We start from the raw sequence: 112656 nt of genomic DNA on the forward strand, positions 1-112656 counted from the left end.
CGGCTGACCGGCCGGTGAAGCCGTCCGTCGGAAAGGTGGCACCCGACCCCGGAAACCCGGATAATGCACAAAAGCCGGACGGGCCTCCCCGTCCGGCTTTTTCCGTGTCTGGGCCTTCCATCGCCGGCCGCTCCCCGTTTGGAGCCGCCCTCCAGGTGCTGGCCAGCCCCGCCACGGTTTACCCGTCCGCGGCCCCGATGGCCGCTACAAATCGAGGAGCCCGTCATGGGTCAGTCTGTCGTAGTGTTGGGTGCCCAGTGGGGCGATGAAGGCAAGGGCAAGATCGTCGATCTGCTCACTGAGGAAATCGGCGCCGTCGTGCGCTTCCAGGGCGGCCACAATGCAGGCCACACCCTGGTCATCAACGGCAAGAAGACCGTCCTGCACCTGATCCCGTCGGGCATCCTGCGTGACGACGCGCTGTGCCTGATCGGCAATGGCGTGGTGATCTCGCCGGCCGCGCTGCAGAAGGAAATCGCCGAGCTGGAAGGCTCCGGCGTGGAAGTGCGTTCGCGCCTGAAGATCTCCCCGGCCGCGCCGCTGATCATGCCGTACCACATCGCCCTGGACCAGGCGCGCGAGCGCGCTGCCGGTGGCAAGGCAATCGGCACCACCGGCCGTGGCATCGGCCCGGCCTACGAAGACAAGGTGGCGCGCCGCGGCATCCGCATCGCCGACCTGCACTACCCGAAGCAGCTGGAAGAACTGCTGCGCACTGCGCTGGACTACCACAACTTCGTGCTGACCAAGTATCTGAACACCGATGCGGTCGACTTCCAGAAGACCTTCGACGAGGCGCTGGCCTTCGGCGAATACGTGCAGCCGATGAAGTCCGACGTGGCCGGCATCCTGCACGACCTGCGCAAGCAGGGTAAGCGCGTGCTGTTCGAAGGCGCGCAGGGTGCGCTGCTGGACATCGATCACGGCACCTACCCGTACGTCACCAGCTCCAACACCACCGTCGGTGGTGCGCTGGCCGGTTCCGGCGTCGGCGCCGATTCGATCGACTACGTGCTGGGCATTGCCAAGGCGTACGCCACCCGCGTCGGCGGCGGCCCGTTCCCGACCGAACTGGACGACGAAGTCGGCCAGGGCATCCGTGACCGCGGCGCCGAGTACGGCGCTTCGACCGGCCGCCCGCGTCGCTGCGGCTGGATGGACATCGTCGCGCTGAAGCGCGCCGTGGCCATCAACGGCATCAGCGGCCTGTGCATCACCAAGCTGGACGTGCTGGACGGCATGGAAAAGCTGAAGGTCTGCATCGCCTACGAATACAACGGCAAGCGCACCGAGTACGCGCCGCTGGACGCGCAGGGCTGGGAAGAATGCACCCCGGTGTACTTGGAGTTCCCGGGCTGGAGCGAGAACACCCACGGCATCACCCAGTGGGACGAGCTGCCGCCGGCGGCACGCGCCTACCTGCGTTCGCTGGAAGAACTGGCCGGCTGCCCGATCAGCATCGTTTCGACCGGCCCGGACCGCGACCACACCATGGTCCTGCAGGATCCGTTTGCCTGAGTGAGAGACCGGTAGCGCTGGGCCCTGCCTGGCGTCGCAGAAGGAAGAAGCCCCGCGAACGCGGGGCTTTTTCGTTACTGTGTCGCCAGTCCAGTGCCGGCAAGGAAGCGAAGCGATGACCAGGATGCCAGCGTGAAAGGCGAGACCGTGGTGCGGATCACCCTGTGGGTGTTGTGGAGCCTGTGGGGCGTCGCCTGCGTGGTGCTGGCGCTGGGCGCCATCGCCAATCATCTGGCCTCGCGCACCCAGACCCTGCCGCTGCTGCTGAGCCCGGGCGCGACGGCTGAGGTGACGGTCTACCGCCTCATCGATGACCCACTGCGGCTGCGCCTGCGCTATGCCGCGGACGGTACTGAGGCTGACCCTGAAGTGCTGCTGCGCATCGATACTCCCACCGATCATGGAGACTTCCGCGCAGAAGAGCGTTCGGGAGTGGCCGGGCAAGGCATCAACCGCAGACTGGCATCGGTTGAATCCAGCGGCCTCATGGCGTCCTACTTTGGTTATGGCCGCGGCGATGCATTGCCACGTGGCCGTTCATGGCTGCGGGTAACCGTGCTGGAGGTGGACCCTGCGCTCGAGGGGCGCGCGGCAGACATCGAGCTGCAGCCACCCTTGGATCTACTGAAGCTGACCGACCTGGACTACGTCTGGCTGTGGCCGTTCTTCTTCTGGAAGGTGGCGGCGCTGTTCCTGCTGATTCCGGGGGCTGCCTTGGCGGTGTTCACGTTCACCTTGCGGCGCTGGCAGCGCCGCACTCCCGCGAGGTAGTCCCAGACCCAGTGTGGTGGCACTCATGGATCACCGGAAACTTGCCCGAGAGGGGTAGGATCATGCCCATACCGGGTAACAACCCGCCGGTCCTTCTGCGCTGACGTCAAAGGGCGGTTCAATTCAGCCGCATCGACCTGCCGTTGGTCTTCATGCGCGGGTGGAGCGTCGCTGCAGTGCGCGCGGCACTGTTGGTTGCGGAGAATCCAGTCTCTACGCGACCACGGCGCTTCATCGGTCTGAACAGGATCTTGTCGCTTTTCACCTTAAATCAACACGGGACGACAGGCGGGAGTCTGCCGGGGATCGCCGCGTGCCAATGGCTGCCGCCACGCATGGCGTCTTGCATGCAGCTTGCGCTAGCGGAGACTCGTCGCCAGCAGCATGATGGATGACTACCGTGCGGGTCCTGCACGGTATCTGCCTGCCAATTAGGAGCAATCACATGGGCGCATGGGGACACGGTTCATTTGATAATGACGATGCCTGCGATCTGGCCTGCGATCTGACGGAATGCACGGATCTCTCGATAGTGGAGGAAGCGCTGCGCGCGGCTATCACCCCCAATGATTACCTAGAGGCACCTGAAGCGGGCAGGGCGGTCGCGGCTGCAGAGGTGGTGCTGGCACTGTTGGGCCAGCCGACGGCTGCCATTGCCGAGGAAGAAGCGTTACTCGCTTGGGTCAAGGCATGCAATCAGGTGCCATCGTCAGCGATGTTGTTGCTTGCACAACTCGCTGTCCAGCGTGTACAGGCCGAGGACTGTGAACTGCGGGAATTGAAAGAGGAATCCGACTCGTTGGACGAATGGATGGCCGAAGTGAACAGGCTGCAGGAAGGCCTGCGCGCCGCATGCAGCGTGATCGGCTGACGCGTCAGCGTCCGGCTGCTCGCAGCAATGGGTAGGGGTTGATCGATTCCCCCTTCCACCACTGCCTCTCCGGCCCCAGCACGTGTACCTCAAAATGCAGATGCGGCGCGTCGGCGCTGGCGTTACCGGTGCTGCCGACGTAGCCGATCACCTCCCCGCGCTTGATCACCTGCTTCTCGGCCAGGCCATCGGCATAGCGCTGCAGGTGCGCGTAGTAGTAGCACCAGCGTCCACTGGGCTCGAACTGATAAATCGTCAGGCCACCGCGCTTGCTGTCGAACAGCTTTTCTACCGTGCCGTCGGCCACCGCGAGTACCGGAGTACCCGCATCGGCCATGATGTCGATGGCATCGTGCACGCGGCCCTCGCTGCGTGCATCGGTGAAGGTATCGCGCAGCTGCGACGCCTGGATGCCCTGCACCGGCAGCAGCAGGCCGGTTGGCGCATTGGTGGCGCTGGACGGCGACACGGCCGTGGGAGCCGGAGCGCCTACGCGCGGCGTTGCAACCGCAGCCACCGCAGGTTGCACTGCGGGCGGGGAAACCGCCGCCGGCTCACCCGCATCGTGGTGCAGCCACCAGCCCCCCCCCACGCCCAGCAGCACGCCCAGCACGATCAGCTGCGAAAGACGCATCGGCTCACTCCTGCATCACCACGGGCACCGAAGTATCCACCGCATCGGCCACGCGCAGCGCATCCCAGTTGGTCATGCGCACGCAGCCATGCGACTCGGTCTTGCCGACATGGCCGGGCTCGGGCGTGCCATGCAGGCCGTAGTGTGGCTTGGACAGGTCGATCCAGACCCGTCCGACCGGATTGTTCGGGCCAGGCGGCAGCGTCGCCTTCTTTTCGCCCTTGCGCGCATCCCAGAACAGCTTCGGGTTGTAGTGGAACGGCGGGTCGCGATACACGCCGAGAATCTTCCATTCGCCGATCGGCAGCGGATCGTGCTGGCTGCCGGATGAGACAGGCACCTGTGCGATCACTTTGCCCTGCGCATCCAGCAATTGAAGTGTGGAGTCGGACTTGTCGACCACGATCTTCGCCGCCTTCGGCAAGGCCCCCGTTCCGATGTTGGGCACCTGGATGCGGCTGCCGGCCTTGGCCAGATCGACGCCGGGATTGAGTGCCTTCAGCAGCTCAGGGGAGGCGTGGAAGCGCTCGCCCAGGCCTTCTTCCACGCTGCTGAAGCCCAGCGACTTCAGCTTGGCCTGTGCGGCGGGCCCTTTCGGTATGGGCTGGAACGGGCCGGCAACATCTTCAGCCGTGAGCGTGTAGCTTGCCAGCGGCGTGATCGTATCGGCCTGCAGGGCCTTCCAGGTAGCGTCATCCAGTTCACCCGTTACGCTCAGCCCATGCGCCGCCTGGAAGCCCGACACCGCGCGCCGCTGGTTGCTGCCCACTTCGCCATCGATCTGGCCGGGGGAAAAATTCGCGCGATCCAGCAGCACCTGGGCGTGCAGGACAGAGCGGGGTGCGGTGTCCGGTCCTGCCTTCTCGGCAATGGGGGCAGGCAGGCCAGGCGGCGGCGCCTGCGCGAAGGCAGGTGATGCCAGCAGCGAGAGAGCGAGCAGGGCGGATCGGGGCATGGGTAACGGCATCGGGGACTCCAGCAGGGAACGCCACCACCTTGCCCGTAGACGGCGCCGAGCCACCGTGAAAGGGATCTGATGCCCGCATGAGCAGGCATGTCATTGCGGCCGGTTTGCACCGGCAGGTGCCACTGGGACGGCGACTCACCAAGGTGAACAGTGGCCGACGCCATTGGTGGATGGCGATCAAGATTGCCTGCCGTGCCGCCGATAAGGGCGCATCCCCCCGTTTTGGATACCCCCATGAACTACTTGAGGAACGTCAGGGTTGCCTGGCGTCTTGGGCTGGGCTTTGGCCTGTTGCTGCTGCTGGTTGCCGCCGTGGTGGCCACCGGCGCCACTGCCAGTGTCGTGCAGAAGCGCGCGATGCAGCAGGTGGTCGACGTCAGCGTGGCCAAGGTGCGCCTGTTGTCGCAGATGCTTGATGCCAACAACCAGATGATGGTGGTGCGCCGCGAGATGCTGATCCGCCAGGGTGATCACCGCACCAGCGACGAGAAGCGCATTGCTGATCTCGTCAAGCGCTACGAGGCCAGCTGGAGCGCCTACCAGGCGCTGCCCAGTGACGCCGAAGGCAAGGCCATCGCTGAAACCATCGCCGCCAAGCGAGCCGTTGCTCGCCCGCTCAACAAGCAGACCAGCGAACTGATGGAGCAGGGCGATTATCCCGGTGCCGTGGCGCTGACCCTGGGCCCGGTGCAGGACGCCGCCAACGGCTGGAACAAGGCGCTGTCCGATGGCGTGGACTTCGAGGAGAAGGAAAGCCGTGAGGCTGCCGCCGAGGCGATCCGCCTGGGCGAGCGCAGCCTGCTGCAGTTGCTGGTGCTGGGCGGCGTTGCGCTGCTTGCTGGCATCGGCGCCTCGGTGATGATCGGCCGCAGCCTGACCGGTCCGCTGGCGCGCGCGGTGAACCTGGCCGAGCGCCTGTCCAAGGGGCAGCTGGACCAGGAGTTCCGCCTCGGTGGCCGCGACGAGCTGACCCAGCTGGGTGAGGCGATGGCCAGCGTGCGCCAGAGTGTGCAGGCGGCGATCGGCGCGCAGTTGCAGATGGCGGAACAGCACGAGGCCGGCGCAATCCGCTATCGCATGGACGCCAGCGCGTTCCCCGGCGATTTCGGCCGCATGGTGCAGGCCACCAACAGCCTGGTCGAATCGCACGTGCAGGTGGAACTGCTGATGGCTGAAGTAATGCAGCGTTACGCCATCGGTGACCTCAGCCGCGACCTGCCGGACTACCCGGGCGAAAAGGGCACGTTGACCCGCACCCTGGCCGCGGTGAAGCAGAGCCTGATGGCGATCAACGCGCAGATCGATGAACTGGCCCGTGCCGCACGCGCCGGCGATTTCAGCATGCGTGGCGATGCCGGGGCCTTCCAGTACCAGTTCAAGACGATGGTCGAGCACCTCAACGGCATGATGGCCAGTTCGCAGGCCAGCATCGCCGATGTTTCCGACGTGCTGCGCGCGATCTCGCATGGCGACCTGACCGCACGCATGGAGGGCGAGTACGAAGGCGTGTTCGCGCGCATGCGCGACGATGCCAACACCACCACCGCGCAGCTGACCGGCATCGTCCGCGGCATCCAGGTGGCTGCCGACAGCATCAACAACGCGGCGCAGGAACTGGCCGCTGGCAACAACGACCTGTCGCGTCGAACCGAGCAGCAGGCGGCCAATCTGGAAGAAGCGGCCGCGTCGATGGAGGAGCTGACCTCCACCGTACGCCAGAACGCCGAACTGGCGCGTCAGGCCGACAGCGAAGCGCACGCTGCCGGCGCCGCCGTGCGCGAGACCGAGCAGGCGATGGCACAGATGGCATCGGTGATGGGCGAGATTGATCAGTCCTCGGCACGCATCTCGGAAATCTCCACGGTGATCGACGGCATCGCGTTCCAGACCAACATCCTGGCGCTGAATGCTGCAGTGGAAGCCGCGCGCGCGGGCGAGCAGGGGCGGGGCTTTGCGGTGGTCGCCAGCGAGGTGCGTACGCTCGCGCAGCGTGCCGGTGTCGCCGCCAAGGAAATCAAGGAGCTGATCGAAGACGCCGCTGCAAAGGTGAAGAGTGGCCTGGCCGTCACTGTTGAATCGGAAGCCGCGATCGCCCGCGTGGCCCAGGCCAGCTCGCGCACCACCCAGCTGATGAGCGACATCGCAGCGGCCAGCAAGGAACAGGCCGCCGGCATCGAGCAGGTCAACCAGGTGGTGGTGCAGATGGACCAGGTGACCCAGCAGAACGCTGCGCTGGTGGAAGAAGCCACTGCCGCCAGCCGCGCGCTGGAGGAACAGGCGCATGCACTGACCACGTCGGTGTCGGTATTCAAGATGGAAGGCGCGGCGGTCTCTGCTGTGCCCCGTCGCGCAGCCTGAGCGGGCTGCCAGTGCAGTGACAGGAATACGGCCGCCTTGAGCGGCCGTATTACGCTGGAAGGGCCCCATCTACCGCTGCAGGCCCGTGCTGACGCAGCCGCAGCCGAAGTTGCCGCATGGATGAGGACGCTCCCCTCCTGACCAACGCTTCAGCCGCGCGCGCGGTTACGCGCAGCTTTCTTCGCCGCCGCCTTGCGCACGGTCTTCTTCGCGGCCCGCGTCTTGGCTGCCTTCTGCGCGGCGGCGCTCCGCGAGGCGGCCGTACCCGCCTTCTTGGCCGCAGCCTTGTTCGCCGTCTTCTTTGCGGCCTTCTTTGGCGCGGTCTTGCGAGCCGGTGCCTTCTTCGCCACCGCCTTCTTCGCAGGTGCCTTCTTCGCAGGCGCCTTCTTCGCAGGCGCCTTCTTCGCCGCCGTCGTCTTGGTTGCGGCCTTCTTTGTGGCCGACGTCCTGGCAGGCGCCTTCTTGGCAGCCTTCTTGCTGGTCGCTTTCTTCGCGCCCTTGCGTGCACTGCCGCTACGCTTGCCGCCGCCGTCCTGCTTGTTCACGGTGGCCCAGGCAATGCGCTCGGCGGTGCCTTCACTCGCGCCGCGATCACGTTCGCTTTCCTCGATGTGCTCGGCCTGGCGCTTCTGCTTTTCGGTATATGCGGATTTGTCACCACGGGGCATGACGATTCTCCTGTCGTTGTGGTCAGGCCAGCAGGCGCAGCTTGGGCTCACGCGCCCACTGGCGGGTGGCGGCCGCCGCCAGGAATGCCTTGGCGTCTTCCGCTTCGACGATGCCGGCATCGTTGCCGACCCGCGCCGCCTTCAGCAGCGCTTGGCCTCCCGCGTCGCTGGCGATGGCCTTCAGGTGTGCCCACGCCTGGCTGACGAACTCCAGCGCGGCGCTCTCTTTCGACAACGCCTTTGATGCGTCTACGCTCAGCACCACGGCCACCGCATCGAACACAGCCGATGGCGTGCCTGCCAGTTGCCCATCCGCCGCCTGCATCGCGCCATCGCTCAGCGTGGCGCCACCGACTTTGGGCGCGACCAGCTTCACGTCTGCACCTGCTTTCCTGGCTGCCTTGCTCAGGCTGGCAATGATGCGGGCGTCGGAGCCTTCGTCGAACAGAATGCCGATACAGCGACCCTGCAGGGTAGGCTTGTTGCGTCCGATCACACGCACCTCGGGAGCGGGAGGCATGTCCCGCGCCGGGGTGGCGGTGGGTGCCGGGTCGGGCAGGGCGGGCAAGGCCAGACCATCGGCCACGCGCCGCGCCAGTGAGTCATCGATGTTGCGCAGGTGGCTGACGGTACGTACCCGCACCTTCAGCGTTTCCACCTTGGACAACTCGAACACCAGCGCCGATGCCAGGTGCGCCTGCTCCGGCGTTTCAAGGCTGCGGAAGAACATGCGGGCCTGGCTGTAGTGGTCGGCGAAACTCTCCGCGCGGGTACGGCCCTTGCGGCCATCGTCGGCGCTGGCGTGGCTGCGGAAACCCGCAGGCGTCTCACGCGGTGAGTCCTCCTGCAGCGAGCTGGGATCATAGGCGACGCGGCCCTTGGGCACCTGCATCTGCATGTGGCCGTCGCGCTGATGATTGGCGAATGGGCACTTCGGGGCATTCACCGGGATCTGGTGGAAATTCGGGCCGCCAAGGCGCAGCAGTTGGGTGTCCAGGTAGGAGAACAGGCGGCCCTGCAGCAGTGGGTCGTTGCTGAAGTCGATGCCCGGCGGCACGTTGGCCGGGCAGAACGCCACCTGTTCGGTCTCGGCGAAGAAGTTGTCGGGCCAACGGTCCAGCACCATGCGCCCGATCACCTGCAACGGCACCAGCGATTCGGGAATGATCTTGGTCGGGTCCAGGTGATCGAACGGGAATGCGTCGGCTTCTTCTTCGGTGAACAACTGCACCGCCAGCTCCCATTCGGGAAAGTCGCCGCGCTGGATGGCCTCGAACAGGTCGCGGCGATGGAAGTCATTGTCGGCTGACTGCAGCTTCAGCGCTTCGTCCCAGACCGTTGACTGGATGCCCAGCTTTGGCCGCCAATGGAATTTGACGAAGGTCGACTCGCCTGCCTCGTTCAGCAGGCGGAAACTGTGCACGCCGAAGCCTTCGATCATGCGCAGCGAGCGCGGAATGGCACGGTCGCTCATTGCCCACATGATCATGTGCATCGACTCGGGCATCAGCGAAATGAAGTCCCAGAAGGTGTCGTGGGCCGAGGCGGCCTGCGGGAAGGCACGGTCCGGTTCCATCTTCACTGCGTGCACCAGGTCCGGGAATTTCATGGCGTCCTGGATGAAGAACACCGGAATGTTGTTGCCGACCAGGTCCCAGTTGCCCTCCCTGGTATAGAACTTGACCGCGAAGCCGCGCACGTCGCGCGGGGTATCCACCGAGCCTGCGCCACCGGCCACGGTCGAGAAACGGGTGAATACGGGTGTCTTCACCCCTACCTCGGTCAGGATGCGCGCGCGGGTATGGGCGGCCAGTGACCGGGTCAACTCGAAGTAGCCATGTGCTGCGCTGCCACGTGCATGCACGATGCGCTCGGGAATGCGTTCGTGATCGAAGTGGGTGATCTTCTCGCGGAGGATGAAGTCTTCCAGCAGCGTGGGCCCCCGAGGCCCCTGTCGCAGGGAGTTCTGGTTGTCTGCCACCGGGATGCCCTGATCGGTGGTCATCACCGGATGGCTGCCCCCGGCCTGCTGGTGGAGCTCATCGCCATTGCCCCGTGGGTGGCTTTCGGGCGGGGTGGTTGCGCGCTTGCCGGTCTGCTTGCTGGCGGCCATGGAGGGTGGCTCCGGATCGTCAAAGGGAACCACGACACTGGAACCGAGCCCGTTAAACCCCGGTCCGGCAAAGGTGAACGTACGGGCAAAAGCGGGCTCGGGTATGCTTGCCGCATGCGAGTCGAGCCCGCCGACATCGAAGCCTTGTTCGACGCCATCCCGGACGTGCTGTTCTTCATCAAGGACCGCCAGGGGCGGTACACCCACGTCAACCAGACCATGCTGCGACGGCTGGGCCTGCGCGCGCGCAAGGACGTGATCGGGCGGACCGCGGCCGAGATCTACCCGACCGGCCTCAGCGCGGACTATGTCGACCAGGATGCCCGCGTGCTGTCCGGCGAGGTGATCGAGAACCTGATGGAGCTGCACCTGTTCGCCAACCGCGAACCGGGCTGGTGCCTGACCTGCAAGCGCCCGCTGCTGGTCGATGGCGCCATCGAGGGCCTGATCGGCATTTCCCGCGACCTGGGCCAGAAGGACAGCCTCGGCACCCAGTACGAGCAGCTGCGGCTGGCGCTGGCCCACCTCAACGCGCACTACGCCGAGAACGTGCGCATGCAGACCCTGCTGGACATCACCGGCTTCTCGCTGTCCAAGCTGGAGCGCAGCTTCCGCAAGGTGTTCCAGATGACCCCGCAGCAGGTGCTGACCCGGCTGCGGATCCAGATGGCCATGCACCTGCTGCACGGTGACGAGAGCATCGCCAGCATCGGCCAGGCCTGCGGTTTCAGCGACCAGAGCGCCTTTACCCGCAAGTTCAAGGCTGAAACCGGTTTCTCGCCGCGTGCCTACCGCGCCCGTATTGGTGGCAGTGTCGGAGAGCCGGCACTGGCCTGAGCCGCCTGCTGCGCTGTGCCTATCCCCGCAGGCATGGGACAGGGTAAGGTGTCGCCCCTGTAGCCCGCCGCCAGCCCTGCCGATGCCCAACTCGATTCCGACCGCTTCGCCGTCCCGCCTCGGACATTCGCTCAAGCCCCGCCAGCTGATCATGATGGGCCTGGGCAGCGCCATCGGCGCCGGCCTGTTCCTCGGCTCGGGCGTAGGTGTGCAGGCGGCCGGTCCGGCGGTCCTGGTGTCGTATCTGGTCGCCGGCGCGCTGGTGATCATCGTGATGAACGCTCTGGGCGAAATGGCGGCGGCCAAACCGACCAGCGGCGCGTTCTCGGTCTATGCCGCCGATGCCATGGGCGCCACCGCCGGTGCCACCGTCGGCTGGTTGTGGTGGGTGCAGCTGGTGATCGTGATCGCCGCCGAGGCGGTGGGAGCGGCCGGTCTGCTGGCCACGGTCTGGCCAGCAGTACCTGTACCGATGGCGGCGCTGGCCTTCATGCTGTTCTTCACCGCGATCAACCTGCTCGGGGTGAGGAACTTCGGCGAGTTCGAATTCTGGTTCGCCATCCTGAAAGTGGCGGCGATCCTGGCGTTCATTGCCATCGGTGTGGCGCTGCTGATGGGTTGGCTCCCGCAGGTGACCTCGCCTGGGCTGAGCAACTTCACCGAGCATGGTGGTTTTGCGCCGAAGGGCCTGGCCGGGATCGGCGCGGCGTTGCTGGTGGTGGTGTTTGCCTTCGGCGGCACCGAGATCGTGGCCGTTGCGGCGGCGGAGACCGAAGATCCGGAGCGCAGCATCGCCCGTGCCATCCGCACCGTGGCGTGGCGCATCCTGGTGTTCTACATCGGCTCGCTGAGCGTGATCATCGCCGTGGTGCCGTGGACCAGCGAGGCGCTGAAGTCGCCCTTCGCCGCGGTGCTGGACATTGCCCGTATTCCGGGTGCCGGCACCGCCATCACCCTGATCGCTGTGATCGCGCTGCTGTCGGCGCTCAATGCCAACCTCTACGGCGCCTCGCGCATGATGTATTCGCTGGCGCAGCGACGTGAAGCCCCGGCCGTGCTGGGCTGGACCGATCCGCGCCAGGTGCCGGTCATCGCCGTGCTGGCCAGCGTCCTGTTCGGTTTCGCCGCCACGGTGATGGAACTGCTGTTCCCGGACCGGGTGCTGCCGGTGCTGCTGAACATCGTCGGTTCGACCTGCCTGCTGGTGTGGACGCTGTCGCTGGTCTCACAACTGGTGTTGCGCCGCCGCGCGGATCGCCTGGGTACCCGGCTGCCGTTCCGCATGGCGGGCTTCCCGTGGCTGACCGTGTGCGCGCTGGGCATCCTGGCGCTGATCTTCGGCCTGCTGCTGAGCGAGGCGCACACCCGTCTGCAGTTCCTGTCGATGGTTGCGCTGACCGCCACGATCGCCGCCGGCAGCGCCATCGCGCGGCGCATGCGCGAGGCGTGATTCTGTAGAGCCGACCCTACGGTCGAGGCTGCTGTTTGCGCGATCGCCAGCCGAGCATGGGCTCGGCTCTACAACAGGCACACACTCCGCGTGGCACTGTGCGCAGGTGGGCCGCCAGCGGCCCGTCGACCGGGAGTACCGCATGCTGCGCAGTCGCCCCTTCCTGATGTTCACCGGCCAGGCCGAGGCCGCCCTGGCCCTGTACGCCGAGGCCTTCGCCGATTTCCGCCTGCTGGCAATGCAGCGCCATCCGGACGGCGCCGGTGCCGGCGTGCCCGGGCAGGTCCGACAGGCCATCTTCCTGCTCGGTGGCACCCACTACCTGTGCTTTGACAGCCTGGACGTGCACGATTTCACCTTCAGCCCGTCGATCTCGCTGTTCGTCGAGTGCTCCGGCGCCGAGCAGTTCGAGCGCGCGGCACGCGTGCTGGGCGAGGGCGGCCACTGGCTGATGCCGGTGGGCGAGTACGATTTCAGCAACCGCTACGGCTGGGTGCAGGACCGGTTCGGTGTGTCCTGGCAGTTGAGCCTGGGGCAGATGCCGGACCCGTGATCGGTTCAGCCGCTGCGCTCGCCGGGCATGGCCCGGCGCTACCGTAAACGAAAACGGCCCGCTTGCGCGGGCCGTTCCGTCAATCACGCTTCGACTTCATCGTCCTTGTAGGCATCGACCGGGATGCAGGCGCACATCACGTTCTTGTCGCCGTACACGTTGTCGACGCGTGCCACCGGCGGCCAGTACTTGCTCTGCTTCAGGCTGGCCAGCGGGAAGGCAGCCAGTTCGCGCGGGTAGGCGTGGGTCCACTCGCTGGCGGTCACTGCGGTGGCAGTGTGCGGCGCGTTCTTCAGCGGGTTGTCCTCGCGGTCCAGGCGGCCGTCTTCGATCGCGCTGATTTCCTCTCGGATCTGGATCATGGCGTTGATGAAGCGGTCCAGCTCGTGCAGCGACTCACTCTCGGTCGGCTCGACCATCAGCGTGCCGGCCACCGGGAAGCTCAGGGTCGGGGCGTGGAAGCCGAAGTCGATCAGGCGTTTGGCGACGTCCTCGGCACCGATGCCGCTGGTCTTCTCCAGCGGGCGCACGTCGAGGATGCACTCGTGCGCCACCAGGCCGTTGCGGCCGGTGTACAGCGTCTTGAAGTGCGGCGCCAGGCGCTTGGCGATGTAGTTGGCGTTGAGCTGCGCGACCTGGGTGGCCTTGCGCAGGCCTTCGCGGCCCATCATCGCGATGTACATCCAGCTGATCGGCAGGATCGAGGCGCTGCCGAAGCTGGCGGCGCTGACCATGCCGACCGGGCCGTTGTCACCCAGCTTGCCCGGCAGGAACGGGGCCAGGTGTTCCTTGACCGCGCACGGGCCAACGCCCGGGCCGCCACCGCCGTGCGGAATGCAGAAGGTCTTGTGCAGGTTCAGGTGCGAAACGTCCGAACCCCACTTGCCGGGCTTGGCCACGCCGACCAGGGCGTTCATGTTGGCGCCGTCGGTGTACACCTGGCCGCCGTGCTTGTGGATGATCTCGCAGATCTCGACCACCTCTTCCTCGAACACGCCGTGCGTGGACGGGTAGGTCATCATGATCGCGGCCAGGCGGTCGCTGTACTTCTCGGCGTTGAGGCGGATGTCTTCCACATCGACATTGCCGTTGGCATCGGTCTTGGTGACCACCACCTTCATGCCGCACATCTGCGCCGAGGCCGGGTTGGTGCCGTGCGCCGAATCCGGGATCAGGCAGATGTCGCGATGGCCCTCGCCGCGCGAGCGGTGGTAGGCACGGATCGCCAGCAGGCCGGCGTACTCACCCTGCGCGCCGGAGTTCGGCTGCAGGCTGACCGCGTCGTAGCCGGTGCATTCGACCAGCATCGCTTCCAGCGTGTCGATCAGTTCCTTGTAGCCCAGCGCCTGGTCAGCCGGCACCAGCGGATGGATCTGCGAGAACTCCGGCCAGGTCACCGGGATCATCTCGGCGGTGGCGTTGAGCTTCATGGTGCACGAACCCAGCGGGATCATCGTGCGGTCCATCGCCAGGTCCTTGTCGGCCAGCGAACGCAGGTAGCGCAGCAGTTCGTGCTCGCTGTGGTGGGTGTTGAACACCGGATGGGTCAGGAACGCGGACTGGCGCAGCAGGCCGGCCGGCAGCGCGTCGGCGGTGCTTGCGTCCAGCGCATCGATGTCGGCCTGCGCGCCGAACACGGCGGCCAGCGCGACCACGTCGGCGCGGGTGGCGGTCTCGTCCAGGCTGATGCCGACCGAGTCGCTGTCGATCGCGCGCAGGTTGTAACCGGCGGCGCGTGCCTTGGCGTGGATCTCATCGGCGTGCACGCCGGTGACGTGCAGGGTGTCGAAGAAGTCGCCACCGACCTGTACGCCGGCGTTGCGCAGTGCCGCTGCCAGGATGGCGGCCAGGCGGTGGGTGCGGCGGGCGATGCGGGTCAGGCCTTCCGGGCCATGGTAGACCGCATACATCGAGGCCATCACTGCCAGCAGCACCTGTGCGGTACAGATGTTGGAGGTGGCCTTCTCGCGGCGGATGTGCTGCTCGCGGGTCTGCAGGGTCAGTCGGTATGCCGGATTGCCCTGGGCATCGACCGAAACGCCGATCAGGCGGCCCGGCATCGAGCGCTTGTAGGCGTCACGGCAGGCCATGAAGGCGGCGTGCGGGCCACCGAAGCCGAACGGCACGCCGAAACGCTGGCTGTTGCCGACCACGATGTCCGCGCCCCATTCGCCCGGGGCAGCCAGCAGGGTCAGGGCCAGCAGGTCGGTGGCCACGGCCACCAGGCCGCCGCGTGCGTGCACGGCATCGACCAGCGCTTTGTAGTCGCCGACCTGGCCGAAGGTGTCCGGGTACTGCAGCAGCAGGCCGAAGGCTTCTGCTTCCAGTGCCTCGGCCGGGGTGCCGACGCGCAGCACGATGCCCATGGGCTCGGCGCGGGTGCGCAGCAGTTCCAGGGTCTGCGGGTGCACGGCATCGTGCACGAAGAAGGTGTCCGACTTCGACTTGGCCGAACGCTTGGCCAGGGTCATCGCTTCGGCGGCGGCGGTGGCTTCGTCCAGCAGCGAGGCGTTGGCGATTTCCATGCCGGTCAGGTCGGCGCACAGGGTCTGGAAGTTGATCAGCGCTTCCATGCGGCCCTGCGAGATTTCCGCCTGGTACGGGGTGTAGGCGGTGTACCACGCCGGGTTTTCCAGGATGTTGCGCAGGATCACGTTCGGCGTGTGGGTACCGTAGTAACCCTGGCCGATGAAGCTGCGCAGCACGGTGTTCTTGTCGGCGATCGCACGGATCTTCGCCAGTGCCTGCACTTCGGTCATCGACTCCGGCAGCGCCAGCGGCGCCGGCGACTTGATCTTGGCCGGCACGATGGCATCGGTCATCGCATCCAGCGACGCGTGGCCGACGACGTCGAGCATCTGCGCGATCTCGGCATCGTTGGGGCCGATGTGGCGCTCGACGAACGCATTGTGGTGCTCGAGCTCACGCAGGGAAGGGGTGTTCTGGGACATGGCGAAGGATCCGTCAGGAAAGGGCACACGCACGGGCACAAGCCGCCGGTCGGCGGTCTGCGGGGCGCCCCTCTGTCCTTTTGCCTGAGAGTTTGGAAGCGCGGAAAACCGCGGCTTCGTGCCCCTTCGGCGCCGGATCGAACCGGTCTCTCCAGAGTTCTGTTACGGGTGGTATCGGGCCTGAGCGATTACGGGCGTTGCGCCTTCGGCAGCGGTGTTCCGCTTCTCCCACCGTGTTGCCCGCCGATTATAGCCCGTTGCGGGCCCGCTGGCCGCGCCCCGGCGCGGGCCCGCGGCTGAATGGCCGATGGCCCGGCCGTGCGTTTTGTGCACCGCTGCATGGCATCGGGCGCAATCCCCACCTATGATGGGCGGATACCCGAATTCATCTGGCGCCGTCCCCGTTGCAGCGGGACCGGCGCCCGCCGTGCGTGCCGCGCATGGCCCTGCCGGACGCTTCCTTCATGACCGCCGCCGTTGCTCCCTCCACCCGCCGCATGGCCCTGCTGCTTGCCGGCCTGGCCATGTTCGGCCCGTTCTCGATCGATACCATCTTCCCCGCGTTCCCGCAGCTGGCGCAGCGCCTGTCGGTGGACGAGGTGGCGGTGCAGCAGACCATCAGCGTGTACCTGCTGTTCTATGGCCTGATGAGCCTGGCGCATGGCCCGCTGTCCGATGCGTGGGGGCGCAAGCGGGTGATCCTCGGTGGCCTGGTGGTGTTCGTCGGCGCCTCGGTCGGCTGTGCGCTGTCCACCGATCTGGCCACGCTGCTGGCGTTCCGCGCGCTGCAGGGCCTGTCGGCGGGTGTCGGCATGATCGTCGGCCGCGCGGTGATCCGCGATCTCTACCATGGCCACGACGCGCAGCGCCTGATGAGCCAGGTGTCGATGCTGTTCGGCATCGCCCCGGCCATCGCGCCGATCATCGGTGGCTGGATCCTGCTCAGTGGCGCCGGCTGGCCGCTGATTTTCTGGTTCCTGGTGGTGTTCGCGCTGGCCCTGCTGGCAGCCACTGCACGCTACCTGCCGGAGACCCATCCGGTCGAAGCGCGCGTGCCGTTGTCGCCGCACGCGTTGATGCGCGATTACGTGCGCATCGGTTTCAACCCGCGCTTCCTGCGCCTGGCGCTGGCCGGCAGCATCGGCTTCGGTGGCATCTTCCTGTACATCTCGTCGGCGCCGGTGTTCGTGATGCAGCACCTGCACCTGGGCGAGGGCGGTTTCGCCTGGTTGTTCATCCCCACCATCGGCGGCATGACCACCGGCTCGTTCCTGTCCGGGCGCATGGCCGGGCACACCACGCCCACCCGCCAGGTCGCCATCGGTTTCAGCCTGTGCGCGCTGTCGGCGCTGCTGAATGTCGGCTACGTGGCGCTGTCGCCGCAGTTCGTGTTGCCGTGGGCAGTGCTGCCGATCTTCCTGGGCGGCATGGGCATGGCGCTGATCTTCCCGATCCTGGCGCTGGCGGTGCTGGACATGTATCCGCACCAGCGCGGCCTGGCCTCGTCGCTGCAGGCCTTCGTGCAGCTGATGATCAGCACCGTGGTGGCCGGCGTGGTGTCGCCGTTGCTCAGTGCCAGCCCGCTGCACCTGGCGCTGGGCCAGGCCGCGTTCTTTGGCGCCGGCTTCGTGTTCTGGTACTGGGAGCACCGGCTTGAGCGCGCGGCGCAGGCAGCCTGCACGGGCGATTGAGCAGCGCGCAGGGGTAGGGCACGCCGCGATGCCCGTAACGCTTGCGGCGAGGAACGACCGGACTAGGCTGGGGACTCCAGCCAGCCGGTGCGTGGATGCACGACAGCCAGCCGATCCGATGTCGTTGCATGAGGTTCCCCCATGGCTGCGCAGCAGACCTACCGCCTGTTCGAGGTGGCGCTGAAGGAGCGCCGCGTTCTTTCTCCTTCCCTGGACCGCATGGTATTCACCGGTGCCGACGTGGCGCGGATGAAGACCGAAGGCCCGGACCAGCGCATCAAGGTGTTCTTCCCCTTGCCCGGCCAGGACGTGCCGCCGGTGCCCAGCGGCGAGGACTGGTATCCCCGCTACCGGGCACTGCCGGACGACCAGCGCCCGCCCATGCGCACCTACACGATCCGGCAGTTGCGTGCCGAGCAGGGCGAGGTCGACGTTGATTTCGTGCTGCATGGCGAAACCGGGCCGGCCTCGCGCTGGGCCGTCCACGCTCGCCCGGGCGACCGCGTAGTGCTGCTGGCCCCCGATGCCGACTGTGCCGACAGCAGCGAAGGCTGGGAATGGAAACCGCCGATGGGAGTCGGCCAGGTGCTGCTGGTGGCGGATGAAACCGCGCTGCCGGCGGTGGCCGGCATCCTCGAGGAACTGGCGGCCATGGTCGATCCGCCGCGCACGCTGGCGCTGCTGGAGGTGGCGCAGGCCGGTGATGCCGTGCACCTGAAGGCGCCCTCCAGCGCCGAGCTGGTCTGGCTGCCGCGCGGGCGGGCCGCCTATGGACAGCCGTTGCTGCAGGCGGTCCAGGCGCGGTTGGCAGCGGCCCCGGGCGCGGCTGCCGGCGATGCGCTGGAGGAGATCGACGTCGATACGCAGATCCTCTGGGAGCAGGCCGATACCCGCGTGGCCGGGCCGCTGTATGCCTGGGTGGCAGGCGAGGCGGCGGCGGTAATGGCGATCCGTCGCCACCTGGTCCGCGACTGCGGGCTGGACCGCCGCGCGATCACCTTCATGGGCTACTGGCGGCACGGCAAGGTGCTGGACTGACCGTGCTGGATCGAGCACGCGTGAAGCAGCGCTGCGGGCGGGGTGCGTTATCCTTGCGCCCCCTTCGCAGCGGTACCGCACCATGTCCACCAGCTCCAAGACCCGCCGCGACCAGCGCCGTCGCCAGGAAAAGCAGGCCGCCAACAAGGCAGCCGCGCAGGCGTCGCCGGTGGAGCCGCATGCCGAACTGCGCGACGCGCAGCGCACCCTGCTGGCCGGTGTCGTTCGCCGCGATGGCGAATGGGTGCTGGGCATGGATGGCCGCATCGCCGGCCACAGCGAGAGCGCTGCGCAGGTGCTGGCGCTGATCATGCAGGCCGGTGAGCTGCACGAACGCAATGGCACGCCGGTGCGCCTGATGTACTCCGATGCACTTCGTGATGCCGCACAGGCCGAAGCAAAGGAGAAGGGCCAGACCTTCGAGGAGTTCAAGGCCGAGCTGGCCGCGGCGATGGCAGCGAAGAAGAACAGCTGATCCGCCGTGGGTAGCGCCGGGCCATGCCCGGCGAGCGCAGCGGTGCGATGAAGAGCCGCCGGGCATGAATCACTCTCACTGCTTGGCGAAAGGCTCCGCGCGCATGGCGATGCGTTCGCTGCAATGGCGCCCACCGGTCACGTGGGCGCGGCCCGGCGCTACATCAGGGGCGGATCCTCGCGGACCCGCCCCTTTTCTCATTTCGCCGCCGGGGCCGCGTTGGCCTGCCAGCCGCACATCTGGCCTTCGTTCTGCTGCTTCAGCCACTCGTTGACCGGTGTGAAGTACTCGATCATCGGGCCGGCATCGAGCTTGTCGGTGCCGGTCAGCTCCTTCAGCGTGGCCTGCCACGGCTGGCTGGCACCTTTGCTCAGCATCGCCCAGTACTTCTGGCCGGCTTCCTTGTTGCCGTAGAAGGTGCACTCATGCAGCGGGCCCTTGTACCCCGAGGCGTCGCACAGGCCCTTGTAGAACTGGAACTGCAGGATGCGCGCCAGGAAGTAACGGGTGTACGGGGTGTTGCCCGGCACGTGATACTTCGCGCCCGGATCGAAGAATTCTTCGCCACGGCTGCTGGCCGGGGCCACGCCCTGGTACTTGGCCTTCAGGTCCCACCATGCCTTGTTGTAGTTGTCGGCGGTGATCGAGCCATCGAACACGCCCCAGCGCCAGCGGTCGATCATCAGTCCGAATGGCAGGAACGACACGCCCGACAGCGCCATGCGCATCTGGTTGTTGATGACCGCCTCGCGGCTTTCGGTCGGCGCGTCGACCAGGCCGATCGAGCTGAGGTACTTGGGCGTCATCGCCAGCACGATGGTGTCGCCGATCGCTTCATGGAAGCCGTCGTTGGCACCGCCCTGGAACAGCGGCGGCAGCGGGTTGTAGGCCAGGTCGTAATAGATGTGGCCCAGCTCGTGGTAGATGGTGGTGAAATTCTCTTCGTTCGGCTTGATGCACATCTTTGTGCGCACGTCGCCTTCCATGTTCATGTCCCAGGCGCTGGCGTGGCAGACCACGTCGCGGTCGTCAGGCTTGATGAACTGGGTTTTTTCCCAATACGACTGCGGCAGTGACGGCATGCCCAGCGACACGTAGAAGTCCTGCGCGCGCTCGGTCATCTGCTTGGCGGTGCGCAGTTCGGCTTCGCGCTGCGCCTTGTACTGGGCCGCCACACTGGCGTCCTTGCCGGCCTTGGCCAGCGCCGCGCTCAGGTTGGTCTGGTACTGCTTTTCCAGTGCAGCGGTGATGTCCAGGCTGCCGGCACCCGGATATGGTTCCAGCTGGTCCCACAGGTTGGACCAGTCCTGCTGCCACATGTTGCCCAGCAGGTGCGCGGCGATCAGGCCATTGCCCACTTCGGCCTTGTCCTTGCCGTAGGTCTTGTCCAGCTTGGCGCGCGCATAGCAGTGCAGCTGTTCGTACATCGGCTTGACCTGTTCCCACAGGCGATCGGTTTCCGGGCCGATCTGCTCCGGCGGCATGTCATAGCCGCTGCGCCACATCTGGCCGGCATCGGTGAAGCCCATGCCCTTGGCGCCTTCGTTCACCAGGCCGACGAACTTCTGATAGTCGCCCCGCATGTTCTTGGTGGTGCTGTGCCAGCCCTGCCAGGCGTCGAGCTGCTTGTCGTAGTCGCGGCTGCGTGCCAGCACCTGCTCCAGCTCGCCCAGCTGCCGGCAGGAGTTCGGGTCGTTGGCATCGGTGCAGTACTTGCCGGCGCCATAGCTGCCTTCCATGCGCGTGGCGATCTGGGTCAGCTCGGCCAGTTTGGCCGGGTCGCGCGGCGCCGGCATCGACGACATCAGCTTCAGCAGGTGGATCGCGCGCTTGCTGTCCTCGCTCATCGGCTTGCCGTCGAACTTGGCGGCCTGTTCGATCCAGCTGTTGAGCTGGGTCAGCGAGCGCTCGTTGGCCTTGGCCGCGATGCGTTCGGAATCACTGTTGATGTAGGTGGAGGACAGCCACTGCGCCGAGGTCATCTCCGGGTAGGCGGCCTTGAATTCGGCATTGATGCGGGCCACGAACTGGTCGGCGGTTTCGCCGGCCGGGGCGCTGCTGCTGGCGGTATCGGTGCCTGGGGTGGGTTCCTTCTTGCAGGCGGCCAGGGCCAGCGTGGCGGCGGCGACAGCCGAGGCCAGCAGGAGATGACGGTGTTTCACGGGCGGTCCTTGGGTGGTGAACGACGGCCGAAGGCTAGTGGGCCGTCGCTGCCACCGCAAGTGGCGGAAGTCGGCCGGGCCGCGCCCGGCACCCGCAGAGGCTTTCAAGCAACGGCAAAGCCGAAGCAACAGCAACAGCGGACGATCCGTGGTTTGGCGGGGCGGGTCCGGTTGCGGGGGGCGCCGTAAATCCGTCCATGGAGGCTCGGTCGCGCCATCCATGGCGCTCACGCCCCCGCAACCGGACCCACCCCGCCTTCGACAGATTTCCGCGACCTTTCATTGATCCACGCCATGCGTGGATGCTTTTCGAATTCAATTCGACTATTCGATTCCGATGGAAATTCATCCACGCATGGCGTGGATCTACCAGATCGGGACAATCTGTCAGAGGTGGAGCGGTGTCGGAGTGCGGGGTGTCAGCCGCATGGATGCGGCTGCCAAGCCTACATGGACGTACTTGCGGCGTCCCCGCATTCCGACACCGCCCCGCCAAGCCACGAATCGCCTGCTTCTGCTGTTGCCGTTGCTTGTGCAGTGGCCTCGGCGGGTGCAGGGCGCAGCCCTGCCGACAAACCCTCAACTCTCGCAGTTGGCGAACACGTCGCGGTCGCGCTCGTATAGCGAGGTCTTCACCTGCATCAGGCCCAGCACCGACGGGAACAGGTTGTCATGGTCGGTATATGCCGTCGAGCGCTTGCGCACGCATTGCAGGTCCAACCCGCGGCTGCTCGCGAAGCCCGGCGAGAACCACATCGTCATCGGTACCCGGGTCTGCTCGGCCGGGGCGATGGCGTAGGGCACGCCGTGCAGGAACAGGCCTTTTTCGCCCAGCGATTCGCCGTGGTCGGACAGGTAGATCATCGCCGTGTCGTAGTCCTGCATGCCCTGCAGCGTGCCGATGGTCTTGCTCAGGAAGTGATCGGTGTACAGCACGGCATTGTCGTAGCTGTTGGTGATCTCTTCGCGCGAGCAGCGGCCGATGTCACGGGTATCGCAGGTTGGCTTGAAGCGGGCGAAGGCGGCCGGATAGCGCTCGAAGTAGGCCGGTCCGTGGTTGCCCAGCTGGTGCAGCACCACCACCCGGTCGCCGGGCCTGGCCCGCACCTGGGTGGCCAGGTCCTGCAGCAGGATCTCATCCATGCAGCGGCCATCGGCGCACAGGCCCGGCGTGGTGGCATCGGACAGCGACTGGAAGTCCAGGCCTTCGCACACGCCCTTGCAGCCGGACTGGTTGTCACGCCACAACGGCACGATGCCGGCGCGGTCCAGGACGTGCAGCAGCGACTGGTGCGCACGGATCTTCTTTTCGTCGTAGTCGTGACGACCCCATGGGGAGAACAGGCACGGTAGCGAAACCTCGGTGCTGGTGCCGCACGAGTGCATGTCCGGGAAATTGATCACGCTGGCCTGCGCCAGTTCCGGCGTGGTGTTGCGGCCACCGTTGAGCCCCCAGTTCTGCGCACGCACGGTCTCGCCCATGACGATCACCAGCAGGCGCGGCTTGCTGGCCGGCGCGCGCGGGGTGGCCTTGGCATCGGTACCGATCGGCAGCTTCGGCGCGCGCTGCACCGGATTGTCGCCACGCAATGCACGCGGCATGCCCAACAGGACATTGGCCGGTGTCGCGAGATAGCGCACTTCACGCTGGTTGCGCATCAGTGCCGAGACATCCTGGAACGAGATCAGGGCACCGCCGATGGCGGTCACTGCGGCTACTGCAAGGAAGCACAGCCGCCACAGCAGGCTGCGGCCCCAGCTGCGGCGGCGCAGCTGCACGCGCCACAGCACCAGCATCGGCAGCACCGCCAGCAGCAGTACCGGCCATATCAGCGACACGGTCATCAGCTCGCGGCTTTCCTTGGGGTCGGTCGCCAGCACGTTGCGCAGCATGTCCGCATCCAGGTAGATGTGGTAGCGGCCCATGTAGTGCGCGGCGAACGCGGTCACCAGCAGCAGCAGGCTGATCACCACCTTGGCATTCCAGCGCCAGACCAGGATGCCGAGCAGCACGCCGTGCGCACCCAGCAGCAACAGCAGCAGCGACAGCGCGTAGCGCAGGCTGCCCGGATGGCTGGCCATCGCGCTGTGCCAGAACAGGCCGTTGCCGGCCACCGCGAAGAACAGGCTGGTCAGCGCGATCAGCGCTTCGGTGGACAGCTGTGGCCGCCAGTGGCGAAGACCCGCCAACGCAGAAGGGCCGGCGGGGCGTTGGACCGATGCACTCATGCGTTTGCTTCCTGGCGGTTGGGACGGTCCAGCGGATGGCGGATCAGGATGCCTTTGACGATCAGGTACAGGCCGAGTGACAGCAGCCAACATATCAACGCGGTGGCAACATCATGCGAAAGGAAATGCGCGCCGCGCAGCTGCTGGCTGATGCCGAACACCAGGCCGGTGCCGAGGCCGATCCACAACCCAGCCCAGCGCCACGACGGGCGCCACAGCAGGGCGAAATAGTACAGGCACAGCCACGCATAGCCCGCGCTGGCGTGGCCGGCAGGGAAGCACGCCTGGGCGGGCATTCCGGCCGGGCGCTGCGTGAAAAGGCCGATATAGGGCTGATGGCCACCGTAGCGCAGCAGGTCCCAGGGACATTCCATCGGCACCAGGGCCTTCAGCAGGGAGATCACGCCCGTCCCCAGCGCCATGGCAATTACGACATAAAGCAGCGCCCATCGCAGGGTGCGATCGCCTCCCTTGCGCCAGTGGTGCACGCACAACAGGATCGCGACCAGCGCCGCCGACGTGCTCAGCCATTTGCCGGCCTTGTGCACCACTGTGCGGGTGACCCAGGCGTCCTGCAACGCCCAGTGGCCACCTTCAAGACGGAACAGGTGATCGGCGACCCATTGATCGCCGCCGAAACCCATCAGCAGCGTAAACAGGGGCAGACCGATTGCGACAGGCAGCCAGAAGTGAGTTACGGCGAATCTTGACGCCAGTGGCGATGTCGCAGGCGGCGCAACCGCATCAATGGGACGAACGGGCATGCTGGGAAGGGGCGGTTCGGGAATCCGCGCTCATGCTCGTCACCTTGATGTCGGAGAAGGGTCGGACGCCCGTTCGCGCCGGGTTAATGACTCCCCGGCGCACGTCAACGTTCAGTCTTCGTCTGCGGTCGATCCTGTCCGTTCGGCGTGGCATTCCGGGTTCCACGCGGAGCCGGGAAGCAGTTGCCAACGATTCCTGTTGGCCATGCCGATGTCGATCACTTTGGCCGGGTCCACGCAGGGACTCATTGCATCGTCCAGCACCAGCAGCCAGCGCTTGTCCGGCGCTTCGGCGAGCCAGGGGCCGGCATCGTGCCATTGCTCGGCCCAAGGCCGCTTGAAGCCGAACTCGCGCACCGCGCGGTCGGCCTGCAGCAGGTTCTGCTCGCGCCAGGCGACCAGCGCCAGTTCGGCGTCCGGCCCGATCCGTGCGCCGACCCGGCGCATCAGCGCCGATGCCGAAGCGTAGGGATCCAGCGCCGGAATCAACACCAGGCCGTAGAGCATCCACAGCATGCCGTGGGTCAGCAGCACCAGCGTTGCGGCGCGGCGCACCCGCAGCCACACGATCAGCGTGGCCAGGGCGATGGCGAAGGTCAGCAGGCCATCGCCCAGCACCGGCAGCAGCGTATCGGGCATTGCCCGGCGCTCAAGCTGCGCAAGGGCCCAAGGGTGCTCGGTCAACAGCATGACGCCGAGCACGCCGGTGGCCAGCATCAGCACCACGCTGTAGCCGAACAGGTAGCGGCGCACGCACAGCCGGCGCAGCAGGCCCGGCAGCAGTGGCGCCGCCGCCAGTGCCATTGCCGGCAGCATCGGCAGCACATACACCTCACGCTTGCCCGGGCTGGCGCTGAAGAACACCAGCACCAGAATGGCCCAGCCGAGCAGCAGCCACTGCCGGCGGTCGCCTCGGCGGAGGCGGCGCCACCAGGGTCTGAACAGCATCGGCAGCAACAGGCTGCCGGGCAGCCACAGGGTCAGGATCACCTGCAGGTAGTACCAGACCGGTTGGCGGTGGTGCCAGGCGTTGGCATAGCGGGTACCGGTCTGCTTGAACAACAGCTCATGCGCGTAGGCCTGCAGTTCGGCGCTGGGCGTGTGCAGCAGGGCCCAGCCCAGCGGCGCAAGCCACACCGACACGCCCAGCAGGAAGGCCGGGATCAGCCACAGCAGCGTTGCCGGGTGCGGACCATCCCCCCTGAGGCCGCGGCAACGCTGGTACAGCCACCAGCCGAACCATGGCAGCACCATCAACAGCGGCAGGAAACCCACACCCTTGGTCACTGTCCCCAGGCCGGCCGCGAAACCCGCCAGCCACAGTGCGGGCAGGTTGCGGCGCTCGCAGAGATGGCGCATCAGGCCCCACAGGGCCACCGTGGTCATGCCCACCAGCACCATGTCGATCTGCGCGCGCTTGGCCATCAGCCCCAACTGCAGGGTGCAGAACAGCGCCGCCAAGGCATACAGGGAATGCCGCGGTGACCACAGCCGGCGTGCCAGATCCGACACCAGCCACAGGCTGAGCAGGGCGCCCAGCAGCGACGGCAGCAGGAACGACCACTGCCAGCTGCCGACGATCTCGTAGGCCGCCGCCTGCAGCCACATGAAGACCGGCGGCTTCTCCGCATATAGCTCCACGCCCCGGTGCGGCAGCAGCCATTGCCCGCTTTCGACCATGGTCCGGGCCGCCAGCACGAAGCGCGGCTCGTCCGGCGGCTGCGGCTGCCGAAGGCCGATCCCCGCTGCCAGCGCAGCAACGATCAACAGCCACAACAGGGGCAGGCGCCAACGGCGGGGCAGGGCTACGGGCACGGCAGGCTCCGGGAGCAAAACGGCCATTCTGAGGTGGCAGGGGTGGGAAAAGCGTCAGAGCGGGGCCGGGGCGACCGCATTCCGACATGCGCGGCGCTACCATGGTACGAACTTCCGTGGGTGTTTCGTGCATGCGTCTGTTGGTGATCGAGGACAACCGCCAGCTGGTAGCCAACCTGTTCGACTATTTCGAGTCGCGCGGGCATGTGCTTGACGTGGCCCCGGATGGCATCACCGGCCTGCACCTGGCCGGCAGCCACCCTTACGACGCCGTGATCCTGGACTGGATGCTGCCGCGCATGGAGGGGCCGGAAGTGCTGCGCCGGCTGCGCGCCGAGCACGCGTCCGAGGTGCCGGTGATCATGTTGACCGCGCGTGACGAGCTGCCGGACAAGATCGCCGGCTTCCGCGCCGGTGCCGACGACTACCTGACCAAGCCGTTTGCGCTGCCAGAACTGGAGGTGCGGCTGGAGGCGCTGTTGCTGCGTGCGCAGGGCCGCAACCCGCGCAAGCGCCTGCAGGTGGGCGACCTGGTACTGGATCTGGCAACGCTGGAGGCCCAGCGTGGGGGCCAGCTGCTGCACCTGTACCCGGCCTGCCGCAAACTGCTGGAAGTGCTGATGCGGGCCAGCCCGGGGGCGGTGACACGACAGCAGCTGGAGTTCGCCCTGTGGGGCGATGAGCCGCCGGATGGTGACCTGCTGCGCTCGCACGTCTACGAGTTGCGTCGCAGCGTCGACGGCCCGTTCGCCAAGAAACTGATCCACACGCTGCCGCGGGTGGGCTACCGGTTGGCGGTGAGTTCCACCAGCGATGCCGGCAAGGATGACGATGAAGGCGCGTAAGCCGGGCCCGTTGTACCGTCGGGTCGTGTGGTGGTTGCTGGGCTATCTGGCGCTGCTTTCACTGGCGGTGTTCAGCGTTGGCAACTATGTGCACGAGCATGCCGAGCACGCCGCCTGGCGCGCACTGCTCAACTCCGAACTGGACAGCATCGTCGAGCACGTCGAGCATGAGCCGCATTACCGCTGGCAGGATTCGGACACGCTCAGCCTGTATCGCTTCGATGCGGTCAACCTGCCCGACGCTCTGCGTACGTTGCATCCGGGGCTGCATGACGGCGTAATGATCAAGGGCCGTGAGACGGCGGTGATGGTGCGCGAAACCGAGTCGATGGGCCGGGTCGCGCTGGTTCTGGACATTTCCGATTTTCATGACCTGGAACAGTTCGCCACGCGCTGGGTGATGCTGGCCGGGGTGATCATGATCTTCGTCACCGTACTGATGGCGTCGTTCGGCATGGAACGCATGGTGCGCCCGCTGAGCCTGCTGGCACAGCACATCGCCGCGTTGCGGCCGGGCGTGCAGGGCCAGCGCATCGAGGTCGATCCACGCGGCAGTTCCGAACTGCATACCATCGCCGATGCACTGAACGATTACCTTGACCGCAATGAGCAGTTCGTCGAGCGTGAGCGGGTCTTCATCAGCACCGCCAGCCACGAACTGCGCACGCCGATCGCCGTGATGACCGGTGCCGCCGAACTGGCACTGGAGCAACCGGGCCTGCCCGAGCGCGCCCGCCAGCAGATGCAGCGGGTGTTGCGAACGGCGCAGAGCGTGGAGCAGTTGATCGAGCTGCTGCTGGTGCTGGCGCGCGATCCGGCGCGCCTGGCGGCGCGTGCCGAGCGCATCGCGCTGGACCAGCTGCTGCCGGAGATCGTCGACGACCATCGCCACCTCCTCGGCGACAAGGACCTGAGCATCGGTATCCAGGCCGCGCCGGTGGATATCGTCGCGCCGATGGCGGTGGTGCAGGCGGCGATCGGCAACCTGCTGCGCAATGCCATCGAGAACAGCGGTCGCGGCCATATCGAACTGCAGCTGAGTCCGTCGGCGGTGCTGACCCTGCAGGACCCCGGGCACGGCATGAGCCCGGAGGAGATCGCGGCGATCCATGCACGCATGGCCCGCGGCGGGCGTGCCGACCGTGGCAGCGGCATCGGCCTGGACCTGATCGCGCGGCTGTGTGAACACCTGGGCTGGACACTGCAGTTGCAGCCCTGCGAGCTGCGCGGGACACGCGTCACCCTGGACTTTGGCGCTTCGCGCCCCGCCTGATCAAGCGGCCGACCTGCTCCGCGCTGCGGCATGACCCGGCGTGAAGACAGTGTTAATCTGGAACTGCGCCGCTTTATGCGGCGCTTTTTTTTCCGCTCTTTCGATCGACAGAGGATCCCATGCCGACCGAACCCGCTACCGCCCTGATCAGCAACGATATCGTTGGACTGGGCCTGATCGCCGCCACTCTGGCCCTGATCTTCTGGGCTGCCAGTGGTCCGACCCCCTTGTTGAAGAAGATCTTCGCCTGGGTGCCGGCGCTGCTGCTGTGCTACTTCATTCCCGCCATCTACAACACCGCCGGTGTCATCGATGGCCACAACACCTCGCTGTACAACCCGGTCGCGCGTGACGTGCTGCTGCCGGCTGCACTGGTCCTGCTGACCCTGTCGATCGATCTGAAGGGCGTCATCAAGCTCGGCCCGAAGCTGTTGCTCGTGTTCTGTGCCGGTACCGCTGGCATCATGCTCGGCGCAATCGTCTCGTTCCAGCTGATGAAGCTGATCCACCCGGAAACCGTGGCCGGTGATACCTGGGCCGGCATGGCCGCGCTGGCCGGCAGCTGGATCGGTGGCGGCGCCAACATGGTGGCCATGCGCGAGGTGTTCGGCACCGACGCCACCACCTTCGGCCAGTTCGCCGTGGTCGACGTGGCCTGTGCCAGCCTGTGGATGGCGATCCTGCTGTTCCTGGCCAACCGCGCGCAGCAGATCGACACCCGCAACGGGGCCGATACCCGCGCCATCGACGAGATGAAGGCACGGATCAGCGCCTACGAGGCACAGAACGCGCGCATTCCCAGCATGACCGACCTGATGGTGATCGTCGGCGTGGCTCTGGGTGGCGTCGGCCTGGCCCACGCCATCGCCGCGCCGCTGTCGGGCTGGTTCAAGGCCAATATCAGCTGGGCCAGCCAGTTCAGCCTGGACAGCCAGTTCGTGTGGGTGATCCTGCTGTCCACGGCGATGGGCCTGGGCCTGAGCTTCACCCGTGCGCGCCGGCTGGAAGCGGCAGGCGCTTCGCGGCTGGGCACGGTGTTCCTTTACTTCCTGATTGCCTGCATCGGCATGCAGATGAACCTGCTGTCGCTGCTGGACAGGCCGTGGCTGTTCCTGCTCGGCGCGATCTGGATGGCCACCCACGTGCTGGTGCTGTGGGTGGTGGCCAAGCTGCTGCGCGCGCCGCTGTTCTTCTTCGCCATTGGTTCGCAGGGCAACATCGGCGCAGCCGCTTCGGCTCCCGTGGTGGCAGCAGCGTTCCACCCGACGCTGGCGCCGGTGGGCGTGCTGCTGGGTACGGTGGGCTATGCCACCGGCACCGGGCTGGCGTATGTCACCGGCCTGATCCTGAAGTGGATGGCCGGCGGCTGAGTCCTGAGCTGACGATCATGTTGCGTGTTCACGGCAATTGCCGTGGACACGCTTTCCCCGTGCAGAGCCGAGCCCACGCTCGGCTTTCTTTTTGCCTGCCACCGGATAGATCCACGTCATGCGTGGATGCACTTCATGGGTATCCATGAACAAAGAAAGGACAGATCCGTTTCCCCGCGGAAACGGATCTGCCCCCTGATGCTTCTTGCCGTCAACGGAAATCTGTCGAAGGTGGGGTGGTGTCGGATGGCGGGGTGTCCGCGGCATGGATGCTGCGGCCAAGCCCCCAAGGACGGGTTTACGGCTTCCCGCCATCCGACACCACCCCGCCAAATTCACGGAAAACCAGAGCCGACGCTTTCGCCGTTGCAGTTGCAGTTGCCTCTGCGGGCGCCGGGCTGCAAGCCCGGCACCCAACCCTCAACAGCAGCGGCCACCATTGCGCCCACCGTAGCGCGCTTCCTGGCGTTCGCGGAAGAACGTCTTGTAGTCCATTGGCTCCTGGTCCGGGTGCTTTTCCAGCATGTGCCGGACATAGTTGTCGTAATCGGGAATGCCACAGCACAGACGTGCGGTCTGCACCAGGCGCCGCCAGATGCGGCGGTGCGCCTGGTACTGGCCGGCGGGAACCAGTTGCGTGCTCATCACAGATCCACCATTTCGTGCGGCTTCAGTGCCACGTAAGGGGTCTCGCGGTCGCTGCGCTGCGGATTGCGGCGTGCCGCCAGGATGGTCTTGATCGAATACACCAGCACAGCGCCCACCACCAGCAGGAACAGCGCGGTCAGGCCGGTGTTGACGTAGGCGTTGACCACGATCTGCTTCATCTGCGCCACCGATTTGGCCGGTGCGGTGATGGTGTCGCTGGCAATGGCAGCCTGGAACTTGTGTGCCTGGGCCAGGAACCCCTGTGCCGGGTTGCTGTCGAAGATCTTGATGAAGCCGGCATAGGTGGTGCAGATCAGCAGCCACACCGCCGGTACCGCGGTGACCCACGCATAGCGGTCACGCTTCATCTTGAACAGCACCACCGTGCCCAGCATCAGCGCGATGCCAGCCAGCATCTGGTTGGAGATGCCGAACAGCGGCCACAGCGTCTGGATGCCGCCGAACGGATCGACCACGCCGGTATAGAGCAGGTAGCCCCACAGTGCCACGCAACCCGCAGTGCCGATGATGTTGGCGGTCCACGATTCGGTCTTCTTCAGGGCCGGCACGAAATTGCCCAGCAGGTCCTGCAGCATGAAGCGTCCGGCGCGGGTGCCGGCGTCCACTGCGGTCAGGATGAACAGTGCTTCGAACAGGATCGCGAAGTGGTACCAGAACGCCATCATCGCGTCGCTGCCACTGGGAATCGCTTCGTGCAGGATCTGCGCGATGCCCACCGCCAGCGTTGGCGCACCACCGGCGCGATGCAGGATGGTCGGTTCACCGATCGCCGCCGCGGTCGCGGTCAGTTGTTCGGGCGTGATGGTGAAGCCCCAGGTGTTGGTGATGTAGTGCGCCGCCGAGGCCGCATCGGCACCGATCACGGCGGCCGGGCTGTTCATCGCGAAGTAGATGCCCGGGTCGATGATCGAGGCCGCCACCAGCGCCATCACCGCCACGAACGATTCCATCAGCATGCCGCCGTAGCCGATGTAGCGCATGTGCGCTTCATTGGCCAGCAGCTTCGGCGTGGTGCCGGACGAAATCAGCGCATGGAAGCCCGACACCGCACCGCAGGCGATGGTGATGAACAGGAACGGGAACATGCCGCCCTTCCACACTGGGCCATCACCGCTGGCGGCGAACTGGGTCAGCGCCGGCATCTTCAGTTCCGGCATCACGATCAGGATGCCGACGGCCAGCGCGATGATGGTACCGATCTTGAGGAAGGTCGACAGGTAGTCGCGCGGGGCCAGCAGCAGCCACACCGGCAGCACCGAGGCGACGAAGCCGTAGCCGATCAGCATCCAGGTGATCTGGGTGCCGGTGAAGGTGAACGCCGGGCCCCACACCGGGTCGGCGGCGACCTTGCCGCCGTACCAGATTGCGGCCAGCAGCAGGATCAGGCCGACCACCGAGATCTCGCCGATCCTGCCAGGGCGGATATAGCGCATGTAGACCCCCATCAGGATCGCGATGGGCATCGTCGCGATCACCGTGAACATGCCCCACGGGCTTTCGGCCAGCGCCTTGACCACCACCATCGCCAGCACCGCCAGGATGATGATCATGATCAGGAACGCACCGAACAGGGCGATGGTGCCGGGTACCTGGCCCATCTCCTCGCGCACCAGGTCACCCAGCGAGCGGCCGTTGCGACGGCTGGACAGGAACAGCACCATGAAGTCCTGCACTGCGCCGGCCAGCACCACGCCCACCACCAGCCACAGCAGGCCGGGCAGGTAGCCCATCTGCGCGGCCAGCACCGGGCCGACCAGCGGGCCGGCGCCGGCAATGGCGGCGAAGTGGTGGCCGAACAGCACGTGCTTGTTGGTCGGCACGTAGTCCAGGCCATCGTTGTTGATCACCGCCGGGGTGGCCCGGGTCGGATCCAGCTGCATCACCTTGTTGGCGATGAACAGGCTGTAGAAGCGGTAGGCGACCAGGTACAGCGAAACCGCAGCGACGACGATCCACAGCGCATTGATGTGCTCGCCGCGGCGCAGTGCCACGGTGCCCAGACAGAATGCGCCGAGCAGGGCGAGTACCGCCCAGCCCAGTTTTGAAAACCCTTTCATGAGGTGCTCTCTCCCGGAAAGACAGTCAAAGAGTCCCGCTTGCCTTCGACAGGGTCAATTGGCGCAGGACGAATCGGCGGTAGTACTTTGGTCGTACGTTCGTTGTGCTGACGTGCAGCGAACATCAGGGATGGAACAATCGGTTGCGGCGCCATCCATTGGCGTACGGCCGTATGGCGTCCATCTTCACTGGCATCCATCCAACAGGAGTCGCCATGAGCCTTCCCGAACCGGCCCGCGTGCTGCGCACCATCCGTGGCCTGCCCACCTCCGACGGTGCTGGCGTGCGCCTGACCCGCGTCATCGGCGGCCCCACGCTGCCCGATCTGGATCCGTTCCTGCTGCTCGATGAATTCGGAACCGACCGCGCCGAGGATTACATCGCCGGCTTCCCGGAACATCCGCACCGCGGTTTCGAGACCGTCACCTACATGCTCGACGGGCGCATGCGGCATCGCGACAACCACGGCAACGAAGGCCTGCTGACCCCGGGCAGCGTGCAGTGGATGACCGCTGGGCGTGGCCTGGTGCATTCGGAGATGCCCGAGCAGGAAAGCGGGCAGATGCGCGGCTTCCAGCTGTGGGTGAACCTGCCGGCAAAGGAGAAGATGACTGACCCGAAGTACCAGGAATTCGCGCCCGAGCGGATTCCGGTGGTGCAGCCGGAGCCGGGTGTGACAGTGAAGGTGATTGCCGGCAGCGTGGACGGCACCCGGGGTCCGATCGTGCAACCGGCCACCGATCCGCTCTACCTCGACATCACCTTGGCGCCTGATCGGGCCTGGACCTACACGCTGCCGGAAGGGCACAACGCCTTTGCCTACGTGTTCGAGGGCGGGCTGACGGTGGGCGAGCAGGACGCTGCGCGCGACGTTGCACGCCAGGAACTGGCAGTGTTGGGCGGAGGCGAGCAACTGCACCTCTCGGCGGGCAGTGAAGGCGCGCGGTTGATCCTGGTTGCCGGCCGTCCGCTGCGCGAACCGGTGATGCGCCATGGCCCCTTCGTGATGAACACGCGGCAGGAACTGATGCAGGCCTTCGTCGATTTCCAGGAAGGCAAGTTCTGATGGATTGCGCCGGGCATGGCCCGTCGAAAGAAGCCGGCAACGCCGCCGGGCCACGCCCGGCGGACGTCCCGCGAGTCGGATAATGCGGGGATGCTGCCAGGCAGTCATCCCCGTCACCTTCAGCGCCCCGCGGCCACGGCTGACGGGGTCAGGCTCATGCCCTGCGCCAACTGCTGCAGCGAGCCCAGCTCCTGGGCGCTGTCCGGGTACAGCGAAATCTGCGCGTAGCGCTTCTTGTCCAGCTTGACCACGCTGATGCGGCGCTCGGCATAGCCGGGCGGCTGCTGGCCACCGAGATCGGGCTGGTACCAGTAAAGCGTTTCACCGCCGAAGCTGCCTTTTTCCTGGCGCAGTGCCCGGTTCAACGGAATATTGGGGTCACGCGCGCTGAGCATCAGGCTCAGTACCTCGCGTCCATCCCCGGTGCTGGCGCGGCAGACCAGAAGGTCGGCCAACACCTGCTGCTGCCACTGCAGGCCACTGCTGGCCGGCAACGAAGGACATTCCGCGGGAGCCTGCGCAGCAGCCTGGGCCGCGGCGAACAGCAGGCTCGACAACACTACAGGCGCGAACTTCATGCATCCCCCAAGGTGGTCGGTCGTGTGGCTCCACCAGATGGACTGGCGGCTGTGGCATCCCATCCCCGGATGCCGCCCCGCCCGGCGTGTGCACGGACGGTCAACTCAACCTTAACGGAACGTGAGCGATCGCACAAATCGAAGTTGCAGACGTAACCATTGCGGCCGATGGTCGGCCGCAATGGTGCGCACAGGCCTCAGCGGTCGTTGCCGATCCACTTGTAGATGATGCCGCCGATCGCGCCGCCCAGCAGCGGGGCGACCCAGAACAGCCACAACTGGCTTACTGCGCCGCTGCCGGCGAAGAAGGCCACGGCGGTGGAACGGGCCGGGTTCACCGAGGTGTTGGTGACCGGGATGCTGATCAGGTGGATCAGGGTCAGCGACAGGCCGATCGCCAGTGGCGCAAAGCCAGCCGGCGCCTTGCCATGGGTGGCGCCCATGATCACGATCAGGAACACGGCGGTCAGCACCACTTCGCACAGGAAGGCCGCTGCCACGCTGTAACCGCCAGGCGACAGCGCGCCATACCCATTGCTGGCGAACGCACCGGCCTGGCTGCCATCGATGGCGAAGCCGCTGGCCCCCGACGCGATCTGCAGCAGGATGAAGCCGGCCAGCAGGCCGCCAGCCACCTGGGCGATGATGTACGGCACGAGGTCCTTGGTCGGGAAGCGGCCGCCGGCCCACAGGCCGACGCTGACTGCCGGATTGAAGTGCGCGCCGGAGATATGGCCGAACGCATAGGCGCCGGTCACCACGGTCAGGCCAAAGGCCAGGGCGACGCCGAGGAACCCGATACCCAGCGGATTGCCGTCGCCACCGAACTTGGCGGCCAGCACCGCGCTGCCACAGCCGCCCAACACCAGCCAGAACGTGCCGAGGAATTCGGCGGACAAGCGTTTACCCATGCTCATGTGTTGCACTCCTTTGAGGGCGAAAGTGTGATTTATGTCACATTTCAGTGCTCAGCGGGTGACTGTAGCGTCAACGCCGGGTGCAGGGATACACCCTCGGATGTGTGCAACACGCGATGTTCAATACTGCGGCAGCGGAATGAACTCCTTGTCGTCGCCCGGAATGGTGCCGAATCGGCCGGCCTCCCAATCGTGCTTGGCCTGCTCGATGCGCTCCTTCGAGCTGGATACGAAGTTCCACCACAGGTGGCGCGGGCCATCCAGCGGCTCGCCACCGAACAGCATCGCCTTCACCGGCGTCTTCGCGCGCAGGCGGCCGCGTGCGCCGGCCTCGGGAATCACCAGATGCTGTGCAGGGATGTCCACGCCATCCAGCTGTGCGTCGCCTTCGAGGATGTACAGCGCGCGCTCGCGGTGGCCGTCATCGATATCGATCTCCGCATCCGGGTCGAGATCGATCGCCACGTTGAGGGTATCGGCGAACACCTTCACCGGCGATTCCTCGCCATAGGCGCGGCCGGCGATCACCCGCAGCCAGGCACCGTTGCGGCGCTGCTCGGGCAGTGTAGCCGCGGCATGGTGGTAGAAGGCCGGTTCGATTTCCTCGTGCGATTTCGGCAGCGCCACCCAGGTCTGCATGCCGTGGATCGGGTTGTCGTGGGCGCGGTCCGGTTGCGGTGTCCGCTCGGAATGGGCAATGCCGCGACCAGCGGTCATCCAGTTGACGTCGCCGGGACGGATCACCTGGTCCGACCCCAGCGTGTCGCGGTGGCCGATCGCGCCCGACCACAGGTAGGTCACGGTGGCCAGGCCGATATGTGGATGCGGGCGCACGTCGATGGCGGTGCCGGGGTGCATGAGTGCCGGGCCCATCTGGTCGACGAACACGAACGAGCCGATGCTGCGCGCCTGCAGGGTGGGGACGGCGCGACGGACTTCGAGGCCGCCGATGTCGTGCACGCGCGGGGCGATGATGGTGGTCATGCGGGCGTTCTCGCTGGCAGGGATCAGGTGGTCAGCATCGCATGCAGCTGTGACGGGTACATGCCCCGTATGGGTAACAGGTTGTTCCAGCCAACGGCGCAGCCCCTCGTGGCTGTGGGGTTGGTCGCTGAAGGCAGAAGCAAGATCAAAAGCCGCGATTGGCCGGGCGGGTGGGTGGCGCAGGGGACGCTGCAAGTACGTCCATGTAAGCTCGATCGCCGCATCCATGCGGCTCACGCCCCTGCGCCACCCACCCGCCCGGCCTCTGACAGTTTCCGTGTGCTGTCCAGCCACGGAGAAGAAAAAAGAAAATCAAAAGCAAACGCCGGTCGCTTCGCTCGCATCCACGCATGGCGTGGATCAAGCGTGTCGACCAAGGTCGACACCTACAGCAACCGCAGCTGACCCACCGTCATCGGGGAACTGTCAGGGGCGGGGCGGTGTCGGGTTGCGGGGTGTCCGCGGCATGGATGCCGCGGCCAAGCCCCCAAGGACGGGTTTACGGCGTCCCCGCAACCCGACACCGCCCCGCCCAACAAACAGAAAAGCCAGAGCCGCTTTGGCTCTGGCTTCTGCTGTGGCATTTGACGTTGCCTCGGCGGGTGCCGGGCCGCAGGCCCGGCCGATAAACTCAGACCACCGGTTCGCGCAGGGCGGGGTTGTCCCAGCCCGGGCGCGGGGCGAAGCGGTCGCCATGCCGCTGCTGCAGCGCCTTCAACCGCTCGACGATCGCATCGGCACCCACCGCACGGATGTGCTGGATCGGGCCGCCACGGAACGGCGCGAAACCGGTACCGAAGATCACGCCCGCATCCAACAGGTCCGCATCGGCCACTACACCTTCGTGCAGGCACGCCACCGCCTCGTTCAACAGCGGCAGGATCAGGCGGTCCTCCAGATCGGCCGGGGCCTGGTAATCGCTGGCCACGTCCGGCTTCTTCGGCTTGGCGTTCTCCCAGGTGTAGATGCCCTGGCCATCCTTCTTGCCGCGCTTGTCCTGTTCCACCGTCTGCAGGGCCGCCGGAATCTGCAGGCCCAGGAACGGCGCCAGTTCGCGGCCGACGCCTGCGGCCACGTCCAGGCCCACGGTGTCGATCAGTTCGATCGGGCCCATCGGCATGCCGAATTTCACTGCGGCCTTGTCGATCACCGGGCCCGGAATGCCCTCGGCATACGCGGTGGCGGCTTCCAGCATGTACGGGAACAGCACGCGGTTGACCAGGAAGCCCGGGCTGCCGGCCACCGGCACCGGGAACTTGCCCAGCGCCTTGCAGAACGCGGCCAGGCGACGCTCGGTCTCCGGCGCCATGCCGTCGTGATGGATGATCTCCACCAGCGGCATCTGCGCAACCGGGTTGAAATAGTGCAGGCCAGCGAACTGCGCCGGGCGCTGGATGTGATCGCGCAGTTCCACCAGCGGGATCGACGAAGTGTTGGTGGTCAGCAGCGCGTCCTGCTTCATCTTCGGTTCCAGCGTCTGGTACAGCGCACGCTTGGCCTCGGGGTTCTCGATGATGGCCTCGATCACCAGATCGGCTTCGGCCACGCCGTTGCCTTCCAGATCGGCACGCAGGCGCGCGGCCACGGCAGGGCGCTTGCTCTCGTCACGCACCTTCTTGGCGAACAGCGCCTGCGCGCGCTCCATGGCCGGGTCGATGAAGCGCTGCTCACGGTCCTGCAGGGTCACGTCGAAGCCCTTGTAGGCGGCCCACGCGGCGATGTCGCCGCCCATCACGCCGGCGCCGACCACGTGCACGTGACGGATGCCGGAATCACCACCGCCCAGGCCCTTCAGTCGCTCGGTGAGGAAGAAGATGCGGATCAGGTTGCGCGCGGTCGGTGTACTGGCCAGCTTCACCACCGCGCGCCGCTCGGCGTCCAAACGCGCCTGGATCGGCTTGCCGCCACTGCGTTGCCAGGTGCTGATCAGCGCGTACGGCGCCGGGTACTGGTCCTTCTTCGCCTTGCGTGCGACCTGCTTGACCATCTGCGGCGCCAGCAGCCGGCGTGCCAGCCAGGTGTTGGTGGCCCAGGCCATCGCGCGCTGCTTGAACGGGCGGGCGGTGCCGGACAGCGCCAGCGCGACGGCGGTGTCGAGCACCACCGCCGGCGCCACCACCTTGTCGACCAGGCCGATCCCCCGCGCGGCCGACGCCGACAGGGTGCGGCCGGTCAGCATCATGTCCATCGCCGCCGGTGCACCCACCAGTTGCGGCAGGCGGGCGCTGCCGCCCCAGCCCGGGAAGATGCCCAGCTGGGTTTCCGGCAGGCCGATGCGGGTGCTGCTGTCGTTGGAGGCCACGCGGTAGCGGCAGGCCAGCGCCAGTTCGGTGCCGCCTCCCAGGCAGTGGCCATGGATCGCCGCCACGGTCGGGCAGGGTAGTTCGGCCAGCTTCTGGTAGGTGGCCTGGCCACGCCGGATCGCGTCGTTGACAGTGCCGCGACGGTCGAACTCCTGGAACTCCTTCAGGTCGGCACCGGCAATGAAGCCGGCCTTCTTCAGCGACTGGATCACCACGCCCTTGGGCGGATCCAGCGCGATGCGCTCAAGCAGGTCGCCCAGCTCCAGCAGCACGTCCTGCGACATGGCGTTGACGCTGCTGTCCTGACGATCCAGGGAGAGAACCACCACGCCGTCGTCGCGGATCTCGGGGTGCCAGTGGCTGAAGCGGAGACCATCGAAGCCTGAGAGCATGGACGTTCCATCCGGTTGTGTATGGAGAAGCGGCTATGATCCAGAGGTTGTTTCCCCCGCGTCAAATCCCAATAGCAGGGGAGTGGCGCCCCGGATCCATGGCCGTGGACCGGGACGCTAACGGAACGGTGGTTAAAAGCTGGTGCGGCGCCAGGTGATCGGCGACTGAACTTTTCCCGGGATTGGCAGTCTCATTGCCCGACGTCGGTTGGGCTGACAGGAGTGCGGCCCCTCATGGCCGAGGTTGATACACCACAGGAGCTGGATCTGGAACTGGTCCGGCGCGTGCAGCACGGCGAGAGTGCCGCCTTTGATGTCCTGGTGCGCAAGTACCAGCATCGGGTGGTGGCCCTGGTCGGTCGCTACATCGCCGACTGGAGCGAATGTCAGGACGTCGCCCAGGACACTTTCATCCGCGCCTACCGCGCGATCGGGAGTTTCCGTGGCGACGCCCAGTTCTCAACCTGGTTGCATCGAATCGCCGTGAATACCGCCAAAAACTACCTGGCTTCACACAATCGACGGCCGCCGACCGATGACATCGACATCGGCGACGCCGAACAGTTCGACACCGGTACCCGCCTGCGCGACACCGACACGCCCGAACGCGAGTTGATGCGCCAGGAGCTGGAACAGACGGTAATGAAGGCCGTCAACGCGCTGCCGGAAGAACTCCGGTCGGCAATCACCCTGCGCGAGGTGGAAGGCCTGAGCTACGAGGATATCGCGCAGAAGATGGGGTGCCCGATCGGCACGGTGCGTTCACGGATCTTCCGGGCGCGCGAGGCGATCGACACCGAACTCCGGCCGCTGCTGGACATCGGCAGCGCCACCCGTGAGAAGAGCCGCGTATGACCAGTAAACCGTTCAACGAATCGCAGAACCACCAATCGCCCGCCGGACAGCGCCTGGACCAGCGCCATCGCGAGCAGCTGTCGGCCCTGGTCGATGGTGAGCTGGGCGCCGACGAAGCGCGCTTCCTGCTGCGCCGGATGGAGCACGACCCCGAGCTGGCCGGATGCCAGGAACGCTGGCAGCTGCTGGGCGACGTGATGCGCGGGCAGGCGTCGGCGCTGGCGCCGGCCGGCTTCAGCGCGGCCGTGGCCGCCGCGATCGCGGCCGAACCGGCGCCGCAGGTCGAGCCGCGTCGCCAGGTACGCCGCAATGGCTGGCGGGCCTGGGGCGGCGGCGCCGCCCTGGCCGCGTCGGTGGCCGCCGTCGCGCTGTTCATCGGCGGCGAGAAGCTGAAGGAGGCCACGCCGGGTGAACCGCTGGCGCCGCAGGTGATCGCCAGCCAGGCGGAGCTGGCGCCGGCGCCCACCGCGCCGGCCCCGGTGACCGAGGCTTCGGTGGAGACGGCCGCGATGGCCGTGGCTGCTGCGCCGGCTGTGGCGATGGCCGCTTCCAGCCGTCGTCAGGACGCCCGCCGTGCCAGCGCCACGCGTACCCAGCAGGCTGCGCGTGCCGCCCAGCGCGACGAGGCCCCGCAACGGGCCGTCGCCGCAGCGCCGGCGCCGTTGACCCCGACCGTGCCGGCCAACGCCAGCCGCAACCTGCCGTTCGGCGAGGTGGGCGGACTGCAGGCCCGGCCGTGGCCGCGCTCCAGCCTGGCGCCCGCTGCCGGTGGCGCACTCAATGCCAGCTTCCCGGCCCATGCCGGCGGCGCGGCGTTCTATCCGTTCGAGCCGCGCCTGCAGGACGACCTGCCGGTGCCGCCGCGCCCGCGCGACTGAGCCGGGCGCTTTCACGCCCCGCCGCCGGCGGGGTCCGTATTCCTCTTTCCATCCGATCCGGAGGTTGCCGTCCGATGACTCCCCGACTCCGCACGCAGGCCATGGGTCTGCTGGCCCTGACCCTTCCCCTGGTGGCCTGCGCACAGGCCCCCGCGCCTGCCGCGCAGACCCAGCCTGCGCCAGCTGCAGCAGCGCGGGCACCGGCGCAGCCGCTGGTCAGCGGCCTGCCCGACTTCACCAATCTGGTCGAACAGGTCGGCCCGGGCGTGGTCAACGTCGACACCACCATCGTCCGCAACAACCGCCAGGTCGCCCGCGGCCCGATGGGCGACGATGACATGCCGGAGTTCTTCCGCCGCTTCTTCGGCCCGGACTTCCCGATGCCCGGGCAGGGGCCGGGTGGGCCGGATGGCGGCCCCAGCATCAAGGGCCGTGGCATGGGCTCGGGCTTCATCATCTCGCCCGATGGCTATGTACTGACCAACTACCACGTGGTGGCCGATGCCAGCGAGGTGAAGGTCAAGCTGGGCGACCGCCGTGAGTTCACCGCGAAAGTGGTGGGCAGCGACCAGCAGTACGACGTCGCGTTGTTGAAGATCGACGGCAAGAACCTGCCGACCGTGCGCGTTGGCGACTCCAACTCCCTCAAGCCGGGCCAATGGGTGGTCGCGATCGGCTCGCCGTTCGGCCTCGATCACTCGGTCACTGCCGGCGTGGTCAGCGCCCTTGGCCGCAGCACCGGCGGGCCGGACCAGCGCTACGTGCCCTTCATCCAGACCGACGTGGCGATCAACCAGGGCAACTCCGGTGGCCCGCTGCTGAACACGCGTGGCGAAGTGGTCGGCATCAACTCGCAGATCTTCTCTGCTTCGGGCGGCTACATGGGCATCAGCTTCGCGATCCCGATCGACCTGGCGATGAGCGCGGTCGAGCAGATCAAGAAGACCGGCAAAGTCACCCGTGGCCAGCTCGGCGCGGTGGTGCAGGAAATCGACGGCCTGAAAGCGCAGGCGATGGGCCTGCCGGACAGCCGCGGCGCCCTGGTCAACCAGATCGTGCCGGACTCGGCTGCAGCCCGGGCCGGGGTGAAGATCGGCGATGTGATCCGTTCGGTGAACGGCGCGCCGGTCAACAGCTGGTCCGACCTGCCCCCGCTGATCGGCGCGATGGCACCGGGCAGCCGGGTCACCCTGGGCGTGATCCGCGATGGCAAGCCGCGCGACCTCAGCGCCACCCTGACCGCACTGACCGAAGATGCGCAGGCCAGTTCGCGTGGCCCGGCTGCCGGCAACAGCGATGCGGCTCCACAGGCCGGCGCCAACGCCCTGCTGGGGCTGGACGTCAGTGACCTGACCGCGCCGCAGCGCAAGCAGCTGGGCCTGGAATCGGGCGAGGGCGTGCGCATCACCGGGGTCAAGGGCCAGGGCGCCCGCGATGCGGGCCTGTCTCCGGGCATGGTGATCCTGCAGGTAGCCAGCACCCAGGTCGGCAGCGTGGACGCGCTGAACCGTGCGCTGTCCAGCTACAAGAAGGGCGACGTAGTGATGCTGCTGGTGCGCACCGGCAGCGGCAACAGCGCGTTCGTAGCGGTCAAGGCTGGCCAATAAGGCCGGTGCAGGGCCGCCCCGGCGGCCACGTGGTTCCCCCGAAGCCCCGCCCCGGCGGGGCTTCGGGCATTCCGGGCCCGGCTCGATGAGGCCGTTTTCGCGGGCGGGCGCCGGGCATGCGATAATCGACCGTTACCCTGACGACGCCGCGCGCCGCCGCCACCTATGTCTTCTGATTCGATGCGGAACATCCGCAACTTCTCCATCATCGCCCATGTCGACCACGGCAAGTCCACGCTGGCCGACCGCATCATCCAGCTCTGTGGTGGCCTGCAGGCCCGCGAGATGGAAGCGCAGGTGCTCGACTCCAACCCGATCGAGCGCGAGCGTGGCATCACGATCAAGGCGCAGTCGGTGTCGCTGCCGTACCTGGCCAAGGACGGGCAGACCTACCACCTGAACTTCATCGACACCCCCGGCCACGTCGACTTCTCCTATGAAGTCAGCCGCTCGCTGGCCGCCTGCGAAGGCGCGCTGCTGGTGGTCGATGCCGCCCAGGGCGTGGAAGCGCAGTCGGTGGCCAACTGCTACACCGCGGTGGAGCAGGGCCTGGAAGTGGTGCCGGTGATCAACAAGATCGACCTGCCCACCGCCGACATCGAGCGCGCCAAGGCCGAGATCGAGGCCGTGATCGGCATCGACGCCTCCGACGCGGTGCCGGTCAGCGCCAAGACCGGCTTGAACGTGCAGGATGTGCTGGAAGCGATCGTGCACCGCATCCCGCCGCCGGCGCCGCGCGACACCGACAAGCTGCAGGCGCTGATCATCGATTCGTGGTTCGACAATTACCTGGGCGTGGTGTCGCTGGTGCGCGTGATGCAGGGCGAGATCAAGGCCGGTGACAAGCTGCAGGTGATGTCCACCGGCCGCAACCACCAGGTCGACAACGTTGGCGTGTTCACCCCGAAGCGCAAGGTGCTGCCGGCGCTGAAGGCCGGTGAAGTGGGTTGGGTCACCGCCAGCATCAAGGACGTGCACGGTGCGCCGGTCGGCGACACGCTGACCCTGGCCGGCGACCCGGCCCCGAAGCCGCTGCCGGGCTTCCAGGAAATGCAGCCGCGCGTGTTCGCCGGCCTGTTCCCGGTCGACGCCGAGGACTACCCGGACCTGCGCGAAGCGCTGGACAAGCTGCGCCTGAACGACGCCGCGCTGCGTTTCGAGCCGGAAAGCTCCGAGGCGATGGGCTTCGGCTTCCGCTGCGGCTTCCTGGGCATGCTGCACATGGAGATCGTGCAGGAGCGCCTGGAGCGCGAATACAACCTGGACCTGATCAGCACCGCGCCGACGGTGGTGTACGAGGTCCTGAAGACCGATGGCTCGATCATCAACATGGACAATCCGGCCAAGCTGCCGCCGGTGAACCAGGTCGAGGAGATCCGCGAGCCGATCATCCGTGCCAACGTGCTCACTCCCGAGGAGTACATCGGCAACATCATCAAGCTGTGCGAAGAAAAGCGCGGCAGCCAGATCGGCATCAATTACCTGGGCAGCCAGGTGCAGATCAGCTATGAATTGCCGATGGCCGAGGTGGTGCTGGACTTCTTCGACAAGCTGAAGTCGGTCAGCCGTGGCTATGCCTCGCTGGACTACCACTTCGTGCGCTTCGACGCGGGCCCGTTCGTGCGCGTGGACGTGCTGATCAACGGTGACAAGGTCGATGCCCTGTCGCTGATCGTGCACCGCAGCCATGCCGACCGCCGCGGCCGCGAGCTGTGCGAAAAGATGAAGGACCTGATCCCGCGCCAGATGTTCGACGTGGCCATCCAGGCCGCCGTTGGCTCGCAGATCATCGCCCGCACCACGGTCAAGGCCATGCGCAAGAACGTGCTGGCCAAGTGCTATGGTGGCGACGTTTCGCGCAAGAAGAAGCTTCTGGAAAAGCAGAAGGAAGGCAAGAAGCGCATGAAGCAGGTCGGCCGCGTGGAGATCCCGCAGGAAGCGTTCCTGGCCGTGCTGCAGATGGACAACAAGTAAGCCCGCACCGGCCCTGCGGGGCCGGTCGTCTGGTGACGTTGCAAAGGACCCTGAATGAAACTGTTTGAGATCCTCCTGGTCGTGCTGACCCTGGCCTCGGGCCTGATCCTGCTTGCGGACAAGCTGTACCTCGCCAAGCGTCGCGCCCAGCGCGCGGGCCTGCTCGATTCCGAGCCGGTGCTGGTGGATTACTCGCGTGCGTTCTTCCCGGTGCTGGCGATCGTGCTGGTCGTGCGCAGCTTCATTGCGGAGCCGTACAAGATTCCATCCAGTTCGATGATGCCGAACCTGCTGATCGGCGATTTCATCCTGGTCAACAAGTTCTCCTATGGCCTGCGCCTGCCGATCAGCAACACCAAGATCGTGCCGTTTGGCGAGCCGTCGCGTGGTGACGTGGTGGTGTTCCACTTCCCCGGCCATGGCGAGAACGATCCGGCCAAGGGCGAGAACTTCATCAAGCGCGTGATCGGCGTGCCGGGTGACACCGTGGTCTTCGAAGGCGACGGCGTGATCCTCAACGGCGAGCCGCTGAAGTATGACAACAAGGGTATCTACGCCGGCCACAAGGGCCAGGGCGAGGGCGCCAACCTGCTGCTCGAGCACCTGCCGGGCCGCACCCACACGGTGCTGGAGACCGACTATCCGCGCGGCCAGGGCCAGTGGACCGTGCCGGCCGGCAAGTACCTGGTGATGGGCGACAACCGCGACAACAGCGATGATGGCCGGTTCTGGGGCCTGCTGCCGGAAGAAAACCTGCGCGGCAAGGCGTTCCTGATCTGGCTGAACTGCCAGGGCTGGTTGTGCAAGGATGGCTTCGAGCCGTCGCGGATCGGCTCGAGCATCAACTGAGTACCTTCACATCCAACGCGTATCTGGGGAGAACGCAATGAAGACGATGAACACGCAGCGTGGCATGACCTTGACCTCGTTCCTGACGGTCCTGATCGTGGTGGGCTTCTTCCTCTACATCGGCATGAAGCTGTTCCCGATGTATCAGGAGTACTACGCTGTGCGCTCGGCGATGAAGAGCCTGGCCAACGAGCCGGGCGTGGGCAGCATGGAGCCGGCGCGCATCCAGGACCTGTTCTTCAAGCGCCTGTACATCAACTACTCGGACAACGTGAAGCCGGCCAACGTGAAGTTCGACCGTCGCGACAATGGCTGGACCCTCAAGGTCAACTACGAAGTGCGCCGTCAGCTGATCGGCAACCTCGATGTGGTTGGCAAATTCGATTCTTCCCAGGACCTGACACGAAGCGGTGCCCAGTAAATTCATCCAACGTGGCGACCTGATCGGTCATGCCTTCAGCGACCCGGCGCTGCTCAAGCAGGCGCTGACGCATCGCAGTGCCGGTGCGCCGCACAATGAGCGGCTGGAGTTCCTTGGCGACAGCATCGTCAACATGATGGCGGCCGAGGCGTTGTACCGGCGCTGGCCCAAGGCCGACGAAGGGGCGATGACCCGCGCCCGCGCAGAGCTGGTGCGTGAAGGCGCGCTTGCGGTGATCGGGCGCAGCCTGGAACTGGGCGAGCGGCTGACCTTGGGCCCGGGCGAAATGAAGTCCGGTGGTCATCGCCGCGACTCGATCCTGGCCGATGCGGTGGAAGCCGTGGTGGCTGCGATCTACCTGGATGCCGGCTTCGAGGCCTGCCGGGCAGTGGTGCTGCCCTGGTTCAGTGCTTCGATCGAGGCGCTGCCGGCCTCGGGCCGGCCTGAGAAGGATCCCAAGACCCGCCTGCAGGAATGGCTGCAGGCCCGACAGAAGGCGTTGCCGCAGTACGAGCTGGTGTCAGAATCCGGTGACGACCACGCCAAGCACTTCCGGGTACGCTGCAACGTAGCCGACCCGGCCGCCAGCACCGAGGGCGAAGGCGCCTCGCGGCGGCTTGCCGAACAACAGGCGGCTGCGGCCGTCCTAGAACAACTGGATTCCAAGTGAGCGAACAAACTTCCCATCATTGCGGCAGCGTGGCCGTCATCGGCCGCCCGAACGTGGGCAAATCGACCCTGACCAATGCCCTGGTCGGCGCCAAGGTCAGCATCGTTTCCAACCGCCCGCAGACCACGCGCCATCGCCTGCTGGGCATCGCCACCTATCCGGAAGGACAGCTGGTGCTGGTCGACACCCCCGGCCTGCACAAGGTGCAGAAGCGGGCGATGAACCGGGTGATGAACCGCGCTGCGCGCGGCTCGCTGGAAGGCGTCGACGCCGGCCTGCTGGTGATCGAAGCCGGCCGCTGGGATGAAGAGGACAGCCTGGCTTTCAATGTGCTGCGCGACGCTGGCATTCCGGTGGTGCTGGTGGTCAACAAGATCGATCGCCTGAAGGAGAAGGGCGCGCTGCTGCCGTTCCTGCAGCAGGTGACCGAAGGTCGCGACTTCGCCGCCGTGCATCCGATCTCCGCGCAGAAGCGCAACGGCCTGGAAGCGCTGGTGCGCGATGTGCTGAAGCTGCTGCCGGAAGCCCCGCCAATGTTCGGCGAGGACGAGATCACCGACCGCAGCCAGCGTTTCCTGGCCGGTGAACTGGTGCGCGAGCAGCTGATGCGCCAGCTCGGCGAGGAACTGCCGTATGCCACCACGGTGGAAATCGAGCGTTTCACCGAAGATGGCAACCTGCTGCGCATCGGTGCGGTTATCTGGGTCGAACGTGAAGGCCAGAAGGCGATCGTGATCGGCAAGGGTGGCACCCGGCTGAAGGAGATCGGCGCCAAGTCCCGCCTGCAGATGGAACGTTTGTTCGGGGCCAAGGTGTTCCTGGAGACCTGGGTGCGCGTGCGTGAAGGCTGGTCCGACGACGAGGCCGCACTGAAGGCCTTCGGTTACGAGTAAGTCGTTGCGGTCGCTTCGATGCTGATCGAGGACGACACCGGCTTCGTGCTGCATGCACGGGCCTACCGCGAGACCAGCCTGCTGGTCGAAGTGCTGAGCGCGCAGCATGGCCGTATCGGCCTGCTCGCGCGTGGTGTGTCAACCGCCAAGGGCCAGGTGCTGCGCGCTGCCCTGCAGCCATTGCAATGGATCCGCTTCAGTGCCCAGCAGCGCGGTGAACTGGCCCAGCTGCGCGGTGCCGAGGCGCTGGATGCCGCGCCACGCCTGGTCGGCCAGGCGATGTTGGCCGGCTTCTACCTGAGTGAACTGACCCTGCGCCTGGCCCCGCGCCAGGACCCGCTGCCCGGGTTGTACCTGGCCTACGGCGAGGCACGTGCGCGGCTGGCCGTGGGCGCCGGCCTGGCCTGGACCCTGCGTCGCTTCGAACGCGAGCTGCTGTCCGCGCTGGGCCTGGGTTTCGATCTGGACAGCGCCAGCGATGGCCAGCCGATCGACCCGGCGGCGCGCTACGAACTGGATCCTCAGGAAGGCGCGCAGCGACTGCTGAGCGAGCGCGGCGGGGAGCGCCGGGCGTCCGCCACTGGCTCGGCGCTGCTGGCGTTGGCGGCCGACGAAGAGCCCGCTGCCGCCGACCTGGCCAGCCTGCGCCTGCCGATGCGGCGGGTGCTGGCCCATCACCTCGGGCCGCGCGGCCTGAAGTCCTGGGAAATGCTCGAGCAGCTCGCACCCCGCAGGTAGGGGGTGTTCGGCAGGGCTTGCAGCCCTGCACCTGCCGAATCAACGGCGACGTCAAAAGCTGGCTACTCGTGGGTAGGCGGGGTGGGTCCGGTTGCGGGAGACGCCGTAAACCCATCCCTGGGGGCTTGGCCGCGGCATCCATGCCGCGGACACTCCCGCAACCGGACCCACCCCGCCTTCGACAGTTTTCCGCGAGCTGTCGGAATGGCAATGGGGTCAGATCCGTTTTCCTTCGGAAAACGGATCTGACCCCCAGTTTGAATTTCGATATCTGACAGAGATTCATCCACGCATGGCGTGGATCTACCCGATCGCGGAAATCTGTCAGAGGCGGGGCGGTGTCGGAGTGTGGGGTGTCTGATCTGGCCGCCCGTCAGCGGACGCCAAGCCCCCATGGACGGGTTCACGGCGTCCCCGCGCTCCGACACCGCCCCGCCATCCCACGGGATGCCGGCTTTTGACGTTGAATTTGACGTTAGCTTTGGCGGGTGCAGGGCGCAGCCCTGCCGACCAACCCTCAATGCAGCAGGGCCGCCACCGCCGCGCGGAACCCATCCTGGGCCTGCCCGGACTCCGGCGCATGATGCAGCTGGCGTACCGCCCGGGCCAAGCGTGCCGCGCCCACGAACCCACAGCTCGCCTGCAACCGGTGCAACTGGCTGCGCAGCTGACGCTCATCATGCTGGTCCACCGCCTGCTCGACCGCGTCACGCACCCCCGGCAGCTCGGCCAGGAACAGTTCGCGCAGGGCGATCAAGTGGTTGCGCTGGCCATTGAGCGCGGCCAGTGCCGCTGTCTCGTCCCAGTCCTGCACCTGCAGCTCGACCGCTGCCGGGGCCGGGGCAACGGAGATCCCCGCCGGGCTGTTCACCAGTGCGCGGCGCACAGCCTTCAGCAACTGGTCGCGGCCCAGCGGCTTGACCAGGGTGTCGCTGAAGCCAGCTTCGCGCAGGCGGGCATGGATGGACGTGTCACCGTCAGCGGTATGTGCCAACGCCGGGGTGTCGGGATGTGAACGGCGCAGTTCGCGCAGCAGCTGCGCGCCATTGCCGTCAGGCAGGTTGACGTCGATCAGCCACAGGTCGTGCGCGCCGGGTTCGGCGCTGGCCAAAGCGCTGGCCAGCGAATCTGCGGTGTCCACATCCGCCGGTAACGTTTCCAACGCCGCCTTGAAAAAACCGCGGCTGATGATGTCGTCCTCGACAAGCAGGAAGCGGGGCCGGCTGGCCCGCGGGGTCATCTGCATCAGGGCTGCCTCCATGTCAGCTGCTGCAATCATCAAGCACGGCGGCGGCGGGCGCAAGCGGGTCCGGACCCTGCCGGTCAGGATCTGCGACAATACGCCCCCATTTTTGCCCGCAGCCTGTTGCCACGTGGCCCGATCCCGCTCCCGCATCGACCGTACCCCGTTCCAGACCGAAATCCTCGACCTCAGCCATGATGGTCGCGGCGTCGCCCGCCGTGAAGGCGAGGGCGGCAAGGTCACCTTCGTCAGCGGTGCCCTGCCGGGTGAGGTGGTGACGGCCGAACAGACGGCCCGCAGCCGCCATTTCGACGAAGCGCGCACTCTGGAAGTTCTGCAGGCCTCGCCGCAGCGCGTGACCCCGAAGTGCCCGCATTTCGGCACCTGCGCCGGCTGCGTGCTGCAGCACCTGGACGAAGACCAGCAGATCGTCGCCAAGCAGCGCGTGCTGATGGACAACCTGGAGCGGATCGGCCATGTGAAGCCGGGCACCGTGCTTGCGCCGCTGGTCGGCGACAGCTGGGGTTACCGTCGCAAGGGCCGCTTCTCCGTGCGCCGGGTCGAGAAGAAGGACAAGACCCTGGTCGGCTTCCGTGAACAGGATCCGCGTTTCGTCGCCGACCTCAGCCAGTGCCTGACCGTGATCCCGGAGATCGGCACCAAGGTCGAGGCGCTGTCCACCTTCATCGAATCGCTCGATGGCAAGCGCGATATCCCGCAGATTGAGTTCATCGCCGGCGACCAGGCCGTGGTCCTGACCGTGCGCCACCTGCAGCCACTCAGCGATGCGGACCGTGCGGCCTGGGCTGCCTTCGGCCAGCAGCATGGCTTCGTGATCTACCTGCAGTCCGGTGGCGTGGACACCGTGAAGCCGCTGGACGGGCAGGGTGTGCCCCTGTCGTTCCGGCTGGAGCCCTGGGATGTGGAACTGGCATTCCGCCCGCTGGACTTCATCCAGGTCAACGCCAAGCTCAACGAAAAGATGATCGCCCATGCCCTGGATCTGCTGGAGCCGGGTGAGGACGAGCGCGTGCTGGACCTGTTCTGCGGCCTGGGCAATTTCACTCTGCCGCTGGCCCGCCGCGTGCGCGAGGTCGTTGGCGTGGAAGGCGATGCCGGCCTCGTCGCGCGCGCCCGTGAGAATGCTGAGCGCAATGGCCTGGCCAACGCCCAGTTCTTCAGCGCCGACCTGACCCAGGACCAGCGCAGCACGGCGTGGATGCGCCAGGGCTTCGACAAGCTGCTGCTGGATCCGCCGCGCTCGGGCGCGATCGAAGTGCTGCAGCAGCTGCCGCTGAAGCAGTTCAAGCGCATTGTCTACGTGAGCTGCCACCCGGGCTCGCTGGCACGCGATGCCGGCTATCTGGTCAACGAACAGGGCTTCACCCTGGTCAGCGCCGGTGCCATGGACATGTTCCCGCACACCGCGCACGTGGAAAGCATCGCAGTATTCGAGAAGCGCTGAGCAGGTGTCATCACCCGTGGCGCATAATTGCGCCATGGGCATCGAAATCGAACGCAAATTCCTGGTCAGCAGCGATGGCTGGCGCACCGCCGCGCATCGGGTGATCCCGATGGCGCAGGGCTACATCAACGACATGGGCGCGCTCGACCGCGGCACCCAGAACGCCTCGGTGCGCGTGCGCATCGAAGGCGACCACGCCGCGCTGAACCTGAAGTCACGCACCCTCGGCCATACCCGCCAGGAGTTCGACTACCCGATCCCGGTGGAGGACGCGCGCGCACTGCTGGCGCTGTGCGTCGGCGGCCTGATCGACAAGCGACGCCATCTGGTCGAACACGCCGGCGTGACCTGGGAAGTGGATGAGTTCCTCGGTGACAACGCCGGCCTGGTGGTGGCTGAAGTCGAGCTGGAAAGCGCCGACCAAGCCATCGACCTGCCGGACTGGGTCGGTGCCGAAGTGACCGATGACGCCCGTTACTACAACGTTGCCCTGGCCAGCCGCCCGTATTCACAGTGGTGAACCCCCAAAAAGGGGACGGAGGGGATTAAGTCGTCTTTACCCCGCCTGTGCGGAAAGCGACTTAATCCCCTCCGTCCCCTTTTATCGAGGAAGGCGGTCCCCATGTCGTGGGGATGAGAATCGACATCTACTCCGACGTGGTCTGCCCCTGGTGCTGGATTGGCAAGCATCGTTTCCAGCAGGGCGTGCAGTTGCTGGGCGAGCACGCGCCTGATCTTGATATCCACTGGCAGCCGTTCCAGCTGGACCCGGATGCGGACGACACCCCGGTGCCGCTGCGCGAGGCCTATTCGCGGAAGTTTGGGGGCGTCGAGCGCACCGAGCAGATCCTCGGCCAGACCCAGACCACCGCGCGCGCGGAGGGGCTTCCGATGGATTTCAACCAGGGCCAGGTGCGGGTGACCACGCTGCCGGCGCACCGAGTGCTGTGGCTGGCCGGCGAGCACGGCGTGCAGGATGCGGTCAGCGAGGCGCTGTTCCGCGCCCACTTCGAACATGGCCAGAACCTGGCCGACAACGCTGTACTGGTGAAGGCCGGCGTGGCTGGCGGCCTGGACGGTGGCGAAATCGCGCAGATGCTGGCCTCGGACCGTGGCTTGGCCGAGGTCGAGGCCAAGCTCGGCCAAGCCCACGCGCTGGGCATTTCCTCCGTGCCGACCTTTGTCATCGACGGGAAGTGGGCGATCTCCGGGGCGCAGCCGCCAGAAGGCTTTGCCAACGCGCTGCGCCAGATCGCGGCCGAACAGGGGCCCCCGGCCGCCCCGGCTGGCGACGACGAGGCCTGCGGCCCGGACGGCTGCAGGGTCTGAGCAGACCGGGGCAGAGCCCCCGCGTTTCCCTTTTCCCCTTGACCACTGCGCCTGTCGGCCGGTTCTGCGACAATGCGGCACTGCGCCATGCGGGCGCGCGTTGTGGAGATCAACCATGCTGCTGATCGGCGTTGCCGGCACCGAACTGACCACCCAGGAACGTGACTGGCTGCAGCACGATGCCGTGGCCGGGGTGGTGCTGTTCAAGCGCAACGTCGCCTCGCGCCAGCAGGTAACCGATCTGAGCGCGGCGATCCGCGCCGCTGCGCCGCGCCCGCAGCTGATCTGCGTGGACCAGGAAGGCGGCCGCGTACAGCGCTTCCGCGAAGGTTACAGTGATCTGCCGCCACTGCAGGACATCGGTGCCCTGTACGCCACCGACCCGCAGCAGGCCCTGTCGCTGGCCGAGCAGCACGCCTGGCTGATGGCCAGTGAAGTCCGCGCCAGCGGGCTGGACCTCAGCTTCGCGCCGGTGGTCGATCTTGGCCGCGGCAACCGCGCCATCGGCAACCGCGCCTTCAGCGAAGACCCGCAGGTGGTTGCGGCGTTCACCGCAGCCTATGTGCGTGGCATGCATGCGGTCGGCATGGCCGCCACGCTCAAGCATTTCCCCGGCCACGGCACCGTGCTGGAAGACACCCACGTGGATACCGCGATCGACCCGCGCGCGCTGGACGAGCTGCGCGCGCAGGACCTGGTGCCATTCCAGGCCGGCATCGCCGCCGGTGCCGACGCGGTGATGATGGCGCACGTGATCTACCCGCAGATTGCGCCTGAACCGGCTGGCTATTCGCCGCGCTGGATCCAGGACATCCTGCGTGGCGAGCTCGGCTTCCGCGGCGTGGTGTTCTCCGATGACATCGGCATGGCCGCCTCGCACAGTGCCGGTGGCGTGCCCGCGCGCGTGCACGCACACCTGGACGCCGGCTGCGACGTGGTGCTGGTCTGCCACCCGGAGCTGGTTGATGAAGCCCTGCACGCGGTGCAGGGGCGCTCCCTCAATACTGCTGCGCTGCTGGGCCTGCTCGGCCGCGGCGCGCTTGGCTGGGATGGCCTGCTGGCCGATGCCCGCCATGGCCACACCCAATCCCGTCTGATTGAAACCCTTGGAAGAACCGTCTGATGCCCAACCTCACCATTTCCCAGGCCCTGGCCCAGGCTGACCTGCTGGTCGACCGCCCCACCATCGACAAGGCCATCGCTGGTATCGCCGACGCCATCGCGCGCGATTACAAGGGCGAGGTGCCGCTGTTCCTGTCAATCATGCACGGCGCGCTGCCGTTCGCCGGCCAGCTGGCGCTGGAGCTGGGCGCGCGCGGCCAGGACGTGCAGTTCGATTACCTGCACGCCACCCGTTACCGCGGCGAAACCACCGGCGGCGACCTGGTCTGGAAGCACAAGCCGGCGACCTCGCTGTTCGGCCGCCGCGTGCTGCTGGTCGACGACATCCTGGACGAGGGCTACACCCTGCAGGGCGTGCGCACCTGGTGCCTGGAACAGGGCGCGACCGACGTGCGCATCGCCGCGATGACGGTGAAGAAGCACGACCGCGCGCTGCCGGACGTGACCGCCGACTACGCCGGCATCGAACTGCCGGACCGCTACGTGTTCGGCTTCGGCATGGACGTCAATGAAACCCTGCGCTGCGTGCCGGCCATCTACGCGATGAAGGAATAACGGCGCAGCCGCCCGCGGCGCGTCTTCTTCTGCCGCCGGCATCCTCGGGTGCCGGCGTTGGTCTTTTCATGGAGTGCTTTGAATGCAACAGATCGCCCTGGCCGTGATCGGCGGTACCGGTGTCTACAACCTGGCCAAGCTTGACGACGTGCAGACCCACGAGGTCGACACCCGCTTCGGCCGCCCGTCCGGCCCGGTACGCGTCGGTACGCTGCTTGGACACCGCGTGGCGTTCCTGGCGCGGCATGGCGAGGGCCATTCGCTGCCGCCGCACAAGATCAACTACCGCGCCAACCTGGCCGCACTGCAGCAACTGGGCGCGCAGCGCGTGCTGGCGTTGAACACGGTGGGAGGCATCACCGAACACTTTGGTCCGCGCGTGCTGGCCTGCCCGGATCAGATCATCGACTACACCTGGGGCCGCATCAGCACGATCTGTGAAGAAGAAGGCACCGACGTGGTCCACGTCGATTTCGGCCACCCCTATACGCCGATGCTGCGCAGCAAGATCCTGGCCGCTGCGAAAGTGACCGGTGTCACGGTCCATGACGGCGGCTGCTACGGCGCAACGCAGGGCCCGCGCCTGGAAACCATCGCCGAGATCGCCCGCATGCGCCGCGACGGCTGCGATCTGGTGGGCATGACCGGGATGCCGGAAGCCGCACTGGCACGGGAGCTGGGGCTGGATTACGCCTGCCTGGCGATCATCGCCAACTGGGCTGCCGGCTGTGGCGATGGTGAAGAGATCACGATGGCTGAAGTACTTGCCAACGTGCAGGCCGCCAGCAACGGACTTCCGGAACTGGTAGGTGAATTGGCACGGGGGTGATTGTCTTCGCCGAGCAAGCTTTGCATACTCAGCTTGTGCGCGGGTTCAGCGTACACCACCCATTCATTGCATAAGGTCTCGCATCACCATGCCGAACGGTACCGTCAAGTGGTTCAACGACGCCAAGGGATTTGGCTTCATCTCGCCGGAGGATGGCAGCGCCGACGTGTTCGCGCACTTCTCCGCCATCAACTCCAAGGGCTTCCGCAGCCTGCAGGAAGGCCAGCGTGTCACCTATGACGTGACCCAGGGCCCGAAGGGTGCCCAGGCTTCGAACATCACGCCGGCCGAGTGATCCACTCGACAGTGCGTTGAAAACCCCGCTCCGGCGGGGTTTTTTTTGCGCGGCACGCTCGCGGCCCGTTCGCGATCCACCCACCTCGGGCACAATGCGCCCATGAAGGAACGACTGCGCATCGCCGTGATCGGCTACGGCACCGCTGGACAGGCAGTGTCCATCCTGCTCACCCGTGACGGCCACGAGGTGGAGATCTTCGAACGCGTGCCCACGCCGGGACCGGTTGGCGCCGGCTTCCTGCTGCAGCCCAGCGGCCTGCAGGTACTGTGGCAGATGGGCCTGCTTGATTCCGTGCGTGCACATGCCGCGCCGGTGCACCGCCTGTATGGCGACACGCCGTGCGAGCGCGCGGTGATGGACATGGCCTATGCCGGGCTGGATGCACGCCTGCATGGGCTGGGCATGCAGCGCGGGGCACTGTTTTCGCTGCTGGACCAGGCCCGCGATGGCGCCGGCCAGCTGCATGTCGGCACCACCATCGTTTCCGTCGACGCCGCACAGGGGCGTTTGCGCGACAGCGGGGGGCGCCAGCACGGACCGTTCGACCTTGTGGTGGCTGCCGATGGTGCAGCTTCAACGCTGCGCGGCGGCGTCGAGCAGGGCATCGCGCTGGACAGGGTTTACCCGTGGGGCGCGCTGTGGTGCCTGCTGCCGGCCGAGGACTGGCCGCACATGAGCGAGCTGCGCCAGCGCTACGTGGCCGCGCGCAAGATGATCGGGCTGCTGCCGGTCGGTACCCGCCCCGGTGATGACACGCCGCGCCTGAGCTTCTTCTGGAGCCTGCCACGCGCCGATTTCGATCGGTGGCAGGCCGAAGGTATGGCGCCCTGGCTGGATGAACTGCATGCGCTGTGGCCGCAGGCCGGTGCGCGCTTCGCCCATCTGCGCGATGCCGGCCAGATGGCGCGCGCCGTTTACCGTGATGCGGTGATGACACGTTGGCACCAAGGCCGCATGGTGCTGGCCGGTGATGCGGCGCATGCGATGAGCCCACAGCTGGGGCAGGGTGTGAACATGGCGTTGCTCGATGCGCTGGCACTGCGCGATGCCGTGCGCAGCCATGGCGGCAGTGCGGCGGCATTGCAGGCCTACCAAGCGCAGCGGCGCGCGCATGTGGCCGTGTACCAGCGCTGGAGCCGCTGGCTGACGCCACTGTTCCAGTCCGACCGCGACGCTTGGGCGAAAGCGCGTGATGTGCTGCTTGGCCCGATGGGGCGCCTGCCCGGTGGCCGTGGGCATATGCTGCGCATACTCAGTGGCACGCAGCATGGCTGGCTTGGCTCGCTCCAACTGGACCCGGCATTCGTCAACGAACTGGGCACGTCGATGGCAATGCCTCCCAGCAACGCGATCACGGCCAGTGCGTGAGGCGCGTCGTCACGTGAATTAACGGCTGCGTCACTACAGATATGCGAGAAGTGGGTTGCACGCGATTGCGCGTCGCCCGTTTTCCTTTCCGTGATCGACATCGCGCGTGGCCCGGGCGGCGCTGCCGTCGCGGCCTGTTGCGGCCCGGACGCGCCGCCTGTTGTTGAAGAGGAGGACGCCATGTTGTTCGCGGTCGAGGAGCTGGAATCGGAAATCTGCAAGCTGCGTGGTCTGCTGCAGATGCTGCACGAGGACCAGCCCGACGTACTGGAGGACGTGTTTGAATTCCATGTGGGCAGCCTGATCAGCCACGCGTCGCCGGAACACCATGCACGCATCCGCGCCTGCGCGCAGGAAATGCTGGCGAGGATCCAGGCCTTGCCGCGGCGGCGTGAAGGGGATACGCCCGAGTTCCAGTTGATGCCGCAGCTGGAGATCCGCCCCGCCTGATTCACGTCACGGGCAGTTCGACCAGGCTGCCCTCGACGCAGGCGACCCTCTGCTCGCCGGGAGCGGGAACAGGCACGATTCCCGCAGTGAACGCAGAGAAGGCCGGCAGGACCGTCATCCCGTCACGCAGCCAGAATACGGGGAAGCGCCGACGCAACGGCGGCAGGGCGACCTGCGGATGCAGATGCCCAGCGATCACATGCCGTCCTGCATCGGCCACTGGCTCATGGCGAAGCATGAACGGATGCAGGTGTGCTTCATCGTGGATCTGTACCAGCAGCTGGGCGTGCGGCAGGTGGCGGTCGTGATTTCCGCGCAGGACATGCACGTCCAGCGCCGCGTTGCGTTCGCGCCATGCCAACCATTGCTGGTACCACGCGGCGCGATGCGCCGGTCCATGCAGGATGTCGCCCAGGATCCACAGCTCGCGGCATGCATACCTGTCCAGCAGCGCCTGCAGGCGATTGAGGTCTTCCCCGGTGCCACCACTGGGGAGCGCGATGCCGGCACGGCGGAATACGTCGGCCTTGCCCAAGTGCAGGTCGGCGATCAACAGCGCCTGCCGTGTGGGCCAGTACAGCGCGCGCTCGCCAAGCAGCACAAGCGATTCGCCCGCGCGCAGCAGCAGCAGTTCATCGGCCATGGCGGCGCTCCAGCTGCTTGGCCGCGCGTTGCACGCGGGTACGCCAGTCCTCGTTGCTGAACTGCCCACGCAGGCGTTCGGCCCACAGCGGGAAGCCCAGGGGCGTCAGCGACGCCGGGCATTGCACCGACAGCGCCTGCGTGCCGATCCTTGCCAGTACCTGCCGCAAGCCCGGCAGGTCAAGGCTGTCGTGCAGCACTTCGCGTTCGGCCAACGCCAGCAGCAGATGGCCCGGATTGTGCTCGCGCAGTACATCGAAGAGCAGGCCCGCCGACGCCTGCAACTGCCGCAGCGATCGCGGCATGCCACCGGGCAGGCTGGGTACCAGCAGGCCGGCCACACGTGCGATGCCGCGGAACTGGCGCCGCGCCAGCTCGCCCAGGTTCACTGCGGCACGCAGATCATCCAGCAGCTGATCGGGGGTGAACAATGCTCGCCATTGCGCTGCGTCCAGATCGATCGCCTGGGCCGGTGCCAGCACCAGGCCATGGTCGTTCACCGCGTAGCCGATGCTGTTGCGCTGCAGGCGGGTACAGCGCAAGGCCAGCAGGGCGGCCAGCGCCTCATGCACGTGGCGGCCGGAAAAGGGATAGACGAACAGGAACTGGCCTTCGCGACGCCGCACCTGTTCCACCAGCAGGTGGTCCGCGCCGGGAAGCGCCGACAACTGTTGCTGCAGTGCCAGCAAGGGCGACAGCCAGCGTGATTCGGCACTGTTGTCGGCGCCGGACAGTACCCACTCCAGCTCGCGACCGAGTGGCATCGACAGCGGCAACTGGCCTCCCTGCCAGCGTGGCACGACGCCGTCTCCGCGCCCTCGTGCCAACCGCACGAAGGCGGTCATGTCGCGCAGCTGCACCAGCTCCAGCAGGCGCCCTGCGAACTGGAAACGATCGCCACGTCGCAGCCGGCTGGCGAACTGCTCCTCCACGGCGCCCAGGCTGCCGCCGCGCAGGAACTGCACGCGCACGCTGCCATCGCTGCTGATGGTGCCGATCGAAAGCCGATGACGCAGCGCCTGGCGGCGGTCATGCATGCGGTACCACCCATCGGCATCACGCACGACCTTGTGGAAATCGGGGTACTGGGCCAAGGCCTGCCCGCCCTGCACGATGAACGTGAGCACGGCCTGCCATTGGTCGTTGCCGAGCGACGCGAAGGCATGGGTACGCCGGACCTGTTCCAGCAGCGCAGTGCTGTCGAAGCCGCCCGCCAGCGCACGGCTGACCGCGTGCTGGGCCAGCACATCCAGCGACAGCGTCGGCGGCCTGCGCGCTTCGACCACGCCTTCAGCCAATGCACGGCGCACCGCAGCGTACTCGGCCAGTTCCAGCGCATGGCTGGGCACGCACAGGATGGCGCCGCTGGCACCCGGGCGGTGGCGTGCGCGTCCGGCGCGCTGGCGCAGGCGCGCCACGCCCTTCGGGCTGCCCAGCTGCAGGACCTGTTCTACTTCGGGGAAGTCCACGCCGAGGTCAAGGCTGGAAGTGGCAACCACGCAGCGCAGCGCGCCCGCGCGCAGTCCGTCTTCCACCTGCTGGCGCAGGGCCGGATCCAGCGAGCCGTGGTGCAGCGCAAGCGTGTCCAGTTCCTCCGGCCACACCGCGGCCAGCGCCTGATGCCACAGTTCTGCCTGTGCACGGGTGTTGGTGAACAGCAGGCTGCTGCGTGCCTGCATCAGCGCCTCCAGCACGCGTGGCAGCTGTGCCAGGCCCAGATGCCCCGCCCATGGGAAGCGTTCGCCGGGGCCTGGCAGCAGGCTGCGCACGCTGAGTGTGCGCGGCCGTACGCCCTGCACGATCGGTGCTTCCGGTTGACCGGGCAGCAGCACGTCGCGCGCCTCCTGCAGATTGCCCAGCGTGGCCGACAGACCCCACAGCTGCAATGCCGGCCTGGCATCGCGCAACACCGCCAGGTTCAACTGCAGCAGGACGCCGCGCTTGTTGCCCAGCAGTTCGTGCCATTCATCCACCACCACGCAGCGCAGCTGGCGCATGCGCGGCAGCGTGTCGGGATAGCTCAACAACAGCGCCAGCGATTCGGGCGTGGTCACCAGTACGTCGACGCGGCCCTCGCGCGCCTGTCGTCGTTCGCGGTTGCTGGCGTCGCCACTACGCAGGCCGACACGCCATCCCAGCCCCAGCCCATCGACCACGTCCTGCAGTGCGCGTGCGGTATCACTGGCCAACGCGCGCAAGGGCGTCACCCACAGCACCTGCAGTGGGCGCACCGCGCTGGCCCGACGGGGCAAGGGCGGCGGATCGATCATGGCCTGCAGCAGGGGCCCGCCGAACATCGCCAGTGTCTTGCCGCTGCCCGTGGGCGTATGCAGCAACCCGGATTCGCCCGCCAGGTAGTGGCGCCACATTGCGCGCTGGAACGGCAGTGAGCGCCAGCCTCTGGACGCAAACCAGTCTTCCAGCCGGCGCAGCGCCTGGCTGCGGGTCATCGCGCCAGCGCCTTCAGGCTGGCCAGCTGATCGGCCTCGCTGGCGGGCTTGTCGTGGCGCCAGCGCAGGATGCGCGGGAAGCGCACGGCGATGCCGGACTTGTGCCGGCTGCTGCGGTTGACTGCTTCAAAGCCCAGCTCGAACACCTGTTCGGCGCGTACGCTGCGCACCGGCCCGAAGCGCTCGCGGGTGTTGGCGCGGATCCAGCGGTCGAGCGCGAGGATCTCCTTGTCGTCCAGGCCGGAATACGCCTTGGCCACCGGCACCAGCGTGTCGCCGTCCCACACGCCAAAGGTGTAGTCGGTGTACAGCGTGCTGCGTCGGCCGTGCCCGGCCTGTGCGTACAGCAGCACCGCGTCTATCGTGAGTGGATCGACCTTCCATTTCCACCAGTCGCCGCGTCGTCGCCCCGCTTGGTAGGAGGACGTGCGCCGCTTCAGCATCAACCCCTCCACACCGCGTTCGCGCGCCACATCGCGCATCGCCGCGGCCTTCGGCCAGTCGCCGGCGGCAACGTCGGGCGACAGCTGGATGCGCGCATCGCCCAGTGCACCGACGACCTCGGTGAGCCGCGCGCGCCGTTGCTGCAATGGAAGTTCGCGCAGGTCCGCGCCATCGAGTTCCAGCAGGTCGTAGGCGAGCACGCGCACCGGCGTGTTGCGCAGGGTGGCCGCGCCGGGTTTGCGGCGCTGGATGCGGGTCTGCAGCGCGGTGAAGGCACGTGGCAGGTCCGCGGCTTCGTCCCAGGCCAGCAGCTCGCCATCCAGCACGCAGCCATCGGGAAGCGCCATCGCCGCCTGTTCGATTTCGGGGAAGCGACCATCCAGCCGCTCTTCGCCACGTGACCACAAGGCGACCTCGCCGCGCCGGCGCAGCAGCTGCACGCGGATGCCATCCCACTTCCATTCCAGCAGCCAGTCGTCGATCGCACCGAGTCGTTCGGCAGGGCTGCCCTCCAGTGGCGAGGCGAGGAAAAAGGGGTAGGGCTGCTGCCGGTCGAGCGGCAGCTCATCCGGCGACAGCAGCTGGGCCAGCAGCCCGGGCGAGGGCACCCACTCGCCCAGCATGCGCTGGGCGATGCGGGCAATATCCAGGCCGGACCACTCGGCCAGCGCCTGCTGCACCAGCCGTTGCGAGACGCCAACGCGCAGGGCTCCGGTCAGCAGCTTGTTGAACACCAGGCGTTCGCTGCTGCACAGCTGCCGCCAGCCGGCGACGACCGCCGCACGGCGCACCGCCTCGGGTTGGTTGGCCACCGCCAGCAGGTGCTGTTCGATCCATTCGGCCAGGGGGCGGTCAGGCGAGGGGTTTGGTGGGTCGTCCAGCAGCAGGGTCAGCGTTTCGGCCAGGTCACCGACCTGCGCATAGCTGTCGTCCACCAGCCACGGTGGCAACCCTGATTCCTCGGCGATCCAGGCGCGCAGTTCGCCACTGGCGGCGATCTTCCGGCGTGCGCCGCCCACCTTGCCACCACTGAGGAGGTACAGCGCCCACGCCGCATCGTGCGCGCCTGCCTGGCCGAAGTAATCGACCAGTGCCGCTCGCTTGTCCAGCGTGGCAGTGCTGCGGTCCAGGCGTTGGTAGAGCGCTGCGAAGGCTTTCATTCCTCGCTCCCGAAACCGGTACGGAAGGCTTCGGCAGCCACGCCGCGCTCACGCAGGTAGGGAATCAGCGCATCGGTATTGCCATGGGTGGCGATCACCCGCTGCGCGCCGGTCTGTTCGATCGTCGTCAGCAGTGCTGGCCAATCGGCGTGATCGGAAATGACGAAGCCACGATCGACGTTGCGTCGGCGCCGGTTACCGCGCAATTGCATCCAGCCCGAGGCGAAGCCCAGCTGGTGGCGCCCGAAGCGGCGCATCCAGGGCGTGCCCGCAGCCGAGGGCGGGGCGAGGATCAACTGGCCGGCGGCATCGGGTTGACGGCCCTGTTCGGCCACGGTGAGCGTCTCCAGCATCGGTACGCCGGCCTGCCGGTACACCGCTACGCCATTGGCGATGGCGCCATGCAGCCAGGCCGGGCGATCATCCAGCGGCCGCAGCTCGGCCAGCACCCGTTGTGCCTTGCCCAGTGCATAGCACAGCAGGATCGCCGCCTCGCCGCGCTGTTCGCATTCGCGGCGCCACGCCACGATCTCCGCAGCGACTGCCGGCGTGTCCGGCCAGCGGTAGATCGGCAGGGCGAAGGTTGCCTCGGTGATGAACGTATCGCAGGGCACCACTTCGAACGGCGCGCAGGTCGGGTCTGGCTGGCGCTTGTAGTCGCCGGAGGCCACCCAGACCTGCCGCCCGTCGTCGATGCGCACCTGCGAGGACCCCAGCACGTGGCCGGCTGGATGCAGTGATACCTGCACCCGGCCCAGGCGGAACGGGGTGCCCTCGGCATGCGCCTGCACCGGCACGTCGCCCAGGCGCCAACGCAGGATCGGCAGGCTGCCGTCGCTGCAGTGGTATTCGCCCATGCCCGGGCGAGCATGGTCACCGTGGCCATGGGTGATGACCGCGCGCGGCACCGGCCGCCAGGGATCGATGTGGAAGTCGCCCGCAGCGCAGTACAGCCCCTCCGGTCGCAACACCACCAGATCGTCATTGCTTGCCATGCCATCACTGTGGCCTGCGGCTCGTGCACGGGGTGAGAACCGGCCTGAACACGGGCTTGGCAGGTCATGCGGCACAATCGGGCCGCACACTTCTTGCCGCCAGGATGGACCGGATGAGTGGACCGAGCTTCAGCAGCAACGCGCCCTACGAAACCCATGTGGTACTGAACCAGCCGCCGCCGTTCGCGGGGCGGCAGTTGTGGACCGACGACGCGGCGCTGATGGAAGCCGTTCAGCGCGAAGGCGCTGGCAGCTTCGCGCCACGATTGGCGGTGTATGGCGCGCTGGCGGGTGATGAGCTGTACCGGGTCGGCTTCGATGCCAACCGCGATCGGCCACGCCTGCGCACGCATGATGCGCAGGGCCATCGCATCGACACGGTGGAGTTCCATCCGGCCTATCACCAGTTGATGGACACGGCCAAATCGCACGGGGTCGCAGGCTTGTCCTGGCATGAGCCGCAGCCCGGCGCGCACGTGGCACGTGCGGTGTTGAGCTACCTGCATCACCAGGCCGAGGCGGGCACCAGTTGCCCATTGACGATGACCCATGCAGCAGTAGCGGTGCTGCGCACGCAGCCGCACCTGGCCGAGTGGGCACGCAAGGCCGCAGCGCCGGTCTATGACCCGCGCGACGTGCCGGTGGCGGACAAGGCCGGCATCACCCTGGGCATGGGCATGACCGAGAAGCAGGGCGGCTCGGATGTACGTGCCAACAGTACCCGCGCCGAACCGATCGATGGCGAGCGCTATCGCCTGGTCGGCCACAAGTGGTTCTTTTCCGCGCCGATGTGCGACGGCTTCCTGGTGCTGGCGCAGGCGCCGGGAGGACTGACCTGCCTGCTGTTGCCGCGCCGCCTGGCAGACGGTGACCGCAATGCGTTCCGCCTGATGCGGTTGAAGGACAAGCTTGGGGATTGGGCCAATGCCTCCAGCGAGGTCGAGTTCTGCGGCGCGCAGGCGTGGCGGGTGGGTGAAGAGGGCCGCGGCGTGGCCACCATCATCGGCATGGTGATGATGACCCGCCTGGACTGCATGCTGGGCGCCGCAGCGGAGATGCGCATGGCGCTGGCGCAGGCGCTGCATCACGCACGGCATCGCCGCACCTTTGGCAAGCTGCTGGTCGAGCACCCGTTGATGACCAACGTGCTGGCTGATCTGGCGATGGAGTCGGAAGCGGCCACGGTGTTGGCGATCCGCATCGCACGCGCGGTGGATCGTGCCGGTGTGGATGCCAATGAAGCCGCGATGGCACGGTTGGGGACGGCACTGGGCAAGTACTGGCTGTGCAAGCGTGCGCCGGCCTTCGTCAATGAAGCGCAGGAATGCCTGGGCGGCGCGGGCTATGTGGAGGAGTCGATGCTGCCGCGCCTGTACCGGCAGGCACCGTTGAATTCGATCTGGGAAGGCAGCGGCAACATCCAGTGTCTGGATGTGCTGCGTGCATTGGCCCGTGAACCGGACGCGATGGCGGCATTGCGCGGCGAGCTGGCGGCGGTGGCCGACCGTGATGCGCGCTACGCAGCGGCATTGCAGCGCTGGGCAGCGGCACCGGCACCGGAGGAATCACAGGCGCGGCTGTTCTGCGAGCGCACTGCGCTGTTGTTGCAGGCAGCGCTGCTGCTGCGTGCGCGCAGCCCGATCGCCGAGGCGTTCGTGCGCAGCCGGCTGGAAGGAGAGCACGGGCTGGCATTCGGGACGCTGCCGGCGGGCCTGGAGCTGACCGCGATGCTGGCGCGCGCGCTGCCGTAGGCAATGGCCAACGGCGGTGCCCCTCGTGGTGGGCGCTGATACTGATGGATGGGCCGCGCGGGTAGGTCGCGCAGGGGGCGCCGTGAATACGTCCTTGTAGGCTCGGGCGCGCCATCCATGGCGCTTACGCCCCTGCGCAACCTACCCGCGCGGCCTTGGACGGTTTCCGTGCCGTCCACCACGGAATCAACAGAAAGAGCGGAGAGCGAAAAGCAGTAAAGCCGCGGCCATGCCGCGGCTTTTCCTGTAGCGCCGAGCCGGTGCTCGGCTGCCGGCAAGGCTCAGTGCTTGGCTTCTTCCTTGGCGGCGTTGGCCTTGGCGTCATTGGCGACATCGCGCGCCTTGTCGGCGACCTTCTGCGCGGCGTCGGCAGTGGCGTCGCTGGCGTGCGCGGCCGCGTCGGTGGCGGCGACCTTGGCCTGGTCAGCGGCATTGGCGGTGGCGTCGGCGGCCTTGTCCAGCGCCTGCTGGGTATCGGCGGCGGCCTGCTCGGAAGCAGCAGCGGTCTTGTCGGCGGCGTCGCGGGTTGCGGCAGCGGCCCGGTCGACGGCATCGCGGGCAGCGACGCCAGCGCTGTCGGCGGCCTGCTGCGCGTCCTGCTTGGCCTGTTCGGCCTCCGGGCCCTTGCAGGCGGCCAGGGCCAGCAGCAGGGAGCCGGCCAGCAGGGTGGTGGTGATCGGACGAATCTTCATGGCGGTCTCCGGTACTGCAATGGATGGGGACGCCAGCCTATTCATGCCGTTGTGAAGACGGGGTCGCGGAGCGCGCTCAGTCGCGATCCACGGGCGCAAAGAAAAAGCCGCTGGCGAACCAGCGGCTTTTCCGGAACAGCGTGAAGAAAGAAGTGATTACTTCTTGGCTTCTTCAGCAGCGTCCTTGGCCTGCTCAGCGGTAGCTTCGGCAGCCTTGGCGGCGTCCTTGGCTTCGCCAGCAGCGGCGTCGGTGGCAGCAGCGGCGGTGTTGGCAGCAGCGTCGGTCGCAGCGTCGGCAGCGGTGGCGGCGGTGTCAGCGGCCTGCTGGGCAGCGTCGGCGGTCTGGGCGCCAGCAGCGGCGGCCTGGTCGGCAGCAGCCTGGGCTTCGGTGGCGGCTTCGTTGGCCGAAGCAGCGGCGTCCTGGGCAGCTTCCTGCTTCGAGCAGGCGGCCAGGGCCAGAGCCAGGGACATCGCGACCAGCAGCTTGTTGATGCTCATTGTGTAAATCCTCGTCGTTAGAATTAGGCAACGCGCATGCTGCGCGCCGACAACATGATGACAAGCCAAGATTGGGTGTCAAGCGATCCCGCATTCATTTTTGCGAAATCATCGTTAAATCTAGTTAAATCAATTCGATGGCGATCGCGGTTGCTTCGCCACCGCCGATGCACAGGGTGGCAATGCCGCGCTTGCCACCGCGCGTGCGCAGGGCATTGACCAGGGTCACCACCAGGCGTGCGCCGGAGGCACCGATCGGATGGCCCAGTGCACAGGCGCCGCCATTCACGTTGAGCTTGTCGTGCGGAATGCCCAGTTCGCGCATCGGCGCCATCGCCACCACAGCGAAGGCTTCATTGATTTCGAACAGATCGACCTGATCCAGCGACCAGCCGGTCTTGTCCAGCAGCTTGCGCAGCGCGCCGATCGGGGCAGTGGTGAACCACTCCGGTTCCTGCGAATGGGTGGCGTGGCCGACGATTCGGGCCAACGGCTTGATGCCGCGCGCAGCCGCATCTTCCTCGGTCAGCAGGACCACTGCGGCAGCGCCGTCGGAAATGCTGGAAGAGCTGGCGGCGGTCACACTGCCGTCCTTCTTGAAGGCCGGGCGCAGGGTCGGGATCTTGGCGATGTCCGAACGGCCGGGCTGCTCGTCGGTGGTGATCTCGACCTCGCCCTTGCGGGTGGCGACCTTCACCGCGACGATTTCATCGGCGAACGCGCCGTTGGCCTGGGCTGCCTGCGCGCGCTTGACCGATTCGATGGCGTAGGCGTCCTGCTCTTCGCGGCTGAACTGGTACTTGTCCACGGCGCATTCGGCGAATTCACCCATCGCCTTGCCGTCATAAGCGTTGACCAGGCCGTCGTGGGCCATGTGATCGACCGCCTGGAAGTTGCCGAAGCGGTTGCCGGTGCGCGAGTTGGGCAGCATGTGCGGCGCGTTGGACATCGATTCCATGCCGCCGGCGACAACGATGCTGGCCGAACCGGCCTTGATCAGGTCATGACCGAGCATGATGGTCTTCATGCCGGAGCCGCAGACCTTGTTCAGCGTGGTGGCACCGGTCGACAGCGGAATGCCGGCAGCGATCGCCGCCTGGCGGGCGGGCGCCTGGCCGAGGTTGGCCGGCAGCACGCAGCCCATGAGGACTTCGGAAACGTCGCTGGCCGGGATGCCCGACTGCTCCAGTGCGGCGGCGATGGCGGCCGCGCCCAGGGTCGGGGTCGGCACGCCGTTGAACTGGCCGAGGAAGGAGCCGATGGCGGTGCGCTTGGCGGCGGCGATGACGATGTTGGACATGGCAATCTCGTTGATGCGTAAGCAATGTTCGGAAAGGAGACCGTGGGCCGTTGGAAGCGCCCCGGTTTCCCGGCAGACTGCGTGGGGGTCGGCCCAAGTATAGAGGGTCGGGGAGGGCCGCCGCTGGACGGCGCCGCATGCCTGCCGGGACAACGACGGGCCAATGTTCATGGGAAGGAATCGATGGAACGCACGACGACGGTGAAATCTGCCCTGGCAACCGCGCTGGCACTGGCGCTGACAGCCTGTGGCGGAGGTGGCGGGGGCGGCAACGTGCGCATTGACACACCGCCACCACCGCCGCCACCCACGACCCCGCCACCGACGCCGCCGCCGCCGGCAAAACCGCAGGAGCCGGCCTTCGACGCGCATCTGTCGGTCACCAATGCGCGTGCCGCACAGGCCGCCGGCCTGAGCGGCCAGAACGTGCGCATCGGTATCGTCGATTCGGGCGTGCAGCGCGACGCGGTGGCACTGAACGGGCGGGTGGTGGCCAACCTCAACTACATCGATCCGTCGCGCAACAACCTGCAGGTGGACGACGTGGTGGGCCACGGCACGGCGGTAGCCAGCCTGGCTGCCGGCGCGCCGGTTGGGTCCTGGCCAGGCGGCATCGCCCCTGGTGCGCAGATCGTTTCGGCGCGGATCATCGCCGACAAGCCGCCCGCCGACGATGGCAGCGGCAAGGGCAATTCCTTCAGCGGACCGCTGGGCGTGGCCCAGGTGCACCAGGACCTGATCAGCTACAACGTAAAGGTGATGAACAACTCGTGGGGCGGCCTGTACTGGACCGACCTGCCGACCACCGCGCAGGTGGCCGCCGAGTATCGCCCCTTCGTGGTCAACCACGGCGGGCTGGTGGTGTTCGCAGCGGGCAATGACGGCCGCAGTGAACCGAGCAGCCTGGCCGCGCTGCCCAGCCAGCTGGGCGTTGCCGGCTCGCTGCCGGCGGCAGATCTGGAGCGCGGCTGGCTGGTGGCGACCGCGGTGGATCCCTATGCACCGGGCACGTTGGCCAGCTACGCCAATGGCTGCGGCCAGGCCGCGCGCTACTGCCTGGCAGCGCCGGGCAGCGCGGTCTATCCCGATGCAAACGGGGGCAGCTACTACTGGAACTACGGCACGTCATTCGCGGCGCCGCTGGTGTCCGGCGCCGCTGCGCTGGTCTGGCAGCGCTATCCGTATTTCAGCAACGACCTGGTGCGGCAGACCCTGCTGGGCACTGCCAAGGACATCGGCGCCCCGGGCGTGGATCCGGTGTTCGGCTACGGCCTGCTCGACATCGGTCGTGCGATCAACGGTCCGGGTCGCTTCGACTGGGGGGATGTGGTTGCCAACGTGGATGTGGCCTCCAGCGGTTCGGCGTGGCGCAACAACATCGTCGGCAGCGGCGGCCTGGTCAAGCAGGGCGGGGGCACTCTGGTGCTGGCCGGCAACAACAGCTATACCGGTTCCACCCGCATCGAACGCGGCATCCTGGCACTGCAGGACGGTGGCGTGATCCGTTCCAACGTGACCATCCTCGGCCAGTCCGATCCGGATTCGACCGGCCTGCAGTTCAATGGCGGCGCGCCGCGCGTGATCGGCAACGTGGTCAACGGCAGCAGCGTATTCCTCACCACCGGCAACACCACCGGCACCATCGAGGGCGACTACGCCCAGCAGGCGGGCGCACAGTTGATGATCGCACTCGGCGCCAATGCGCTGCAGGTCACCGGCAAGGCCACCCTCGACGGTGGCGTGCGCGTGCATGGCTTCGTCTCCGGCTACGTGCCACAGAGCGGCACCCGGCAGGACCTGATCCATGCGGACGGCGGACTCAGTGGTGCCTTCAGTACGCCGGCCACCTCCAGCGGCCTGCAGGGACTGTCGCTGTTGCAGAGCAGCTATGGCTACGACAGCAACAACGCCTGGTTGAACCTGACCCAGGTCAGTGTCACCGGGGCAGCCAGCGGCCTGGGGGCTTCCGCCCAGGCGGCAGCACAGCGGCTGGAGGGTGCATTTGCCGTGCTCGACAAGAATGCAGGACTGCAGGGATCGGCCTTCGGTACGGCCGCCGGGGCGCTGCAGTGGACCGGCGGTGGCAGCAACGGCCTCGAGGCTAGTCTGCAGAGCCTGTCCGGGCAGGCGCATGCGCGGGCCGAAGCGGCCACCTTCGACAGCATCGACATGTCACGCCGTGCCATCGCAGAGCGCTTTGATCGCGTGCAGGCGGCGCCGCGCCTGCGCGGGGCCTGGCAGAGTGCGCTCGGCCAGGCCGGGCAGGGCAGCTTTGCCGGCAACGCCGCCGACAGCCGCGGTTGGATGGCCGGCCAGGACCTGCCGCTGGGCAGCACCGGGCTGATGGGTGTGGCCTTCGGCGAGACCCGCAGCAACGGTGGCAGCAGCTTCGGCGGCGATCGCGGGCGTGATCGCCAGGCGCAGGCACAGCTTTACGCGGGCTGGAATCTGGGCCGGGGCTATGCGCTGGCCCAGATCGGCAGCGGGCAGTTCACCCGGGCGCTGGATCGCCAATTGCTGCTGGGCGCGGGTAGTTACGGTGTTTCGGCCCGCTATGGCGGGCGCTTCAGCAGTGCCAGTGTCGAAGGCGGCTATCGCTTCGGCCGCGCGGGTGCCTCGTTGACACCGTATCTGGGCGCCAGCACTACGCGCGTGGATACCGATGCGTTCAACGAACTGGGCGGGTTCGGCTTCGGCCTGCGTGGCGATGCCAACCGCGTGCAGCGCAGCCAGATGCTGGCCGGCATCCGCGGCGAGCGTGGCTGGGGGCGCTGGACCCTGCGCGGGCATGCCGAGTGGCAGCAGCGGCTCGAGGGTGCCGATGCGGCGTGGCAGGCCAGTTTCGTCGGCGTCGATGCCTGGGCACCACTGGCGGGCTGGAATGCGCCGCGCGGCAGTGCCCTGATCGGCATGGCGCTGGAATCGTGGTGGGGTCGCAGTGGCCGCCTGAGCCTGGGCTTCGACCAGCGCGTCGGGGGCGAGGGCGCGCGCCAGGCGGCGTTGCGCTACAGCACCGGGTTCTGAGTGACAGTCGCGCCGGGACGCCAGCCCCGGCGCGACATCGACGCGCTCAGCCGCCGCGCAGGTTGCCCAGGCGCGGGGTGCTGCGGCCCAGCGGCATCTTCAATTTGCCGATCGACAGGATGCGGCTTTCGGCGATGCGGTCGGCCGCTCGCTGCGGCGCGATGTTCTCGCGCTGCGACAGTTCGAAGATGCGGGTGAGGTTGTGATAGATGCTGCGGATCAGGCGCATCGCGCGTTCGCGGTTGTAGCCGTCGATCTCCAGCGACACGTTCATCACGCCACCAGCATTGACCGCATAGTCCGGCGCATACAGGATGCCGCGCGCATGCAGTTCGTCGCCGATTTCCAGGCTCGACAACTGGTTGTTGGCGGTGCCGCAGATGATCTTTGCCTTGATCCGCGGCAGGGTGTCGGCGTTGATCGCGCCTTCCAGCGCACACGGTGCGAACACATCGGCATTCACTTCATGGATCTCGTCCGGCTTGACCGCTTCAGCGCCGAAGTCGCTGACCGCGCGGTCAACCAGCGCGCTGTCCAGGTCGGTGACATACAGCTTGGCACCGCGGTCACGCAGCAGCTTCACCAGTTCCATCCCGATGTGACCCAGGCCCTGCACCGCGATGCTGGTCTTGCCCACTTCCTCATGGCCGAACTTGAAGCGCATCGACGCCATCAACGCCTGAAGCGCGCCGTAGGCGGTGAACGGGGCCGGATCGCCGGAGCCGCCATGGACCTGGTGCACGCCGGTCACGAACTGGCTCTCCAGGTAGATGTTCTCCATGTCGTTGACATCGGTGCCGACGTCCTCGGCGGTGATGTAGCGTCCGCCCAGCGAATCGACATAGCGGCCGAAGGCACGGAACAGCACTTCGGTCTTGTCCGCTTTGGGGTCGCCGATGATCACCGCCTTGCCGCCACCGACGTTGAGGCCGGCCAGTGCATTCTTGTAGGTCATCGTCCGGCTCAGGCGCAGCGCATCGGCCAGCGCCTCGTCGGTGCTGGCGTAAGGACGCATGCGCACGCCGCCCAGGGCCGGGCCAAGGGTGGTGTTGTGGATGGCGATGATCGCCTTCAGGCCGGCGTCGTGGTTGTGGCAGAACACCACCTGTTCGTGGCCGGTGGTGGCGAGGGTTTCGAATAGCATGGCGTCTCCGATGGCGCGATCAGCGGCGAACTGCAGCGAACGGCCAGTGAACGGTAGGGTCCCAAAACAAAAAAAGCGACGTCGTCGGTGCAGGGGGACGGGTCGCGCGGCGCCATTCTAGTCCATTCCCCCGGCCGGTGCCGTCGACATCGCATGCCTTCCGGTTAAAGAAGATGAAAGTGCGGCCGATGCTGCGACGACGGCGGGTGGCCGGATTCGCGTGAAGAGGCAGGCGGTCAGTGACGGCAAGGGCACCACAACGACAGGGCAGGCGGCGATGACAGCGGCCTGGTGGCGATCACTGCGCGGCTGGCTGGCGCGCTCGACCGGGGCTGCGCCGTCCCGCTTGGCGGCGGTATCGCGACAGGCAGTGGCGGCAGCGGCTGCGAGCCTGCAGGGTGAGGCCCTGCCGTCTGCGGAGATCGCCGCACATCTGCAGCGCGGCCTGCACGCGTTGGCGTTGTACCCACGACTGGCCGGTGAGCCGGCGCCTTTACAGGATCCGGCGTTGGGGGAAGCGGTGGCACGCGCGCTGCAGGACCGCGACTGGGCTACCCGGCAGTTGCCGCGCCGTCCGCAGCTGCTGCCGCAGCTGATCCAGACCGTCAACGACGATGCCGCCTCCGCGCGGGTGATGGCCGCGATCATCGGCCAGGACCCGGTGCTGACCGGCAACCTGCTGCGCATCGCCAACAGCCCCGCCTACAAGGTGCACGAGCGGCCCGTGGAAAGCCTGCAGCGGGCAGTGACCCTGGTCGGTACCGACGGCGTTCGGCAGATCATCAGCGCGGTACTGGTACAGCCGGTGATGCAGATGCAGTGCGATGCGTTCCCGCAGTTCAGCACGATCATCTGGGAGCACGCACTGCTGGCCTCGCGCGCGGCTGCAGACCACGCACGCACGGTTACCTTCGGTGATGCTTTCGCCGCGCAGTGGCTGGGCCTGGTGCAGGGCCTGGGCGCGGCGCTGGTGATGCGCCAGCTGCTGCAGGAAGCCCAGGCACGTGGTGAAACCGTGGAGCCGGCGCTGGCACTGCAGCTGCTTCAGCAGTGGTCGTTACCGCTGGCACAACGGGTGGCGGCTGCGTGGGAGCTGCCCGAGCCGGTGCATCAGGCGCTGTTGCCGGAGGCCGAGGGCCCGCTGGCCGACAGCCTGCGCCTGGCCAGCGCCGCTGCGGCGGCCAGCCTGCTGTGCCGCCATGGGCATGCCAGCCAGAGCCGCATGCTGGCCCTGCTGGAACAGCTGCCTTCGGCACCGCCGCATGCATTGCGCTGGATCTGGCGGCGACTGCATGGGCGCAGCGTGGAAACGCTGGATGATGCCGGGCAGGAAGCCACCGATCCGGGGCGCTGAGCGTTACAGCTGCGATTCCAGCGGTAGCCAGCTGATCACCCGCGACAACCAGCGTTTGCGCGCCGTTGCCCCTGGCTCTTCCTCCGCCCAGTGCGGTGGTGGTTCGCGCTCCAGCCAGCGCGACCGGCGACGGTCGTCCAGCGCCAGCCACCAGCTGTGCCTGGGATCCGCCAGGCGCAGGTACTCGCCGCGCAGCTGTGCACCCAGCAACGGATCGTCGAACAGCACACCCATTTCAGTGTTCAGGTAGGCCGAGCGCGGATCGAGGTTGAATGAGCCGACGAAGCCGCGGCGGTCATCGACCAGGAACGCCTTGGTGTGCAGGCTGGCGCCGCTGCTGCCGAACACGCCCGCATCGCCGGACTGCCCTTGTGCCTTCAGCTCATACAGGTGGACGCCGGCTTCGAGCAACGGCACGCGGTAGCCCATGTAGCCGCCGTGCACCGCGGCGACGTCATTGGCAGCCAGTGAGTTGGTGACCACGCCGACCTGCACGCCCCGCCGGGCCATGGCCGAAAAGCCATCCAGGCCCTCGTTGCCGGGCACGAAGTAGGGCGAGATCAACAGGGCCTTGTGCCGGGCGGCCTGCAGCTCGCTGGTCAGCGTCGAAACCAGCCACGCGCCGCGATCATCGTCGCGGTGCTTCATCGGCGGGTCCGAGACGATGCGCACTGCACGGCTCCAGCGCAATGGCTCGGGACTCGGGCGCTGCCGCCTGCGCGATTCGGCCACGCGCGCAAGGTAGGGCTGGGCCACGTCACGCTGGGCCTCATGGTCCGATTCGCGTATCAGCAGGCGCAGCTGGGCATCGGTATGGAAGGCAAGCGCCGATACCGGAATGGCGGCCTCGCTGTTCCAGTAGTCGTCGAAGATCCGGCTGGCCTGCTCCACGGCAGGGCCGGCGACCAGCAGGTCCAGGTCCTGGAAGTTCACATCGGTGCGCGCGCTGAAGTATTCCTCGCCGATGTTGCGGCCGCCGACGATCGCGACGCGGCCGTCGGCAATCCAGCTCTTGTTGTGCATGCGGTGGTTCACGCTGAAGAACCGTTGCACCATCTCCACCATGCGCAGCAGGCCGGTCCGGTTGCGGAACGGGTTGTAGAGGCGGATTTCAATGTTGGGGTGCCGGTCCAGCGCCATCATCAGGGCGTCCTTGTCCTTGGCGTTCATGTCGTCGAGCAGGATGCGCACGCGCACGCCGCGTTCGGCGGCGTCGTACAACGCCTTGGCCATCAGGTGGCCGATCAGGTCGTCGTGCCAGATGTAGTACTGCAGATCCAGGCTGCGCCCGGCGTGGGTGGTGATCATCGCGCGCGCGGCGAAGGCATCCATGCCATCGCTGAGGAAGGCCACGCCGGACTGGCCTGGATGGGCCTCCTGCAACGGAACGATCTGCCGGTCGATCCGCGTCTGTGCCGGCTGCAGCGGCAGCACGTGCGAGGGCGTGCCCCGTGCCTGCGGGGTGAGATGGTCGGCCAGCAGCAGCCCGGACAGGACCAGCAGCACCAGTGTGGCGAGGATGATTGCAGCAACGCGAAGCAGACGTCGCCACAGGGGCTTGGGCAGGCTCATGCGCCGATGGTAGATCCACGCCACGCGTGGATCAAAGGCAGACGGTGCATCGCAGAAGATCCACGCCATGCGTGGATCACAGGGACTTCCCTGTCAGAACCGCTCGTCGCTGCCCAGGTAACGCCACTGCCCTGCAGGCAGCGGTCCCAGTGCCACGCGGCCAATACGCAGCCGACGCACGGCCGTCACCTGCAGGCCGGCCGCGGTGACCGCCACGCGCAGGCCCTTGGCGGTCAGGCCCTTGCCCGCGAAGCGCAGGCGCTGCTCGCTCTGCCAGCTGACCTTGGCACCGCCGGATTCCTGCTGCAGGCGCGCCAGCAGCCATGGGCCACGCTCGGGGCCGCCTTCGGCGACCTCGATCAGGTATTCCTGCTCGGTGCGTCCCAGGTTGCGCTGAAGATGGGCCAGCGTGGCCGGGTCCTGGCTGACCACCACCAGGCCGCTGTCGCTGGCCGGAAGGGCGGCCGCCAGCTGCAGTCCGTGGAAGTGGCGCTGCAGCGGACGGATGTCGCTGGCGTCCAGCTCGCTGCGGCTGTCACTGCTGACCAGCGCGCACAGGGTTTCGGCGGCAACGCCAGCCGGTTTGTGCAGCAGCATGCTGACCCGCTCGGCCTTTTCATCGCTGGCCTGCTCGGCCACCACGATCACCGCGCTGTCATCGACCGGACGCTGCGGCTGTTCCACCACCTCGCCATTGACCGTGACCCAGCCGCCTTCGATGTAGCGCCGCGCTTCGCCGCGCGGGATGCCGAGCAGGGCGGACAGGCGTTTGTCGAGACGGATCGGTTCCATGGCAGGCAGGTCGGGCAGTGGGCGCGCAGTGTAGCTGCTGCGGCCGGTCAGCGCTGGCCGCGGTTGGCCAGCTCGGTCAGGTACAGGCGGGTATCGAATTCCAGCTGCAGGTAATCCGGCTCCATGTGCTGGCACAGCTGATAGAAGGCCTTGTTGTGGTCGGCTTCCTTCAGGTGGGCCAGCTCATGCACCACGATCATGCGCAGGAACGCTGCCGGTGCCTGGCGGAACACGGTGGCGATGCGGATCTCGCGGCTGGCCTTGAGGCGGCCGCCGTGAACGCGCGAGATGGCGGTATGGGTACCCAGCGCGTGCTTGATCACTTCCAGCGTGTTGTCGTAGCAGACCTTGTTGAGCGGCACCGACTTGCGCAGGTAGCGGTCCTTCAGCTCCTGCGTGTAGTCGTACAGCTGGCGGTCGCTGCGCACGGTGTGCGGGTCGGGGTAGCGCTGCTGCAGCCATGGGCCGAGCTTGCCCTGTGCCAGCAGGTCGCTGACCTGGGCGACCAGGGGTTCGGGATAGCCGGTGAGGTACTTCAGGACTGCCATGCAGGGGTGGCGGGGCGTCGGTAGAATGGGGACATCCAAGATTACACGCGGTACACATCGACCATGGCAAAGCCTAACGCGCTGCAGGAACAATTGCTCAAGGCCGGCCTGGCCAAGAAGTCGCAGGCCAGCGCCGCCGCGCGCGAGCAGGCCAAGGCGCGGCAAGGCAAGGCCGAATCGACGTCGGCCGAGGTCCAGCGCGAGGCTGAGCGTGCCCGCGCCGAGAAGGTCGAGCGCGACCGCGCGCTGGCCGCCGAGCGCAATGCCCAGGCCAGGCAAGCTGAACAGAAGGCGCAGGCGAAGCAGATCATCGCGGCCCATGCCGTGCCCCACAAGGGCGATGACGAGTACCGCTTCAGCGATGGCACGGCGATCCGCACCCTGCTGATCGACCCCAAGCTGCGCAAGGCGCTGTCGGTGGGCGTTCTGGTCATCGTTGCCCGTGGTGACGGTTACGCCGTGTTGCCGCGTGCTGCCGCCGAAAAGGTGCGTGAACGCGCGCCCGAAGCGATCATCGTCGACCACGGCCAGCCGGGCTCGACCGCCGAGATCTCCACCGGCAACGCCGAGGACGACGCCTACTATGCGCAGTTCCAGGTACCGGACGACCTGATCTGGTAAACAAAAAGGGGACGGAGGGGATTAAGTCGCAATCGGATTGATCGAACCCGTGCGCGTTCCACTCAGCTTGCTGAAGCCCCGCCGAGCATGGCTCGGCGCTACAGGAAGGCATTCCTTTTTACCGGGGTGTATCGTCCCCATATCAGGCGACACACCTGCGGAGGACGGCCATGGCCACCGGTTGGGCGGGAGACGGCGCGGTCCAGGACCAGATCGACGCCACCGTTGATGATGCGATCGCCCGCGCGCGGCGCCAGCTGCGCGAGGGACCCGGTCTGGAACACTGTGAGGAATGCGACGCGCCGATTCCGTTGGCGCGGCGCCAGGCCGTGGCTGGTGTGCGGCTGTGCGTTGCGTGCCAGCAGGCGCGGGATGACGAAGAGCAGGCGCATGCCGGGTACAACCGGCGTGGCAGCAAGGACAGCCAGTTGAGGTAAAGGTTGTTGGGCAGGGCTGCACCCTGCACCCGCCGAAGCCTTCAAGCCAAGGCAGCAGCAACAGCAAAAGCTGGCATTCCGTGGGGTGGCGGGGCGGTGTCGGAGTGCGGGGACGCCGCAAGTACGTCCTTGTAGGCTTGGCAGCCGCATCCATGCGGCTGACACCCCGCACTCCGACACCGCCCCACCTCTGACAGATTTCCGCGGCTGTTGGTAGGTGTCGACCTTGATCGACACATCTGTCAGATATCGAATGAGTCATCCACGGATGGCGTGGATCCACCGTGTCGACCAAGGTCGACACGCACCAGAGCAATGCGTCGTTCCGACAGCTCGCGGAAAACTGTCGAAGGCGGGGTGGGTCCGGTTGAGGGGGCGTGAGCCGCATGGATGCGGCGACCGAGCTTACATGGACGTACTTGCAGCGTCCCCCTCAACCGGACCCACCCCGCCTACCCACGGATAGCCAGCTTCTGCCGTTGACGTTGACGTTGATTCGGCAGGTGCAGGGCTGCAAGCCCTGCCGAACACCGCGCCTCAGCCGTCGCCCTGGATGCCGCCAGGCGCCTGTGCCGGGTCGCGCCAGCGGCGCACGGTGCGCTGGAAGAACAGGTTGTTCGGCAACTGCAGCACCGTGCCCTCGTGGCCGTCGCCGGTTTCCTGCAGCGTGGTGTAGATCAGGTTCACATCGATCACCCGGCCCTTCAGGCCCGGCTTCTCGCCGTTCTCCAGCACCTCGATGTAGTCATGCAGGCGGAACGGGCGCGTGGTGAAGATCAGCAGCGTGCAGAAGATGTTGGAGAGCACGCTCCACGCCGCAAAAAAGGCCACCGCACCCACGGCGGCAAAGCCGGTGAACGCCGTCCACAGTACCGAAGGCGACGCGCCCAGCAGGCTGAGGATGTACAGCAGGGCGCTGAAATAGACCACGAAACTGGTGATCCGCCGGGCGCCCATCGCCATCTCCGGTGGCAGTGTGTAGTGCTCGGCGAAACGCCGGATGAGGCGCCGTGCCAGCACCCGCAGCAGCCACGCGGCCAGCAGGGTCAGCAGGATCTTCACGGCGATACCCACGTCATGCAGCCAGGGGTGGGTCCAGGCGGGGAGATGATCCTTCAGCGACAACATCATGGCGCGACAACAGGTGGCAATAACGGCCCTTGATGTTACCCGGCGCCTGCCGTGGATTCGACTGCCGGTGCCCAGGCCAGGCACACCAGTTCCTGGCGATGCTGCTGCAGGCAGGCGCGGCCACTGTCCGTGCGCAGCTGCAGGGACAGGCCCAATGCCTGCAGCACGACGCAGGCGGCGATCACCAGCACGGCGGCGCAGGCGGGGCTGGACATGACTGGACTCCCGGAGGTGTTTTCTCGAAGACCTTTCATGGATGCAGCCATCGTCGAAAAGGTTGCATGTCCCTGATCGCCGATCACCTCTAAACCTTTTTCCGGGCCGCCGCATCCAAGCGATATGCTCGACACCACCATGCCAGCGCTGCCTGCCGCCAACGACCCCGTCGACGAACCCGCCCTGGTGCGGGCGGCCGCTGCGGGAGACACTGCTGCCTACGAACTGCTGTACCGGCGTCACGCGCCGCGTGTATTCGCTGTGCTGTGGCGGTTGTGTGGCGGCCAGCAGGCACGTGCCGAGGATGCGCTGCAGGAGGCCTTCCTGCAGGCCTGGAAAGCGCTGCCGGGGTTCCGCTTCGAGAGCAGCCTGTCGACCTGGCTGCATCGGCTGGGCGTCAACGCCGCGCTCATGGAGCTGCGTGGCCGGGCGGGCGGGCAGGATCACGACAGTCTGGACGACGTCGACGGGGGCCTGCAGGAACTGGCGGTGCGTGACCGCTGCGCCGGCACCGAGCGCGACCTGGAGCGCGCGCTGTCGACACTGCCACCACGGGCGCGCGCGGTACTGGTGCTGCACGACATCGAAGGCTGGAAACACCAGGAAATCGCCGAGCAGCTGCAGATGGCCGTCGGCAGTTCCAAGGCACAGCTGCATCGTGCGCGCGGCCTGTTGCGCGCACGGCTGGGAGACATGACATGAGTACGCACGAACACGATTTCGATCACGACCTGCTGGCCCGGCTGCGTGCGCTGCCGAATGAGCGCGAAGTGCCCACTGATGGTTGGGCACGCCTGTCTGCCCGGCTGCCGCCGCGTGGACCACAGGCAGCACCTGCGCCAACGGGCAACGTGGTGGCCCTGGCAACGCGTTCGCGGCGCCGCTGGTGGTTGCCGGCCGGCGCTGCCCTGGCTGCCAGCCTGGCGATCTACGCGGTGGCCCCTTGGTGGCATGCGCAGCCGGATACACCGGTGCCGTCCACGCTGCAGTTGCAGGCGGCTGCGATGACCGAGCAGTACCAGCAGGCCGTGGCCTCGCTGCCCGATGGGCGCGCGCCGGAATGGCAGCCGGCCCTGCACGAACTGGATGAAAGCGCGGCGCAGATCCGTGCCGCACTGGCGCAGGACCCGCGCGCGCCGCACCTGCTTGGCCAGCTCAAGCGCACCTATGCGCTGCGGCTGGAACTGACCCGGCAGGCGGCCTATGCCGCCGAGTCCGGCCTGACGACTTGAGGAGACCCCATGACCCGAACCCTGATTTCCTGCTGTGTCGCACTGCTGCTGTCCCCTGCCGTGGCGCTGGCCGACACCCGCATCGACGAGCGCCACACCTTGGCTGCGGGCGGTCGCATCGAACTGAGCAACGTGGCCGGCAAGGTGACCGTGCGTGGCTGGGACCGCAATGATGTGCAACTCACCGGCACGCTCAGCGATGGCCTGCAGCTGCGCCAGGAAAAGAGCGCCAACCGGGTGCGCTGGGAGATTGAATACCCGCGCCGCAGCAACAATGGTGGCGCGACGCTGGTGCTGAACGTGCCGCGCTCGGTGGAACTGCTGTTGAGCACGGTCAGCGCCAGCCAGGACATCAGTGGCATCGATGTGCGACGGCTGCAGGCCGACACCGTCAGCGGCAGCCTCAGCGCGGCTGGCCGCAGCGGCGACAGCAAACTCAACACGGTCAGTGGCAGTGTCAGCGCACGCCTGCAGACGCCGAAGCTGGACGTAAATACGGTCAGTGGCCGGATCGAGGCCGGCGGCGGCGTGTCCGGTGATATCGGTGCGCAGACGGTATCCGGCCGGGTTGCGGTGGAGGCCGGACGCGTGCAGCGGTTGGCGGTGGAGACCGTCTCGGGCAGCATCGATCTGGCAGCAGCCGGGTTGGCGCCCGGTGGCCGCATCAATGTCGAATCGGTCAGTGCCCCGGTCACGCTGAGCCTGCCGCGCACGGTGTCGGCACAGCTATCGGTGAACAGCTTCAGCGGCTCGATCAACAGCGATGCCGGGCAGGTGGAGCGGCCGCGCTATGGGCCGGGCAGCCATCTCGACACGCGTCTGGGCGGCGGTGATGGAGACATCCGCATCCAGTCGCACTCGGGCAGTGTGAGGGTACGCCTGGATCGCTGAGCGCGGTCCGGCAGGCCGCGGCGGCAGCGCCGCCGCGGTCGGTGCTGGGTCAGCTGGCTTTCTTCAGCGCCCAGGTGGTGCCGAGGACTTCGATCTTGCCACCGGCCTTGCGGAACGCTGCCAGGTCCGAAGCGATCGAATCGCTGCTGACCACGGTGCTGGCGGCCGCGCCCTTGCGTTCGCTGCGGATGCTGTTGCTGGCCTTCGCGGGGGTCTTTGCCTTGCGGGGCATGGTTGCTCCTGTCAGGTGGAAGGGGAGGAAAGCGACCAGGCATCAGCCTGGCGCAGGTAGTCCTGCCGCTCGCGGCGGCAGTCATCGCCGCCCATCGAAAACTGGCGGCAGATCGCCGGGCGCTGCGAATAGATCGTGCAGCGCAGGTGATAGGGATCGATCGCCGCGCACCAGCCTTCCTCGTTGCGCGCCATCACGGCACGGCCGTGGGAGTCGCGTGACAGGAACTGGCCAGGCACGTGGTCGCAGGGCTGCAGCAGCACGGGTAGCCGACAACAGACCGCGTCACAACGGCGGCAGTCGATGGGTGCAGGTGCTGCGTCAGGTTGTAAGGCCACAGGGGCCTGGCGGGTGCCCAAAGCGGGTCTCGATGGCGGCTCAGGTGCTGCGCGGACCATGAACGAGCCAGGAAGGCATGGCCGCTAGGCCCGCAGGCGGGCCAGGCTGCACCGTGGACACACACCGGCGTGGCCAGTGGAAGGTGCAGCGGGGTTCTAGCCGACCAAGAGTAACTTAGACCGCGTAACGTTTTGTTAATCCGGGCTGGCTGCCGCCAGTGCCAGGCCCTGGACCACGCCCAGCGAGGGCTCGCCGTGGACCATGCGGGCGCCCGGGAAGGCCTCGGCCACGGCCTGGCGCAGGTAGCCGGCGCGGGACATGCCGCCGGTCAGGAACACCGCATCCGGGTCGCCGCCAATGTCGCTGCGGACCTGGGCCAGCAGTTCCCGGATCTGTTCCAGGTAGCCGTGAGCGGCAGCGGCCAGGCCGGCGGCGCTGCTGTCGGCATGCAGGTCGCGGGCAATGTAGTCCAGCGTGCTGCGGTGCTCGCTGGCGGCACTGAGGGCGATCTTCGCGCGTTCCACATCGCGGTACAGGCGGGCGGTATTGCCGGTGTCCTGCAGGGCCTGCAGGCGCGCGCGCCACGGATCGTCGACGTGATCGTATTTGTGCTGGCGGAAGTCACGCTGGCGGGTCATGTCCTGCACCGTGGCCGCTTCCACGTAGTGGTGGGCGGGCACGCGGGTGATGCCGCGGCCGAACAGCGGCATGTAGCTGGACAGGCTCAGCGCCAGGTCGATGTCGGTACCGCCGCGGGCAATACCCCACGCGCGGTGGATGCGTGGCGCAGCATCGCCGCCGACTTCGGCATGCGCGATGTCGGTGGTACCGCCACCGATGTCGACGATCACCGCCTGGTGCCGCTCGCGGCTTTCGGCGTGGTAATGCATGGCCGCCGCGGCCGGTTCCTCGAGGAAATCGATCTGGTCGAAGCCGGCCTGGGTGGCGGCCTCGCGCAGGATGTCCAGCGCCTGGTCGTTGCCGGCCGCGCCGATCGAGCTGCGGAACTGCACCGGGCGGCCGAGCAGGGCGGCACGCAGCGGCTGGCCGAGCTGGGCGCTGGCAGTCAGGCGGATGTGCTCGAGGATGTGCGCGGCGATGCCGGTGATGGTCTGCTTGGCGCGCGGGTGCAGGTTGTAGCCGAGCATCGACTTCGGGCTCTGCACCAGGTTGCCTTCGTGTTCCTCGAAATAGGCTTCCAGCGCGTCATCGCCATAGACCGCGTTCTGCAGCAGGTCGCTGGCGCTGCGTTCCTTGCCGGCGCGCGCTTCCATCCACTCCCGTCGCAGTGCGCGCAGGGCTTCGCGGCGCAGTGCCTGTGGCGTGCGTTCCTGGCCGGCGGCGCGGGCCGCGCGCGCAGCGCTGTCGATCATCTGCTGCAGCTGGTGTTCCTGCCCATCATCGAGCTGGAAGTCATCCGGGTCGGGCACCACGCCGGGGAAGTACACGCTGGTGCGGAACTGTTCGGCGTCGCCGAAGCGGATCGGCAGCAGCTTTCCCTCATGCACGATGGCGGCGGCGGAGTTGCTGGTACCGAAGTCGATGCCGAGGCGCATGGGAAGTTCCGGGGTCGATCAGGGGCCGCGCACTCTGCTGTAGTTCGCCGCCGACTGCAAGTTCCGGGGGCGTGCCGTTGTGTGTCGGGCCAGGTGCGCAGCCCGGGGCCTGCCTGGAAAAGGGGCAGGGAAGCCAGGCGGTTACAATGGCGGCTGTTGATTCACTTTGAGGTACTTGCTGATGTCTTCTGCCCCCGCCTGCCCGCAGTGCACCCTGGAAAACACCTACGCCGATGGTGCGCTCTGGATCTGCGCCGACTGCGGCTTCGAATGGACCCCCGAAGAAAGCGCGGGCTCCACCCTGGTCGTGCGTGACAGCAACGGCAATACCCTGCAGGCCGGCGACACCGTCACCGTAATCAAGGACCTGAAAGTGAAGGGCTCCTCGATCCCGCTCAAGCAGGGCACCGTGATCCGCAACATCCGCCTGGTCGAAGATGATGCCGAGCACATCGAAGGCAACTCGGACAAGATCAAGGGCCTGGTCCTGAAGACCTGCTTCCTCAAGAAGGCCTGATCGCCTTCAGCGCCTGGCCTGCTGCTGCGCGCGCCAGCGGGCCAGGCTGTCCAGCTTGGCCTGGTAGCGCGCCTGCTCCGGCGCGCCCCCCAGTTCCCGTGCACGCAGCAGTTCACGATCGGCGCGCTTGAGCTGGCCAGCCAGGAAATAGGCGCGTGCCAGCCCGAAGTGGAACTGATGCGCGGTGTCGTACAGGCGCACGGCCTGCCGGTAATGGCGGATCGCCTCGTCCAGTTGGCCGGCGCGTTCGGCCTTGGCGCCGAACATGTACTGCGCGAACGGGTCTTCGCGCTGCACCGACTTCAGCCGGCGCTCAAGTGACTGCGCCTGTGCGGTCAAGCCCAGGCTGCGGAACAGCGCAGAGGCATTGGTCAGTGCGGCATCCTGGCGGCCGTCCAGCTGCAGCGATCGGTCCAGCGCCTGCCGCGCCGCCTCGGTGTTGCCTTCGCGGTGGGCGAGTACGCCGAGGTTGTTCCACACCGGAGCGAACCCGCTGTCCTGGCCCAGGGAAGCGTCGAAGAACGCACGCGCGCCGCCGAAGTCACCGTCGGCGAGGCGCTCCGCACCCCGGTTGTTGTAGAAATGCGCCAATGCCCGCGCACGGCTGACCGGAACCGGCCCACGGCGGTCATAGAGCACGTTGCGATCCAGATCGACGGTACCGAAACGCCCGCCGACGTCGACACCGGCGTTGACGTGGCCGACGCTGTAGACCACGCCCGCGTCCTGGTCCTGGTACCAGGACACTACCTGCCCCACTTCCTGCACGCGCGCCTGGATGCCCGCCTCCCGCGCAAGCGTCACGAACAGCAGGGTGAAGGCCAGGCAGTTGGCGCGGCGGTGCTGCCAGATATCGCTGACGGTGTAGGTCGCATTGGCGTCGTACTGCAGGTCCAGCCCGTGCTGGCCGAAGATCATCTCCACGAGCGCCTGCAACCGCTGGTCGCGGGAGTAGCTGCGCTGGATCACCTGCTTCTGGAGCATCGCACGCAGGTCTGCGGGAATGGCGAACACTTCTTCCGGGGTCGGCACGCGTACCGCTGACACGGTGATGGTCGGGGTCGTCACCACATCGGCGGGCGGTGCCTGGCCTGCGCCGAAGGCAGGAGCACAGAAGGCCAGCAGCGAAAGGGTGAGGCAATGGGCGGCAGAACGGTACATGACGGTTCCCGGCAGCGGCGGGCGCTCCCGCCTGTGGCGAGTGTATTCCCATGGATGTCAGGCTGCAGCGACCGTTGGTCGGCGCCGCGGTCATCCACAACCGATGTGGACCAGCGCTCGACAAAGCTGTGGACAACTGGCTCCGGGCCCCGCCCGGCAAGCGTTGTGAGTGCGTGGTGAAAAAACCGCCAGCTTGCCCGGCGCCGGCACAGGCGGGATGATCCGGGCATGGACTTCTCACCGCTGACGCTTGCCCCGGCGCAGTGGCAGGCGCTGCAGGACAGCTATGCAACGCCGCCACGGGCCTACCACCACTTCGGCCATGTACGCGCCGTGCTGCAGCACTGCCAGGAGGTGGCCGACGGCCCTGGCTGGACCCAGCCGGCCGAGATCTATCTGGCCGTGCTCTACCACGATGCGATCTACCACGCGGGGCGCAAGGACAACGAGGCCCGTTCGGCGCAGCTGGCCCTGCAGGCGATCGCACAGGCACCGGAGCTGGCCGCAGTGGATGCCGCACGCGTCGGGCAGTTGATCCTGCTGACCGCCCGCCATGGTGAGCTGGGTCCGCAGGATGTGGATGCCGAGGCGGCGCTGTTCCTGGACTGCGACATGGCGATCCTGGCCGCGCCGGAGCCGGTGTTTGCCGCCTATGACCGTGGCGTGGCCGACGAATACAAGGGCGTGGTGCCGGGCTTCCTGTACCGCGCCGGCCGCCGTCGGTTCCTGCAGGGCCTGCTGCGGGCGCCGCGGATTTTCCTCAGTGACTTCTTCCACCAACGGCTGGATGCGGCCGCTCGGGAGAACCTGCGCCGACAGCTGGCCCGCTGAGCCAGCCCGGTACACTGGGGCCTGCTTCCACTGATCGTCGCTTCCGACCGTGTCCGTCCCTGATCCCGATCCACGCCCGCTACCGCCGGAAGAACCCGGTCCCAACGAATGCTGCGGCAGCGGCTGCCCGCTGTGCGTGCTGGACCTGTACTCCGAGGAGCTGCAGCGTTACCGCAAGGCGTTGGCCGAATGGAAGACGCGGCATCCTGAGGACGCAGCATGAGCCGTGCGCGTCCGGTGGCGGTGCTGGCACTGGTGGCGCTGCTGCTGTTCGTGGCAACCGCGCTGTGGACCCAGGTTGCGCGCAGTGATCTGGACTGGGTGCGGGCGACGTTGAGCCTGTATCTGCACGGGCCGTGGGGGCTGGCGTTGCGCGCTGCCTACTGCGTGCTGGCGCTGGCCATTGCGGCACTCGGCGTTGCGCTGTATCGCGGCAGCATCGGCCCACGGCGCAGTGCGGCAGCACCGCTGTTGTTCACGGTTTCCGCCCTGGGCCTGGCGACGGTGGCGATCGGCGACAGTTGGCTGCCTGAAGCGACCCCGTTGCTGGCGCCGTTCATCCACGGGCTGGCAGCCAACACGGCGTTCCTGTGTGCCTGCGTCGGCATGCTGCTGCAGGCGTGGTACCTGCGCCGGGAACCGGGTTGGCAGCCCGCCGCTGACCTGCTCTGGGGCTGGGCATGGCTGGCCTTCGTGCTGCTGTGGCTGCACGTGCTGTGGCGCGCTGGGCCACCGCGCGGGCTCGGACAGAAAGTGGTGATCGCAGTGATCGTCGGCTGGCTTCTGTACCTGGCGACGGCCCTGTACCGTCGCAGCCGCCAGGCCGCGGCCGACTGAATCCCCAACGGCCTGCGCCGGTACGTGCCGTGCACGCGGCGGCGGCGTATCGTGTGCGCATTCCATCGGGGATGCGACATGAAGCGTGCAGGGCTGGGCAGGGCAATGGGTGTGGTATTGGCGCTGGCCACGCTGCCGGCAACGGCGGCGGTGACCCCGCAGCAGTTCAGCCATGGGCGGTTCGAGCAGATTCCGGTGCACATGCCGGCCGGCACGCCGCAACGGGTGGTGATCTGGTTCCACGAACCCACTGCCGGCGGTGACACCAGCCGCCTGCCGATCGAGGCCCTGCGTGCCGACGGCGCGCTGGTGGCGGCAGTGGACATTGCGCATCTGCGCGGTGTGCTCAAGCGCGAGGGTGACCCGACCTGTTCGTTCGGTTCCGGTGACGTCGAGAATTTCTCGCGCTGGCTGCAGGCCTCGCTGCATCTGCCCGGCTACCACCTGCCGCTGGTCGGCGGTGATGGCGAAGGTGCCGAAATGGCCTACGCGCTGGCAGCGCAGGCCGACACCCAGGTTTTCGCCGGTGTGCTGACCACCGGCTTCTGCCCGGACCACAGCCACCAGCGCATGGTCTGCGGCGATGGCGTGAAGCGCGACAGGCTGCAGCCGGCCGAACTGAATTTTCCGTGGTTGAGTGCGGCAGGTGACAACGGCTGCAGGGCGGGCCAGGCCAGCCGGTTCGTACAGCAGGTGGCCATGGCGCGTGAGTTCAAGCGCACTGCGCGCGGTGATGCATCACCGGGCCTGGTGGCGGCGGCGCGGGTGATTGGCGCGCAGGCCGGCGTCAGCCTGGCACCGCCGCCTGCTGCACTGAAGGGCCTGCCGGTGGTGGAAATGCCAGCGGCCACCAGCGGCGATACGCTGGCGGTGTTCGTCTCCGGTGACGGTGGCTGGGCGGGCCTGGACAAGAACGTGGCGTCGTCACTCAACGCGCATGGCGTGGCGGTGGTGGGCATCGACTCGCTGCGCTACTTCTGGAGCCAGCGCACACCGAAGGGCTTTGCCGGCGACCTGCAGAAGATCATCGACCACTACCGCCAGCAGTGGCACCGAGACAAGGTGATGCTGATTGGTTTCTCGCAGGGTGCCGATGTGTTGCCTGCCACCATCAACCAGCTCGATGCCGGTACCCGTGAGGGGCTGGAGCGCATCGTGCTGCTATCGGTGGGCAGGAAGGCCGACTTCGAATTCCATGTCAGCAACTGGCTGGGCGGTGGCGGCGATGGCTTGCCGATCGCCCCGGAAGTGGCCAGGCTGCCGGCAGAAAAAACGCTGTGCGTGTTCGGCGACAAGGATGAGGACGCATTGTGCCCGGACCTGCCGGCCAATGACGGGGTGAGGAAGGTGAAGCTGCCGGGTGATCACCATTTCGGGGGGGACTACGATCGCTTGGCCGAAGTGATCCTCAAGGGCGGTATGTAGCGCTTGGCAGGCGCCGACCTTGGTCGGCGCTGGGGTTGCATGTCGACCAAGGTCGACACCTACCGAGCAGCGGGTAGCGTCGAGCCATGCCCGACGCATCGCGGCTTCAGTTCCGCCGCGGATCCAGCGAGATCAGGCGCGTGGCATCCAGCAGCGCGGCCGGCAGATGCATGCCGCCGGGCGCCGCGAGATAGCGTGGCCGCCACTGCGGATCGAACTTCGACTTGAAGCGGCGCAGGCCACTGAAGCCATAGAAGCGTTCGCCATGCCGCGCCAGCAGGCCGGCCAGGCGGTTCCAGCGACCGGCCAGCCGATGCTGGGCCAGCCCGGACAACGGCGCCATGCCCAGCGAGAACCGCGCATAGCCCTGCGCGCGGCCCCACAGGAACAATTCGATGAAGAGAAAGTCCATCGTCCCCTTCGGCGCTTCGTTGACGTGGCGCATCAGGTCCACCGACAGCTCGGCACCGGCCGGTGCCTGCCACAGGTTGGCGAATGCCACGATCTGGCCCTCGGCTTCGACCAGTGCCACCGGGAAGCGCACCAGGTAATCCGGGTCGTAGCTGCCCAGCGAAAAGCCCTTCTCATCGCCGGCCTTGTCCTCCAGCCATGCGTTGGAGATCGCATGCAGACGTGGCAGCAGGCCGGGAACCTCCTCCTCCGGTGCCACGCGGAACGACAGGCCGCCGCGCCTGCCGCGGTTCCAGGCTTGGCGCAGATCGGCGCGTTCGCGGCCTTCCAGCCCGAAATCGTGCAGCGGCACGATCGCTTCCTCGCCCAGCTTGACCAGGCCCAGGCCGAGGTCGAGATAGGTCTGCCAGTAGGTCTCGCCCACCTGGTAGAACACCGGGCGCAGGCCGAGCCGGTCGGCTTCTTCGCGGAAGCGCCAGATGAGTGCACGGGCCACGTCCGGCGGGCCGACCGGATCACCCATCGCGATCAGCGAACCGCCATAGCGCTGCATCATCACGAAGCCCTGTTTCGCATCATCGCGCAGCACCGCCTTGTCGGCGGTCAGTACCAGGCAGGCCTGGGTATCGGTGGCCCCGGCCAGCACCGGTGCCAGCGACTGCAACGTGGCCTCGTCAGCGGCCGGCAGCGGGCTGCGCGTACTGTGCAGCAGGCGGGCCAGGCCGAACATCACCAGCGCGATCGCCACCACCAGCAACGCACGCAGCGCGCGCGGTGCGTTGCCGGACAACGCGAACTGCCACCACAGCTCGTTCTGGTATTCGACATGGCTGTAGGTGAAGAACAGCAGCCAGGTGACGGCGACCAGCACCAGACCCAGATTGCGCAGCCACGGCCACGACCAGGCTTCATCCAGCAGCGCGCCCTGGCGGTAGAACTCGCGGCGTGCAGCCCACAAGGCCATCGCCACCAGCACCGCCGAGACGGCGATCAATGGTTGCCCGCCGCGCAGCCACAGCGGCAACGGGGTGACAACGCACACCGCCATCGCCAGCATCCACGCGGCGTGGCTGCGCCGGGCCAGGCCCTGGCCGATCAGCAGCAGCGCGACGCCACTGAGGCTGCCGATCAGGTGTGAGGTTTCCAAAATCGGCAGCGAGGCGTTCACCAGGTGACGGCGTGGCGTCGGCAGCGTGCCGTCGATGACCAGCGCGGCGCCGATGCTGAACACCGCCAGCGCGATGATCTGCGGCAGCCACGGGCGCAGCGCGTTCCAGCCGGCACGGGTTGCCCCTGCGCTGGCCTGCAGCGGCTGACGCAGGGCCGGCGCAAGGGCGAGCAGGGTGGCCAGCACCAGCGGCAGCACGTAGTAGGTGACGCGGTAGATCAGTGCTGCCGCCAGCACCGCTGCCGGTGCCACCTGCGGCAACAGCTTCAGCAGGCTCCACTCGAACACACCCAGGCCTGCGGGCACGGTGGAGACCAGGCCGGCCAGCACTGCCACCAGGTAGAGGCCGACGAAGCCCGGCAGGCCGGTTGGCGTGGAGTCCGGCAGCAGCACGTAGAACGCGGCACTGGCCAGCACCAGCTCGACGACGCTGAGTACGGTGACACCGATCATGGTGCGGCGATCGGGCAGCCACAAGGCGTGACCGAGCACACTGAACTGCCGTCCGTCGCGGCCGACCAGCAGCACGGTGCCGAGATAGGCGAGCAGGGCAACGATGCCGACGATGCGCACGGCATCGGGATTCAATGGCAATGCCAACGCTGCCGCGGCGGGTTCCATGCATAGGGCCACGCTGATCAACAGCCATGCACCGAATACGAAACCGAGCGTGCTCATCAGCACCACCTGGCCGATCTGCGCCAGATCCAGGCCGGCGCCGCGGTAGCCGCGCAGGCGCACCGCGCCACCGGTCAACGCGGCAAAGCCCACGGTCTGGCCCAACGTGTGCGCAAGGAACGCGGTGATGCCGACGCGCGCGGGGTGCACGCGGATGCCGCTGCGACGCAGGCCGATGGCATCGAAGCCGATCAGGCAGGCGTAACTGGCCAGGCCGAGTACCACGGTGAGCGCGATCTGCGTGCCGCTGAGCTGCCGGAACGCCTGGCGGATCGCACGATAGCCGTGCTCGTCGAACTCATTGGCCAGGCCGTGCAGGGCCAGGGCGAGGATCAGCAGCGGGATGACGATGGTGGCAACCCGCTTCCAGGTTGGCGTGGAAGGGGCAGTGGTGGAATCGACGGGGGCGGTCATCGGCGCAAGGGTGCGGCAGGAGGGGCGAGGGCGGTGTCAACGCGGGCGTGGCGCATCGTGCGCCTGTCATCGTCATTTGACCAGTGGGACCGTCGGAGCCCGGTAATGACGTATCGCGGAGGGCACCCGTGCACCCACCGTCGACCGGTTTGGAGGACAATGCAGGCCTGATCAACCGCAGGAGCCACGCCCATGATGGAGCGTTACGACGTCGGACCGCGCATGTCCGAAATGACCGTATACAACAAGGTCGCCTACCTCTCCGGCCAGATTCCGGAGGACACCAGCCAGGACATCACCGGCCAGACCCGGCAGGTGCTGGCGGAGATCGACAAGCTGCTGGCGCTGGTCGCCAGTGACCGCCAGCACGTGCTGCGTGCGGAGATCTTCCTGGCCGACATGGCCGACTTCGACGGCATGAACAAGGCATGGGACGAATGGGTGGTTGAAGGCGCGACCCCGGCACGTGCCACGGTCGAGGCCAAGCTGGCCCACGCCGACTGGAAGGTCGAGATCGTGGTGACGGCGGCAGTACCGTAACGGCAGGCAAGGTCACCTCCCACCAGGGAGGGGGTAGAGTCGACTGTTGGCCGACTATCGCACGCAGCGCGCGGTTTTGCGCCGCCGGAACGAAGAGCAGTCGACTAGCAGTCGACTCTACCCCGCCGCTCCACTGCCGGTTGGTCCGGTGGCTACGCTGGCACCAGCTCGATGCAGTCCACCGGGCATGGCGGGATGCACAGCTCGCAGCCGGTGCACAGGTCGGCGATGACCGTGTGCATGTACTTGGCGCCACCGACGATGGCATCCACCGGGCAGGCCTGGATGCATTTGGTACAGCCGATGCAGTCGGCTTCGACGATCACTGCCACCTGCGGTGCCTTGTGCTCGCCGCGCGAACGATCGAACGGAATCGCCGGTACGCCCAGCACCTGCGCCAGCGCACGCGCACCGGCATCTCCGCCCGGCGGGCAGCGGTCCACGCCCGCGTCGCCGCGCGCCATGGCCTGAGCATACGGGCGGCAGCCGTCGTAGCCGCATTGCCCGCATTGGGTCTGCGGCAGCAGGCGGTCGAGGCGTTCGGTCAGGGGCGGAATCAGGCTCATGCGTGGCGAAGGCTGCGCGTCAAGTTCACTTCAAGGGTTTCCCACGGAACCAGCGCTCGTGGGCCAGCGCCAGCATCGGCCTGTCTTCGGCACTGTCACCGTAGGCATGGATGCGCACGTAGCGCGACAGATCGAACCGGCGTCGAATGTGCTCGGCCTTGCGCGGGCCGCAGTCGCCGCCGACGTAACGGCCGGTCAGGCGTCCGTCCCGGCTCTCCAACCGGTTGCAGATCAGCTGCAGGCCCAGCTGCTCGCACCATGGCTGCAGGTACAGGTCCAGCGAACCGGACACGATCACCACGGTGTGCTGCTGTTCCTTGTGCCAGCGGATCTGCTCCAGCATTTCCGGGCGTACCACGTCGGGCAGGAACTCACGCGAGAAGCCGGCCGCCAGCGTGGCGATGTCATCGCTGTGGCGGTCACTGAAGGTCAAACGGGTGACGCGTGCGCGGATGCGTTCGGCCGAGATCAGTTTCAGCCTGTACGCAGCCAGCCACGGGCCGACCTTCCACCACGCCTGCGCCAGCTGTTCGGCGGTGGCCACGCGGCGCAGGAAGCGGCCATAGGTATCGCAGGTGGTCACGGTGTGGTCGAAGTCGAACAGCGCCAGTTCCATTCCGTTGCCTCCCATCGCGTGCCCCGTGGCCGGTGCTGCCGGCGGGCGCGGCGGTGGCCGCGCCCGCTGCAGGCATCAGCGCACCGGCATGCCCGGCTGCGCGCCGCTGTCGGCGTCCAGCAGCGCCAGCGCGCCACCGTCGAAACCGGCCGACAGGATCATGCCTTCGCTCAGGCCGAAGCGCATCTTGCGCGGGGCCAGGTTGGCGATGAACACCACGTTGCGGCCCACCAGCTGCTCCGGCTCGCCGTAGCTGCCACGAATGCCGGAGAAGATCTGGCGCTTGCCCAGTTCACCTGCGTCCAGTTCGAAGCGCAGCAGCTTGTCCGAGCCTTCCACGAACTCGCACACCAGCACCTTGCCGATACGCAGGTCGAGCTTGGCGAAATCGTCGATGCCGATGTAGGCCGGAGCATCGGCGCTCTTTGCTTCGTCCTTGGCCGGGGCGGCCGGCTTGACCGCTTCGGTCCTGGCGGCGGGGGCGGCGGCAGCGGCCGGCTGCAGGGTGTCCTTGGAGGCGTCGATCATGGCGTCAATCTTCTTCGGGTCGATACGGGTGAACAGCGGGGTGTAGTCGGCGATGCGGTGATCCAGCAGCGGCTGCGCCAGCTCGGTCCAGTCGTTCACCGGCGCGGCCAGGAAGGCCTCGGCCTGCGCGGCGGTGGCCGGCAGCACCGGCTTCAGTGCGGTGACCAGCACGCGGAACAGGTTCAGGCCCTGGCTGCACACGGCCTGCAGCTGCGCGTCGGCGCCTTCCTGCTTGGCGATGACCCATGGCTTGACGTCATCGATGTAGCGGTTGGCTTCGTCGGCCAGGGCCATGGTCAGGCGGATCGCCGCAGCCGGGTCGTTGCGCTCGTAGGCTTCACGGATCGGTGCCAGGCCGTCGACGAAGCGCTGGTACTGCGCGGCATCAGGCAGCTGCGCGGCCAGCTGGCCTTCGAAGCGCTTGCTGATGAAGCCGGCGCAGCGGCTGGCCAGGTTGACGAACTTGCCCACCAGGTCGGCGTTGACGCGGGCGATGAAGTCACCCAGGTTCAGGTCGAGATCGTCGACGCCACCGCTGGACTTGGCGGCGTAGTAGTAGCGCAGTGCCTCCGGTTCCAGGCCCGCGTCGAGGAAGGTACGGGCCATCACGAAGGTGCCGCGCGACTTGCTCATCTTGGCGCCGTCCACGGTCAGGTAGCCGTTCACGTGCAGGCGCGTCGGCGCACGATGGCCGGTGCCATGCAGCACGGCCGGCCAGAACAGGCCGTGGAAATTGACGATGTCCTTGCCGATGAAATGGTGCAGCTCGGTGGCGGTGCCGGCGCGCAGGTGCGCGTCGAAGTCCTCGCCGATCCTGCCGCACAGGGTCTGGAAGCTGGACAGGTAGCCGATCGGCGCGTCCAGCCAGACGTAGAAGTACTTGCCCGGCTGGCCGGGAATCTGGAATCCGAAATACGGTGCATCGCGCGAGATGTCCCACGCGCGCAGGCCACCTTCGGCATTGAGCCACTCACCGAGCTTGGCCTTCACCCCCGGCAGGGCGACGTCGCCGGCCAGCCATTCGCGCAGGAACGCATCGAAGTGGCCCACCTCGAAGAAGAAGTGTTCCGAATCGCGCATTTCCGGCGTGGCACCGGAGATGACCGAACGCGGCTCCTTCAGGTCGGTCGGCGCATAGGTGGCGCCGCACACTTCGCAGTTGTCGCCGTACTGGTCGGGGCTGCCGCAGTTCGGGCAGATGCCCTTGACGTAGCGATCGGGCAGGAACATGCCCTTGGCCGGGTCGTAGAACTGCGCCACCGAACGGCGGCTGATGTGGCCGGCTGCCTCCAGCTTCAGGTAGAACTGCTCGGTCAGCGCCTTGTTGGCCGCCGAGTTGGTGGAGTCGTAGTGGTCGAAGGCGACGCCGAAGGCGGCGAAGTCACGTTCGTGACTGGCCTGGATGTTGGCAATGAAGGTTTCCGGGGTGACCCCGGCCTTTTCCGCGGCCAGCATGATCGGCGTGCCGTGGGTGTCGTCGGCGCACACGAACCAGGCCCTGCCGCCGCTCATTCGCCGCGCACGCACCCAGATGTCGGCCTGGATGTAGCCGACCAGGTGGCCCAGGTGCAGCGGGCCGTTGGCGTAGGGCAGAGCGGTGGTGACGAGCGCGGTACGGGTCATGGTCGCGGGGTGAAGCCGAGGGGAACCGCAGAGTATCGCATGCCCGCAACGAGGTGACCCGGCCGGGGCCGGGTCACGGGGTTCAAGCGGGGGCCAAGGCGCTTATTCGCGCTGCCAGGTCTGCGCGCGGCAGATGAAGGCGATGCAGCCGGACACGTCCAGCCGGGTGCCGCCGGGCTGCAGTTCCATCTTCGACTTGTAGGTCTTGCCATTGGCCGGATCGAGGATGGTGCCGCCGGACCACTTGTTGGCGCCGTCGGCCTTCAGGTTCCAGAGGATGGTCATGCCCTTCACCGGCTTGTTCCTGTTGGCGCCTTCACAGCCGTCACAGACCGGGTTCGGGCCCTTGTCCGAGTGCAGGATGTCGACCACCTTGCCGGTCAGGGTGCCGTTGGCGGCCTGGGTGATCTCGACGATCGACTTCACCTTGCCGGTCTTGTCGTCGATGGTCTTCCAGCGGCCTGCGGCGCCATCGGCGGCCTGCGCCGAGAGCGCGGCCAGGCACAGCGGCAGTGCCAGCAGCAGGGTCTTGAAGGTCTTGCGCATGGTCCCCTCCCAGGGTTCATTCCGGCACGGTGCCGGCATGGGTCGACTGTATACCCATTCGGCGGGGTATGGGGAAGGGGGGCTTTGCAGGGCTGCGCCCTGCACCCGCAGAGGCAACGGCAACAGCCGAAGCAAGCGCAACAGCGAGCTATCCGTGGGATGGCGGGGCGGTGTGGGTGGGCAGGACACGCCGTAAACCCATCCATGGGGGCTCGATGGCGCCATCCATGGCGCCAACGGTCCTGCCCATCCACACCGCCCCACCTCTGACAGATTCCTGCGATCTGCCGGAATGGAACGGCCTGCTCTTGGTGGGTGTCGACCTTGGTCGACACGTAGATCCATGCCATGCATGGATGAATCACGATTGAAAAACGCTCAACCGACTTCGTACAGCTCCAGCGGCAGGCCATCCGGATCGGCGAAGAAGGTGAAGCGGCGGCCGGTGTATTCGTCCACGCGGATCGGTTCGCAGGCGACGCCATGCGCGGCCAGGCGCTGGATGAAGGGTTCCAGTGCAGCCACCCGGAACGCGAGGTGGCGCAGGCCCTGGGCTTCGGGGCGGCTGGGGCGCGGTGGTGGTGAGGGGAAGGAGAACAGCTCCAGCTGGCCGCCGTCGGGCAGGGCCAGGTCCAGTTTCCAGGAATCGCGCGCAGCGCGGTGGTTCTCGGCCAGCACGCGCAGGCCGAGGATGCGCACGTAGAAGTCCTTCGAGCGTGCGTAGTCGCTGCAGATCAGTGCGGCGTGGTGGATGCCCAGCAGGGCGTCGGAACCGGTGTTCATTGCAGAGTGTCCAGCCAGCGCTGGGCGATCTTCTGCGCCAGCGGGTACGGTTCGGGATCGTTGCGGTTGGTCAGCACGATCACGGTCAGGTGCTTTTCCGGGTGGCGCACGATCACGTTGCGGAAGCCGATGCTCTCGCCGCTGTGCCATTGCACCGGGCCGTTCAGGCGCCAGCCGAAACCGTAATGCGGCACGTCCGGTTCCGATGTGGCCGTGGCCGGGCTGAACATCGCGCGGCGCGAAGCCTTCGACAGCAGCCGGTCGTCATACAGCGCGGCGTCCCAGCGGGCGAGATCGTCCAGCGAGGAATAGATGCCGCCATCGCCGAGCACGGCGCTGGTGGTGCTCTGGTCGGTGCGCTGCCAGCGGCCGTCGATCCGGCTGTAGCCATAGGCGCGCGCGGCGACCGTGTCCACGCCGTCCTGGTGGGCCACGGTATGCGCCATGCCAAGCGGGCGGAAGATGCGTTGCTGCAGGAAGGTGGCGAAATCCTGGCCGGACGCGCGGCCGACGATCAGGGCCAGCAGCGCGTAGCCGCTGTTGCTGTAGCGGTACTGCGTGCCGGGTGCGAAATTCAGGCGGTCCTCGCGCGACAGCAGGGTCAGCACGTCGGCGTCATGCACCTGCCGCGTGTCAGCCGGGTCCATCAGGTCTTCGTAATCGAGCAGGCCGCTGGTGTGCGAGAGCAGTTGGCGGATCGTGATGGCCGCTGCAGCCGGCGGCAGTTCGGGCAGCCACTGTCGTGCAGGCTGATTCAACCCCAGCCGTCCATCCTCCACCAGCAGCAGCACCGCCGCAGCGGTGAACTGCTTGCTGACCGAGGCCAGCCGGAAGTTGCTGGCGGCAGTGACCGCAGTACCGTCCTCCACCACTGCCAGGCCGTAGCCACGGCGGAACACCGGCTGCCCGTCATGCAGCACCAGCACGGCGGCGCCGGGCACCCGGCCATCGTAGGCCTGCATCAGGCCGTCGATGCCCGCATCCGGTGGGGTCAGCACCGGCGCGGCGGAGCCCGCCACTGGCAGCAGGCCCAGCACGACGGCGAACAGGGCGACGGCAGGGCGCATGGCGGCTCCGGAGGGGTCAGGGTGAAGGGGCTGGTGTGGCGCTGGCGGGCTGCGCCATCCAGCGTTCCATCTTGCGGCCCAGCACGTCCAGCGGCATGGAGCCGTCCTTCAGCAGTTCGGCGTGGAAACGGCGCAGGTCAAAGGCGGCGCCCTGGCGTTCCTTGGCCTTGTCGCGCAGAGCGACGATGGTGGTCAGGCCCGCCACGTTGGACAGCGCCTGGCCGGGCTGGGCCATGATCCGCTCGACTTCGGCGTTGGCGTCGTCGCTGCTCATGTCCACGGTCTTCTGCAGGTAGGTGACGGCCTGCTGCTTGCTCCAGCCCTGTGCGTTCACGCCGGTGTCGGCCACCACGCGGGCGGCGCGCAGCAGGCGCGAATACAGGTAGCCGATGCGGTCGTAGGGATCGGTGTAGATGCCCAGGTTCTCACCCAGCGTTTCGGCATACAGGCCCCAGCCTTCGACGAAGGCGAGATCGCCACCGAGGCGGCGGAAGCGTGGCAGCTTGGCCAGTTCCTGCTGCAGGCCCAGCTGCACGTGGTGGCCGGGAATCGCTTCATGCAGGTACTGCACCGGCACGTTCCAGCGCTTGCGGGTGGGCAGGTCGCGGGTGTTCACGTACAACACGGCCGGTTGTCCGGCCGCGGACGGCTGATAGGCCGCTGCCGCGGCGGTGAGCGCACGCTCCGGTTCCACCGCACGGACGTCCAGTGCGGACTTTGGCAGCGTATCGAGCACCTGCGGCAGGCGTGCGTTGACCTGCTGCTGCACCTGGCGGTAACGGTTGATCAATGCGTTGGCGTCACCGTACTGGAACTGGCGGTCGTTGCGCATGCTGCGCAGCAGCTTGGTCGGCGTGCCGCGCAGCTTGGCATCCTTCATCACGGTGGCAATCTGCGCCTGCAGCTCCTGCACGCGTTGCTCGCCCAGCGCGTGCAGTTGCGCGGCGTTCTGGTCGCTGGCGGTGGTCTGCACGATCAGGCTGGCGTACCAGGCCTGGCCATCGGGCAGCGCGCCCAGGCCGCTGCTGGTGCGCGTGGCCGGCAGGTATTCGGTGGCGATGAAGCCGCGCAGGGCGCGGTAGGCCGGCATGATGCGCAGCTCGATCATGCGCTTGTACTCGGCGCTGATGCGCGCCTTGTCCTCCGCCCCGATGGTGTTGGGCATGGTGCGGATCGGCGACCAGAAGATGCTCTCTTCGGCAGTCGGCTTGATCACCGCATCCAGCTGCGGCAGCACCTTCTCCATCAGGTCGCGGGGCTGCACCACGCCGGCCCTCATGCCCTGGCGCATGTTGTCGATGGCCTGGTCGAACAGCTCGGGAATGCCCAGCGAGCGGCGCGACCAGGTGTCGTAGTCCTGCACGGTGTTGAACGGCTGCGCGCCGGCACCTGAGCCGAGGATCGCCATGATGCTGCCGATGTTGTAGTACTGGCTGATCGGCATCATCCAGCTCGGGTAACGCTCGGCGGCCAGCGATGCGCGCGCGTCGCGCACGAAGATCTCGTAGCTGAGCAGGTCCTGGCCCTGCAGGCCGTCGCTGCCGAGTTTTTCGACCTTGCCCAGCCACTGCGTGGTGAAGTCGTGCGATTGCTGGCGCCAGGCGGCGGACAGGATGTTGGGCAGCTGGTCGTTGTAGCGGGCCTCGCCCTGGAAGGTTGCCTGCAGCGGATTCAACCGCATCGAGGCATCCCAGTATTCGTCGTACAGGCGCTCCAGCTGCACCTGCTTGGGCACGGCCCGGGCCGCTGCGACCGGACGCGGCGCGGCGCGGCGCGCCGAACTGCCACGGGCCGGCGCGGTGGCGCGGGCGGGCCGGGCCTTGGGCTTGGCGGCCTGGCGGGTCTGCGCGGCGGCAGGGCGGCTGGCCTTCTTCTTCGCTGCTTCGGCCGACGGCACGGCGCTGAACAGGAACAACGCGGCGATGGCGGCGGCCAGGGCGCGGGTGGGATGCGGCATCAGGAGCTTCCGTGGAACACAGACCGTGGAGCTTGCACGATCCGGCCGCGTACGGCCAGCGTGAAGGCGCAGTCAGCTTTTTGCCGCTGGGGCTTCAGTCAGCCGCAGCCGCGGCGCGCAGGGCGGCGGCCCTGTCGGCGCCCAGGTAGCGGGTGATCGCGCGCCGCATCAGGTACAGCAACGGGATCAATGCGATCGCAAAGCCCATCTTGTAGATGTAGTTGACGCTGCTGACGGCCAGGAACAGCGACGTCGGCCAGTGCTGCGGGCCGAGCACGAAGGCGATCCAGATCACCACGAAGCTGTCCACCACCTGGGAGATCGCGGTGGATCCGGTCGCACGCAGCCACACGTGGCGCTCGCCGGTGGCCTGGCGGATGCGATGGAACACGGCCACGTCGATCAGCTGGCCGAGCAGGAAGGCCACCAGCGAACCGGCGATGGTCCACATGCCCTGGCCGAACACCGCGGCGAATGCCGCCTGGTAGTCCGGCACGCCGTGGCCGTCCATCGAGGTGACCCACCAGCTGGCCGGAGCCAGCGAGATCGCTGCGAAGGCGAACAGGAAGCCATAGGCGATCAGCACCACGGCCAACCACGAGATGAAGCGCACGCCGCGCTTGCCGAAAAACTCGTTGATCGTGTCCGTCATGATGAACACCACCGGCCACAGCAGGGTACCCGCGGTGAAGCTGAGCGAGCCGGTCTGGCCAAACAGGTTCCAGTTCAGCGGATCGATGCCCAGAGTGTCTTCCAGCGCGAAGATCTTCACCCCGATCAGCTCGGCCAGCACCGCGTTGCCGCAGAAGAACGCGGCCAGCACGATGAACAGCAGGACCGCGCGGTCCTGCAGCGGGCGCTCGATCGGCGCCGGTGTCATTCGGTGCGTTCGCCAGTGCGTTCGCCGGCGCGGGTGAACGGCACGCTGGATGGTGCCACGGCACCGCCGGAGATGATGAAGCTCATGGCCTGATCGACGGTCCAGTCGGTCGGGGTCAGCAGTTCCACCGGCACGATTTCCAGATAGCCCGAGGTCGGGTTCGGCGTGGTCGGTACATACACCGCGGCCAGCTCACGGTCGGTGCCGTGTTCCTTGATCACGCGGGTTACCAGGCCGACCGATTTCATGTCGCGATGCGGGAAGTCGATCAGCACCACGCGCTGGGTGCTGCCCGGTTCGGTCTGCAGCATGTCCAGCAGCTTCTTGGCGCTGTCGTAGATGATGCTGGCCAACGGAATACGCTTGATGACCGCGCCGACCCAGCGCAGCAGGCGCTGGCCGAGCACGCGGCGGCTGGCCACGCCCACCGCCAGGATCACCAGCAGGGTGGCCAGCAGGGCGATGGTGTCCTGGATCCACTCGGCGCGGACCCAGCCCAGATAGTGCGGGAAGCTGGTTGCGATCTGTTCGGACAGCGGCACCACCAGCGGGCTGGAAATACCCGACAGCAGCACGAACACGAACTTGACCACGACCCAGGTCAGCCAGATCGGCAGCAGGGTCAGCAGGCCGGTCAGGAACAGGCGCTGCAGGGAGGGGCGGGGGACCAGGGCGGGGGCTTCGAGCGACATGCGCGCATTGTAGCGGTCACGGCCGGTCGATTACGCTGGGGAATCGACTGCGGCAACGGCACATGGAAGGGAAGCTGTGTTGAAGATTCTGCGCGGACTGGGCTGGACCCTGGCAGGCCTGCTGGTGCTGGCCATCGTGGTGTGGTGCGCCTCGCGCATGTGGCCGGTGCCCGAATCGCGCCTGCAGGCGCAGCAGCGACTGGAAGCACGCCTGCCGGTGAGCGGCCGCAATGGATATGCACTGTTGTGGACGCTGCCGTTCGACGATCTGGATGCCCAGCAGCGCGAGCAGGCGCTGGCCGAGGATGTACGGCGCTGGGAAGCCGATGCACATGGCGGAAGCAGCGGCCGGACACACCTGGTAGCCAACCATGCCGAGCTGCACTCGCGGCCCGGGGCCAGTTGCGGGCCGGCCGCCAGCGGCTGTCTCGCCCAGGTCCGCGCGGACCCGCAACGCTTCGTGGAGGCCCACGCCGGGCACCAGCAGTTGCATGCGCGGCTGGATCAGCTGGCCGACGCCGACTACTTCGCGTCGCCGTTCCCGCCGAAGGGCGAGGGCATTCTGGTCCCGTTGCCGGCCTATGGCGTAGTGATGGACGCCACCAGTGCACGCGCGCTGGCCTATGTGCAGGGTGACATTGACGGTGCCCTGCGTGGTGCCTGCCGTGGCCTGCAGCTGGGCCGGCGGCTGGTGCCCGGCAGCAGTTATCTGGTCGAGAGCATCATCGGTGCCAGCCTGGTGCAGGCCAATGCCCAGCTGCTGGCCGACATGCTGGTTGAACTGCCTGCCGACCACCCCCTGCCGGCCGAGTGCGAACAGGCCATGCAGCCGTTGCGGGCCGAGGAACAGAGCCTGTGCCGTGCTATGCAGGGCGAGTACGCGATGAGCCGGGCGGCGATCGAGTCCTCGGCCCGGGAATTTGGTGGCGTCCTGGTGCTTGACCGGCGCAGCACGTTGGCGCGCGTGGCCGGCAATCTTGGCTGGGCCTGTGGCGCAGCCGCCACGGCCGCGCTGGAGGCCGATCGGCCGCTGCCGTTACAAGCGCCGCCGCAGCGGGATTTCGGTTGCCTGTCCAATGTGATGGGGTGCGTGCTGACCGAGATTGCCGCGCCCGTCTATCCTGCGTATTCGTCACGGCCACAGGATGCCGCGGCGATGGTGCGGCTGCTGGGGGCGCAGCGTTGGCTGCGGCAGCAGACGGACGATCCGGTGCACGCCCTGCAGCGGCTGCCGGCGCAGTTCCGCTCGCCGGTGCGGTCGCCGCAGCTGTCCGCCGATGGCCACCATCTGCAGGTGCCGCGGCGCTCTCCAGCGCGCAGCGCTGATGAGAACCCGTGGCTGACGGTACCGCTGCAGGCGGAGCCAGCTTCGGCTGCGTTGGCGCGCGATTGAGGCGCGCTCAGCGTGCGTGTGGCTTCAACCGCAGGTAGACCTGCTTGCGCACCTGGGCGACCACTTCGCCGCTCTCATCGACCACGTCGTTGCTGAACCAGCGCAGCACCTTCTCACCACTGGCTGCTTCCGTGCGCAGTTCATCCAGCAGCGCGTCGTCGATGCGGAATGACGTGCGTACGGTGCCGCGGCCGGGCTTGAGGAAGTCGATGGCGCCTGCTCGGTCCCACACGTAGTAGTCGCGCCCGAGGATGTGCAGCAGGCCCAGCATCCAGAATGGATCGGTCATCGCGAACAGGCTGCCGCCAAAGTGCGTGCCGACGTAGTTGCGGTTCCATGGCCGCAGGCGCAGCTCGACATCTATCTGCCGGTAGTCCGGCGTGATGCGGGTGACATGGATGCCGGTGAACAGGAACGGTGGCCAGAGATTGATACCGAAGCGGAACAGGTGGGCGTTCATGCGGGTGCGGGGACGCAGGGCGAGGCGCCCAGTCTAGCCATTCGCATGCGTATGTTGCACCCCGGCGGCGGCGAGGGTCACGCCTTGTCGTCGATCACATACCCGTCGCGGCCGTTGGCCTTGGCCTGGTACAACGCGGCGTCGGCGCCTTCGACGAAATGATGCGGTTGCAGCGTGCCGTCAGGCACGCGGGTGAACACGCCGATGGTGAGGGTGACGGCACCGTCGCTGCCATCACCGGGGGCCGGCAGTGCACGCACGCAGGCGATCAGGTCCTCGATGACCTGGCGTGCGCCTTCGGCCGGGGTATCCGGCAGCACCAGTGCGAACTCATCGCCACCGTAGCGCGCGGCCATGTCGCGTGGGCGCCGAGCATGCGCACCGATCAGCCGTGCAACATCGCGCAGCACGCGGTCGCCGACCTGATGCCCGTGGCGGTCGTTGTGGCGCTTGAAATGGTCGACGTCGATCAGTGCCAGGCTCAAGGACCTGCCACTGCGGCGCGCGGCATCGCATTCCTGCTGCAGTGACTGCTCGAAACGCAGGCGATTGCCGAGGCCGGTCAGCGCATCACGGTTGGCCTGGCGGTGCCAGGCCGAGATCCGCCAGATCGCCCAGGACAGCAACACCAGCAGGATGCCCAGCATTGCGCTTGCCGGTGCCCACCACAGGTCACCGGCACGCAACAGCAACCAGCTCAGCAGCGGTGGAAGCGGCAGCGAGCACAGTGCGGCAAGCCATGGCAGGCGCAGGCCGAGCAGGAGCACGCACAACGCGGCCAGCACGCCGCTGATGGCGTGCTGCCAGAGGCGTGGCAGCAGATCGATCTGCTTGTGCTGCAGCAGCATCGACGCGATGTTGGCCTGGTATTCGCTGCCGCTCATCCAGTACTCGCGGGTGGTCGGGGTCAACAGCCGCGGTGCGATGCCGCTGGCCGTCATGCCCACCACGATGCGGCGGCCATGCAGCATCGCCGTGTCCACGTGACCATCAAGTACGTCGGCATAGGACACCTGCGGCAGGCGCTCGGGCGGCCCCGCATAGCGCACGCGCACGTAGTCGTCGCGTCGCCACTGATAGGGCGAACCGATCTGCGGATCGGGATCGGGCAGGCCGTGCACCGTGCCCGGCGGCAGGTCGGCCAGCGCCAGGCCCAACGCCGGCCAATGGGCCTGGCCGATGCCCGCATGCAGATACACACCGCGCGCGACGCCATCGCCGTCCACTTCCACATCGGTATGGCCGATTGCCGCAGCACTGCTCGCGATCTGCGGAATCGGCAGCATTTCCTCGGCCATGCGGTCGCCGGCGGCCGGCGCCGCCAGCACTGGCAGCACCACCCGGCCACTGCGGCGGATCGCTGTGGCCAGTTCATCGTCCTGCTGGCTGTCGCGTCGATCCGGCTCAGACAGCATCAGGTCCAGTGCGATGCGCTCGGCACCGGCGTCGGTCAGCCGGTCCAGCAGGCGCGCATGGACCGAACGGGGCCAGGGCCATTGGCCGATGCGCTGCAGGCTGCCCTCGTCGATGGCCACGATCAGCACGCTGGGGTCGGGGCGGTACTCCCAATTCCCAACCATGGCGTCATAGGCGGCTTCGTCCTGGCGCCACAGCCACTGGCCGTGGCTGGCGATCACCGTCAGCACGCCGGCCAGCAGTGCCAGCAGAATCCGCTTCGACCACGGCAGCGGCGAGCGCCTCATAACAACAGCAACAGCAGCAGGGCGCCGCCACCAGCGCCGTAGCACAGACGGCAAGGCAGCTTGATCTGCTGGGCCGGCGAGTACTCGCCCGCATGCCCGTCGTCGTCGATGTACTGCACGCGCACATGCAGGGTGCCGCTCCACGGCTGCTTGAAGCTGACCTGCGGCTCGCTTACGGTCCGGTCGACCAGGGGTGCCCGGAAGTCGCCTCGACGGTCCACCTGCACCCGGTACCGCTGGCCTTCGCTGCCGGCCTGCCAGCGGAGGGTCAGTTCGCCACGCGTGGCCTCAGGCGGCTGCAGGGCCGGGTCGACCGGTTCATTGCTCAGTTGCAAGGGCAGGGCCTGGCCATAGCGGCCCTGGTGGCCGTTGCCATCGCGCGAGGCCACCCGCCAGAAGTACTGGCCGGGCGGCAGCGGCTGCGCCAGGCGCAGGTCGGTGCCCGGGGTGCTTTGTTCCTGCAGCGGTTGCTCGAAGTTCGGCTCGGCGGCAATCTGCAGCACGCTGCTGCGCGCACCGGGCGCCTGGCTCCAACGGAAGCGCGGTCGGTCGCTGTTGATGGTCTGCCCGTGCAGCGGGGCCACCGTCAGTGGCGGCGGGGGCTGGTCGCCGAGTTCGAAATCGGCGCTGGCGTCGAGGCCTTCCACACCTTGCGCATCCACGGCGCGCAACAGGATACGCAACTGGCCGGGGGGCAGGTCGCCGATCGCCAGCCGGGTATCGGTGGTGGTGGCGGCAAACAGCAGGATTTCCGGCGTTGCCGACAGCACCACTTCAACGCGGTAGCGGGCGGCGCCGTCGACGGGGTCCCAGGCGAGGAGGGCCGGCAAGGGCGCCAGGCGCATGCCGTCGCTGCGCAGCTGCGGTGCTGGAAGAAGCGCGGAGACAGCATCCGGCGCCGTATCGGCGCTGCTGCTGAGGCTGGCCTGTCCAGGCTGGACCAGGCGCTTGCCGTGGATGTTGCCGACCTGCACCTTGCCCTGCAGCACTTCGGTGGCAGCCACGTGGCCGGCGTCACCGGCGCTGACCCGGAATACGGTACCGCGTACGCTGCTGGTCGCCGTAGGTGCATCGATGATGTAGCGCGAGGCGGGGCCACGGGCAGGCGTCACCCGGTTGCTGGCGCGGCCCTGCTGGAGGCGCACGCGGGTATCGACCATGCCGGTGTGGCCGTAACGGCTGAGCTGGTCCAGGCGCAGCCGGGAATGCTCGCGCAGCTGCAGGCGGGAAGCGTCGGCGAATTCAAGCGTGACGCTGGAGTCGCCCTCGGTCTGCACCGTGTCACCGATGCGAAGCTGTTCCCCGGCCAGTAGCGCGCGCGTGGCGCTGCCATCGGCGCCGGACAGTTCGACCTTGCCCCTTACCGACAGCACGCGGGCGGGGGCTGGTTCGATGCGCAGCCAGCTGATCGGGAAGCGCAGCAGCTGCCCCGGCGGCAGCTGGTAGGGGTTGTCGATGCGGTTGTGCTGTTGCAGCTGCTGCCAGCGTACCGAGGGCTTGAGATACAGGCCACCCAGGTCCCACAGGGTATCGCCGGGACGGACCCGATAGTTCCAGTCCTGGGCCGCGGCAATGGCCGGCAGGAAGAGAAGAGCGCAGAGCAGCGCGCCCTGGAAGCGCATGGCGAACGACAGCGAGCGGACGAAGGTCACAGTTTGCAATCCCGGCAATGCGGGGGCGCAGCTGCAAGACCCCATGGCCCCGACCTCATCCCCCCGAACGGATCGTGGCGGCCGCACGGCCGCCATCCAGTGCATTATTGCCCGCGTTCAGTGCAGGGATTCTGAACGAGGACGGCTCCCGTTCAGAACAGCAGCGAGGCCATCCGGCGACGGTACTGGCCGACCAGGTCCTCGTCGGAGATCACATTGAAGGCGTCGATCAGGGCCTTGCGCGGCAGCCCTTCCTCGAACGTGCGGTCGATCCGCAGCATTTCCAGGAACTGGGCCAACGCAGCTTCGTCATGGCCCCCGAGCAACAGTTGCACGCCGCGCAGATGGCGGGCCTTGAGGTCCTTGCCATCGGCGGCGATGCGGGCGTCCAGCACTTCAGCGGCCGGGGCATCCTTCAGCGCGGCGGCGAAGGCCAGGCGGGCGCGGGCACGCACGGCGCGGTCGTCGGTGGCCAGATTGGCGGGCAGGCCGTCGATCAGGGTGCCGGCTTCGTCCACGCCACCGATCTGCAGCAGGGCCAGGGCCAGGTCGAGCTTCAGTTCGTCCTTGTCCGGCTCGGCGGCGATCTGGGCACGCAGCACATCGACCTGCGCCTGCGGGTCCAGCGGGGCGTCATCTTCGGGCGCGGCGTCGCCGACATCGGCCGGCACGATGCCGTGCTGGGCCAGGAACTCACGCAGCTGGCCTTCCGGAATCGCGCCCGGGAAGCCGTCCACCAGCTGGCCGCCCTTGACCAGGAACACGGTCGGCACCGAGCGGATCTGGAAGGCCGCTGCGATCTGCTGTTCCTTGTCGACATCGACCTTGGCCAGTTCGAAGGCGCCGTTGTACTCGGCGGCCAGTTTTTCCAGCATTGGGCCCAGGGTCTTGCACGGCCCGCACCAGGTGGCCCAGAAGTCGACCAGCACCGGCGTCTGCAGCGACTTCTGCAGGACTTCGGCCTCGAAGGTCGCAGTGGTGGCGTCGAATACGTAGGTCGTCTCGGTCATGGGGGAGGCATCGTTTGGCGTCTGGAGTCCGATTCTATGGTGACGATCGATGCCGGTCTCAACCCGGGTTGTGGTAAATGCCTGACAATGCAGTCTTCCTCTCGCCGTACTTTCCGGAGTCTGCATGTCGTCCCTGTCACCGTTGCTGCGCCTGCCTGGCCTGGTCGCCGCGCTGCTGTTTGTACTGGCGGTGATCGGTTTCGGCGCCGGCCTGGACGGCTACGCACAAGCCCGTCATCCGGTGGCACTGCTGGGCGCGCAGGGGGTGCCGCATGCGCTGGCCTTCAATCTGCTGGGCTTCGTGCTGCCGGGCCTGCTGGCGGCGATCGTGGCCGAGTGCCTGCGCCGCGGGCTGCCGGCAACCGCCGGCTGGGCGCCACGGGTGGGCAGCCAGATGCTGCTGCTGGCCGGGTTGGCCTTCGCCGCGATGGGGTTGCTGCCGCTGGATGTGGATGACCTGCACGGGCCGGCCAGCCAACTGCATGCCAGCGCCTGGATGATCTGGGTGCTGGGTTTTGTCGCCGGAACCCTGCTGCTGGCCGTATCCGGTCTGCGCCAGGTGCATGGCCGCGCGCTGGGCGTACTGGCGCTGGGCTGCGGCATGCTGGCCGCGCTGGCCGCGTTTGCCCTGCAGGGCGTACTGCCGGCGCCGCTGGCACAACGGCTGGCGTTTGCGTGCTGGGCAGTCTGGCTGGGGGCGGCCCTGCCGCTGTCGCGCCCACGCTGAGACGCCTCCCGGGGCGTCGCGGCGCCTGCCTCCGGCGGGCAGGATTGGAGACGTTTGCCGCACTGCGGTACGCTGTACCGCTTTGCCGCCGCATCCGCGTGTTCCATGACCAGCGCTGAAACCAACGCCTACGACCCGCAGCAGGTTGAATCCGCCGCCCAGCAATACTGGGACGCTACCCGTGCCTTCGAGGTCGACGAGACTTCGGACAAGCCGAAGTACTACTGCCTGTCGATGCTTCCGTACCCGTCCGGTGCGCTGCACATGGGCCACGTGCGCAATTACACGATTGGCGACGTGATCAGCCGCTACAAGCGCATGACCGGCCACAACGTGCTGCAGCCGATGGGCTGGGACGCGTTCGGCCTGCCGGCGGAAAACGCCGCGATCAAGAACAAGACCGCGCCGGCGGCGTGGACCTACAAGAACATCGACCACATGCGCAGCCAGCTGAAGTCGCTGGGCTACGCCATCGACTGGTCGCGCGAGTTCGCCACCTGCCGCCCGGACTATTACGTCCACGAGCAGCGCATGTTCACCCGCCTGATGCGCAAGGGCCTGGCCTATCGCCGCAATGCGGTGGTGAACTGGGACCCGGTCGACCAGACCGTGCTGGCCAACGAGCAGGTCATCGACGGCCGCGGCTGGCGCTCGGGTGCCCTGGTCGAGAAGCGCGAGATCCCGCAGTGGTTCCTGCGCATCACCGACTATGCCCAGGAGCTGCTGGATGGCCTGGACGAGCTGGACGGCTGGCCGGAATCGGTCAAGACCATGCAGCGTAACTGGATCGGCCGTTCCGAAGGCCTGGAGATCCAGTTCGACGTGCGCGATGTCGACGGCAGCGCGCTGGACCCGCTGCGTGTGTTCACCACCCGCCCGGACACGGTGATGGGCGTGACCTTCGTGTCGATTGCCGCCGAACACCCGCTGGCGCTGCACGCGGCGAAGAACAATCCGGAACTGGCCGCGCTGCTGGTCGACCTGAAGCAGGGGGGGGTGTCCGAAGCCGAGCTGGAAACCCAGGAAAAGCGCGGCATGGATACCGGCCTGCGCGCGCTGCACCCGGTGACCGGCGAGCCGGTCCCGGTGTGGGTCGCCAACTTCGTGCTGATGGGCTACGGCACCGGCGCGGTGATGGCGGTGCCGGGCCATGACCAGCGCGACAATGAAGTGGCCAACAAGTACGGGCTGCCGATCAAGCAGGTCATCGCGCTGAAGGATCCGCGCACCGACGAAGAGCGCACCTGGGACGGCAGCCGTTGGCAGGACTGGTACAGCGACAAGAGCCGTGCCTTCGAGCTGGTCAACTCGGCCGAATTCGACGGCCTGGACTTCCAGGGCGCGTTCGAAGCGCTGGCCGAACGCTTCGAGCGCAAGGCCCAGGGCCAGCGCCGCGTCAACTACCGCCTGCGCGACTGGGGCGTGAGCCGCCAGCGCTACTGGGGCTGCCCGATTCCGGTGATCTACTGCGCCAAGTGCGGCGCGGTGCCGGTGCCGGAAGAACAACTGCCGGTGGTGCTGCCGGAGGACGTGGCGTTCTCGGGTACCGGTTCGCCGATCAAGACCGACCCGGAATGGCGCAAGACCACCTGCCCGGACTGCGGCGGTGCGGCCGAGCGCGAGACCGATACCTTCGACACCTTCATGGAATCGAGCTGGTATTACGCCCGCTACACCTCGCCGGGTGCCCGTGACGCTGTCGACAAGCGCGGCAACTACTGGCTGCCGGTGGACCAGTACATCGGTGGCATCGAGCACGCGATCCTGCACCTGATGTATTTCCGCTTCTACCACAAGCTGCTGCGCGACGCGCGGATGGTGGACAGCAACGAACCGGCGCGCAACCTGCTGTGCCAGGGCATGGTGATCGCCGAAACCTATTACCGCCCGAACCCGGACGGCTCGAAGGACTGGATCAATCCGGCCGATGTGGAAGTGCAGCGCGACGAGCGCGGCCGCATCACCGGCGCCACCCTGATCGCCGACGGCCAGCCGGTGGTGGTCGGTGGCACCGAGAAGATGTCCAAGTCGAAGAACAACGGCGTGGACCCGCAGGCGATGGTCGGCAAGTACGGCGCCGACACCGTGCGCCTGTTCTCGATGTTCGCCGCGCCGCCGGAGCAGTCGCTGGAGTGGAACGAGGCCGGCGTGGACGGGATGGCCCGCTTCCTGCGCCGCCTCTGGGCCCAGGTGCAGAAGCATGCCGCCGACGGCGCCGCCCCGGCGCTGGATGTTGCAGCACTGGACGCCAACCAGAAGGCGCTGCGCCGCAAGACCCACGAAACCATCGGCAAGGTCGGTGACGACTACGGCCGCCGCCACAGCTTCAACACCGCGATCGCTGCGGTGATGGAGTTGATGAACGCACTGGCCAAGTTCGAGGACGGCAGTGAGCAGGGCCGTGCGGTGCGCCAGGAAGCGTTGCAGGCCATCGTGCTGCTGCTGAACCCGATCACCCCGCATGCCAGCCACGCCCTGTGGCAGGTGCTGGGTCACGCGGAGACGCTGCTGGAAGACCAACCGTTCCCGCAGGCCGATGCCAGTGCGCTGGTGCGCGACGCGCTGACCCTGGCGGTGCAGGTCAACGGCAAGCTGCGTGGCACCATCGACGTGGCGGCCGACGCCGCGCGCGAGCAGGTGGAGGCACTGGCGCTGGCCGAGCCCAACGCGGCCAAGTTCCTGGAAGGCCTGACGGTGCGCAAGATCATCATCGTGCCGGGCAAGATCGTGAACATCGTCGCCGCCTGATGTATCCGCACCGGCGCCCGCGAGGTGGCCGGTGCCATTCCGGTGCAGGGCCAGGCGTCTGATGGCCCTGCATTCACGCGGCTTCGGGCAGGCTGTGTGTTGCCGTGATCGCCCGGCTCCGCCAGACTGTCTCCATGACCCGAATCCTGCTTGCCCTCGTTCTTGTCCTCGGCCTTGCCGGCTGCGGCTTCCATCTGCGCAACAAGCTGATGCTGCCCACCGACACCGCCCCGGTGAAGGTGGTATCCACCGCCCCGTACAGTGAACTGGTCAAGCTGCTCAACCGCAGCCTGCTGGCTTCCGGTGCCAGGCTGGCTGATGAGGACAGCAACGAACCCAGTACCCAGTTGCAGGTGCTGTCCGAGCGCTGGGGCGACCTGCCGATCGCCATCGACTCGCAGGGCCGCGCCCAGGAGTACAGCCTGCGCTATGCGGTGATCTTCATCTTCCGTCGCGAGGATGGCAGCGAACTGGTGCCGCAGCAGGTGATCGAGCTCTCGCGTGACTACGTGTCGCCACCGACCGACGCCACCGGTACCACCACCGAACGCGAGATCCTGGCCAACGAGCTGCGCCGGGAAATGTCCGCCTCGATCATCCGCCGCATCGACAGCGTGGTGCGTGCCGAGCTCGAGAAGGGCGGCAGCCTGTCGGCGCCGAAAGCCAAGCCGATTGAAGGCGCGGTACCGGCCGAGCCGGTCCCCGCAGCCAAGCACTGAGCCGCGGCCATGGAACTGCGTCCGGAGCAGCTGGCCAGCCAGGGCGCTGATACCGCGCTGGCGCCGGTCTACCTGATTGCCGGCCCGGAAACCCTGCGTGTGCTGGAGGCAGCTGACGCCATCCGCGCACGCGCACGCGCCGCCGGCATTGGCGAACGTGAAGTGTTCGACGCCGATGGCCGTGATTTCGACTGGAACCAGCTCGACGCCAGCTTCAACGCGCCCAGCCTGTTCAGTGCCCGCCGCCTGGTTGAGGTGCGCCTGCCCAGCGGCAAGCCTGGCAAGGACGGGGCCGAAGTGATCAGCCAGTTCTGTGCCAACCCGGCGCCGGACGTGGTGCTGATGATCACCGCAAGTGAATGGAGCAAGGCCCACCAGGGCAAGTGGGCCGAAGCGATCAACCGCATCGGCGTGCTGTCGGTGGCCTGGGCGGTCAAGCCGCATGAATTGCCGGACTGGATCGAGCGCCGCCTGCGTGGCAAGGGACTGCGTGCCGATCCTGCCGCCGTGCAGCGCCTGGCCGAGCGGGTGGAAGGCAATCTGCTGGCTGCTGCCCAGGAAATCGACAAGCTGGCGTTGCTGGCCGATGGCCAGCCGCTGGACGTGGAGCGCATGGAGTCGCTGGTGGCCGATGCCGCCCGCTATGACGTGTTCCGGCTGGTGGAAGCGGCCTTTTCCGGCCAACCGCCGGCGGTGCTGCGCATGCTGGCCGGACTGCGCGGCGAGGGCGAGGCGGTGGCTGCGCTGATGCCGATGGTGATCCGCGAGCTGCTGGCGGGCGCTGGCCTGGCCCGGGTGCAGGCCCGTGGCGGCAACCTGGCGGCTGAAATGAAATCGCGCGGTATCTGGGAATCGCGGCAGGCCCCGTACAAGCGCGCGCTGCAGCGGCATCCGGAAAGCAAGCGTTGGGAACGCTTCGTGGCCGAAGCCGGGCTGGTTGACCGCATCGCCAAGGGCCGCGCCGAGGGTGATGCCTGGCTGGCGCTGGAGCGCCTGCTGGTGGTGGTGGCCGAACCGCGTGCCGTGCGCCTGTTGGCGCGGGCCTGAGCAATGAGCCTGCGGATCTATTACGGGGGCACCTTCGATCCGGTGCACCTGGGGCACCTGGCGATCGCGCGTGCGGCCCGTGATGAACTGCAGGTCGCCGTGCGCCTGCTGCCGGCCGCCGATCCGCCGCACCGCGCGGTGCCCGGTGCCACCGCTGAGCAGCGCTGCACGATGTTGTCGCTGGCCATCGGCGACGAGCCGGGGCTGTTGTTGGACCGCCGCGAACTGGATCGTGCCGCCCGCTGCCCCGGTCGTCCGTCGTACACCGTCGACACCCTGCGCGAGCTGCGTGGCGAGCTGGGCCCGAGCCGGCCGCTGGCCTGGCTGGTGGGCGCCGACAGCCTGCTGGGCCTGTCCGGCTGGCACGAATGGGAGGCCCTGTTCGACCTGGCCCACTTCGTGGTGGCCGAACGGCCGGGCAGTCCGTTGCAGGCGTCGATCGATGGCGAGCTGGGGCGTGCCCTGCAAGGGCGCTGGGCCGACAATGAGCAGGCCCTGTTCGCCAGCCCGGCCGGGCGCGTCCTGCGCCTGCACCACCCGCTGCGCGAGGAATCAGCCAGCGCCGTGCGCTCGCAGATTGCCGCTGGCGGCCCCTGGCGCGCACTGCTGCCACCGGCCGTGGCCGACTATGTCGCTGCACACGGGCTGTACCGCCCGGCCACGGCGTGAATGGCGCGGCCGCGCCATCCCCGTATAATCGCCCCCACGTTTATCGAGTCGATCCACTTTGAGCAACCAGACCCAGCCCCAGACCATCAAGGTCGATCTTCCCAGCCCGCCGCCGTCCGTGCCGGAACTGCTGGCCAGCGTCCGCCAAGCCACCGAAGACCTGAAGGCCAAGGACCTGGTCGAGATCGACGTGCGCGGCCGGTCCAGCGTTGCCGATTACATGATCGTCGTTTCGGGCACCTCGACCCGCCACGTCAAGTCGATTGCCGATGAAGTCGTGCGCTTCGCCAAGAACCTGGACGTGATGCCACTGGGCGTGGAAGGCGAGCGCGAGGCCGAGTGGGTGCTGGTCGACCTGGGCGACGTGATCGTCCACGTGATGCTGCCGCGCGTGCGTGAGTTCTACGCCCTCGAGCGCCTGTGGACCGTCGGCGACCAGCCGCCGTCCAGCGACGACGAAGTGGCCTGAGCCACACGATGATGCATCCCTTCGACGGCGCCGATGGCGCCGTCGACGTTTTGGAGGACCGCTGATGAAAGCCCGCCTGATCGCCACCGGTGAACGCGCCCCCAGCTGGGTCGCGCAGGGCTTCGCCGAGTACCAGAAGCGGCTGTCGCACTGGCTGCCGTTCGAGCTGGTCGAAATCGAGCCTGGCCTGCGCGGCAAGGGCCGCGATCCGCGCCGCGCCACGGAGGATGAAGGCAGGCGGGTAATCGCTGCGCTGCCGAAGAACGCTTATGTGGTGGCGCTGGATGTGCCGGGCCGCCAGCTCAGCTCCGAACAGCTGGCACAACGCCTGGAGCATTGGCGCGGGCAGGGCAGGGACCTGGCGTTCCTGATCGGTGGCCCGGAAGGGCATTCGCCGGAAGTATCCGCGTTGGCCGATGAGAAGTGGTCGATTGGACCATTGACGCTGCCGCACATGCTGGTGCGGCTGGTGGTGGCCGAGCAGCTGTATCGGGCTGCCGCAATGATCGCCAATCACCCCTACCATCGCGCGTGAAGAATGGTTATACTAGTCGTCTGCCCGAATAGCTCAGCCGGTTAGAGCACTTGACTGTTAATCAGGGGGTCGTTGGTTCGAGTCCAACTTCGGGCGCCACCTTGAGAAACCTGCATCGCAAGATGCAGGTTTTTTTTTCGTGTTGTAGAACCGAGGCCATGCTCGGCTGCATCCTCGAAGCCGGGCATGGGCTCGGCGCTACAGCGTAATCAGGCCCTTCCAGAACGCGACCAGCGTGGCGATCGCCACCGCCAGGATCGCGCCGAACAGCACCCATTCCCAACGCGTGAATACCAGCTCGCCGCGCTGGCGCCGGGCCAGTGCGAACAGCACCACGCCGGGCACGTACAGCAACACCGACAACAGCAGGTTGTCGAGGCCGCCGGCATACACCAGCCACAGCGCGTACGCACTGGCCAGCAGCGCAACCGCGAAATCACGCCAGCGCACACTGGGCTCATCGGCGTAGGCCTGCCCGCGCCAGGCCAGCTGCACGCCGAATGCCGTGGACAGGAAGTAGGGCACCAGGCTCATCGACGCAGCGAGCAGCACCAGCCCGGTGTAGCTGCCCGAACTGACCAGCACCAGCAGCAGGAACAACTGGATCAGGCCATTGCTCAACCACAGTGCATTGGCCGGCACACCACGCGCGTTCTCGCGGCCGAGGAAGGCGGGCATGGTGCCGTCGCCCGCAGCGGCATAGAGCACTTCGGCGCACAGCAGCACCCAGGCCAGCAATGCACCGAGGACGGAGATGATCGAACCGATGATGATTACCGTCGCGCCCCATTCGCCGACGATGGCGCGCAGCACATAGGCCATCGACGGATTGGGCAGCCCGGCCAGTTCGGCCTGCGACAGCACGCCCATCGACAGCAGGCTGACCAGCACCAGCAGCAGCCAGACCCCCAGGAAACCGATCACCGTGGCGCGGCCAACGTCGGCGCGGCGCGCCGCACGCCGTGAATAGATGCTGGCGCCCTCGATGCCGATGAATACCCACACGGTCACCAGCATCATGCCGCGCAGCTGCTGGCCGAGATCGCCGAGCGCGGGCGTGCCAAGGAAATCGGCACGGAACACCTCCATGCGGAACGCACCTGCTGCCAGGATCAGGAACAGCGTGATCGGCAGCAGCTTGGCCACCGTCACCAGGCCATTGACAATGGCCGCCGTACGCAGGCCACGCAGCACCAGCAGGTGCACGGTCCACAGCAGCACTGACGACGCCGCCACGGCGGCAGGCGTGTTGCCTTCGCCGAACACTGGCAGGAAATGGCCGAGGCCGCTGAAGATCAGCACGAAGAAGCTGGCATTGCCAAGCACCGAGGCGACCCAGTAGCCCCAGGCCGCAGAGAACCCGATGTAGTTGCCGAAGCCCTCACGCGCGTATGCGTAG

General features: G+C 67.3%; 102 protein-coding genes, 1 tRNA gene, 1 pseudogene and 1 riboswitch (1 of these 105 only partly in view). Of the genes and pseudogenes, 56 read left to right on the forward strand and 48 right to left on the reverse strand.

Features of this window, described 5'->3' with window-relative positions:
* The first annotated feature begins 225 nt into the window (after positions 1-225).
* The 3 genes from ACTXG9_RS12195 to ACTXG9_RS12205 all read left to right on the forward strand — a co-directional run bounded on the left by ACTXG9_RS12195 (position 226) and on the right by ACTXG9_RS12205 (position 3160).
* Positions 226-1518, forward strand: a complete 1293-nt coding sequence (locus ACTXG9_RS12195; protein WP_111102337.1) for an adenylosuccinate synthase — start codon at positions 226-228, stop codon at positions 1516-1518.
* A 132-nt stretch (positions 1519-1650) separates the two neighbouring features.
* Complete coding sequence (locus tag ACTXG9_RS12200) at positions 1651-2289, forward strand: hypothetical protein (protein WP_111102338.1); 639 nt, start codon at positions 1651-1653, stop codon at positions 2287-2289.
* A gap of 445 nt (positions 2290-2734) precedes the next feature.
* Complete coding sequence (locus ACTXG9_RS12205; RefSeq protein WP_181451877.1) at positions 2735-3160, forward strand: DUF4259 domain-containing protein; 426 nt, start codon at positions 2735-2737, stop codon at positions 3158-3160.
* A 4-nt stretch (positions 3161-3164) separates the two neighbouring features.
* On the opposite strand, the gene ACTXG9_RS12210 is transcribed toward ACTXG9_RS12205, so the two are convergent.
* Together ACTXG9_RS12210 and ACTXG9_RS12215 are read right to left on the reverse strand one after the other, a co-directional pair.
* Positions 3165-3794, reverse strand: a complete 630-nt coding sequence (locus tag ACTXG9_RS12210) for a M23 family metallopeptidase (RefSeq protein WP_329859456.1) — start codon at positions 3792-3794, stop codon at positions 3165-3167.
* A 4-nt stretch (positions 3795-3798) separates the two neighbouring features.
* Complete coding sequence (locus ACTXG9_RS12215) at positions 3799-4761, reverse strand: L,D-transpeptidase family protein (RefSeq protein ID WP_188250370.1); 963 nt, start codon at positions 4759-4761, stop codon at positions 3799-3801.
* A gap of 234 nt (positions 4762-4995) precedes the next feature.
* On the opposite strand from ACTXG9_RS12215, the gene ACTXG9_RS12220 reads away from it, so the two are divergent.
* Both ACTXG9_RS12220 and ACTXG9_RS12225 read left to right on the forward strand, forming a co-directional pair.
* Complete coding sequence (locus ACTXG9_RS12220; protein ID WP_456115762.1) at positions 4996-7119, forward strand: methyl-accepting chemotaxis protein; 2124 nt, start codon at positions 4996-4998, stop codon at positions 7117-7119.
* A gap of 48 nt (positions 7120-7167) precedes the next feature.
* Positions 7168-7260 (forward strand): annotated as a pseudogene (locus tag ACTXG9_RS12225) (alpha/beta fold hydrolase); the annotation flags it as partial.
* Positions 7261-7268: 8 nt separating this feature from the next.
* On the opposite strand, the gene ACTXG9_RS12230 reads toward ACTXG9_RS12225, so the two are convergent.
* Both ACTXG9_RS12230 and ACTXG9_RS12235 read right to left on the reverse strand, forming a co-directional pair.
* A complete protein-coding gene (locus ACTXG9_RS12230; RefSeq protein ID WP_188250368.1) occupies positions 7269-7787 on the reverse strand; it encodes a hypothetical protein in 519 nt (172 codons plus the stop codon).
* 22 nt (positions 7788-7809) lie between these two features.
* Positions 7810-9900, reverse strand: a complete 2091-nt coding sequence (locus tag ACTXG9_RS12235; protein WP_188250367.1) for a catalase — start codon at positions 9898-9900, stop codon at positions 7810-7812.
* A gap of 114 nt (positions 9901-10014) precedes the next feature.
* Here ACTXG9_RS12235 and ACTXG9_RS12240 point away from each other — a divergent pair, with 114 nt between their 5' ends.
* The 3 genes from ACTXG9_RS12240 (at position 10015) to ACTXG9_RS12250 (ending at position 12740) form a co-directional block, all read left to right on the forward strand.
* Positions 10015-10737, forward strand: a complete 723-nt coding sequence (locus ACTXG9_RS12240) for a helix-turn-helix transcriptional regulator (RefSeq protein ID WP_021204412.1) — start codon at positions 10015-10017, stop codon at positions 10735-10737.
* A gap of 82 nt (positions 10738-10819) precedes the next feature.
* Positions 10820-12187 (forward strand): amino acid permease, encoded by a 1368-nt coding sequence (locus tag ACTXG9_RS12245; protein ID WP_456115763.1) that lies wholly within the window; start codon positions 10820-10822, stop codon positions 12185-12187.
* A 142-nt stretch (positions 12188-12329) separates the two neighbouring features.
* Positions 12330-12740, forward strand: coding sequence for a VOC family protein (locus tag ACTXG9_RS12250; RefSeq protein WP_058980986.1), 411 nt, complete (start codon positions 12330-12332; stop codon positions 12738-12740).
* Positions 12741-12823: 83 nt separating this feature from the next.
* On the opposite strand, the gene gcvP is transcribed toward ACTXG9_RS12250, so the two are convergent.
* Positions 12824-15691 (reverse strand): aminomethyl-transferring glycine dehydrogenase, encoded by a 2868-nt coding sequence (gcvP, locus tag ACTXG9_RS12255; protein WP_021204410.1) that lies wholly within the window; start codon positions 15689-15691, stop codon positions 12824-12826.
* A 62-nt stretch (positions 15692-15753) separates the two neighbouring features.
* A riboswitch (glycine riboswitch) is annotated at positions 15754-15856 on the reverse strand.
* Between the two features lie 299 nt (positions 15857-16155).
* On the opposite strand from gcvP, the gene ACTXG9_RS12260 reads away from it, so the two are divergent.
* The 3 genes from ACTXG9_RS12260 (at position 16156) to ACTXG9_RS12270 (ending at position 18895) form a co-directional block, all read left to right on the forward strand.
* Positions 16156-17382, forward strand: coding sequence for a multidrug effflux MFS transporter (locus tag ACTXG9_RS12260; protein WP_031270798.1), 1227 nt, complete (start codon positions 16156-16158; stop codon positions 17380-17382).
* A 141-nt stretch (positions 17383-17523) separates the two neighbouring features.
* Positions 17524-18420, forward strand: coding sequence for a siderophore-interacting protein (locus ACTXG9_RS12265; RefSeq protein ID WP_207050023.1), 897 nt, complete (start codon positions 17524-17526; stop codon positions 18418-18420).
* 82 nt (positions 18421-18502) lie between these two features.
* Entirely contained in the window at positions 18503-18895 is a 393-nt protein-coding gene (locus ACTXG9_RS12270; protein ID WP_008265644.1) for a hypothetical protein, read from the forward strand.
* A 197-nt stretch (positions 18896-19092) separates the two neighbouring features.
* On the opposite strand, the gene ACTXG9_RS12275 is transcribed toward ACTXG9_RS12270, so the two are convergent.
* The 4 genes from ACTXG9_RS12275 to ACTXG9_RS12290 form a co-directional block, all read right to left on the reverse strand.
* Positions 19093-21057 carry a M2 family metallopeptidase gene (locus tag ACTXG9_RS12275; RefSeq protein ID WP_206621877.1) on the reverse strand — a complete coding sequence of 655 codons (1965 nt, stop codon included), beginning with the start codon at positions 21055-21057 and terminating at the stop codon, positions 19093-19095.
* Between the two features lie 579 nt (positions 21058-21636).
* Complete coding sequence (locus ACTXG9_RS12280) at positions 21637-23286, reverse strand: phosphoethanolamine transferase (RefSeq protein ID WP_206621876.1); 1650 nt, start codon at positions 23284-23286, stop codon at positions 21637-21639.
* The gene (locus ACTXG9_RS12285) at positions 23283-24050 is read right to left on the reverse strand and encodes a phosphatase PAP2 family protein (protein ID WP_021203176.1); all 768 of its coding nucleotides are present in this window, start codon (positions 24048-24050) and stop codon (positions 23283-23285) included. The genes ACTXG9_RS12280 and ACTXG9_RS12285 overlap by 4 nt, the downstream gene beginning before the upstream one ends.
* Before the next feature lie 111 nt (positions 24051-24161).
* On the reverse strand, positions 24162-25892 hold the full coding sequence (locus ACTXG9_RS12290; protein ID WP_456115764.1) for an ArnT family glycosyltransferase: 1731 nt from the start codon (positions 25890-25892) through the stop codon (positions 24162-24164).
* A gap of 104 nt (positions 25893-25996) precedes the next feature.
* Between ACTXG9_RS12290 and ACTXG9_RS12295 the strand changes: the two genes are divergently transcribed.
* From ACTXG9_RS12295 to ACTXG9_RS12305, 3 genes are all read left to right on the forward strand, one after another.
* Positions 25997-26710 carry a response regulator transcription factor gene (locus ACTXG9_RS12295; RefSeq protein WP_456115765.1) on the forward strand — a complete coding sequence of 238 codons (714 nt, stop codon included), beginning with the start codon at positions 25997-25999 and terminating at the stop codon, positions 26708-26710.
* Positions 26697-27983, forward strand: coding sequence for a sensor histidine kinase (locus ACTXG9_RS12300; RefSeq protein ID WP_021203178.1), 1287 nt, complete (start codon positions 26697-26699; stop codon positions 27981-27983). The genes ACTXG9_RS12295 and ACTXG9_RS12300 overlap by 14 nt, the downstream gene beginning before the upstream one ends.
* A gap of 119 nt (positions 27984-28102) precedes the next feature.
* Positions 28103-29353 carry a DUF819 family protein gene (locus ACTXG9_RS12305; RefSeq protein WP_021203179.1) on the forward strand — a complete coding sequence of 417 codons (1251 nt, stop codon included), beginning with the start codon at positions 28103-28105 and terminating at the stop codon, positions 29351-29353.
* 420 nt (positions 29354-29773) lie between these two features.
* Here ACTXG9_RS12305 and ACTXG9_RS12310 read toward each other — a convergent pair whose 3' ends face one another.
* Both ACTXG9_RS12310 and ACTXG9_RS12315 read right to left on the reverse strand, forming a co-directional pair.
* A complete protein-coding gene (locus ACTXG9_RS12310; protein WP_005410613.1) occupies positions 29774-29998 on the reverse strand; it encodes a YbdD/YjiX family protein in 225 nt (74 codons plus the stop codon).
* Positions 29998-32079 (reverse strand): carbon starvation CstA family protein, encoded by a 2082-nt coding sequence (locus tag ACTXG9_RS12315; protein ID WP_019662178.1) that lies wholly within the window; start codon positions 32077-32079, stop codon positions 29998-30000. Before ACTXG9_RS12315 ends, ACTXG9_RS12310 begins: the two co-directional genes overlap by 1 nt.
* Positions 32080-32294: 215 nt before the next feature.
* On the opposite strand from ACTXG9_RS12315, the gene ACTXG9_RS12320 reads away from it, so the two are divergent.
* Positions 32295-33146, forward strand: coding sequence for a pirin family protein (locus ACTXG9_RS12320; protein ID WP_019662177.1), 852 nt, complete (start codon positions 32295-32297; stop codon positions 33144-33146).
* Between the two features lie 119 nt (positions 33147-33265).
* Here ACTXG9_RS12320 and ACTXG9_RS12325 read toward each other — a convergent pair whose 3' ends face one another.
* The 4 genes from ACTXG9_RS12325 to ACTXG9_RS12340 all read right to left on the reverse strand — a co-directional run bounded on the left by ACTXG9_RS12325 (position 33266) and on the right by ACTXG9_RS12340 (position 38320).
* A complete protein-coding gene (locus ACTXG9_RS12325) occupies positions 33266-33724 on the reverse strand; it encodes a hypothetical protein (protein WP_180877973.1) in 459 nt (152 codons plus the stop codon).
* A 197-nt stretch (positions 33725-33921) separates the two neighbouring features.
* Complete coding sequence (gene aqpZ / locus ACTXG9_RS12330) at positions 33922-34641, reverse strand: aquaporin Z (RefSeq protein WP_019338641.1); 720 nt, start codon at positions 34639-34641, stop codon at positions 33922-33924.
* A 120-nt stretch (positions 34642-34761) separates the two neighbouring features.
* Positions 34762-35625, reverse strand: a complete 864-nt coding sequence (locus ACTXG9_RS12335; protein WP_021203180.1) for a pirin family protein — start codon at positions 35623-35625, stop codon at positions 34762-34764.
* Between the two features lie 631 nt (positions 35626-36256).
* Positions 36257-38320 carry a 3-hydroxyacyl-CoA dehydrogenase NAD-binding domain-containing protein gene (locus ACTXG9_RS12340; RefSeq protein WP_456115766.1) on the reverse strand — a complete coding sequence of 688 codons (2064 nt, stop codon included), beginning with the start codon at positions 38318-38320 and terminating at the stop codon, positions 36257-36259.
* A gap of 234 nt (positions 38321-38554) precedes the next feature.
* Here ACTXG9_RS12340 and rpoE point away from each other — a divergent pair, with 234 nt between their 5' ends.
* The 9 genes from rpoE (at position 38555) to recO (ending at position 47205) form a co-directional block, all read left to right on the forward strand.
* On the forward strand, positions 38555-39175 hold the full coding sequence (gene rpoE / locus ACTXG9_RS12345) for an RNA polymerase sigma factor RpoE (RefSeq protein WP_019662172.1): 621 nt from the start codon (positions 38555-38557) through the stop codon (positions 39173-39175).
* Positions 39172-40053: a sigma-E factor negative regulatory protein gene (locus ACTXG9_RS12350; protein WP_207049305.1), complete on the forward strand. Its 882-nt coding sequence runs from the start codon at positions 39172-39174 to the stop codon at positions 40051-40053. Before rpoE ends, ACTXG9_RS12350 begins: the two co-directional genes overlap by 4 nt.
* Positions 40054-40127: 74 nt before the next feature.
* Positions 40128-41660, forward strand: coding sequence for a DegQ family serine endoprotease (locus ACTXG9_RS12355; protein ID WP_019662170.1), 1533 nt, complete (start codon positions 40128-40130; stop codon positions 41658-41660).
* 180 nt (positions 41661-41840) lie between these two features.
* Positions 41841-43634 (forward strand): translation elongation factor 4, encoded by a 1794-nt coding sequence (gene lepA, locus ACTXG9_RS12360; RefSeq protein ID WP_019662169.1) that lies wholly within the window; start codon positions 41841-41843, stop codon positions 43632-43634.
* A gap of 54 nt (positions 43635-43688) precedes the next feature.
* On the forward strand, positions 43689-44483 hold the full coding sequence (lepB, locus tag ACTXG9_RS12365) for a signal peptidase I (RefSeq protein WP_019662168.1): 795 nt from the start codon (positions 43689-43691) through the stop codon (positions 44481-44483).
* A 37-nt stretch (positions 44484-44520) separates the two neighbouring features.
* Positions 44521-44904, forward strand: coding sequence for a DUF4845 domain-containing protein (locus ACTXG9_RS12370; protein ID WP_010482821.1), 384 nt, complete (start codon positions 44521-44523; stop codon positions 44902-44904).
* Positions 44894-45574, forward strand: a complete 681-nt coding sequence (gene rnc / locus ACTXG9_RS12375) for a ribonuclease III (RefSeq protein ID WP_019662167.1) — start codon at positions 44894-44896, stop codon at positions 45572-45574. The genes ACTXG9_RS12370 and rnc overlap by 11 nt, the downstream gene beginning before the upstream one ends.
* Positions 45571-46467, forward strand: a complete 897-nt coding sequence (gene era / locus ACTXG9_RS12380) for a GTPase Era (RefSeq protein WP_019662166.1) — start codon at positions 45571-45573, stop codon at positions 46465-46467. The genes rnc and era overlap by 4 nt, the downstream gene beginning before the upstream one ends.
* Before the next feature lie 18 nt (positions 46468-46485).
* Positions 46486-47205, forward strand: coding sequence for a DNA repair protein RecO (recO, locus tag ACTXG9_RS12385; protein WP_164144788.1), 720 nt, complete (start codon positions 46486-46488; stop codon positions 47203-47205).
* Between the two features lie 517 nt (positions 47206-47722).
* Here the strand turns inward: recO and ACTXG9_RS12390 are convergent.
* Entirely contained in the window at positions 47723-48451 is a 729-nt protein-coding gene (locus ACTXG9_RS12390) for a response regulator (protein ID WP_031270573.1), read from the reverse strand.
* 127 nt (positions 48452-48578) lie between these two features.
* Between ACTXG9_RS12390 and rlmD the strand changes: the two genes are divergently transcribed.
* From rlmD to ACTXG9_RS12435, 9 genes are all read left to right on the forward strand, one after another.
* Positions 48579-49913, forward strand: coding sequence for a 23S rRNA (uracil(1939)-C(5))-methyltransferase RlmD (gene rlmD / locus ACTXG9_RS12395; protein ID WP_456115837.1), 1335 nt, complete (start codon positions 48579-48581; stop codon positions 49911-49913).
* Between the two features lie 34 nt (positions 49914-49947).
* Positions 49948-50433, forward strand: coding sequence for a CYTH domain-containing protein (locus tag ACTXG9_RS12400; RefSeq protein WP_456115838.1), 486 nt, complete (start codon positions 49948-49950; stop codon positions 50431-50433).
* Between the two features lie 113 nt (positions 50434-50546).
* The gene (locus ACTXG9_RS12405) at positions 50547-51242 is read left to right on the forward strand and encodes a DsbA family oxidoreductase (RefSeq protein WP_021204004.1); all 696 of its coding nucleotides are present in this window, start codon (positions 50547-50549) and stop codon (positions 51240-51242) included.
* Positions 51243-51357: 115 nt separating this feature from the next.
* On the forward strand, positions 51358-52365 hold the full coding sequence (gene nagZ, locus ACTXG9_RS12410; RefSeq protein WP_456115839.1) for a beta-N-acetylhexosaminidase: 1008 nt from the start codon (positions 51358-51360) through the stop codon (positions 52363-52365).
* Positions 52365-52919 carry a hypoxanthine-guanine phosphoribosyltransferase gene (locus ACTXG9_RS12415; protein WP_005410592.1) on the forward strand — a complete coding sequence of 185 codons (555 nt, stop codon included), beginning with the start codon at positions 52365-52367 and terminating at the stop codon, positions 52917-52919. The genes nagZ and ACTXG9_RS12415 overlap by 1 nt, the downstream gene beginning before the upstream one ends.
* Before the next feature lie 82 nt (positions 52920-53001).
* On the forward strand, positions 53002-53748 hold the full coding sequence (locus tag ACTXG9_RS12420) for an S-methyl-5'-thioinosine phosphorylase (protein ID WP_049430529.1): 747 nt from the start codon (positions 53002-53004) through the stop codon (positions 53746-53748).
* Between the two features lie 88 nt (positions 53749-53836).
* Positions 53837-54043 (forward strand): cold-shock protein, encoded by a 207-nt coding sequence (locus ACTXG9_RS12425; RefSeq protein ID WP_005410590.1) that lies wholly within the window; start codon positions 53837-53839, stop codon positions 54041-54043.
* A 102-nt stretch (positions 54044-54145) separates the two neighbouring features.
* Positions 54146-55414, forward strand: a complete 1269-nt coding sequence (locus ACTXG9_RS12430; RefSeq protein ID WP_329858889.1) for an FAD-dependent oxidoreductase — start codon at positions 54146-54148, stop codon at positions 55412-55414.
* 180 nt (positions 55415-55594) lie between these two features.
* The gene (locus tag ACTXG9_RS12435; RefSeq protein WP_019662157.1) at positions 55595-55864 is read left to right on the forward strand and encodes a hypothetical protein; all 270 of its coding nucleotides are present in this window, start codon (positions 55595-55597) and stop codon (positions 55862-55864) included.
* Between the two features lies 1 nt (position 55865).
* On the opposite strand, the gene pdeM is transcribed toward ACTXG9_RS12435, so the two are convergent.
* From pdeM to ACTXG9_RS12455, 4 genes are read right to left on the reverse strand one after another with little or no spacing between them, the layout of a single operon-like run.
* Entirely contained in the window at positions 55866-56507 is a 642-nt protein-coding gene (gene pdeM, locus ACTXG9_RS12440; protein ID WP_021203999.1) for a ligase-associated DNA damage response endonuclease PdeM, read from the reverse strand.
* Positions 56497-58956, reverse strand: a complete 2460-nt coding sequence (locus tag ACTXG9_RS12445) for a ligase-associated DNA damage response DEXH box helicase (protein WP_456115840.1) — start codon at positions 58954-58956, stop codon at positions 56497-56499. The genes pdeM and ACTXG9_RS12445 overlap by 11 nt, the downstream gene beginning before the upstream one ends.
* Positions 58953-60560 (reverse strand): ATP-dependent DNA ligase, encoded by a 1608-nt coding sequence (locus tag ACTXG9_RS12450; protein ID WP_111103081.1) that lies wholly within the window; start codon positions 60558-60560, stop codon positions 58953-58955. Before ACTXG9_RS12450 ends, ACTXG9_RS12445 begins: the two co-directional genes overlap by 4 nt.
* A complete protein-coding gene (locus tag ACTXG9_RS12455) occupies positions 60557-61555 on the reverse strand; it encodes a ligase-associated DNA damage response exonuclease (protein ID WP_111098037.1) in 999 nt (332 codons plus the stop codon). The genes ACTXG9_RS12450 and ACTXG9_RS12455 overlap by 4 nt, the downstream gene beginning before the upstream one ends.
* A gap of 113 nt (positions 61556-61668) precedes the next feature.
* Here ACTXG9_RS12455 and ACTXG9_RS12460 point away from each other — a divergent pair, with 113 nt between their 5' ends.
* Positions 61669-63306 carry an acyl-CoA dehydrogenase family protein gene (locus ACTXG9_RS12460; protein WP_180832170.1) on the forward strand — a complete coding sequence of 546 codons (1638 nt, stop codon included), beginning with the start codon at positions 61669-61671 and terminating at the stop codon, positions 63304-63306.
* Positions 63307-63587: 281 nt separating this feature from the next.
* Here ACTXG9_RS12460 and ACTXG9_RS12465 read toward each other — a convergent pair whose 3' ends face one another.
* The 3 genes from ACTXG9_RS12465 to ACTXG9_RS12475 all read right to left on the reverse strand — a co-directional run bounded on the left by ACTXG9_RS12465 (position 63588) and on the right by ACTXG9_RS12475 (position 65796).
* The gene (locus tag ACTXG9_RS12465; protein WP_019662151.1) at positions 63588-63998 is read right to left on the reverse strand and encodes a hypothetical protein; all 411 of its coding nucleotides are present in this window, start codon (positions 63996-63998) and stop codon (positions 63588-63590) included.
* Between the two features lie 156 nt (positions 63999-64154).
* Positions 64155-64496 carry a hypothetical protein gene (locus ACTXG9_RS12470; RefSeq protein WP_019662150.1) on the reverse strand — a complete coding sequence of 114 codons (342 nt, stop codon included), beginning with the start codon at positions 64494-64496 and terminating at the stop codon, positions 64155-64157.
* Positions 64497-64620: 124 nt separating this feature from the next.
* Positions 64621-65796: a thiolase family protein gene (locus tag ACTXG9_RS12475; protein ID WP_019662149.1), complete on the reverse strand. Its 1176-nt coding sequence runs from the start codon at positions 65794-65796 to the stop codon at positions 64621-64623.
* Between the two features lie 183 nt (positions 65797-65979).
* Between ACTXG9_RS12475 and ACTXG9_RS12480 the strand changes: the two genes are divergently transcribed.
* Positions 65980-68820, forward strand: a complete 2841-nt coding sequence (locus ACTXG9_RS12480) for a S8 family serine peptidase (RefSeq protein WP_329867590.1) — start codon at positions 65980-65982, stop codon at positions 68818-68820.
* Between the two features lie 46 nt (positions 68821-68866).
* Here ACTXG9_RS12480 and ACTXG9_RS12485 read toward each other — a convergent pair whose 3' ends face one another.
* On the reverse strand, positions 68867-69964 hold the full coding sequence (locus tag ACTXG9_RS12485) for a Glu/Leu/Phe/Val dehydrogenase dimerization domain-containing protein (RefSeq protein WP_019662147.1): 1098 nt from the start codon (positions 69962-69964) through the stop codon (positions 68867-68869).
* Between the two features lie 277 nt (positions 69965-70241).
* Between ACTXG9_RS12485 and ACTXG9_RS12490 the strand changes: the two genes are divergently transcribed.
* On the forward strand, positions 70242-71318 hold the full coding sequence (locus ACTXG9_RS12490; protein WP_021203993.1) for an HDOD domain-containing protein: 1077 nt from the start codon (positions 70242-70244) through the stop codon (positions 71316-71318).
* A gap of 3 nt (positions 71319-71321) precedes the next feature.
* Here the strand turns inward: ACTXG9_RS12490 and ACTXG9_RS12495 are convergent, their stop codons facing one another.
* The 3 genes from ACTXG9_RS12495 to ACTXG9_RS12505 form a co-directional block, all read right to left on the reverse strand.
* Positions 71322-72914, reverse strand: coding sequence for a phospholipase D family protein (locus ACTXG9_RS12495; protein ID WP_456115841.1), 1593 nt, complete (start codon positions 72912-72914; stop codon positions 71322-71324).
* Positions 72915-72983: 69 nt separating this feature from the next.
* On the reverse strand, positions 72984-73682 hold the full coding sequence (locus ACTXG9_RS12500; RefSeq protein ID WP_019662144.1) for an RNA pseudouridine synthase: 699 nt from the start codon (positions 73680-73682) through the stop codon (positions 72984-72986).
* Positions 73683-73729: 47 nt separating this feature from the next.
* The gene (locus ACTXG9_RS12505; protein WP_021203991.1) at positions 73730-74230 is read right to left on the reverse strand and encodes a M48 metallopeptidase family protein; all 501 of its coding nucleotides are present in this window, start codon (positions 74228-74230) and stop codon (positions 73730-73732) included.
* Between the two features lie 63 nt (positions 74231-74293).
* Between ACTXG9_RS12505 and ACTXG9_RS12510 the strand changes: the two genes are divergently transcribed.
* Both ACTXG9_RS12510 and ACTXG9_RS12515 read left to right on the forward strand, forming a co-directional pair.
* Entirely contained in the window at positions 74294-74851 is a 558-nt protein-coding gene (locus ACTXG9_RS12510) for a DUF2058 domain-containing protein (RefSeq protein ID WP_188250582.1), read from the forward strand.
* A 170-nt stretch (positions 74852-75021) separates the two neighbouring features.
* Complete coding sequence (locus tag ACTXG9_RS12515; RefSeq protein ID WP_329867588.1) at positions 75022-75288, forward strand: DksA/TraR family C4-type zinc finger protein; 267 nt, start codon at positions 75022-75024, stop codon at positions 75286-75288.
* Between the two features lie 537 nt (positions 75289-75825).
* Here the strand turns inward: ACTXG9_RS12515 and ACTXG9_RS12520 are convergent.
* A complete protein-coding gene (locus ACTXG9_RS12520; protein WP_019662140.1) occupies positions 75826-76419 on the reverse strand; it encodes a mechanosensitive ion channel domain-containing protein in 594 nt (197 codons plus the stop codon).
* A 35-nt stretch (positions 76420-76454) separates the two neighbouring features.
* Positions 76455-76634: a hypothetical protein gene (locus ACTXG9_RS12525; RefSeq protein ID WP_019662139.1), complete on the reverse strand. Its 180-nt coding sequence runs from the start codon at positions 76632-76634 to the stop codon at positions 76455-76457.
* Between the two features lie 124 nt (positions 76635-76758).
* Between ACTXG9_RS12525 and ACTXG9_RS12530 the strand changes: the two genes are divergently transcribed.
* The 3 genes from ACTXG9_RS12530 to ACTXG9_RS12540 are packed head-to-tail and all read left to right on the forward strand — an operon-like array spanning position 76759 to position 78758.
* Positions 76759-77337 (forward strand): RNA polymerase sigma factor, encoded by a 579-nt coding sequence (locus ACTXG9_RS12530; RefSeq protein WP_019662138.1) that lies wholly within the window; start codon positions 76759-76761, stop codon positions 77335-77337.
* A complete protein-coding gene (locus ACTXG9_RS12535; protein WP_021204680.1) occupies positions 77334-77867 on the forward strand; it encodes a hypothetical protein in 534 nt (177 codons plus the stop codon). The genes ACTXG9_RS12530 and ACTXG9_RS12535 overlap by 4 nt, the downstream gene beginning before the upstream one ends.
* Before the next feature lie 9 nt (positions 77868-77876).
* Positions 77877-78758 (forward strand): DUF4097 family beta strand repeat-containing protein, encoded by an 882-nt coding sequence (locus tag ACTXG9_RS12540; RefSeq protein WP_019662136.1) that lies wholly within the window; start codon positions 77877-77879, stop codon positions 78756-78758.
* 49 nt (positions 78759-78807) lie between these two features.
* Here ACTXG9_RS12540 and ACTXG9_RS12545 read toward each other — a convergent pair whose 3' ends face one another.
* From ACTXG9_RS12545 to ACTXG9_RS12555, 3 genes are all read right to left on the reverse strand, one after another.
* A complete protein-coding gene (locus ACTXG9_RS12545; protein WP_005410566.1) occupies positions 78808-78990 on the reverse strand; it encodes a hypothetical protein in 183 nt (60 codons plus the stop codon).
* An 11-nt stretch (positions 78991-79001) separates the two neighbouring features.
* Entirely contained in the window at positions 79002-79295 is a 294-nt protein-coding gene (locus ACTXG9_RS12550; protein WP_188250589.1) for a YkgJ family cysteine cluster protein, read from the reverse strand.
* A gap of 228 nt (positions 79296-79523) precedes the next feature.
* Positions 79524-80885, reverse strand: coding sequence for an Hsp70 family protein (locus ACTXG9_RS12555; RefSeq protein ID WP_019662134.1), 1362 nt, complete (start codon positions 80883-80885; stop codon positions 79524-79526).
* Positions 80886-81066: 181 nt separating this feature from the next.
* Between ACTXG9_RS12555 and ACTXG9_RS12560 the strand changes: the two genes are divergently transcribed.
* Positions 81067-81402: a zinc ribbon domain-containing protein YjdM gene (locus ACTXG9_RS12560; protein WP_021204683.1), complete on the forward strand. Its 336-nt coding sequence runs from the start codon at positions 81067-81069 to the stop codon at positions 81400-81402.
* 6 nt (positions 81403-81408) lie between these two features.
* Here ACTXG9_RS12560 and ACTXG9_RS12565 read toward each other — a convergent pair whose 3' ends face one another.
* Positions 81409-82563, reverse strand: a complete 1155-nt coding sequence (locus ACTXG9_RS12565) for a transglutaminase-like domain-containing protein (RefSeq protein WP_111104622.1) — start codon at positions 82561-82563, stop codon at positions 81409-81411.
* 228 nt (positions 82564-82791) lie between these two features.
* Between ACTXG9_RS12565 and ACTXG9_RS12570 the strand changes: the two genes are divergently transcribed.
* The 4 genes from ACTXG9_RS12570 to ACTXG9_RS12585 all read left to right on the forward strand — a co-directional run bounded on the left by ACTXG9_RS12570 (position 82792) and on the right by ACTXG9_RS12585 (position 85656).
* The gene (locus tag ACTXG9_RS12570; protein WP_021204685.1) at positions 82792-83394 is read left to right on the forward strand and encodes an HD domain-containing protein; all 603 of its coding nucleotides are present in this window, start codon (positions 82792-82794) and stop codon (positions 83392-83394) included.
* 49 nt (positions 83395-83443) lie between these two features.
* Complete coding sequence (locus ACTXG9_RS12575; RefSeq protein ID WP_080241960.1) at positions 83444-83617, forward strand: oxidoreductase-like domain-containing protein; 174 nt, start codon at positions 83444-83446, stop codon at positions 83615-83617.
* A complete protein-coding gene (locus ACTXG9_RS12580; protein WP_111098028.1) occupies positions 83614-84231 on the forward strand; it encodes a DUF998 domain-containing protein in 618 nt (205 codons plus the stop codon). Before ACTXG9_RS12575 ends, ACTXG9_RS12580 begins: the two co-directional genes overlap by 4 nt.
* A gap of 78 nt (positions 84232-84309) precedes the next feature.
* On the forward strand, positions 84310-85656 hold the full coding sequence (locus ACTXG9_RS12585; protein WP_031270849.1) for an AcvB/VirJ family lysyl-phosphatidylglycerol hydrolase: 1347 nt from the start codon (positions 84310-84312) through the stop codon (positions 85654-85656).
* A 106-nt stretch (positions 85657-85762) separates the two neighbouring features.
* On the opposite strand, the gene mprF is transcribed toward ACTXG9_RS12585, so the two are convergent.
* Positions 85763-88327, reverse strand: a complete 2565-nt coding sequence (mprF, locus tag ACTXG9_RS12590; protein WP_021204688.1) for a bifunctional lysylphosphatidylglycerol flippase/synthetase MprF — start codon at positions 88325-88327, stop codon at positions 85763-85765.
* Between the two features lie 192 nt (positions 88328-88519).
* Between mprF and ACTXG9_RS12595 the strand changes: the two genes are divergently transcribed.
* A complete protein-coding gene (locus tag ACTXG9_RS12595) occupies positions 88520-88867 on the forward strand; it encodes a RidA family protein (RefSeq protein WP_019662128.1) in 348 nt (115 codons plus the stop codon).
* Between the two features lie 152 nt (positions 88868-89019).
* On the opposite strand, the gene rnfB is transcribed toward ACTXG9_RS12595, so the two are convergent.
* From rnfB to ACTXG9_RS12640, 9 genes are all read right to left on the reverse strand, one after another.
* Positions 89020-89433: an Rnf electron transport complex subunit RnfB gene (gene rnfB / locus ACTXG9_RS12600; RefSeq protein WP_111098026.1), complete on the reverse strand. Its 414-nt coding sequence runs from the start codon at positions 89431-89433 to the stop codon at positions 89020-89022.
* A gap of 25 nt (positions 89434-89458) precedes the next feature.
* Entirely contained in the window at positions 89459-90049 is a 591-nt protein-coding gene (locus ACTXG9_RS12605; protein WP_031270850.1) for an HAD family hydrolase, read from the reverse strand.
* A gap of 75 nt (positions 90050-90124) precedes the next feature.
* On the reverse strand, positions 90125-92200 hold the full coding sequence (metG, locus tag ACTXG9_RS12610; protein ID WP_021204691.1) for a methionine--tRNA ligase: 2076 nt from the start codon (positions 92198-92200) through the stop codon (positions 90125-90127).
* A gap of 102 nt (positions 92201-92302) precedes the next feature.
* The gene (locus ACTXG9_RS12615; RefSeq protein ID WP_005410552.1) at positions 92303-92746 is read right to left on the reverse strand and encodes a DUF2147 domain-containing protein; all 444 of its coding nucleotides are present in this window, start codon (positions 92744-92746) and stop codon (positions 92303-92305) included.
* A gap of 378 nt (positions 92747-93124) precedes the next feature.
* Positions 93125-93529 (reverse strand): SMU1112c/YaeR family gloxylase I-like metalloprotein, encoded by a 405-nt coding sequence (gene gloA2 / locus ACTXG9_RS12620; RefSeq protein ID WP_111099026.1) that lies wholly within the window; start codon positions 93527-93529, stop codon positions 93125-93127.
* The gene (locus tag ACTXG9_RS12625; RefSeq protein WP_021204316.1) at positions 93526-94596 is read right to left on the reverse strand and encodes a serine hydrolase domain-containing protein; all 1071 of its coding nucleotides are present in this window, start codon (positions 94594-94596) and stop codon (positions 93526-93528) included. Before ACTXG9_RS12625 ends, gloA2 begins: the two co-directional genes overlap by 4 nt.
* A gap of 16 nt (positions 94597-94612) precedes the next feature.
* Positions 94613-96553 carry a DUF885 domain-containing protein gene (locus tag ACTXG9_RS12630; protein WP_021204315.1) on the reverse strand — a complete coding sequence of 647 codons (1941 nt, stop codon included), beginning with the start codon at positions 96551-96553 and terminating at the stop codon, positions 94613-94615.
* 94 nt (positions 96554-96647) lie between these two features.
* Positions 96648-97433, reverse strand: a complete 786-nt coding sequence (locus tag ACTXG9_RS12635) for a queuosine precursor transporter (RefSeq protein WP_021204314.1) — start codon at positions 97431-97433, stop codon at positions 96648-96650.
* On the reverse strand, positions 97430-98125 hold the full coding sequence (locus ACTXG9_RS12640) for a DUF502 domain-containing protein (RefSeq protein WP_005414135.1): 696 nt from the start codon (positions 98123-98125) through the stop codon (positions 97430-97432). Before ACTXG9_RS12640 ends, ACTXG9_RS12635 begins: the two co-directional genes overlap by 4 nt.
* Before the next feature lie 76 nt (positions 98126-98201).
* Between ACTXG9_RS12640 and ACTXG9_RS12645 the strand changes: the two genes are divergently transcribed.
* Entirely contained in the window at positions 98202-99518 is a 1317-nt protein-coding gene (locus tag ACTXG9_RS12645) for a hypothetical protein (protein WP_111099027.1), read from the forward strand.
* A gap of 7 nt (positions 99519-99525) precedes the next feature.
* Here the strand turns inward: ACTXG9_RS12645 and ACTXG9_RS12650 are convergent, their stop codons facing one another.
* The 4 genes from ACTXG9_RS12650 to trxA form a co-directional block, all read right to left on the reverse strand.
* Entirely contained in the window at positions 99526-99978 is a 453-nt protein-coding gene (locus tag ACTXG9_RS12650) for a DUF4442 domain-containing protein (RefSeq protein ID WP_019662120.1), read from the reverse strand.
* A 77-nt stretch (positions 99979-100055) separates the two neighbouring features.
* The gene (locus tag ACTXG9_RS12655) at positions 100056-101681 is read right to left on the reverse strand and encodes a CHASE2 domain-containing protein (RefSeq protein WP_021204312.1); all 1626 of its coding nucleotides are present in this window, start codon (positions 101679-101681) and stop codon (positions 100056-100058) included.
* Positions 101678-103378 (reverse strand): FecR domain-containing protein, encoded by a 1701-nt coding sequence (locus tag ACTXG9_RS12660; RefSeq protein ID WP_456115520.1) that lies wholly within the window; start codon positions 103376-103378, stop codon positions 101678-101680. Before ACTXG9_RS12660 ends, ACTXG9_RS12655 begins: the two co-directional genes overlap by 4 nt.
* A 107-nt stretch (positions 103379-103485) precedes the next feature.
* Positions 103486-104343 carry a thioredoxin gene (trxA, locus tag ACTXG9_RS12665; protein WP_019662117.1) on the reverse strand — a complete coding sequence of 286 codons (858 nt, stop codon included), beginning with the start codon at positions 104341-104343 and terminating at the stop codon, positions 103486-103488.
* Positions 104344-104467: 124 nt separating this feature from the next.
* On the opposite strand from trxA, the gene ACTXG9_RS12670 reads away from it, so the two are divergent.
* The 8 genes from ACTXG9_RS12670 (at position 104468) to ACTXG9_RS12705 (ending at position 111356) form a co-directional block, all read left to right on the forward strand.
* The gene (locus tag ACTXG9_RS12670; RefSeq protein WP_019662116.1) at positions 104468-105070 is read left to right on the forward strand and encodes a DUF998 domain-containing protein; all 603 of its coding nucleotides are present in this window, start codon (positions 104468-104470) and stop codon (positions 105068-105070) included.
* 105 nt (positions 105071-105175) lie between these two features.
* Entirely contained in the window at positions 105176-107818 is a 2643-nt protein-coding gene (leuS, locus tag ACTXG9_RS12675) for a leucine--tRNA ligase (protein ID WP_026347280.1), read from the forward strand.
* A 134-nt stretch (positions 107819-107952) separates the two neighbouring features.
* A complete protein-coding gene (locus tag ACTXG9_RS12680) occupies positions 107953-108537 on the forward strand; it encodes an LPS-assembly lipoprotein LptE (RefSeq protein ID WP_019662114.1) in 585 nt (194 codons plus the stop codon).
* Positions 108538-108546: 9 nt separating this feature from the next.
* The gene (holA, locus tag ACTXG9_RS12685) at positions 108547-109584 is read left to right on the forward strand and encodes a DNA polymerase III subunit delta (protein ID WP_019662113.1); all 1038 of its coding nucleotides are present in this window, start codon (positions 108547-108549) and stop codon (positions 109582-109584) included.
* 3 nt (positions 109585-109587) lie between these two features.
* A complete protein-coding gene (gene nadD, locus ACTXG9_RS12690; RefSeq protein ID WP_019662112.1) occupies positions 109588-110253 on the forward strand; it encodes a nicotinate-nucleotide adenylyltransferase in 666 nt (221 codons plus the stop codon).
* 58 nt (positions 110254-110311) lie between these two features.
* Complete coding sequence (rsfS, locus tag ACTXG9_RS12695; protein ID WP_005410536.1) at positions 110312-110722, forward strand: ribosome silencing factor; 411 nt, start codon at positions 110312-110314, stop codon at positions 110720-110722.
* A gap of 64 nt (positions 110723-110786) precedes the next feature.
* Positions 110787-111257, forward strand: a complete 471-nt coding sequence (gene rlmH, locus ACTXG9_RS12700; protein WP_019662111.1) for a 23S rRNA (pseudouridine(1915)-N(3))-methyltransferase RlmH — start codon at positions 110787-110789, stop codon at positions 111255-111257.
* A 22-nt stretch (positions 111258-111279) separates the two neighbouring features.
* Positions 111280-111356: transfer RNA gene (locus tag ACTXG9_RS12705), tRNA-Asn, on the forward strand.
* 99 nt (positions 111357-111455) lie between these two features.
* On the opposite strand, the gene ACTXG9_RS12710 is transcribed toward ACTXG9_RS12705, so the two are convergent.
* A protein-coding gene (locus tag ACTXG9_RS12710) for a basic amino acid/polyamine antiporter (RefSeq protein ID WP_058982163.1) crosses the window boundary here: on the reverse strand, positions 111456-112656 show its 3' portion. Its footprint extends 221 nt past the window's final position; 1201 of the gene's 1422 nt are visible here — the last part of the coding sequence; its start codon lies off the right edge, out of view; the stop codon is at positions 111456-111458.

The sequence above is a fragment of the Stenotrophomonas maltophilia group sp. LNF247 genome (assembly GCF_054083135.1).

Excerpts from the sequence above, each read along its gene's own strand:
- ACTXG9_RS12195 (WP_111102337.1), top strand. The coding sequence starts at position 226 with ATGGGTCAGTCTGTCGTAGTGTTGGGTGCCCAGTGGGGCGATGAAGGC.
- ACTXG9_RS12205 (WP_181451877.1), top strand. The coding sequence starts at position 2,735 with ATGGGCGCATGGGGACACGGTTCATTTGATAATGACGATGCCTGCGAT.
- ACTXG9_RS12210 (WP_329859456.1), bottom strand. The coding sequence starts at position 3,794 with ATGCGTCTTTCGCAGCTGATCGTGCTGGGCGTGCTGCTGGGCGTGGGG.
- ACTXG9_RS12215 (WP_188250370.1), bottom strand. The coding sequence starts at position 4,761 with ATGCCGTTACCCATGCCCCGATCCGCCCTGCTCGCTCTCTCGCTGCTG.
- ACTXG9_RS12220 (WP_456115762.1), top strand. The coding sequence starts at position 4,996 with ATGAACTACTTGAGGAACGTCAGGGTTGCCTGGCGTCTTGGGCTGGGC.
- ACTXG9_RS12230 (WP_188250368.1), bottom strand. The coding sequence starts at position 7,787 with ATGCCCCGTGGTGACAAATCCGCATATACCGAAAAGCAGAAGCGCCAG.
- ACTXG9_RS12235 (WP_188250367.1), bottom strand. The coding sequence starts at position 9,900 with ATGGCCGCCAGCAAGCAGACCGGCAAGCGCGCAACCACCCCGCCCGAA.
- ACTXG9_RS12240 (WP_021204412.1), top strand. The coding sequence starts at position 10,015 with ATGCGAGTCGAGCCCGCCGACATCGAAGCCTTGTTCGACGCCATCCCG.
- ACTXG9_RS12245 (WP_456115763.1), top strand. The coding sequence starts at position 10,820 with ATGCCCAACTCGATTCCGACCGCTTCGCCGTCCCGCCTCGGACATTCG.
- ACTXG9_RS12250 (WP_058980986.1), top strand. The coding sequence starts at position 12,330 with ATGCTGCGCAGTCGCCCCTTCCTGATGTTCACCGGCCAGGCCGAGGCC.
- gcvP (WP_021204410.1), bottom strand. The coding sequence starts at position 15,691 with ATGTCCCAGAACACCCCTTCCCTGCGTGAGCTCGAGCACCACAATGCG.
- ACTXG9_RS12260 (WP_031270798.1), top strand. The coding sequence starts at position 16,156 with ATGACCGCCGCCGTTGCTCCCTCCACCCGCCGCATGGCCCTGCTGCTT.
- ACTXG9_RS12265 (WP_207050023.1), top strand. The coding sequence starts at position 17,524 with ATGGCTGCGCAGCAGACCTACCGCCTGTTCGAGGTGGCGCTGAAGGAG.
- ACTXG9_RS12270 (WP_008265644.1), top strand. The coding sequence starts at position 18,503 with ATGTCCACCAGCTCCAAGACCCGCCGCGACCAGCGCCGTCGCCAGGAA.
- ACTXG9_RS12280 (WP_206621876.1), bottom strand. The coding sequence starts at position 23,286 with ATGAGTGCATCGGTCCAACGCCCCGCCGGCCCTTCTGCGTTGGCGGGT.
- ACTXG9_RS12285 (WP_021203176.1), bottom strand. The coding sequence starts at position 24,050 with ATGCCCGTTCGTCCCATTGATGCGGTTGCGCCGCCTGCGACATCGCCA.
- ACTXG9_RS12290 (WP_456115764.1), bottom strand. The coding sequence starts at position 25,892 with ATGGCCGTTTTGCTCCCGGAGCCTGCCGTGCCCGTAGCCCTGCCCCGC.
- ACTXG9_RS12295 (WP_456115765.1), top strand. The coding sequence starts at position 25,997 with ATGCGTCTGTTGGTGATCGAGGACAACCGCCAGCTGGTAGCCAACCTG.
- ACTXG9_RS12300 (WP_021203178.1), top strand. The coding sequence starts at position 26,697 with ATGAAGGCGCGTAAGCCGGGCCCGTTGTACCGTCGGGTCGTGTGGTGG.
- ACTXG9_RS12305 (WP_021203179.1), top strand. The coding sequence starts at position 28,103 with ATGCCGACCGAACCCGCTACCGCCCTGATCAGCAACGATATCGTTGGA.
- ACTXG9_RS12310 (WP_005410613.1), bottom strand. The coding sequence starts at position 29,998 with ATGAGCACGCAACTGGTTCCCGCCGGCCAGTACCAGGCGCACCGCCGC.
- ACTXG9_RS12315 (WP_019662178.1), bottom strand. The coding sequence starts at position 32,079 with ATGAAAGGGTTTTCAAAACTGGGCTGGGCGGTACTCGCCCTGCTCGGC.
- ACTXG9_RS12320 (WP_019662177.1), top strand. The coding sequence starts at position 32,295 with ATGAGCCTTCCCGAACCGGCCCGCGTGCTGCGCACCATCCGTGGCCTG.
- ACTXG9_RS12325 (WP_180877973.1), bottom strand. The coding sequence starts at position 33,724 with ATGAAGTTCGCGCCTGTAGTGTTGTCGAGCCTGCTGTTCGCCGCGGCC.
- aqpZ (WP_019338641.1), bottom strand. The coding sequence starts at position 34,641 with ATGAGCATGGGTAAACGCTTGTCCGCCGAATTCCTCGGCACGTTCTGG.
- ACTXG9_RS12335 (WP_021203180.1), bottom strand. The coding sequence starts at position 35,625 with ATGACCACCATCATCGCCCCGCGCGTGCACGACATCGGCGGCCTCGAA.
- ACTXG9_RS12340 (WP_456115766.1), bottom strand. The coding sequence starts at position 38,320 with ATGCTCTCAGGCTTCGATGGTCTCCGCTTCAGCCACTGGCACCCCGAG.
- rpoE (WP_019662172.1), top strand. The coding sequence starts at position 38,555 with ATGGCCGAGGTTGATACACCACAGGAGCTGGATCTGGAACTGGTCCGG.
- ACTXG9_RS12350 (WP_207049305.1), top strand. The coding sequence starts at position 39,172 with ATGACCAGTAAACCGTTCAACGAATCGCAGAACCACCAATCGCCCGCC.
- ACTXG9_RS12355 (WP_019662170.1), top strand. The coding sequence starts at position 40,128 with ATGACTCCCCGACTCCGCACGCAGGCCATGGGTCTGCTGGCCCTGACC.
- lepA (WP_019662169.1), top strand. The coding sequence starts at position 41,841 with ATGCGGAACATCCGCAACTTCTCCATCATCGCCCATGTCGACCACGGC.
- lepB (WP_019662168.1), top strand. The coding sequence starts at position 43,689 with ATGAAACTGTTTGAGATCCTCCTGGTCGTGCTGACCCTGGCCTCGGGC.
- ACTXG9_RS12370 (WP_010482821.1), top strand. The coding sequence starts at position 44,521 with ATGAAGACGATGAACACGCAGCGTGGCATGACCTTGACCTCGTTCCTG.
- recO (WP_164144788.1), top strand. The coding sequence starts at position 46,486 with ATGCTGATCGAGGACGACACCGGCTTCGTGCTGCATGCACGGGCCTAC.
- ACTXG9_RS12390 (WP_031270573.1), bottom strand. The coding sequence starts at position 48,451 with ATGCAGATGACCCCGCGGGCCAGCCGGCCCCGCTTCCTGCTTGTCGAG.
- ACTXG9_RS12400 (WP_456115838.1), top strand. The coding sequence starts at position 49,948 with ATGGGCATCGAAATCGAACGCAAATTCCTGGTCAGCAGCGATGGCTGG.
- ACTXG9_RS12405 (WP_021204004.1), top strand. The coding sequence starts at position 50,547 with ATGAGAATCGACATCTACTCCGACGTGGTCTGCCCCTGGTGCTGGATT.
- nagZ (WP_456115839.1), top strand. The coding sequence starts at position 51,358 with ATGCTGCTGATCGGCGTTGCCGGCACCGAACTGACCACCCAGGAACGT.
- ACTXG9_RS12415 (WP_005410592.1), top strand. The coding sequence starts at position 52,365 with ATGCCCAACCTCACCATTTCCCAGGCCCTGGCCCAGGCTGACCTGCTG.
- ACTXG9_RS12420 (WP_049430529.1), top strand. The coding sequence starts at position 53,002 with ATGCAACAGATCGCCCTGGCCGTGATCGGCGGTACCGGTGTCTACAAC.
- ACTXG9_RS12425 (WP_005410590.1), top strand. The coding sequence starts at position 53,837 with ATGCCGAACGGTACCGTCAAGTGGTTCAACGACGCCAAGGGATTTGGC.
- ACTXG9_RS12430 (WP_329858889.1), top strand. The coding sequence starts at position 54,146 with ATGAAGGAACGACTGCGCATCGCCGTGATCGGCTACGGCACCGCTGGA.
- ACTXG9_RS12435 (WP_019662157.1), top strand. The coding sequence starts at position 55,595 with ATGTTGTTCGCGGTCGAGGAGCTGGAATCGGAAATCTGCAAGCTGCGT.
- pdeM (WP_021203999.1), bottom strand. The coding sequence starts at position 56,507 with ATGGCCGATGAACTGCTGCTGCTGCGCGCGGGCGAATCGCTTGTGCTG.
- ACTXG9_RS12445 (WP_456115840.1), bottom strand. The coding sequence starts at position 58,956 with ATGACCCGCAGCCAGGCGCTGCGCCGGCTGGAAGACTGGTTTGCGTCC.
- ACTXG9_RS12450 (WP_111103081.1), bottom strand. The coding sequence starts at position 60,560 with ATGAAAGCCTTCGCAGCGCTCTACCAACGCCTGGACCGCAGCACTGCC.
- ACTXG9_RS12455 (WP_111098037.1), bottom strand. The coding sequence starts at position 61,555 with ATGGCAAGCAATGACGATCTGGTGGTGTTGCGACCGGAGGGGCTGTAC.
- ACTXG9_RS12460 (WP_180832170.1), top strand. The coding sequence starts at position 61,669 with ATGAGTGGACCGAGCTTCAGCAGCAACGCGCCCTACGAAACCCATGTG.
- ACTXG9_RS12465 (WP_019662151.1), bottom strand. The coding sequence starts at position 63,998 with ATGAAGATTCGTCCGATCACCACCACCCTGCTGGCCGGCTCCCTGCTG.
- ACTXG9_RS12470 (WP_019662150.1), bottom strand. The coding sequence starts at position 64,496 with ATGAGCATCAACAAGCTGCTGGTCGCGATGTCCCTGGCTCTGGCCCTG.
- ACTXG9_RS12475 (WP_019662149.1), bottom strand. The coding sequence starts at position 65,796 with ATGTCCAACATCGTCATCGCCGCCGCCAAGCGCACCGCCATCGGCTCC.
- ACTXG9_RS12480 (WP_329867590.1), top strand. The coding sequence starts at position 65,980 with ATGGAACGCACGACGACGGTGAAATCTGCCCTGGCAACCGCGCTGGCA.
- ACTXG9_RS12485 (WP_019662147.1), bottom strand. The coding sequence starts at position 69,964 with ATGCTATTCGAAACCCTCGCCACCACCGGCCACGAACAGGTGGTGTTC.
- ACTXG9_RS12490 (WP_021203993.1), top strand. The coding sequence starts at position 70,242 with ATGACAGCGGCCTGGTGGCGATCACTGCGCGGCTGGCTGGCGCGCTCG.
- ACTXG9_RS12500 (WP_019662144.1), bottom strand. The coding sequence starts at position 73,682 with ATGGAACCGATCCGTCTCGACAAACGCCTGTCCGCCCTGCTCGGCATC.
- ACTXG9_RS12505 (WP_021203991.1), bottom strand. The coding sequence starts at position 74,230 with ATGGCAGTCCTGAAGTACCTCACCGGCTATCCCGAACCCCTGGTCGCC.
- ACTXG9_RS12510 (WP_188250582.1), top strand. The coding sequence starts at position 74,294 with ATGGCAAAGCCTAACGCGCTGCAGGAACAATTGCTCAAGGCCGGCCTG.
- ACTXG9_RS12515 (WP_329867588.1), top strand. The coding sequence starts at position 75,022 with ATGGCCACCGGTTGGGCGGGAGACGGCGCGGTCCAGGACCAGATCGAC.
- ACTXG9_RS12520 (WP_019662140.1), bottom strand. The coding sequence starts at position 76,419 with ATGATGTTGTCGCTGAAGGATCATCTCCCCGCCTGGACCCACCCCTGG.
- ACTXG9_RS12525 (WP_019662139.1), bottom strand. The coding sequence starts at position 76,634 with ATGTCCAGCCCCGCCTGCGCCGCCGTGCTGGTGATCGCCGCCTGCGTC.
- ACTXG9_RS12530 (WP_019662138.1), top strand. The coding sequence starts at position 76,759 with ATGCTCGACACCACCATGCCAGCGCTGCCTGCCGCCAACGACCCCGTC.
- ACTXG9_RS12535 (WP_021204680.1), top strand. The coding sequence starts at position 77,334 with ATGAGTACGCACGAACACGATTTCGATCACGACCTGCTGGCCCGGCTG.
- ACTXG9_RS12540 (WP_019662136.1), top strand. The coding sequence starts at position 77,877 with ATGACCCGAACCCTGATTTCCTGCTGTGTCGCACTGCTGCTGTCCCCT.
- ACTXG9_RS12545 (WP_005410566.1), bottom strand. The coding sequence starts at position 78,990 with ATGCCCCGCAAGGCAAAGACCCCCGCGAAGGCCAGCAACAGCATCCGC.
- ACTXG9_RS12555 (WP_019662134.1), bottom strand. The coding sequence starts at position 80,885 with ATGCGCCTCGGCATCGACTTCGGTACCAGCAACTCCGCCGCCGCCATC.
- ACTXG9_RS12560 (WP_021204683.1), top strand. The coding sequence starts at position 81,067 with ATGTCTTCTGCCCCCGCCTGCCCGCAGTGCACCCTGGAAAACACCTAC.
- ACTXG9_RS12565 (WP_111104622.1), bottom strand. The coding sequence starts at position 82,563 with ATGTACCGTTCTGCCGCCCATTGCCTCACCCTTTCGCTGCTGGCCTTC.
- ACTXG9_RS12570 (WP_021204685.1), top strand. The coding sequence starts at position 82,792 with ATGGACTTCTCACCGCTGACGCTTGCCCCGGCGCAGTGGCAGGCGCTG.
- ACTXG9_RS12580 (WP_111098028.1), top strand. The coding sequence starts at position 83,614 with ATGAGCCGTGCGCGTCCGGTGGCGGTGCTGGCACTGGTGGCGCTGCTG.
- ACTXG9_RS12585 (WP_031270849.1), top strand. The coding sequence starts at position 84,310 with ATGAAGCGTGCAGGGCTGGGCAGGGCAATGGGTGTGGTATTGGCGCTG.
- mprF (WP_021204688.1), bottom strand. The coding sequence starts at position 88,327 with ATGACCGCCCCCGTCGATTCCACCACTGCCCCTTCCACGCCAACCTGG.
- ACTXG9_RS12595 (WP_019662128.1), top strand. The coding sequence starts at position 88,520 with ATGATGGAGCGTTACGACGTCGGACCGCGCATGTCCGAAATGACCGTA.
- rnfB (WP_111098026.1), bottom strand. The coding sequence starts at position 89,433 with ATGAGCCTGATTCCGCCCCTGACCGAACGCCTCGACCGCCTGCTGCCG.
- ACTXG9_RS12605 (WP_031270850.1), bottom strand. The coding sequence starts at position 90,049 with ATGGAACTGGCGCTGTTCGACTTCGACCACACCGTGACCACCTGCGAT.
- metG (WP_021204691.1), bottom strand. The coding sequence starts at position 92,200 with ATGACCCGTACCGCGCTCGTCACCACCGCTCTGCCCTACGCCAACGGC.
- ACTXG9_RS12615 (WP_005410552.1), bottom strand. The coding sequence starts at position 92,746 with ATGCGCAAGACCTTCAAGACCCTGCTGCTGGCACTGCCGCTGTGCCTG.
- gloA2 (WP_111099026.1), bottom strand. The coding sequence starts at position 93,529 with ATGAACACCGGTTCCGACGCCCTGCTGGGCATCCACCACGCCGCACTG.
- ACTXG9_RS12625 (WP_021204316.1), bottom strand. The coding sequence starts at position 94,596 with ATGCGCCCTGCCGTCGCCCTGTTCGCCGTCGTGCTGGGCCTGCTGCCA.
- ACTXG9_RS12630 (WP_021204315.1), bottom strand. The coding sequence starts at position 96,553 with ATGCCGCATCCCACCCGCGCCCTGGCCGCCGCCATCGCCGCGTTGTTC.
- ACTXG9_RS12635 (WP_021204314.1), bottom strand. The coding sequence starts at position 97,433 with ATGACACCGGCGCCGATCGAGCGCCCGCTGCAGGACCGCGCGGTCCTG.
- ACTXG9_RS12640 (WP_005414135.1), bottom strand. The coding sequence starts at position 98,125 with ATGTCGCTCGAAGCCCCCGCCCTGGTCCCCCGCCCCTCCCTGCAGCGC.
- ACTXG9_RS12650 (WP_019662120.1), bottom strand. The coding sequence starts at position 99,978 with ATGAACGCCCACCTGTTCCGCTTCGGTATCAATCTCTGGCCACCGTTC.
- ACTXG9_RS12655 (WP_021204312.1), bottom strand. The coding sequence starts at position 101,681 with ATGAGGCGCTCGCCGCTGCCGTGGTCGAAGCGGATTCTGCTGGCACTG.
- ACTXG9_RS12660 (WP_456115520.1), bottom strand. The coding sequence starts at position 103,378 with ATGGGGTCTTGCAGCTGCGCCCCCGCATTGCCGGGATTGCAAACTGTG.
- trxA (WP_019662117.1), bottom strand. The coding sequence starts at position 104,343 with ATGACCGAGACGACCTACGTATTCGACGCCACCACTGCGACCTTCGAG.
- ACTXG9_RS12670 (WP_019662116.1), top strand. The coding sequence starts at position 104,468 with ATGTCGTCCCTGTCACCGTTGCTGCGCCTGCCTGGCCTGGTCGCCGCG.
- leuS (WP_026347280.1), top strand. The coding sequence starts at position 105,176 with ATGACCAGCGCTGAAACCAACGCCTACGACCCGCAGCAGGTTGAATCC.
- ACTXG9_RS12680 (WP_019662114.1), top strand. The coding sequence starts at position 107,953 with ATGACCCGAATCCTGCTTGCCCTCGTTCTTGTCCTCGGCCTTGCCGGC.
- holA (WP_019662113.1), top strand. The coding sequence starts at position 108,547 with ATGGAACTGCGTCCGGAGCAGCTGGCCAGCCAGGGCGCTGATACCGCG.
- nadD (WP_019662112.1), top strand. The coding sequence starts at position 109,588 with ATGAGCCTGCGGATCTATTACGGGGGCACCTTCGATCCGGTGCACCTG.
- rlmH (WP_019662111.1), top strand. The coding sequence starts at position 110,787 with ATGAAAGCCCGCCTGATCGCCACCGGTGAACGCGCCCCCAGCTGGGTC.